This is a genomic window from Marinobacter sp. F4206 (genome assembly GCF_019392195.1).
Taxonomy (GTDB): domain Bacteria; phylum Pseudomonadota; class Gammaproteobacteria; order Pseudomonadales; family Oleiphilaceae; genus Marinobacter.
This window is the reverse complement of sequence record NZ_JAHXKI010000003.1, coordinates 516558-615865: the sequence shown is the minus strand read 5'-3', so window position 1 is coordinate 615865 and position 99308 is coordinate 516558. Positions and strand designations below refer to the sequence as shown.

Sequence of the window (99308 nt, the reverse complement as noted above, 5' to 3'; positions counted from 1 at the left end):
TCGATTTCTGGCCCGCCTCAGTGGCGTTCCCCTCGAAAGAGATGCGCATTCTACAGACCTGCTCAGAGGTGTCAACGGTTGGTTTTAAGTTTTTTCAAAAACCGTCATCTTTCCGATCTGGAGCCTTCCGAGCGCACCGTAAAACGGTGCAGATATTCATAGCTCTACTTTAACCGCGGCCGCAGCCTCGCGCGCCTTTGCCCGGGCCTTTTCAATGGTCTCCCCACGCGCAAGCGCCACACCCATACGCCGCCGCCCCTTGAGTTCCGGTTTGCCAAACAGTCGTATCTGGGTGTCCGGCTCAGCCAGGGCGCCCTCGAGGCCGCTGAAAGAAACATCCGCCGACTCGCCTTCTGGCAAGATAACGGCCGACGCAGAAGCACCGTTCTGCCGAATCGCAGGAATCGGCAAGCCCAGGATCGCTCGTGCGTGCAGCGCGAATTCGGACAGATCCTGGGAGATCAGGGTTACAAGTCCCGTATCGTGGGGTCGCGGAGACACTTCGGAGAACCAGACATCATCCCCCTTTACGAACAACTCCACACCATACAGGCCATACCCGCCTAGATTCTCAACCACCGCCCTGGCAATCTCCATGGATCGATCGAGAGCCGGAGCGGACATGGGCTGCGGCTGCCAGGATTCACGATAGTCGCCATCCTCTTGTCGGTGGCCGATAGGGTCACAGAAAGAAACACCATCGCGGTGTCTTACAGTAAGCAGGGTGATTTCGTAGTCAAAATCCACAAACCCCTCTACGATTATCCGACCTTTGCCCGCCCGTCCGCCGGACTGGGCATATTCCCAGGCAGCCTCGATATCTGTGTCGGAGACTACAGTGCTCTGCCCTTTACCGGATGAACTCATCACAGGCTTGACGACCAGGGGCATCCCCACGTCGCTGACAGCCGCCAGATACTCCTCCCGGGAGCCGGCAAACCGGTAGGGTGAAGTTGGCAACCCGAGTTCTTCGGCAGCAAGTCGGCGGATACCTTCACGATTCATGGTCAGATTCACGGCACGGGCGGTGGGAATAACCCGGCAGCCCTCCTCCTCCAGCTTCACCAGCTCTGGCGTCGCAATGGCCTCAATCTCGGGCACGATAAGGTCGGGCTGCTCCTGCTCAACAATGCTGCGAAGGCTGGCCGCATCCAACATATCGATCACATAGCTGCGATGGGCCACCTGCATGGCCGGCGCATTGGCATAACGGTCAACAGCGATCACTTCCACTCCGTAGCGTTGAAGCTCAATGACCACTTCCTTGCCAAGCTCACCCGAGCCGCAGAACAAAACCTTGAACGCTCCTTTTTTGAGGGGGGTGCCGATCCGAACCGTGTTGTTGCCTTCTGTCATGTCAGTGCCTGCCTGAATCATCAATCGTTGATATGCTTGCTAACTGGTGCCGCTACAGCGCCACCTTCTCTTCCCGTATGGCGACGTTGCGCAGAACCTCCCTGCGCTCCTCATTGGTCATCTGGGTCCAGCGAAGAATCTCGTCGCCGGTACGCTGACAACCAATGCACATATCGTTTTCATCAAGGGCGCAAACCTGAATGCAGGGCGAACGCACTTTATCTGATACGCTCATCGCGCGGGCTCACAGACTTTCAGCTTTTCGAGATAACGAGCACCATTCTGCACATAATGCTGCGCACTCATTTCCAGCATCTTTTTCTGGCTGTCACTCAGTTCACGCTTGATCTTCCCCGGAGACCCCACAACCATCGACCCGTCAGGAATCTCCATACCCTCGGGAATCAATGTATTGGCACCTATGAGGCAGTGCTTGCCAATCTTCGCGCCATTGAGAACAACCGCGTTGATCCCGATGAGACTGTAATCCCCGATATCACATCCATGGAGCATTACTTTGTGACCGACGGTCACCCCCCGCCCCAGGGTCAGCGGGATACCGGGATCGGTATGGAGCACGGATCCATCCTGGACGTTGCTTTCCGGTCCGATGGTAATCAGATCATTGTCCCCACGAATTACCACGTTAAACCACACACTGGCCTTTTCCATCAGGCGCACGCTGCCAACCACCGTCGCGTTTTCCGCAACAAACTGACCCTCTCCATCAAACTCAGGGATTTGGCCATCCAGCTCGTAAAACATTTCAGCCTCCTCGGGGCGGTTCCAATAAATCAATACCGGCATCGTACACAGCGTTCATAAAATCAACCAGAACCACCGCCGATAATCCCCAGATCTGATAACGCTCCCAACGGTAGCAGGGAACATAGAAGGTATGGTTCAGAAAGTTCAGGGCATCCGTGCGCTCCCTCCGGTCTTCGTGAAAGAACGACAGGGGCACACGAAATACGCTTTCGATCTCATCCGGATTAACCTCCAGGGGCTGATCCACCGGGATCACCCCCACATAAGGAGTCACAAGTATGCCGTATCGGGACATCACCTGGCTTAGAGGTGCAATGACCTCCACGCGCTCCGGTGGCAACCCGATCTCCTCATGACTTTCCCGCAGCGCGGTGGCCGCCAGGGACGGATCCCCCGGGTCCCGCTTGCCACCTGGATAGGCAACCTGCCCCCGGTGAGTGCTCAGATTCGAGGATCTCAACGTAAACACCATTTCCGGGTTACGATGATCGTCGGTCACCGGAACCAGAATGCCAGCCTCGGGATAATCCAACGCCAGTTGTCGGGGTGCGTAGCCGGACAAACGCTCGGCGAGTAAATCACGCAAATTGCAGCTCCATGGAACATCAGAATGTTGGATGAGACACAGGCAGCCACGATGGTTAAACTGACTACCAAACCAATTTCCAGTATACGGGGAAACACATGAAGTACTGCAGCACATGCGGCCATCCGGTTGAACAACGCATCCCCGAGGGGGATAACCGCCACCGCTATGTATGCATCAGCTGCGAAACCATACATTACCAGAACCCGCGCATTGTCGCCGGGACGGTTCCGGTCTGGAACGGCAAGATCCTGCTGTGCCGCCGGGCAATTGAGCCTCGTTACGGATACTGGACCTTGCCTGCCGGCTTCATGGAGAACGCCGAGACCACCATTGAAGCCGCAGCCCGGGAAACGATGGAAGAAGCGCTCGCCGAGGTACACATCGAAGGGCTGTATTCGATCATCGACGTGCCGCACATCAATCAGGTTCACATGTTTTACCGGGCAACCCTCAAGAACGGCCAATTCGGCGCCGGCGAGGAATCCCTTGAAACCCAGTTGTTTGAGCTTGAAGACATTCCCTGGGATGAACTGTCATTCCCGACGGTCAGGAAGACGCTTGAGTTGTTTATTGAGGATTTCCACCGGGAATCTTTCGGCGTACACGTTCAGGATATACGCCACCCAATGTCAGGCACCACTGCCAAGCGCTGATCACAACAATTCCATCCGGTACACTTCATATGCAGGCTCCTCATAGGGATGGGCCTGCTTGAGTGCTTTGAGAGCCTCGACTACCAGACCGTCCTCGCATACCAGTTCGACCTTGTACTCCTCAACGACTTCCAGTGCGCCGCTTTCACCGATAAAGGGATCGCTGCCCTCCAGCGGTCGAAACTGTCCCTGACCAGCACACTGCCAGGCACAACGATCGTAATCTCCGATCTTGCCGGCACCGATGTCGAACAAAGCGCGCTTGGTTTTTTCCAGGTGAGTTTCCGGCACGAAATAACACAATTTATACATAGCCACCCCTCCGTAAATGCGGATATTTTTTGTACAGATTAATAGCTTAGCCACTTACCCACAGAATCTGTGGATAACTCTGGGGAAAGTTTTTGGGAACATGGCTCTGACCCCCGCAATCACTGCACTCATGTCAAATTGGCGACAAAATCGCCCAATTACTTTTATCTTTGTTTTTCAGTAGCTTATGTGATTCGGACAAAAATTGAACCAAGTTCTCATTCTTTGTACACAGAACGCACAGGGAAGCACCAGGAATGTGCATAAAAATACTGCGTCAAGATCATTTTTGCCAATTTTACGAATTTTATCCCTTGAAAAGTGGCCCGAAACTGGGCATGCAGAAACAAAAAAGCCAGCCGTGAAAAAATGCCTTTATCAGGCACCTTCCAGGGCTGGCTTTTGAGCCGCGAGGACTTAGCCGAACCACCGCCTTGCGTTCCTGAACATACGAATCCAGGGACCATCTTCCTGCCAGCCTTCTGGGCGCCAGGAGTGCTGAACTGCCCGGAAAACCCGCTCTGGATGAGGCATCATGATCGTGACACGGCCATCGCGGGTGGTAACACCAGTGATACCACCCTCTGACCCGTTCGGGTTGAATGGATAGCGGGCAGTCGCCTGGCCTTTGTTATCCACGTACCGAAGGGCAACCAACTCATTCTCAGTGAGCCCGGCAGACGAATTTCCGCCCGCAAACTCTACACGACCTTCTCCATGGGCTACCGCAATGGGCATGCGTGACCCCGCCATCCCCTCAAGGAATGCGGATGGCGAAGACATGACCTCAGCCATCACCAGACGCGCCTCAAACTGTTCCGACTGGTTGCGGACAAACCGCGGCCAACCCTCACTGCCCGGAATCAGCTCGTGCAGGTTTGAAAGCATCTGGCAGCCATTACACACCCCAAGCGCCAGGGTATCCTGGCGATTAAAGAAGCCAGCAAACTGGTCTCGAACCCGATCACTGAACAGGATCGACTTGGCCCAGCCTTCGCCCGCGCCAAGAACATCGCCGTAAGAGAAACCACCGCAGGCCACAAGACTATTGAAACCATCCAGGGTCACACGCCCGGACAACAGGTCGCTCATATGAACGTCCACGGATTCGAACCCGGCGCGATCAAACGCAGCGGCCATTTCGACCTGACCGTTCACGCCCTGTTCGCGCAACACCGCGACCTTCGGACGCGAGCCCTTGCCGATGTACGGTGCGGCCACGTCGTCGTTGATGTCGTAGGTGAGATCAGCACTGAGACCGGGATCCTCAACATCCAGAAGATTGTCGAATTCCTCCTGGGCACAGTCGGCGTTATCCCGCAGAGACTGAATACGATAGCTGGTTTCGGCCCAAAGACGCTGCAAGGAAACCCGCGATTCATCAACCACGGTCTGCCCTTCGAAGCTCAGACGCAGCTGATCGTCGTCGTTCAGGGTCCCGATCACGCTGGTGTGATCGCCAAGGCCGGCAGCAGAAAACTGCTGCAATACAAAGCTGGTATCATCACGACGAACCTGGATGACAGCGCCCAACTCCTCGTTGAACAACTCCCGCGCGAACTGGGAGGAGTCCTCTGCCAGTCCATCCAACTTGATGTCGACGCCCGTACGGCCGGCAAAACACATCTCCGCCAGGGTCACGAACAGGCCACCGTCTGAACGGTCATGATAGGCCAGCAACTTGGCATCAGCGTTCAGGCCCTGGATAACCGCGAAGAAGGCTTTGATGTCTTCGGGATCGTCCAGATCCGGTGCAACCGCCCCTACCTGCCGGTAGACCTGAGCCAAGGCCGATCCACCAAGCCGGTTCTGGCCCGCCGCCAGGTCAACCATAATCAGGTCGGTCTCTCCGGCGTCGGATATCAGCTGTGGTGTCAATGTACGCGCTACGTCAGTCACCGGAGCAAAACCGCTGACCACCAGGGACAAGGGTGCGGTAACGCTCTTCTGCTCGCCACTGTCCTCTTCCCACATGGTTTTCATGGACATGGAGTCCTTGCCCACCGGGATGGTAATACCCAGCGCCGGACACAACTCCATACCAACGGCACGCACGGTTTCGTAAAGATTCTCGTCTTCGCCGGGGTGGCCCGCTGCGGCCATCCAGTTGGCGGACAGACGAATATCCGAGAGCTTACCAACAGCAGCAGCTGCAAGGTTGGTTACCACCTCACCGACGGCCATACGCCCGGACGCCGGCGCATCGATCACCGCAACCGGCGTGCGCTCACCCATGGCCATGGCTTCACCGGCCCGGACATCGAAAGAACTGGCGGTAACCGCGACGTCACTCACCGGCACCTGCCACGGTCCAACCATCTGATCCCGTGCCACCAGGCCGGTAATGGTCCGATCCCCGATGGTGATCAGGAAGCTCTTGGAGCCAACGGACGGCAAACGCAGGACCCGGCGAATGGCGTCGTGCAGATCAATCTTGGTGGAATCGAAGATCGGCTTGGTGAACGAAGCGCGGCTCACACTACGGTGCATGCGCGGCGGCTTGCCGAAAAGCACTTCCATCGGCAGATCAACAGGCTTGTCGTCAAAATAGGAATCGCCCAGCTCAAGGTGGTGGGACTCCGTCGCCTCACCGATCACAGCATACGGGCAGCGTTCGCGACGGCACAGGGCGTCGAATTGGTCCAGATTCTCCGGAGCAACGGCCATGACATAACGCTCCTGGGATTCGTTACACCAGATCTCCAGGGGTGACATGCCGGGCTCATCACTCGGAATATCGCGAAGCTCGAATTTGCCACCACGACCGCCGTCTTTAACCAGTTCCGGCATGGCATTGGACAGGCCGCCGGCACCCACATCGTGAATAAAACAGATCGGATTGCGGTCGCCCATCTGCCAGCAACGGTCGATCACCTCCTGGCAACGACGCTCCATTTCCGGGTTGTCGCGCTGGACCGAGGCAAAATCCAGGTTCTCATGGCTTGAACCCGAATCCATGGAAGAAGCGGCACCGCCACCAAGCCCAATGAGCATTGAAGGGCCACCCAGAACGATCAGCTTGGCACCGACCGGAATATTGCCCTTCTCGACGTGATCCTCACGGATGTTCCCCAGACCACCAGCGATCATGATCGGTTTGTGATAGCCGCGCACTTCCTCTCCCGCGGCACCGGGAACCTTCTCTTCGAAGGTCCGGAAGTAGCCGGCCAGATTCGGTCGACCAAACTCGTTGTTGAACGACGCGCCACCAATGGGACCTTCGATCATGATATCCAGCGCCGACGCGATCCGTTCCGGCTTGCCGTATCCGATCTCCCAGGGCTGGGTATCGCCGGGCAGGTTCAGATTCGACACGGTGAAGCCGGTCAGGCCCGCCTTGGGCTTGGAGCCGCGGCCCGTGGCACCCTCATCCCGGATCTCGCCACCGGAACCCGTGGCAGAACCCTCAGCCGGCGCTATGGCCGTCGGGTGGTTGTGGGTTTCCACCTTCATCAGGATGTGGATGTCTTCTTCGTTGTAGCCGTAGACACCGGTTTCCGGATCCGGATAGAAGCGGCCGCCACGACTGCCACGGATAACCGAGGCGTTGTCCTTGTAAGCCGAAAGCACGCCTTCACTGTTCATTTCGAAGGTGTTGCGGATCATGGCAAACAGGGACTTTTCCTGACCCTCACCGTCGATATCCCAGGACGCATTGAAGATCTTGTGGCGACAATGCTCCGAGTTGGCCTGGGCAAACATCATCAGTTCCACGTCAGTCGGATCGCGCTGAAGATCGGTGAACGATTTCGCCAGGTAGTCGATTTCGTCCTCCGCCAGTGCAAGACCAAGCCTGGAATTGGCCTCCACCAGCGCAGAGCGACCACCGGCCAGCACGGGCACACGACCAAGTGGCCGGGGCTCCTCGTGGCTGAACAACAGTTCAGCTCCACCCATTTCATGAAACACTTTCTGGGTCATGCGGTCGTGCAACAGAGCGGCGATTTTCTCACGCTGCGCCAGCCCCAGTTTGCGACCGGCCCGGACGTAAAATGCCGTACCGCGCTCAATGCGATGAATCTGGCGCAGACCACAATTCCGCGCGATGTCGGTTGCCTTACTGGACCAGGGGGACAAGGTGCCCGGCCGTGGAACAACCAGGAACAGCACGCCATCGGGCTCCTCCACCGGAACGCTCGGACCGTAGGTCAGAAGCCGGTCGAGAATCGCCTGGTCGGACTCGGAAAGACTGCCCTCCAGATCCACGAAGTGCATGAACTCGGCATACACATGCTCGACTTCAGGCACAGCGTCCTGAATCCGGGTATGCAGTTTGCGGGAGCGGAAGGGCGAAAGCGCGGGAGCGCCGCGAAGTTCAAGCATGATATCAACCTGTATCGCGCGAAACGGGGAAGTCTGGATGCAATCTGAAAGGCCGCCATGATACTCGAAAGCGAGGTCGGGATACAGCGCCGGAAGCCTTAATTCCGTCCTGTACAATTGACATTGTTTTGCATATTAATTGAGCAGCTTTATTGACCAATGTAGTAGCAGCGACGATCATATAAAGGTGGAAGCGGAAGCCACAGCCAGTGACACACCGGATGCGTCCAACCCCTACACACTGACGTATCCCGACGATCCAGCGGTAACGGAGCTAGGGACTTGTCCAGAATTCTATCTGCTTTCGCGGCTGCGCCAACCCAGGCGGCACTGATTATCAGTGCTGCGCTCGTGGTTGCCGGCTGCTCGCGCCCAAGCACACTGCAGGAGGTTCTCGCTGAGGACGTCCTGCACGTCATCACCCGCGAAGCGCCCTCCATTTATTACGAGGGTCGGGACGGGGCAACCGGCTATGACTACGAGCTGGCAAAACTGTTTGCCAAGGAACTCGGAGTCGAGCTTCGCGTACGCGTGGCCGAAGACAACACCGAGGTCCTGTCCGTCCTCTCCAGAAACTATGCCCACATCGGTCTGGCCGGCTTGTCAGGCCAGCCCGGCATTGCCGACCAGTACAAGGTCTTGCCGACCGGCATCGCAGCCCAGTCTGTGGTGGTGTATAACCGGGATGCGCCGCGCCCGGACTCACTCGATGACCTGACCGGCCAGACCCTCCACCTGGTGGCGGAAAGCAACCACGAGCACCTGCTCAGGGGCGAAGAATCCGAATTCGACTGGCAGATGCACCCTGGCCTCGACCCCGCCGGCATTCTGGCGCGAGTGGAGAGCGGCGAGTTTGCCTATGCCGTGGTTTCATCGAACGAGCTGGAACTCAATCACGTGTTCTTTCCCCAGGTAAAGAAAGCATTCTATGTGGGGGAGCCGGAAGAGCTGGCGTGGCTGTTCCCGGCTGACCAGGACGACACCCTGGTCAACGCCGCCCAGCAGTTTCTCGAAAAACTCCAGGCCGACGGCACCCTGGCGCAGTTAGCAGAACGCTTCTACGGCCACCTGGACCAACTGAACTACGTCGGTGCCAGGACCTTCATGCACCACGTCGAAAACCGCCTGCCGAAGTACGAATCCCTGTTTCAGGATTATGCTGCCGAGTTTGGCATTGACTGGCGCCTGCTTGCGGCCATTGGATATCAAGAATCCCATTGGCGCCCCAACGCCGTCTCTCCAACCGGCGTTCGCGGCCTGATGATGCTCACCAGAAACACCGCCAGCTACATTGGCATCAACAATCGTCTGGACGCCGAGGAAAGCATTCATGGCGGAGCCAAATACTTCCGCATGGTGCACAAGAAGATTCCGGAGCGGATTCCCGAACCGGACCGGACCTGGTTTGCACTTGCCTCCTATAACGTCGGCTTCGGCCATCTGGAAGACGCCCGCCGCCTGGCCGAGAGCGCCGGCAAGAGTCCGGATCGCTGGATGGATGTGAAAGAATTCCTACCGCTTCTGGCACAGAAAGAGTGGTATACCAAAACCCGCTTCGGATACGCCCGTGGCCACGAGCCGGTCCTGTACGTGCAGAATATTCGTCGCTACTACGACGTGCTCGCCCGGATAACCAGGCACGCCGAGCCAGCCGCGATCCAGCCTGGAGAGCTGGTCAATCTTGACTCCAACCCCCGGAATCCGAGTGCGGCCCCAGAAGCGGAAGCTCATCCGGACTTGCGAGCCGGACTGCCGCCCGAGCTGGGCATGATCCCCCCGACCCTCTAGCGATGCAGGAACGCATTCAGCAATCCTCAGAGCGAGCTTCCAGCGCCCGTTCTACCTGAGCTGCCGAGAAGCCCCGCCGATTCAGGAAGCGGGCCTGGCGCACCTTTTCATCCCAATCGTTATCCAGGTCCGACAACCCGAAGCGCTTCTCCCTGAGCGCCACCGCCTGTCGGCACCAGTCCTCCTCGGTCATTTCCGCGACGCACTCAGGCGTGTGATGAACACCGCGCTGTTGCAGCTCCCCATGAATCCGTAACGGACCATAGCCAAGGTCCATCCTCTGGCGGGCATAGACATCGGCAAACCGGTTGTCGTCCAGCCAGCCCTCGTCTTCGTAATCGTCCAGGACCGCATCGATTATGTCAGAGTCGATCTTTCGCTGACGCAGCTTCAGCGATAGCTCCAGGCGGCTGTGCTCCCGTCTGGCGAGCAGCCGCAGAGCACTCGCGCGCGCCTTGTATTCCTGATCGTCCTGATTTTCCCGTTTTGCCATACAGCCCCTTCCCGCGTGCGCGTACAAAACGCTAGACTAGCCACCGAATTCATTCTTGCCGGCCAGCCCGGCAACAGTACCCGGCTTGCCGACAAGGTCAGCCGATGGCCGGTGGCGGATAACTTTGCCCGACACCGAGGACTGGTTTCAATCCCAAAGGATACCTTCATGGCCGCATTCATCCAGAAACTGTTCAAATCCCGCAAATCTCCGGTAGCAACCGAAAAAGTCCGCAAGGAAGCTCCGGCACCGGACGTACCGCAGGAAGATACGCGCGCCAACCTGAGGGAAGCCCAATTGGAGACACTCAAGGGTTCGCCCGGCCAGGCCGAACTCGCGGAACTGGCCGTCGAGGGCATTACTGCCGATATTCGGCTCGAGGCCGCAGGCAGGCTGACCGATGCTGACTGCCTTCAACAGGTTCAGAAAAAAGCCAAGGGGCGGGATAAAACCGTCTACCAGACTGTGCGCCAGGCGCTCCAGAAGTTGCGCGACGAACAGGCTCGACTGGAGGGGCTCTCACAAACCATCACCACACTAATCAGCCACGCCAATGACCAGGCCCGAAGCGATGACACCAAGCTCTACGAAGCACGACTGGGGGCCCTGACCCGCCAATGGGCGGAGGTAGAAGCCCACGCCAATGCTGAACAAGCCCAGAGTTTTCTAGAAGCCATCCATCGCTGCAATGAGCGCCTGGAAGCGATCCAGTCGGCACAGGCGGATGAAGATCGCCAAAAAGAGCAACTGCTCCAACGCGAAGAAACCCTGAACCTCCTGGCCGGTACGCTGGAAGAATTGCAGTCCCAAGCGCCGGAGACGCTGCCTTCCCTGGCCTCTCTCGATGCCTTGCAGAAAACCCAGGAGAATCGCTGGCTGGAAGCCACACGGGATACTTCTGTGGACAAGCAACAGCAGAAAGCCTACGAGGCCAGTATGTTATCCCTGCGCAATTACATCAGCGCCGTGCGCCACAGCTACCAGGAGAAAGACACCCTTACCGAGCTTGTAACAGCCATTGAATCCGGGGATGACGTCTCTGAAGAGCAGCGCGAACTGGGCAAGAGGCTGATCCGGGAGATCTCCTGGCCCGAAGGTTTTCCCATGCCTGCGCTGCTCGACCCCATCCGACAGCTGGCCGGCAAACGGAAGCAACCGGCACCCGACAGAACCGAAGATCAGGAGAAACAGAGGGCCATTGCGGCCGATCTGGAGAAATCCATGACCAGGCTGGAAGCGGCGCTCGAGGCGAAGCAGCTCAAGGAATCCCGACAGCTGTTGAAGACCGTCCAGCAGCAGTTCAAATCCCTGGATCGCCGCCATGGCAAACCGTTCCAGGCCCGAATGCAGCTGCTGAACGGACAGATGAGGGAACTCAGCGACTGGCTCGGCTTTGCAACCGAACCCAAGCAGATTGAGCTGTGCGAACAGATGGAATACCTCGCCGAACAGCCCATGGAACCGGAAGCCAAGGCCGAACGGATCAAGGAACTCCAGAATGAGTGGCGCAACCTCGGTGGCTCCTCGGATCGGGCACTCTGGACACGTTTCAAGGCGGCGTCCGATAAAGCATATGAGCCATGCAAGGACTATTTCTCGGCAAAATCAGGCCTGAAGCGGGCCAACCTGGAAAAACGACAGGCCATTTGCGACGAGCTGGAGACTTTCCTGAATCACGCCGACTGGACCAACATTGACTGGAAGGCTGCCGAGAAAATCCATCTGACCGCACGCCAGGAATGGAAAGCCGCCTGGCCGGTGGAGTTTCGTGAAAACCGTCAGGTCCAGAAACGTTTTGATGACCTGCTGAAAAAGCTCGAGGCACCGCTGGATCAGGAGCGCCAGAAGAACGAAGCCCTGAAACAGGAGATCGTCGAACGGGCAAATGCCCTTATCGACCACGAGCCACTGCAAGACGCCATGAATCAGGCAAAGAACCTGCAGTCCGACTGGAAGGCCATTGGCATAACCCGGCACCGGGAAGACCGCAAACTCTGGCAGGCCTTCCGCAAAGCCTGTGACCAGATCTTCGCTCGCCGGGACGCCCAGCGAAACGAGCAGCAGCAGGCGGCCCGGGCAGCCGATGATGCGGCGACTGCCGTGCTTGAAGAAACCGAGACACTCGGTAGCGATAACGACGCCAGCACCCTGACGGATGCCCTCAAAAGGCTCCACGATCTGCAGGTTTCGGCGCTGTCACCCGCCCTGAAGGAAAGGCTACAAAGCGAGAAGCAGAGACTGAAGCGAGCCATGGCAAACCAGGAGTTGCGGGCGAACGTCAGCGCCTGGCAATCACTGGTAATGGCACGCACGACAGGGCCGGCAGACAGGGCGGAAGTGCCCGGCCACTGGCCCGATCTGGCCGCCGACCAAAACAACCTCGACCACGGAGAACTGGTTATCCGGGCAGAAATTCTTGGGGGGATTGCATCACCGGATTCCGATCAGCAGCGCCGGATGGAGATTCAGGTTCAGCGTCTGGCGGAGGGGATGGGATCATCCGAGCAGGCCGGTGAGGGGATTGAGGAACTGGAGAAGCTGGTTGCTCGCTGGTGTCTCCAATCCTCTGACACAACACCGGACGAAGCCCTCGCGAAACGTCTCAGCGACGCGCTGGCAGCTCTGGTACCCGGCTGACCGAAGCAGGATCTCAGCTGCGCTGGTGCTCCCTGACAAAATCCCTGGCCGCCTGCACCTCGGCCAGGGATTTTTCTTTCATAGTTTTCAATTCGTCGTCGGCCAGAAAAAACATCATATCGATGGAATGTCGATAATACCGGGCCGGAAGGTGGTTCAGCGCAACACACATCACATCGGTCAGGTAATCCGCGTTATCCGCTTCCTGCCGGGTAGCGTCAATCGCATCCAGAACCAGCCGCTCATAAAAATTGTCGATGGCATCTCTGAGGGACATATCACCGTGCCTCCCGCATTCTTACGCCCTTACTCCTAACCATAGAAGCCGCCTGTCCTCTTGTCATGGCGGCTGAGCAATTTCGCCAATGCGATTGGCAGCCGGCGTCATTACCCCCGGTCCCTGCAAACGGCTATGGTTACGCCATCGGAAGTATTTTCTGAACCCACCATCATCAGAGGACAAATAATGACCACCGAGGCGTATATCTTCGATGCAGTCCGTACCCCAAGAGGTCGCGGTAAAAAAGACGGTTCCCTGCACAGCGTCAAACCCATCACGCTGTTGACAACCGTGCTCAACGCGCTGCAAGAGAGGAATAGCCTCGATACGTCGCAGGTTGATGACATTGTCATGGGCTGTGTCACCGCCGTTGGTGACCAGGGTGCAGACATTGCCAAAACTGCTGCCCTGGCGGCCGACTGGGATGAAAAAGTGGCCGGCGTGACCCTCAACCGGTTCTGCGCTTCCGGACTGGAGGCCGTCAATCTCGCCGCGATGAAGGTCCGTTCCGGATGGGAGGATTTGGTGGTCGCCGGCGGCGTGGAGGCCATGTCTCGGGTCCCCATGGGCTCTGACGGAGGTGCCTGGGCAACGGATCCGGAAACCAACCTGCACACCGGTTTCATGCCCCAGGGCATTGGCGCCGATCTGATTGCCACCATCGAAGGTTTCAGTCGCCAGGACGTCGACGGATTCGCGGTCAAATCACAGCAAAAGGCCGCCAACGCCTGGCAGAACGGCTACTTCGCGAAATCCATCGTACCGGTCACCGATCAGAACGGTGTCGTCATCCTGGATCAGGATGAGCACGTTCGGGGCAATGCCTCCATTGATGCCCTGGCCGGTCTCAAGCCCTCGTTCCAGATGATGGGTGAAATGGGCTTTGACGGCGTCGCCCGCGAAAAGTACCACTATGTGGAGAAGATCAACCACGTACACCACGCCGGCAATTCCTCAGGGATAGTTGATGGCGCGACCGCCATGTTGATTGGCAGTGAAGCGAAGGGCGCGGCTATGGGGCTCAAGCCAAGAGCGCGGATTGTAGCTACTGCCGTCACCAGCACCGACCCCACCATTATGCTGACAGGTCCGGCGCCCGCAGCGCGCAAAGCCCTGGAAAAAGCCGGGATGACCGCCGACCAGATTGACCTGTTCGAAGTCAATGAAGCCTTTGCCTCTGTGGTGATGCGCTTCCAGCGGGAATTGTCGGTACCTGACGAGAAAGTGAACGTGAATGGCGGCGCGATCGCCATGGGCCACCCTCTTGGCGCCACCGGCGCCATGATCCTGGGCACCCTGATGGACGAGCTGGAGCGCCGGGAACTGCGTTTTGGCCTCGCCACCCTGTGCGTGGGCGGCGGCATGGGTATTGCCACCATTATTGAACGCGTCTGAACCCGACACTTTTTCTGACAGGAGAACCGATTATGAGTGCCATCCGTTACGACCTGGGTTCAGACCAGATCCTGACCCTCACCATCGACATGCCCGGACAGTCCGCCAACACCATGAATGCCGCTTTCCGTGAAGCACTGACGCAGACAGCGACAAAGGTGAAGGCCGATCTGGACAAGATTCGCGGCATCGTCATTACCTCCGCCAAGAAAACCTTCTTTGCCGGCGGCGATTTGACCGAACTGCATAAGGTCACCCGCGAGGATGCCCAAACGTTCGAGGACATGGTGAATGGCCTGAAAGCCGACATGCGCTTCCTCGAGACCAGTGGCAAACCAGTGGTCGCGGCCATCAATGGCAGCGCGCTCGGCGGTGGCCTGGAAATCGCCCTGGCCTGCCACCATCGAGTTGTGCTGAATGATGAATCCATTCAACTGGGCCTGCCCGAGGTGACCCTGGGATTGCTGCCCGGCGGCGGCGGTACCCAGCGTTTGCCACGGATGATCGGCCTGGAGGCGGCCTTTCCCTATTTGATGGAAGGCAAGAAAGTCAATCCGAAAGCCGCCCTGAAAGCCGGAATCGTCGACGAGTTGGCCGAGTCGGCGGACGAGATGATGAGCAAGGCCCGGGCTTTCATCGAGGCGCACCCCAAGTGTCAGCAACCCTGGGATCAGAAAGGTTTCAAATTCCCGGGCGGCGCCCCACACCACCCCGCCATGGCGCAGAAACTGGCCATTGCCCCGGCCATGCTCAAGCAGAAAACCCGGGGCTGCTATCCGGCTCCCGAGCGTATCCTGTCGGCAGCGGTTGAAGGCGCGCAGGTGGACTTCGACAACGGCAGCCTGATTGAGACCCGGTATTTCGCGGAACTGGTGATTGGCCAGGTGGCCAAGAACATGACCGGCACTTTCTGGTTCCAGCTGAATGCCATCAAGGCCGGCGGTAGCCGTCCTGACGGCGTGGACAGGGAAACGTTCAGGAAGGTGGGCGTGTTGGGAGCCGGCATGATGGGTGCCGGTATTGCGTATTCCACCGCCACCCGGGGCATTGAGGTGGTATTGAAAGACGTTTCCGTGGAAAACGCCGAAAAAGGCAAAAACTACTCTGAAAAACTGCTGGCCAAGAAAGTCAGCCGGGGCCGCATGACCGAAGAGCAAAAGGCCGACATCCTCGGCCGCATCAAGGCGACTGACAGCGCCGACGATCTCGATGGTTGCGACCTGGTCATCGAAGCCGTCTTCGAAGACAGCAGCCTGAAGGCGAAAGTCACCCAGGAGGCGGAACCGAAGCAGGCGCCAAACGGCATTTTCGCCTCCAACACATCGACCATCCCCATCACCCAGCTGTCCGAGGCATCCGCCAGGCCCGACAACTTCATCGGCCTGCACTTCTTCTCCCCGGTGGACAAGATGCAGCTGGTGGAAATCATCGTGGGTGAAAAGACCTCCGACGACACCCTCGCTCGCGCGTTCGACTATGTGCAGCAGATAGGCAAGATCCCGATCGTGGTCAACGACAGCCGCGGCTTTTTTACCTCCCGGGTGTTCGGAACCTTTGTCAACGAGGGCATCTGCATGCTGGGCGAGGGTATCCACCCGGCCAGCATCGAGAATGCCGGCTTGTTGTCAGGGATGCCGGTCGGCCCACTGGCGATTTCTGACGAAGTCAGCATGACGTTGATGCAGCACATCCGCGATCAGAGCAGAAAGGACACCGAGGCCGCCGGTGGCACCTGGGTTCCACACCCTGCCGAGGCCGTGATTGACCAGATGGTCGATCAGCACGGACGCAAGGGCAAGGCTGCCGGAGCAGGCTTCTACGACTATCCTGAGAACGGCAAGAAACACCTTTGGTCTGAACTTGAGCGTCTTTACGTGGATGCCAACAAAGCGTCCGCGATCGAGCTCCAGGACCTTAAAGACCGGATTCTGTTCATCCAGGCCATTGAAACCGTTCGCTGTCTCGAGGAGGGGGTGCTGCGCACGGTGGAAGACGCCAATATCGGCAGCATTTTCGGTATCGGTTACGCCCCATGGACCGGCGGCGCTATCCAGTTCATCAACCAGTATGGCGTGCGGGCCTTCACCGAGCGCGCCCGGGAGTTGGCCGCGCAGCACGGAGACCGCTTTGCGCCGCCCAGGCTGTTGCTCGAAAAGGCCGAGACCAACACCCAGTTCTGCTGATCGGACTTGCCGGAGGGGCTTTGCCTCTCCGGCCCTCACTCCCCCGCCTTTTCCCCGCTGGAAACCCACCCTCACCTGACGATTTCATGGACAGATTGTCACGAACCGATACGAGCTGCCTATGGCAACGGTGGTAGCGCTTGCCTACAATAAATTTATTCGCCAACGGGAAAGTATCGTTCGTTCCTCTTGAACTCTGCCCCCAGCACCGTCAGGTATGTATTTATGACCATCGCGGAAAGAATTGTCGCCCATCGCGCACCAGCAAAAACTGCCCGGACAGGGATCTGCAAGGCCTTGACCATTGCCCTGCTGGTCTCAACGCCCCTGGCACTGCAAGCGAAGGTGGACGATTCTCCGGTGTACGAACCGGTTGCGCCGACCATTGATCAGGCCAGAGCCAATATCCTGATCGCCCGCCAGCTCCAGTTCACCCACTTCCGGGATCTTGGCATCAGTGATGAACTGTCCGGAGATGTGTTCGATTCGTATCTGGAATATCTCGACGGGCAACGGATCTATCTGACCCAGGAAGATCTGAACAAATTCAACCGGGTAAAGAACCAACTGGGTGCCGCCCTGAAGACCGGCCAGCTCCAGCCCGGCTTCGATATCTACAATCTGGTTCAGCAGCGCATCATTGAGCGCCTCCAGTTTGCCCTCGGTCTGATCAACAACGGCATCGGCGAGCTCGACTTCGGTACCGATGAGAGTATTCTGCTGGACCGCTCAGAGACCAGCTGGGAGGCCGACAAGCAGGCCCTTGATGATCTCTGGGTCAAGCGCATCAAGAATGCCGTGCTGGCGCAGCGCCTGAACGGGACCGATGATGAAACCATTGAAGACAACCTGCGCCGTCGCTACGAGGGCCAGCTGAAGCGAGCTTACCAGGCCAGGAGCGAAGATGCGTTTCAGGCCTACATGAATGCGTTCACCGGCATGTGGGATCCCCATACCTCCTATTTTTCCCCGCGCACGTCAGAGAACTTTAACATCAACATGAGCCTTTCACTGGAAGGCATCGGCGCGGTTCTCCAGTCCGACAACGAGTACACCAAGGTGGTTCGCCTGGTGCCAGGCGGGCCCGCATCCAAGCAGGGACAACTCCAGCCGGCAGACCGAATCGTCTCCGTGGCACAGGGCGATGAAAAGCCGGTCAATGTGATTGGCTGGCGCCTGGACGAGGTGGTCGACCTTATTCGGGGCCCGCGTAACTCGGTCGTCACCCTCGAAGTGATCCCGGCCAACGCAAGCGATGAAACCATCACCAAGGCCATTGCCATCAAGCGCGACGAGGTCAAGCTGGAAGAGCAGAGCGCCAGCAAGGACGTCATTGAGCTGGAGCGCAGCGGCACCGACTACACCGTCGGTGTGATCACCATTCCCACCTTCTATGCGGATTTCCAGGCCATGCAGGCGGGCGATCCGAACTACAAGAGTACAACCCGGGATGTCAGGAACCTGATTACCGACCTTGAGGAAGACGGCGTGGACGGCCTGGTGATTGATCTGCGCAACAACGGCGGCGGCGCCCTGCATGAAGCCAATGACCTGGTAGGACTGTTTATCGATAAGGGCCCAACCGTCCAGATCCGCAACGCCAACAACGACGTTCAGGTCCTCAATGACGAGGATCCCTCCGTAGCCTATGACGGCCCGCTTGTCGTTCTGACCAACCGCATGAGCGCCTCGGCGTCGGAGATCTTTGCCGGCGCCATCCAGGATTACGGCCGCGGACTCGTGGTGGGTTCGCAGACCTTCGGCAAGGGTACTGTCCAGGCGGTCCGCCCGCTCAATCATGGCCAGCTGAAGATTACCCAGTCGAAGTTCTACCGGGTGTCCGGTGGTTCCACCCAGCATAAAGGTGTGATTCCTGACATAGAGATTCCGTCCCGTATCGACAAGACCCGTATCGGCGAGGATGCCCTTGATCATGCCCTGCCCTGGGATCAGATCGAAGCCGTTCCCCACGAACGCTATTTTGACTTCAGCGGCATCATTGACGAGCTGAGAACGCGCCACGAAGAGCGCTTCTCCGCGAGCCCCGAGTTCAGCCTGCTGCAACAGGAGATCAACTTCCTCAACGAGCAGCGCGAGATGGACTCCGTCAGCCTGAACTTCGACAACCGCAAGAGCCAGCATGAGCAGATCGAGCGCACCCGGCTGACCATCGCCAATGCGCGCCGGGAATTGCGCGGCGATGAGCCGTTTGCCTCACTGGAAGATCTCGAAGACTGGCAGGATCAGCAGGCTGCCGAACTGGACACCACCGACGACGAACTGGACTTTGTTATTCGCGAAGGCGGTCACATCATGGCAGACATGCTGGAACTTGACCGGCACATGGCGTCCATCACCTCTCCCCGGCAGTTCGCTGCCCAGGCGCCGACTCAGTAAAGGAATCGAGCCTCAGCATGACGGAGCGTCCCAAGGATCAGGAACCCCGACAGAAAGCACGCGTACTCCAGGACATGTTACTGGATGCGCTGCATGCCATGCGGTCCATGGAGGAAGTTGAGGAACTGGGAAAAGCCGACAACACGGCCCCCCGAAATCCCGACGGCCTCATCGACCGGCTGGCCAGCCTGACGGGATCCGCGCTGCGCTTCGGCGCAAGGGCCACGGACACCTCGATGAGGGTCGGTCGAGCCCTGATCCATTCCCAGGATCAGCTTCGCGCCATGCTCACTGCGGGCCAGTCGCTGAAGGATATTCGCGAGGTCGCCGGGCTCACCTTGTCGGAAATGAGCGAAGCGCTGAACCTCAAGGACAAATCGGTGCTTGAGGCCATCGAGAATGGCACCACCACCCTGTCCTTCGAACTCATTCTGCGCCTTGCGGCGCTGATTGCCCGCAACGACCCGATTCCCTTCATCATGCGCACCACGCGCAACTACAACCCGGAAGTCTGGCAACTTTTGAATGACTGGGGGGTCGGACGTCTGCCGTTGCAGTTTGAAAGGGAACGGGAATTCATCAACATCTTCCGCCGGCACGATGATGCCCGTAACCTCTCCGATGATGGCTTCCGGCAGGTCCTGGAGTTTACCCGCCAGAGTTTCGAGATGTCCCTGCACTTTGTGGAGGAGCAGGAAAAGCAGGTCGCCGATGTGATGGCTCGCTATGAAGACCAGACCGGGGCGCACGACAAGCCCGCCACCGCTAGACGGAAACCCTCAGCCAAATAGCTCACGCATGCCGGTGATATTGGGATTATGAACCACGCCCTTTTCGGTCACGATGGCATCAATCAGGCTCGCCGGAGTAACGTCAAAAACCGGATTGAACACCTTGACGCCCGGCGGCGCCAGCGGCACACCGCGAATCTCCCGAACTTCCGTGCCTTCACGTTCTTCAATCGGAATGTCACCGCCGGATGCCAGTGACATGTCGACGGTACTGGACGGCGCCACAACCATGAAACCCACTTTATGATGGCGGGCCAGAACCGCAAGGCTGTAGGTGCCAATCTTGTTGGCAACGTCGCCGTTGGCAGCAATCCGGTCAGCCCCCACCACAACCCAGCGCACGTGACCATCAGCGAGAATGGCCGCTGCGGCACCGTCGGCATTGAGCGTAACCGGGATGCCTTCCTGCGCCAGTTCCCAGGCTGTCAGGCGACTGCCCTGAAGCCAGGGCCGGGTTTCATCGGCATACACGGTCTGCAGCAGTTTTTCTTCATGGAGGCGACGAATAACACCCAGCGCGGTGCCATATCCGCCGGTTGCCAGAGCCCCGGTATTGCAATGGGTGAGGACCGAGATCGGCTTGTGCGGCTGCATGACATCCAGGGCGTGGTCAGCCATAGCGAGGTTGGCCGCCAGGTCCTCATCGTGAATAAGAATCGCCTCAGAGGACAGACGTTTCACGGCTTCATCCAGCGAGTGACACTCGTGAAACACCCTCTCCATGCGCTGTAATGCCCAGAACAAATTGACGGCTGTGGGCCGGGAGGCCGCCAGTTCGCGGATTGCCTGTTTGATCTCGGCTTTCCAGTCACCACCACCGGCATGGCGGGCAGCCAGTGCGATGCCATAGGCCGCACTGATCCCGATGGCGGGCGCGCCACGAACCACCATGTCCCGGATACACTGGGCCACGCCCGAGGCACCCTCCAGGGTTATCCAATGCTCCTCGGCGGGCAGCAGGCGCTGATCCAGCAACTCCAGAGCATGTCCATGCCAGCGGATAGCCACCGTGCCAACGGCGCGGGAAGAAGGGGTTTTCGGGGATTTCGCCATAAATCAGCTCCGCCTCTGAAACGCTGAAAAGCGCCAGTATAACGTTTATACTTCCGGCCTACATTTTCAAAGCGCGAGATTTGCGCGCCCGGCTCTCAAGGCAGGTACATGACGGCAGACACCATCACCGCAGCCGATATCCGCATCAACGCCCGTTGGCTCATTCCCATCGAACCGGAAGCAGTCGTACTCGACAACCAAGCGGTTATTATCCAGGGCAACCGGATCGCCGCGTTGGTTTCGCAACAGGAGGCAGACCAGCGTTTTCGTACCCGGGAAACCGTGGACCTGCCCAACCATGTGGTCATGCCCGGCCTGATCAACGTACATGGCCATGCGGCCATGTCCCTGTTCCGCGGTATGGCCGATGACCTGCCCTTGATGGCCTGGCTCAACGACCATATCTGGCCAGCAGAAGGCGCCTTCATCAGCGAAGCCTTTATTGCCGACGGCACCCAGCTTGCCATGGCCGAAATGCTGCGTACCGGCACCACGACGTTCTCGGACATGTATTTTTTCCCGGAGGTTGCGGCCCAGTGCGCCCACGATGTCGGCATGCGCGCCCAGATCGCTTTCCCGTTACTGGATTTCCCCACGCCCTGGGGCACAGGCCCCGAGGACTACCTCAGCAAGGGCGAAACCTTTATCAAACAATGGCAGGGCGATCAGTACATCACACCCGCCATCGGCCCACATGCGCCCTACACGGTGTCGGATGCGCCCATGAAGAGCGCGATCCAGCTCTCCGCCAACACCGGTGCACCGATCCAGATCCACCTGCACGAAACTGAATTCGAGGTGAACGACGCGACCGAGAAACTCGGTCAACGTCCGGTCGCACGTATGGCCGAACTGGGACTTCTGGGACCGAATACCCAGTGTGTCCACATGACCCAGGTTAGCGACGCCGATCTCGAAGCAGTCACCGTATCCGGCGCCCACGTTGTCCACTGCCCGGAATCCAATCTCAAGCTGGCCAGCGGCCTGTGTCCGGTGCAGAAACTGTTGGATGCCGGGGTCAACGTTGCAATCGGAACCGACGGGGCTGCCAGCAACAATGACCTGGATCTGTTCGGGGAACTGCGCACGGCCGCCATGATCGCCAAGGTGGTGTCGGGGGACGCCGCGGCCCTCTCGGCACATGCGGCGCTGACCATGGCAACCCTGAACGGCGCCAGGGCGCTCGGCCGCGACCACGAGCTCGGCTCACTGGTGGCGGGCAAGTTGGCTGACCTCATTGCCGTGGACCTGAGCGATCCCTTCCTGCAACCGGTCTACGACCCCGGCTCCCACCTGGTCTACAGCAATCATGGCCGGGCAGTAAGCCATAGCTGGATTAACGGCGTACCCCAGTTACAGGACGGCCGACTAACCCGTATCGATGTCGCAGACCTCATGCTGCGCGTCGATAGCTGGAAGGAACGAATTCGCAACCAGCAGGCCCAATAACCGAATTCCGATAGATTGATCAGGCGGCACAGACCATGACAGACCAGAACGTAGACCGGAATGAAATTGCAAAGTTTGAAGCACTGGCCAGTCGCTGGTGGGATCCCACCAGTGAATTTCGCCCCCTGCATGACATCAATCCGCTGCGATTGAACTACATCGACGAGCGGGCCCCACTCGCCGGGAAACGGGTCCTCGATGTCGGCTGTGGTGGTGGCCTGTTGTCGGAAGGCATGGCGCAGCGTGGGGCCCACGTGACCGGCATTGATATGGGCGAGGCACCCCTGTCGGTCGCCAAACTGCACGGACTGGAGAGCGGCATCAAGGTGGACTACCGTCAGACCACCGTCGAGGACCTGGCTCGCGATGCCGACCACGCCGGCCAGTACGACGTCGTCACCTGCCTTGAAATGCTCGAACACGTGCCCGACCCGGCGTCGGTGATCCGAGCCTGCTCCACCCTGCTCAAACCCGGTGGCCACCTCTTCGTATCGACCATCAACCGTAATCCCAAGTCGTTCCTGTTCGCCATCGTCGGCGCTGAGTATGTCCTGAACATGCTGCCCAAAGGCACGCACGAGTGGAAAAAGTTCATCCGCCCCTCCGAAATGTCCGATCACCTGCGCCACGCCGGTCTTGAGGTGCTGGAACTGACAGGCATGACATACAACCCCCTCACCAAGATCTACAAGCTGGGCCGCGATGTCGACGTCAACTACCTGATGCATGCCCGAGACGCCCGTGAAATCTGAGCCCATACCATCAGCCGTTCTGTTTGATCTTGATGGCACACTGATCGACACGGCGCCGGATTTTATCCGTTGCCTGAACCAGCTCCGCCAGCAGCATGGTCTCACGCCACTGCCGGCTGACCACATCCGGCGCTCGGTCTCCAATGGCGCACGCGCCATGATTCGGGTCGGGTTCGGGCTGGAACCGGAGCACCCGGATTACATCGCGAAGCACACCGAGTTTCTCGATCTTTACGAGGCCGGTGTCGCCATCGAAACCGCCCTGTTTGACGGCATGGACCCGATTCTCAAGGCACTGGAGGCTCGTGGCATTCCCTGGGGGATTGTCACCAACAAACCGGTACGTTTTGCCGCCCCGTTGGTGGACGCCCTGGGCCTTGCACAGCGCTGCGCAGTCGTGATCTGCCCGGACCATGTAGCCGAACGCAAGCCCCATCCCGAAGCCCTGTTCCTGGCCTGCAAACAGATCGGCGCCGATCCCGCCAGCGCGGTGTACGTGGGCGATCACGAGCGCGATATCGAAGCGGGACGCAATGCCGGCATGAGGACCATCGCTGTTCGCTATGGTTATATCGAAGAGCCCGAATCGGTTGACCTTTGGCAAGCCGACCTGGTTGCCGACACCGTCGACGACCTGGCAAAGCTGTTACAATAAAAGCAGATTGAAACCCCTACCCGGCAACCGCCTGATACGGAGAACAGGTTATGCAAGATTACAAAGCCCCCGCCGATCTTCTGCAAGACCGCATCGTGATGGTGACCGGTGCAGGTAGCGGGATTGGCCGGGCCGCTGCTATTGCCTACGCGGCCCATGGCGCAACCGTGATCCTGGTAGGCCGCACCGTTTCCAAGCTGGAATCGGTATACGACGAAATCGAAGGCGCCGGCTACCCCAAGCCCGCCATCGTACCAATGAATTTTGAAGGTGCAGCGGTCAAGGAGTATGAAGAACTGGCCATGACGCTCGAGGAAAACTTCGAGCGACTCGACGGCATTCTCCACAATGCCGCCATTCTCGGTGACCGCAGCCCGGTTGAGCTGTACGACCCCGAGATGTGGAACAAGGTGCTGCACGTCAACGCGACCGCGCCCTTCCTGCTCAGCCGCGCCATGATCCCCCTGCTGCGCAAATCCACCGATGCTTCGGTAATCTTCACGTCCTCCGGCGTAGGCCGCAAGGCCAAAGCCTACTGGGGCGCCTACGCCGTTTCCAAGTTTGCCGTCGAGGGCCTGAGCCAGCTGATGGCCGATGAACTGGATGACGAGCGCCACAACGTGCGCGTGAACAGTCTGAATCCGGGCGCAACCCGTACCAACATGAGGGCGCGGGCCTATCCGGCGGAGAACCCGGAGCAGAATCCCGCGCCGGAAGACCTGATGCCGATTTACCTGTATCTCATGGGCAAGGACAGCCACGCTGTTACCGGCCAGCAACTGGACGCACAGCCCAAGTAATGGAACTGCTGTTTTACACAACGACCCAATGCCACCTGTGCGAACTGGCCGAAGCCCTGCTGGTGAACACACCCATGCCGGCGCCGATACCAGTCGACGTCGTGGATATTGCCCAGTCCGAAAAGCTGGTCGAGCGTTACGGCACCCGCATACCGGTGCTGCGCCGCAACGACACCGGTGCGGAGCTGGACTGGCCATTTACCAGGGATCAGTTACTCACGTTTCTTCAATGAGGATTGCCTGACATGCTAATGGTCATTTCCCCCGCCAAGACCCTCGACTATGAGAGTCCGCTGGCCACGGAAACCTATACCCAACCGGATTTTCTGGACGATGCCTGCGAACTGATTGATCAGCTCAAGGAACTGGAGCCCCATCAGGTCAGTAATCTGATGAACATCAGTGACAAGCTGGGCCAGCTCAATGCCGAGCGGTTCCGGACCTGGCACACGCCTTTCACCCCGGACAACGCCCGCCAGGCGGTGCTGGCCTTCAAGGGTGACGTCTACACAGGCCTCGATGCGGAAAGTTTCAGCGAAGATGAGTTTGCGTTCGCCCAGAAACACTTGCGAATGCTGTCAGGCCTTTATGGCATCCTGAAGCCGCTGGACCTGATGCAACCTTATCGGCTGGAAATGGGCACGAAGTTCGAAAACCGTCGCGGCAAGGATCTCTACGCCTTCTGGGGCAACCGGATTACGGACGAGATCAACCGCCTGCTGGCGGCGGACGACGGCGTATTGGTTAACCTGGCCTCCAATGAGTACTTCAAAAGCGTCCGGAAAAAAGATCTTGAGGCGAGACTGATCACCCCCCAGTTCAAGGACTGGAAGAACGGGCAGTACAAGATGATCAGCTTCTACGCCAAAAAGGCTCGTGGTCTGATGTGCCGCTTCGCAATCCAGAACGGGATCACCCAGGCCGACGATCTCAAGGGCTTCAACCTTGAAGGCTACTACTTCAGCGAAGACCAATCCGACAAGAACAACTGGGTTTTCCTGCGGGACGAACAACCGTAAATCCCCGTAAAACCAGGAATCTGATTAAATGAATGAGGCAGTCTTTTCCCAGATCGCCATGCTGGTGCTTCTGACCGGACTTATTGTCTGGATGGGCATCATTGTGTGGGATCTGGCCAAGAAATCCAGGGCGGGCAAGTTTGGCACCCTTGCCCTGTTTATCGTCCTCGGTGCCGGCGTGGTGGGCTTTATCGTAAAGACGGTCATGGTGGAAATCATGAACCTCTGACGCCTGAGTAGCCACTTTACGGCCACCAAGCGGTGGCCGTATCATCCCGCCTCTCTCTGTGTTTCCCGAACCGTCTAAAACAGCAAGGATCAAGCCTGATGTGGTTTCGTAATGCCCGTGTCTTCCGTTTTACCAAACCGTTTGATATCTCAGCCGAAGAGCTGGAGGAAAAACTGCAGGCCGATGCCTTCAAGCCCTGCGGTCCCCAGGAAACCAGCCGGCAGGGCTGGGTCCCTCCACTGGGAAAACATGGCGAGCAGTTGGTTCACAGCGCCGGCGGCTACCATCTGATTGCCCTGCGCAAGGAAGAAAAGATTCTTCCGGGCGCGGTGGTGAAGGAAGCGGTGGAAGAGAAGGCTGAAGCCATCGAGTTCGAGCAGGGCCGCAAGGTCCGCCGCAAGGAAAAGGACGAGATCAAAGAACAGGTCATGCTGGAAATGCTACCCCAGGCCTTTTCCAAGAACCGTCGCGGCTTCGCCTACCTGGCACCGAAGGACGGTGTGATGGTGGTGGACGCGGGTTCCGCCAAACAGGCGGAGGACCTTGCCTCCACCCTGCGTAAAAGCCTGGGGTCATTGCCCGTCCGGCCGCCGGCCGTTGAGCAGGCGCCGGCCTTTACCTTTACCGGCTGGCTGAACGAGACCATTGACCTGCCCGGTCAGGTGGTTCTCGGCAACGAATGCGAACTGAAGGATCCGTCTGAGGACGGCGGTGTGGTGCGCTGCAAGGGATTGGACCTCAAGGCAGACGAAATCCGGAATCATCTGGACGCCGGCATGCAGGTCACTAAGCTTTCCCTGACCTGGGACGACAACGTGTCGTTCGTGCTGGACGAGGAGTTGGGGATTCGCCGCCTGAAATTCGGGGAGACCCTTCAGGATCAGCTGGATGACGTCGACGTGGATGACGCCGTCGCCAAGTTCGACGCCGCGTTCACCCTGATGACCCTCGAGCTTTCAAAGCTGATTCCTGGGCTTCTGGAGGCCATGGGCGGCGAGGACCGCTCAGCCATCGTCGAGGAATGAACCAACAGGGCCCGGGCGTCTCTAGTGGACGCTCTTGCCCAACCGCTCCCGCTGCCAGTCTTTCTCCGGTTCGTTGAGCACCAGGCGCAGGTCCATTACTTCTTCTTCCGTGTTGTACTTGATCTCGAAACCGAGGTGCTCGGCCAGCTGCAACATGGGCCGGTTGTCGGGCAGCACATCACCGACCATCTCCACGGTCCCTCGAGCCCGACAATAGTCGATCATCTTCTGCATCAGCGCGACACCCAGGCCCTCGCCTTTCATCCGGTCGTGCACCATCACCGCAAACTCGCACTGCAGATTGTCGGCATCGGTCCAGGTTCGCACGGTACCGAGAGTCTCTTCCCCTTCGCCATCTTCCCGCGGCGCGTTGGCAATGAATACCATCTCCCGGTCGTAATCGATCTGCACCATCTGGGCCACGTCTTCCCGGGAGAAGTGCTTGCGGTACTGGAAGAAGCGGTAGCGGATGGATTCCGGGGATTGCAGCTCGTGGAAAGCCCGATGGGCAGGCTCGTCCTCGGCCAGCACAGGGCGGATGATGACCCTGCGTCCTGACTTCGGCAGCACAATCCATTCCTCCAACTCCCTCGGGTAGGGCTGAATGATCGGTTTACCCGGTTTTTCAGCAAGGTTGATGGCAATATTGACCGCCACCGAGCCCTGCTCATTGAACAACAGTGGGGAGATTTCCAACCCCTGGATCTCGGGAATATCGATCACGATCTGCGACAGGGTGACCAGGGTTTCGGATACCGCCCGGATATCCTCCTCCGGCTTGAGGCTGTGTTCTTTCAGCAACTTGTACATGTAGGTCCGGCGCAGCAGCTCCCTGGCCAGCACCATATTCAACGGTGGCAGCGCAATCTGGCGGTCCGTCATCACGTTGATCTGCGCCCCGGCCGCACCGCACACAACCAGTGGGCCGAAGAGCGGGTCGCGGGTGATGCCGACGCTGAACTCGATTCCCCCGACGTGCTGGTAAGAGCGCTGGACCGCAAAGCCCAGGAAGCCACTTTGCGGGAAATGCGATTGATACTCTTCCATGAGATAGCGACAGGCATCCATGATGGCCGCCTCGCTGTTCAGTTTCTGGATGGTGCCCTTGTACCGACGCTGGGTCGGGCTGAGATCAAGGAACGGGTGACAGCCCTGCTCATGGATAATGGTGATATCAACCGGGCGCCGCTCCACGGCAAAAACCTCCAGCACCTCCTCCATGTCATCACAGTACATGGTCTCGATGGTGCTGATGCCGTAATCGTCGATCAGATCCCGGGCCTCCCGGTTGGACAGATGCTTTCGGCCGTTCCGCAGAGCCTTCATGACCACGCGGCGGGTGTGGCTCCGATCGGCAAAATGATCGGTGAAGGATTCCGGGGTCTCCGTTAGCAGACGCTGGACGCGCTGATGCCGGACATGCTGCATGAACGCCATCACCGCCTTCTCCGGATTGAAGAAGGACGGCAACCCGGCCCGATAGAACTCTTCCCGGGCATCCATCACCGTGCTCTGGCCGAGCCAGCAGGTAAACACGTTCAGGCGCGTCCCCTTGGAGGCCTGGACCACGGCATCGGCAATCTGAAGGCTGTCTTCCGTCAGGCTCGGCGCATACATCACCAGAACATTGGCCACCTCGGGGTCCTTGGCAAGAATCCGGATCGCATTGGCATAGAGTTCGGGCGAGGCGTCGTAGTTCAGGTCGATGGGGTTGCGCCGCGTCCAGTAGGGCGGCAACAGCTCCGCCAGCGCATCGATACTTTGTTCCGACAACTGCGCCAGCTCTCCCCCCAGGTCGGCCAGGCGGTCCACCGCGAGGACGCCGGGACCAACCCCGTTTGCCATGATTGCCAGAGTCTCGCGACGCAGTGGTCGCATACGGGTCAGGGTTTCCAGGGCATCGAACATCTGCCCGAGGCCATCCACACGCAGTACACCGGCCCGCTGCAGCATGGCGTCGTAGATGGGATCACTGCGGGTCAAACCGTCCGGTAGTGCATGGGGAAACCACTCCGATTCCGGCACCCGACCAGACTTGACCGCGATCACCGGCTTGGTCCGGGAAGCCACCCGGACCGCCGACATGAAACGCCGGGGATTGGGAATGTTCTCGATGTGCAGAAGAATGGCCCGGGTCTGGGTGTCCTGGGCGAGATAATCGATCAGATCGTCGTGATCGATGTCCATGCCGTCGCCCAGGGTCAGAAAATAGGAGAAGCCCACGCCTCGGGCAAAGGCCCAGTCAATGACGGAACTGGCAATGGTTCCGGACTGGCCAACAAACGCCACTCGCCCCGGAATTGCGCCCATATGGGCATAGGTCGCGTTCAGGCTCCGGGCCGGAACCATTAGCCCGATCGTGTTCGGGCCCAGTACCCGAATCCCGGTTTCCCGCGCCGCTTCACGCACCGAGTACATCAGCGGTTGCCCGGTTTTACTGTGAGTCCGGGACATGCCGCCGGTCATCACAATCGCGGTCCGGACGCCCGCCTCCCCAAGACGCTTGATGGTCTTGGCAACGGTATCAGGAGGCGTACAGACAATGGCGAGATCCGGCGAAAAGTCCATCTTCGATACTTTTCTGACGCAGGGAACCCCGTGCACATTGTCATAATCGTTCTGGTTAACCACCAACAGCTTGCCGGGGTAGCCGCCACCCATGAGGTTCCGCAGCACCATACCGCCGAGGCTGTTCGCCCGCTCAGACGCACCGATAACCACGATGGAGTCGGGATTAAACAGACTTTCCAGATACCGGGTACTCAAGCTGGCTCTCCTTGGACGCCGGCCTCATGGCCGTACAGGTGATAATGTAACTAAATCAGATGACTTATGAGTGTATACCTTATCTTAGGCGGAGATGAATTGATGTAAAACGACTATCGCGGCCATTACGACCAAAGAAACACGGCAGCCGGTATTGTTCCCTGATAACATTGGTGAAAATAAAAGCAGATTCAGGGCGTTCAGAGGCGTATGACCACGGCATTTTTTTCTCATGATGACTGCATGAAACACAACATGGGCCCGGAACATCCGGAGAGCCCTGAGCGAATCACGGCCATCCTCAGCCAAATCGCAGAAACCAGTCTCGAGCAAGACCTGGATTGGGTCCGACCGGAAGAGATTACCCGTGATCAGCTATTGACCGTTCACCCCGAAAAGTACTTGCACCAGCTCGACCTGATGCAACCCACCCGCGGCCGGGTGTTCACCGACCCCGATACCGCCATGATGCCAGATACCCTGCGCGCCGCCCGTCTTGCTGCCGGTGCGAATATCCAGGCGGTGGATATGGTCATGAGCAGCCAGGTCACCAACGCCTTTGTCTGCGCCCGGCCTCCGGGGCACCACGCCGAACGCAGTAAATCCATGGGATTCTGCTTCTACAACAACGTGGCTCTGGCGGCCATGCGCGCCCTCACCTTCCATCAACTGGACCGGGTCGCCATCATCGATTTTGATGTGCACCAGGGCAACGGCACGGTGGATATCGTCGGAGGGGATGAGCGCATTCTCATGTGCTCCAGCTTCCAGCATCCGTTCTATCCGCACTCGCACGTGCACCGGCAGGCGCCAAACATTATCAACGCCCCGATTGAAGCGGGCTGTGCCGCCATCGAGTACCGCAAGGCCGTCGAGTCGGCCTGGGTCAAAAAGCTGCAGGATTTCAAACCCCAGGTGATCATGATCTCCGCAGGGTTCGATGGCCACCGACTCGACCCCATGGCCGAACTGAATCTGGAAGTGGATGATTATCGCTGGTTAACGGAAATGATCGCCAGCGTGGCCAGTGACCACGCCAATGACCGGATCATTTCAACGCTGGAAGGCGGCTACAGCCTGAAAGCGCTAGGCGAGAGCGTGACCGCCCACCTTGAAGTACTGAACTCGGTCTACTAGACCGGCATCAGCCGGCGGAGTCGCCCCCATAACCGTTTGCCTGCTGGAATGCCGGGCGTTCGCCCTCGCGCTGTAACCGGACATTGGTGCGACGGTTATCGGAGGGCCGCCTTGATACCGGGTACTGGTCGCCGTGGGCCCGCACCGTAATCATATCGTCGGCAACACCTCGCGCCTTCAGATAATCCGCCACCACATTTGCCCGTTCCTCGGACAATGCCCGGTTGTCGATACGACTACCCAGGCGATCACTGTGCCCGTCCACGAAGATCCGCTCGACCGTTGAGTCCGCCAGCACGTAAGTCACCAGGTTATTGAGCAACTGGCGGTCGGCCTCCGACAGACTGGCGCTGCCACTGGCAAACGGGATGCGGGTGCGCCGCACCTGATCGTAGTTCACTGGCAACAGGTTGGCCGTGCAGGACCGATAGCTGCGGAACTGGTCGGCAAAATTCACATTGGACACCTGAACCCGCACCGGGCGACCATCAAACCACGACTCCCGGGTGACCGTCGGGCGCATGCCCTCAAGCAGACCCTGAACCAGCACCATGGCCTTGCGGGTTTCCAGCAGCACCGGCCGGTTTCCGTCCGACACCGTGACTTTGCCCAAAGGCCGGGGGGCAACGCCCGGGCGCCATGCAGGGGCCTCGACAACAAGATCACCACGGCCCGGCCTCATCAACGGCGATTCCGACTCGAGGAAAAACGTGAGCCTTTCACCCGCCCGGTGCCGGAACACGGCCTTGCCATACCCCGGAACTTCGTGCACCAGGGAGCATTCAAAAACCGACTCCGCCAAGTACCACTGGCTGTTCTCGATGCCGGCACCGTAGCTCGAGGCCTCTGACGGCCCTGCCAGACCCAGCGCCATTGCACTGATCAGGCCAAGAGAGAATGTTCGGAAGCTGGATGCCATAGCGGATGACCAACGGGTTCAACTGAAACAATGATTTCTCCGGTTATCGGCCCTGCCCCCACCTTCTTTAGGCCCGGATACAAAAACAAACACTCTCCCCTTCTGGTATAATTCGCAAAATTTTTCCGGGCCATGGCCCACCGATGGAACTGCGGAAACCTCCCATGACCGATCAGATCACTCTTACCCGTCCGGACGACTGGCACCTGCACGTTCGCGACGGCGATGTCCTCAAGGATGTCGTCCCGGCCACCGCCGCGTGCTTCGGGCGCGCGATCATCATGCCCAACCTGGTTCCGCCAGTAACCACCACCGCGGATGCATTAGCCTACCGGGAGCGCATCCTGGACGCCGCCAACGGCACCGATTTCCAGCCCCTGATGACGCTTTACCTGACCGAGAGCACAACCGCAGAGACGATTCGCGATGCCAGGGCAGCCGGCGTAGTCGCCGCCAAACTCTACCCGGCCGGTGCCACTACCAACTCTGCATCCGGTGTCAAAGACATCCGCAATATCTACCCGGTGCTGGAAGCCATGGCTGAGTGCGGCATGTTGCTGCTTGTGCACGGCGAGGTAACCGACGCCGACATCGACATTTTCGATCGCGAGAAAGTGTTCCTCGAACGGGTGCTGGCTCCCACCATGGAAGCCTTCCCCAATCTGAAGGTGGTCCTGGAGCATATTACGACGGCTGATTCGGCGGAATTTGTCCAGCAGCACACCGGCAATAATCTGGGCGCCACGCTGACCCCCCAGCACCTGATGTATAACCGTAACCATATGCTGGTTGGCGGCATTCGTCCGCACCTGTACTGCCTCCCGATTCTCAAGCGTAACCGCCACCAGCAGGCCCTGCGTGACGCCATCGCAAGTGGCAACCCACGCTTTTTCCTGGGCACCGATTCCGCACCCCATGCCAGGGACCGCAAGGAAACTGCCTGCGGCTGTGCCGGATGCTATTCCGCCTATGGGGCCATTGGCCTGTACGCAGAGATCTTCGAGGAACTGGGCATTCTGGACAAACTGGAAGCGTTCGCCAGTTTTAATGGCGCGGATTTCTACGGACTGCCGAGAAACACCGACACCATCACCCTGGTCCGGGAGCCCTGGGCCATGCCGGAGCAGCTTCCCCTGGCAGACGGCAATATCGTGCCACTGAAAGCGGGTGAAACCGTTAACTGGCGCCTGGCGTAAACACCCTGACCTTTCATAACACGGCCATGATCGGAGTTTGAGTGACTGACGAAAACAAAGAACCGCATCCCATGTCCCGCCGCTTCCGCGGTTTTCTACCCGTCGTCGTTGACGTCGAAACCGCCGGCTTCAACCCGGAGCGGGATGCCTTGCTGGAAGTGGCCGCGGTGCTGCTGACCATGGACGAAAATGGCTACCTTCTGCGCGGGGAAACGCACTTGCAGCAGATTGATCCATTTGAAGGCGCCAACCTTGAGCAGTCGGCCCTGGATTTCACCGGCATTGACCCCTGGAATCCGGAGCGGGAAGCGGTCCCCGAGCGCGAAGGCCTGAGTGAGATCTTTACCCCCATTCGCAAGGCGGTCAAAGCCTTCGACTGCAAACGCGCGGTACTGGTGGGCCACAACGCCACGTTCGACCACAACTTCGTGTTTGCCGCGGCCATGCGAGCCGATATCAAGCGCAATCCGTTTCATCCTTTTTCCACGTTCGACACCGCCACCCTGGCGGGTCTGGCCTACGGCCACACCGTGCTGGCCCAGGCCTGCAAACTGGCCGGCATTCCGTTCAGTAACAAGGAGGCCCATTCCGCCGCCTATGATGCGGAGAAAACGGCGGATCTGTTTTGCGGCATTGTGAATCGCTGGAAAGATCTCGGCGGCTTTCCCCCACCCCTGATTGAAGAACCTGAGTGACCGTCACAAAAAACCCCGCCAAGGCGGGGTTTTTTGATCGCACGGGCTGGCTACTTACCAGTAGATGCCCCGCATGATTGCCGCGAAGGCCACCTGCTCGGTGGACACTTTCGGCTTCTGGCCGGATCGGCTGCCCGCCGCTGCCGGAGAATCCGGGAACATGCGATAACCAGTGTTCATCACGATCTCGCCCATCTTCGGCGCCAGTGCATGCAGCACCTGAGCGAAGATGCCCAGGCGGGTCGCAATGCGCTTCGGACGATAGATGATGGCTTCGGCAACCATGTCGGCGGCTTCGTCCGGCGTCAGGGTCGGGACCGAATCATAGATCTTGGTCGGAGCAATCATCGGCGTCTTCACCAGCGGCATGTTGATGGTAGTGAAGGTCACGTTGCGATCGGACCACTCGGCAGCCGCGCAGCGACTGAACGCGTCCAGTGCCGACTTGGACGCCACGTACGCAGAAAAGCGCGGCGCATTGGTCAGCACACCGATGGAGGAGATATTGACCACGTGACCGCGGCGATTTTCCAGCATCTTTGGCGCAAAGCCCATGATCAGGCGCACGGAACCGAAGTAGTTCAGCTGCATGGTGCGCTCGAAATCGTGGAAGCGATCAAACGACAGATCCAGTGAGCGTCGAATTGACCGGCCAGCGTTGTTCACCAGCACATCCACCTGGCCATGGTTGTCCAGAACCGTCTCCACAAAGCGGTCGGCGTCTTCCATGTCGGAAAAATCACACTGGTAGGCGTGCACGCTGGCGCCCCTGGATTCCAGTTCCGCAGCCACCTCTTTCAGGCGCTCCGGCTTACGGGCACCAATTACCAGGATAGCTCCGGCATCCGCCAGCTTCTGGGCGGTCGCCAAACCAATACCTGAGGTAGCGCCGGTCACCACGCACACACGGCCTTCGACAGTGCCACGCAGGGTGCGATCCTTGAACAGGTCCGGGTCCAGGTTTCGCTCCCAGTAGTCCCAGATCACCGCGGAATAATCGGTCAGGCGCGGCACTTCGATGCCGGTGTCCTTGAGCACACGTTCGGTCTCACGGGCGTCGAACCGGGTCGGGTAATTCACGAACGACATCACGGAGGGCGGAATGCCCATATCGTCCAGAATTGCGCCGGTCAGACGTTTCACCGGAGGCAGGTTCTTCAGACTCTGGCGAATGAACGGCGGAATGAAGCCGAACATACGGGAGTCAATCCGCATGCCCATCTTGGGCGCGTGACCAGCCTCGGAAAATATATTCAGGATCTCCCCGACTTTGTACGGATCGGAATCCACCAAATGGAAGCAATTGCCGTCTTCACCATCGAGATGGGCAATGTGATCCATGGCGTTCACCACAAAATCCACCGGCACGATATTCAGGCGGCCGCCTTCGATACCGATGGTCGGGACCCACTGGGGCAGAGCATGGCGGATTTTCTGGATCATCTTGAAGAAGTAATAGGGTCCGTCGACCTTGTCCATCTCACCGGTCTTGGAGTGACCAATGACCATACCGGGACGGTAGATGCGGAACGGAACCTTGCACTCTTCGCGGACAACCTTCTCGGACTCGTGCTTGGTCAGCAGGTACGGATGATCGAGCTTTTCCGCTTCCTCGAACATGTCTTCGCGGAACGTGCCTTTGAAAAGACCGGCAGCGGCAATGGAAGACACGTGATGGAAATGCTTCGCACCCATGGCTTCGGCAGCATTCACTGCAGCTCGTGTGCCTTCGATGTTGGTTGCCTGCTGGGCTTCCTCATCGGCGCCCATGTCATAGACGGCGGCAAGGTGGAAAAAATGATCAATATTGCCCTCAAGGGCTTTCATCGTCTTGGCATCGATACCAAGATTCTTGCTGGTGAGGTCGCCAATCACTGGCTTGACCTGGGACTCGTCTGCACCCCAGCGCTCCCTCAGCAACTCAAGTTTACCCTGGGACTGCTCACGCACCAGTACGTACACCGTACCGCCCCGTGCCAGCAGTTTTTCCACGAGAAAACGGCCAATAAATCCGGTGCCACCCGTCAGGAAATAGTTCATCAATTATCCACCCTGCTTGTTGCTCATTTGTTGTCTATCCATGCCGGCACCCATTTAGACCAAAGTCGTAGAGTCTTCCGGAAACGACGGCATTGTACTTAATTGCAACCCTCATGTATCGAACTTTTTTAGAGCTTTTACTCTGTAACCTCTTGTTTTTATTAGAGCTAATACTCTAACCCGGGACGCGGGCTCCAGCCGGAAGCCTGTCCCGTATGTCGACACAATGATTTTGAGACTAGCACAGGAATTGGTCTGTGCCTGCCCTCTCATTCGATTACTGGAAAGCAATGAAACACCCCGCCAGCAATGACATAATCAGGAACTTATTGCGCCACTTGGCGTCATCATAGTTCACAGAAATCCTGGATCTGCGGAAGCCACACCATGCCGAAAGAAAACCCGAACACCGAACGCTACATCACCATTGCCCGCGCCTGCCTCAAGGCCATTAACGACACCGCCGAAACGTCCGGCAGCCGCGAGGAAAAAATCCAGGCCGTCTACGAGGCCATCGACTCGGCATTCCAGGCGGAGTTTGCCGATTACCGGCAATCGGTCGCCATCATGGCAACCGTATTGGAGCGCATTGCGTCCGGGCAAATGGACGCCGATAAAGCCGTGGACCTGGCCCGCAAGACCCTGGAGCAGCAACCAGAAAGTACCCGCAACGCGTTGATGCACTGATTACGCCCGAACTCTCAATAGATGAACGAGGCCCTATGAGCACTGGTACCCCCCGGAACGCACGAATCCGCTCGACGATCGCCACCGTGCTGGCAATGCTCGTGCTGCTGTTCAGCAGCACTCTGGCCCTGTCGGCGCAGCCACCGGTCAAGAGCCCTGCCGACGACAACGACTACCGTTTTATGGAGCTGGACAATGGCCTCCGCGCGATACTGGTATCCGACAGTGATGCCGACAAGGCCGCAGCTTCCATGAACGTAGCGGTTGGCAGTGGCGATGATCCGGCCGACCGGGAGGGCCTCGCACACTTCCTCGAGCACATGCTGTTCCTGGGCACGGAAAAATACCCGGAGCCGGGAGAGTACCAGCAGTTCATCAAGAGCCACGGCGGCAGCCACAACGCCTACACCGCGTTCCAGGACACCAACTATTTCTTCGACGTGGAAGCGCCCTACCTCGAACCCGCCCTGGACCGGTTTGCTGAACAGTTTGCCGCCCCGCTGTTTACCGCCGAGCTGGTCGACCGGGAAAGAAACGCGGTGCACTCGGAATTCAGCTCCAAACAGAAAGAGGACGGCCGCCGCTTCTACTCGGTCAAGAAAGCGGCCAGCAATCCTGAGCACGCCTTTAACCAGTTTGCGGTGGGCAATCTCAGTACCCTGGAAAACACCGACGACAATCCGCTCCGGCCCGATCTGATCCAGTTCTGGAAAGACCGTTATTCCGCCAATCTGATGACTCTGGCGGTCTATGGTCCCCAGCCGTTGGACGAACTTGAGCAGATGGTGAAGAGCCGCTTCAACGCCATCGAGAACCGTGAGCTGGAACCCAAGAAGCACCCGGCTGCCTTTTACGAGGATGACAGACTTCCGGCCAAGGTCACTGCAGATGCCATCAAAGACGTGCGCAGCCTGACCCTCTCCTTCCAGATTCCCTCCCAGGAGGACAACTACCGCACTAAACCAGCGGGTTACATCGCCAACCTGCTTGGGCACGAAGGTCCGGGCAGCCTGTTCGATGTGCTCAAGCGCGCCGGACTGGTAGAGAGCCTTTCGGCCGGCCAGGGAATGGACACGGGTGAAGGTGCCACGCTGGAAATCAGCATGTCCCTGACCCCCGAAGGCCTGCGCCGCCAGGACGACATCCTGCCGCTGGTGTTCGCCTACATCGACGAGATCCGGAGCAACGGCATCAGCGAACAGCGGTTCGCCGAGATGCAGCAACTGGCCCGTATCGATTTCCGTTTCCGTGAGCAGGGCGAACCGGTGCATGAAGCCATGGCGCTAGCGGGTCAGCTTCAACACTATCCGCCCGAGGACATTCTCAGCGCGCCCTGGTTGCTGGAGCGCTACGCGCCGGAGCAGTACCAGACCATTCTGGATCACCTGACCCCAGAGAATCTGATGGCCTTCGTTCTGGCACCGGAACCGGCGCTGGAGAATCCAGAACAAACCCAGTGGTACGGTGCCGAGTGGCAATGGGAAGCGCTGGATCCGGAAGCCCTGGAGGGCAATTCACGACCGGAACTGGCGTCCCAGCTCAGACTGCCCCAGCCCAACCCGTTTATTCCCGAGGAACTCGCGATGGTGGCGGGGCCCACCATGGAGCAGCCCACCCGGCTGGGCAGCCAGGACGGTCTGGACATCTGGTTTGCCCGGGATACACGGTTCGATACCCCCAAGGCCAACGTGTTTATCAGCCTTCGCACACAAGCCGCACGGGTATCGGCCCGCAGCAGTGTCCTGACCCAGCTGCTGGTGGATGCGGTAAAGACTAACCTCAATGCCTGGGCATACTCGGCGCGCCTTGCCGGGCTGGATTACAGCATTTATCCCCACCTGCGCGGCATAACCGTTCGGGTCGGTGGCTACAGCGACAAACTGCACACGCTGATCAACCGTATTCTGATGCAGGTGGCGGAGCCGGACCTGACGCAACAGCGTTTCGACATTGCCCGCCAGAACCTTGTCGACAGCCTCAGGAACAAGGCCAAGAACCGACCGGTGGAACAGACATCGGAGTTTATCCAGACGGCCCTGATCGAGGGTGCGTGGAGCACCGAGGACAAGCTCGCGGCCGCGCAACAGGTGACCCTGGATGAACTGAAATCCTTCTCAAGAGCCCTGCTCTCGGAGGTGGACCCGCTCATGCTGGCCCACGGCAACCTGAGTCGCGCCTACGCCCTCAACCTGGCACAACAGATCCGCGCGATTGTGCTTGATGACAGTCGCTTCGCCAAAGTGGACCGTAGCCGGGTACGCCAGCTACCACCGGAGGAAACCCTGGTGACACTGGATGTGAACCACCCGGATACCGGCTACACCCTTTATATGCAGGGAGATAATACCAGCTTCGAAGAGCGGGCCCGTTTTCGGCTGCTGGCGCAGATCATCAGCAGCCCTTTTTACGAGAATATCCGCACGACACGCCAGCTCGGCTACATCGTCTACGCAACGCCGTTTGAGATCCTGGAAACGCCGGCTCTTGGCTTTGTGATTCAATCCCCGGGCGCCAGCCAGGAACAAATTGACCAGGCCGTTCGTCAGTTCTCAGAGAATTTTGAAACCCAACTGGCCAGTCTGGATGATTCTAGCCTGAATCGAGAAAAGCAGGCGGTGATCAGCCAATTGCTGGAGCGGGAACGCCAGCTCGGTGACATCTCAAGCAGGTACTGGCGCGAGATCGACCGCAATGCCACAGACTTCGATTCGCGGGAAAAGCTGGCCAGGGCGGTACAGGGCGTAAGTCGTGAGGCCCTGCTGGAAACCTTCAGAAAAGCAGTCTTGAGCCGTGAACAGGCACTGCGCGTGGTGACTGGCGAGGATGGCCTGGGCGCCGACAGTGCGCTGACCCGTTTGATGGCGAGGCCGCCAGTCCCCGCAACCTGAACTAGGCCTCTGGCAGGCGCTGAAAACGCGCCCAGTCTTCCGGCTCGTCCACATCCCACCGGGGCTCCAGCAGACTGACGCGGAGCCCTGATTTCTCCATACGGGCCAGAGTCTGCATCAGTACGTTTTCGGTCCCCCATTCAATGCCATCCAGCATGCCGGGCACAACCCGGCTTGCTCCAATCAGGACATAGCCGCCGTCGTCGGAGGGTCCAAGCACCACATCAAACTCAGCCAGCCGTGTAAGCGCCTGACGAACGTACTGAGGATCCACCGAGGGGCAGTCACTGCCAATTACCATGGCCCGCTCGTGGTGTTCAAGCGACTCGCTTAGTGCTGCCTGCATCCTGTCACCCAGGGTTTCTCCATGCTGAATCTTCTGTTCAAGGCCGGCGCGTTCGAGGTTCTGCATGATGATATCGGCCTCGTCAGGCGCCCGTTCCAGCTCGCGATCCCACCAGAACTGCACCGGATAGCCCGTTGCACAGAGATTATCGAGAACCGCCAGAGTGAGCGTGACATGGGCCCGGAGCGCACCGCCTGCCCCTAGGGCTGGCATCAGGCGGGTCTTCACCCGCCCTTGCTCGGGCCATTTGGCGAACTGCATCAATACGGTGCTTGCGGGGGTACTGTCAGGCATTGCGAACATCCGAACGATAGGCCTGGGCCAGGGATTCCGGCGATTCACCGCGCCAATAGCGCCAGCGCAACCGCCACATCAGGAAAATCGTACGCCAGGGGCCAAGCTTTTCCCAGCGCCGGCTGTCGGTAATCACCGGTGAGTGAATGCAGTAAGGACGTGAGACCAGAGACAGGCGCCTTGAGAATTCGACATCTTCCATCAGCGGCTGAGCGTGAAAGCCGCCAAGGGCCTCGAACGCGTCCCGACGCACAAACATGGCCTGATCGCCGGTACAAACGCCGGTCAGCCAGGACCGTTTGTTCATGAACCAGGCAATGACCCGAAACAACGGCCGATGCCCACTCAGCCGAACATCAAAACGCCCCCAGGCACGGCGGCTTGCCATGAAGATTTCCAGTTGCGTGAGGGCATCGACGGGCAGACGGGTGTCTGCGTGCAGGAACAGCAGCAGGTTGCCCCCTGCGGCTGCCGCGCCTGCATTCATTTGGGCGCCACGCCCCTTATCGGAGTCCACGACCCGATCACACAGAGGCCGGGCCAGCCCAGCCGTACCATCATCACTGCCGGCATCGACAACAATGACTTGATGGCCGGCCTCCCGAATGGGGGCCAGGGCTTTCAGGGAACTCTGGATGCCGGCGGCTTCTTTCCACACCGGCACAATGACGCTTAGGGAAAACGGGTTGGGCAAAGCTCACTCCGGAAAAACCGTGGAAACGGGGCAACACCTTGAGCCATCAGCTCCAGACCGCTATCATACCGCCCTTCCTGAGGAATTGCCCCCGTAGCTCATCTGGATAGAGCGTCCCCCTCCTAAGGGGAAGGTAGCAGGTTCGAGTCCTGCCGGGGGTACCATCCCCCTCCTCGATTGCCCCTAGCCAAGTAGATTTACCCAGAATCCCACGGATTAGATTGCACCTGCACAAAGTCACTCTCGAAGTCCTGACCTGGCTCAATCTGCCTATCTGACGATGTTATATATTTATAACAATCGACAAAGCCGATCAGGGAGCTGACCAATGACTAAGCTGATTGTTACAACTGCCGTGCTACTTTCAATTCTCTCCATGCCGGCTTCAGCCCAACCGGCGGCGCAGTCCACGGATGAAATGGTCAACGAGGCGCGCGCGATGGTAAAAGCGTTCGGTGGCTCTCTTAAACAGGCGCTGCAGGCGGCCATCAAGGAAGGCGGTCTCACCAACGGAATTGGAGTCTGTAAAACCGTAGCGCCCGAAATCGCCGCCAGCAACAGCAACGACGAATGGAGAATCAGCCGAACAAGCCTGAAAGTCCGGAACTCGAATAATGCCCCGACAGACTGGCAGGCAATCCAACTTCAGGCCATGAAAAAGCAGCCGGTGAAAAACGGCAAGCCGGTAGAGGTGTGGCAGGTTTCCGAGGCGTCTGGACAGCCTGAATTCCAGTACATGAGCGCAATTCCGACTCAAAAGCTCTGCCTTGGCTGTCACGGCGACTCGATCGACCCGAAGGTAAAGGCCAAACTGGCCGAGCTATACCCTGAAGACAAGGCTACCGGGTTTTCAGAGGGGGATCTTCGCGGCGCATTTGTAGTGACCCGAAAAATTCCAGCACCCGAATAAAGCCTTCGATCTACACAGCCTTTTCAGGTGCCAGGAAACACAGATTACTTTTCGTCGCCCTAGAGCGGCAACGCCGCGACGCAGGTATCCTCGTAGGAGACTTCACTGCCGTTGACCAGCACTTCAAGCCCGAAGCCCCGGCCGGTGCTCTGCCCATAGCGCGCTTCAACCGTACCGTCGCCCTCGAGAAGAACGTGACCACGAATTGGGCAATCTTCGGTCAAAACCACCTCGATCGGAGTCGGTGTCGAGAAAGAGACATACCCTCCAAGGGCAGAGCTCACCAGGTCCGTGCTCATTGAAAGCGTATAGATGTCAACGGACTGCGAAACCACAAACTCGGAATTGCGTGTGGCGACGTACTCGTTGCCCAGCCGATACTCCATTGAAGGCGATACGGTGGTGATGGAGTAATTGGAATCACTGGTGGCGCGAATCGTTGCCGTCTGGCTACCCAGAATCGCCAAGTCCGCACCGGAATCCAGTTCCTGGCCGGAGATGTCAATCCGCTGTGCTACCGTACCGGACGAGCCGTCTCCGGAAGCGGTTGCCTCCAGGCGATACTCGCCATTCAACAGCAGCACTCCATGGTTGAAGGTCTGGACCTGGCAGTTACTCAACGTGAACACATAGTTCTCGCTGGTCGAGCCAATCGTCTGCTGGACGTCCACCACCCCATCGGGGTTTACGCAGCTGTATTCAGGTTCGGCCGCAGCTGCGGTGGCAACCGCCGTGTCACCGGACGGTGACTGGAGGGAAACCTCAACGTCCTCCACCAGCGAAATTACGCCATTAATATCGGAATAGGCTGTCGTTGCATCCTCTAAATCGCCCTGAACCCGTAATGAAGCCTTTTTACCGCCGTAGCCCTGGGTATCGAGGGACAGCTGGGCTGATGAGCTGGCCGTGCTGCCACCACCGCCACCTCCGCCACACCCCGTGATCAGAACGGTTGCTACTGCCATCGAGAGAAATTTCACGCTTGTGATGTCCATTTTTTACTGCTCCTTTTCGGGATACACCTCGATCGCATCCGGACCATGCAACCACCCGGTATTACCGCCCCAGATATATCCGTGGGCGAATGATTATGTGTCTATAAGCTACCGCCTAATCGGACAATTGCCAGTCCAATGCCCTATTATCCGTGTGGAGTTGCGCTTGAATTGAGGGCTGTGTCACATCGCGTCCGGATCTGAGCGAAATCCATCCGGGTTTAACAAATTGCGAATTGTCGTAGACTACTCCGCCAAAATGATCTGACAGAGGTAGCACCTGCCATGAAATACCGCATCATCCCGGTTACTCCCTTTCAGCAGAACTGCACGCTGATCTGGTGCGAAACGACCAGGAAAGCGGCGGTGGTGGATCCGGGTGGCGATCTTGATCGAATTCGCGCAGCCGTCAGAGAAGAAGACGTTAGCGTTGAAAAAATCCTGCTAACCCACGCTCACATTGACCACGCCGGCGGCACGGCGGAACTGGCAAGGGAGTTGGCCGTACCGATCGAGGGCCCGCACCGGGAGGACCACTTCTGGATCGCAGGCCTACCCCAGCAGGCGCAGATGTTTGGCTTCCCAACACCCGAGACCTTCACTCCGGACCGCTGGCTGACCGACGGTGAAGCGGTGACTGTCGGAGATCAAACCCTGCAGGTGCTGCACTGCCCGGGCCACACGCCCGGCCATGTCGTGTTTTTCCATCAGGCGTCGAGGCTGGCACTGGTTGGCGACGTCCTCTTTCATGGCTCCATTGGCCGCACCGATTTCCCGAAAGGCGACCACGCCACGCTGATCCGGTCGATTCGGGAGAAACTGTTCCCCCTGGGGGACGATGTCGCTTTTATCCCGGGACACGGCCCCATGTCCACGTTCGGAGAAGAGCGCGCCACAAACCCGTTTGTCTCAGACCATCGTGGTTAGTCCTGCGACAACCTGAACTGGCCGATGATCTGCCTGAGATTTTCCGCCATGGCCAGCAGATCCCCCGCAATGCGAGACGTTTGCTGGGCATCCTGAGAAGTTTGCTCGGCGGAGCGGCTGATCTCGATAACGTTGTGATTGATCGATTCAGACACCTCGCTCTGCTCGTTAGCCGCGCTTTCCATCTCCTGGTTCAGGTCGGTGATCTGCCGCACAGCCAGGGCAATGGTCTGAAGCTCGGACTCGACCCGTAGAATAGCCCGGACCTGGTGTTCCGCCATTTCCGAGGCGTGACTCATGGTCCCGACACAATCCACCACTTCATTTTTTAGCCCGGTGATGGTGTTGCGAATCTCCTCCGTGGAATCCTGGGTACGGGACGCCAGTGCCCGAACCTCATCCGCCACCACCGAGAAGCCGCGCCCCTGCTCTCCTGCCCTCGCTGCTTCAATGGCGGCATTCAGAGCCAGCAGGTTGGTCTGGTCTGCAATGTTGGAAATGACCTCAAGCATGTCCGACATCTGGCTGGTGCGCTGGTCGAGTTGTTCAATTCGCCGTGCGCCCGACTGAACCTCCGCGTTCAGCGCCTGGATGCCTTCCACCGCATCCCGTGCCAGCTGTTCACCGGCACTGGCAGAGGCGGCTGTGTCGGCCGATTTCTGGGTGGTATGAATGGCGTTTTCTCGAACCTGAACCGCGGAGGCAGCCATCTCCGTGGTGGCACTGGCCACCTGGTCGGTGTTGTCACGCTGAGCCAGCACTTCCCGTTCGGTGGTCTCTGATTTCTCCGCTATGCCGCGGGCGGCGCGCTCGACCTGCTCGGCATTATCCATCACCGTATGCATACTCTCGCGGATTTTCGCCATCATCCGGTTAAAGGCCCGGGACACCGATCCAATCTCATCGTTTCGGCCCACCTCGAGTTCAATGGTCAGGTCGGAATTGCGGGATATCTCGTCCATACGGTCATGGAGCCGTCGCAGGCGTACAAACACCAAGCGGGCAAGGGCGAAGGCGGTCAGGAAAAACACCACGGCGAAAATCACCGCCTGGATGCCACCACTGGTCAGCAGCTGTTGATTCAGCCGCGCGTCGGTCGCAGCCAGGGAATAATCCACCCGAATGGCACCAAGTACCTGTCCTTCCTTGGCCTGATGACATCCGAGGCAGTTCACTCCCTGGTAATTCTCACTGGCAACAACAGGCTCGACCAGCGTGTAGACACGGCCATCGTCATTGCTGGAATAGGACTCGACTCGCTCACCGGCAAGGGCCTGCCGATCCAACGCATCACGTTTCTGCTCGGCTGCGGTACCTTTGCCGAACATCTGGTTCAGGTGATCACTGCGAACGACCCGGATATCCAGAACCTCGTCCGGGGCCATGACTTTCTCGCGCAAGACATCCCGGTTCGCGATCGTGCCCGTCACCATCATGGTGTTTAGGCCATCGAAATAGGATTTGGCGAGACCATCCACGTATTGGTGGCTGAATTCCTCCATATGCTCGCGCTGAGCCTGAGCGTTGTAGAGAACCGTTAGCACGAGAATCAGGGAGAATGCCGCCGCCAGCGCGGCGAGCAATAAAAAGCGGATGGAGTGTTGTTTTTTCATGGCAGTCCGGCTGAAAGGCACACAGAGGGTGATTTAAGTGTCGCGTTTGGCGTCGGTCAATGACAACGAATCGACATCGGACTCTATAGAAACGCGTCATTTTTTTACTGACACAGATCAGATCTGAGGCAACTCCCAGACAAAATCCGCCCCTCTCACCCCCGTCGTGCGGAATGGCCCGAAACGTGCATATATCAAGGCAGACGATGATTTTCCGGCACCCCTATTCGTTGCCAAGAGAGGACAAAAAGCCATGTCACTACTGACATCCCTGATCCGGGCGAGCACCCAGTTTCAGCAGGCGATGGAAAAACGCCCGTCGCCGGACAGTGCGGCGCAGGGGGCGCCAGCGAAGGCTGACAGGCCATCTCCCCAACCCGCTGGTGCGCCGGGTGATGACCGTTTCACCCCTTCTGGCGAAAACAGCACGGACCTGGCCAACCTGAAATCCCGCAAACTCGCGATGACGGATTACAAACAGTCGGTGGGGCAGGATCTTGCCTTCGTGCGGGAGACTTTGCGGCACAAGCTTGCCGAGTATAGCCTTGCGCCAAACACGGCGCTGAACGTTAATCGGGATGAGAGTGGAAAGATTCAGGTGAGCGGCAAGATCACCGAGGAGTCCAGGGCAGTCATCGAAAATGACCTGAACATCAACAAGAACTTCAAAGACGCGTTCAGCCGCTTGAGCATCAATGAGCCGACGCTACATTTCATGGACAACGCCCTGAAACTGAACCAGGCCTACGGGGTAAACAACCCGCTACTGGACACGCTCATCAGCGAGAACCAGCAGTTCAACGGGCTTCAGGACCTCGTACACCGCTATGACACTCTGCGTCGCTCCGCCGGTGCCGAACAACTCGAAGCGTCGGACAACAACCGGAGCTACGCCTTCAACCTGAACGCCCGGGCCTAGGCCCTACACCTCAAACGGCGCGGGATCACCCTTACCGACCCGCGTCACCACCGGGGCCTCGCCGGTGAAGTCCACAACCGTCGTGGCCTCCATACCGCAGAAACCACCATCAATGATCAGGTCCAGCTCATGCTCCAGGGTCTCCCGGATGTCGTAGGGATCGGTCATGGGCTCGGTTTCACCGGGCAGGATCAGCGTGCTGCTCATGATGGGTTCGCCGAGCTCCCCGAGCAGCTCCTGAACAATCGCATTGTCTGGAACACGGACGCCAACCGAACGCCGCTTGGGGTGCAGAAGCCGGCGCGGCACTTCACTGGTTGCATCCAGAATGAAGGTGTACGGGCCGGGGGTGAAGTTCTTCAGTAACCGGTACTGGGTGTTATCCACCTTCGCGTACACGCCGATATCGGACAAATCCCGGCATACGAGCGTAAAATTATGCTTGTCATCGAGGCGCCGAATCCGCTTGATCCGGTCTGCCGCCTGTTTGTCGCCGAGGTGACAGCCGATGGCGTAGGCAGAATCCGTAGGGTACACAATCACCCCGCCCCGACGCAGAATATCCACCGCCTGGTTGATCAGCCTCTTCTGCGGCGTTTCCGGGTGTATCTGGAAAAACTGGCTCATGAGCCCTCTCCCCGACTCACGGATGCTGTCATGGCCGGATCCTTTTTTGACCCACCCATGCAATTGGGCGACTCGGGCACTGAATACCCTGCGGCCTCCCATTCCTCTGGCGAGTACAAATGCAAGGCCAGCGCGTGGACTTCGCCCGCCAGTTCATCGGCCAGAACGCTGTAGATAGCCTGATGGCGCTTAACTTTCATCTGACCCTCGAACTCTGGCGATACCAGGGTCACCTTGAAGTGCGTCTCGGAATTCGGCGGCACGCTGTGCTTGTGACTCTCGTTTTCCACCTGCAGAAGACGGGGCACAAAAGCCCCATTCAGCTTGGCCTCGATGGCGTTCTGGATCTTCATTATCCTATCCTTCTCCGAATGCTTTGTTTCCTGCAGTCTACTACACAAACCGCCAGCCACCCGAACCTTGACAGCAAAGAGCCAAACCGCCACATTCCCATCCCGATCCCATCGCACGCAAAATCATGCTTCTTTATATAGCCGAAAAACCAAGCCTCGGCCGCGCCATTGCCGCCGCCCTGCCCGGCCCGTACCAGAAAGGCCAGGGTTGGATCCGTTGCGGCCAGGGCGATGATGCCGCCACCGTCAGCTGGTGCATTGGTCACCTGCTGGAGCCTGCAGAGCCGGCGAGCTACAACCCGGCGTGGAAGAAATGGCGCCCGGAACATTTGCCCATGTTCCCGGAGCAATGGCAGGTCATGCCCAAGGACAGTGTGCGCCAGCAATTGAAGGTGCTTGAATCCCTGATACGGCAGGCGAAAACCATTGTTCATGCCGGAGACCCTGACCGGGAGGGGCAGCTTCTGGTGGACGAGGTTTTACGGTATTTCGGCGCAAAGGCACCAGTCCAGCGAGTGCTGATCAACGATCTTACCCCGACTGCGGTGGCCAGGGCCGTGCAGAGCCCGAAAGACAACCGTGAATTCCGCCGGCTGTCCCACTCGGCCCTCGCTCGCCAACGCGCAGACTGGCTCTACGGCATCAACCTGACTCGCTTCTATACCCTGACCTATCAGCAACAGGGCGAACAGGGCGTCTATTCCGTCGGTCGGGTGCAGACTCCGGTTCTCGGGCTCGTCGTAGAACGCGACAACACCATCGAGAACTTTGACCCCAAACCCTATTTTCGCATTGAGGCACGGTTCTCGGCCCAGGAAGAAGAAGCGGATCAAACCTCCTTCACCGCGCGCTGGCTCCCGGACGATCAGTTCCAGGATCACCTCGATGAGGAAAACCGTGTGCTCGACAGGGCAACCGCCGACCAGATTGCCGCTGACACCAATGGCCGCCCGGGAACCATCGTCGAGTCGCGGTTTCGCGATCGCCCGGAAACGCCTCCTCTACCTCTATCGCTCTCGGCCCTGCAAATCGAGGCCGGCCGCTTATTCCGCATGGGCGCCAAAGAGGTGTTGGACACGGCGCAGAGCCTGTATGAGCGCCACCAACTGATCACCTACCCGCGATCGGACTGTCGCTACCTGCCGGAGGGACATTACGGCCAGCGGGAACAGGTTGTGCGGGCGATTGGCAGAGTTGCGCCGGATCTCGCCGAGGCCTGTAGCCAGGCAGATCTTGAGCGCCGCACCGCCGCCTGGAACGATAAGCAGGTTGACGCTCACCACGCCATCATTCCGACCAGCCGTCCGTCCCCCAGCGGCAAGCTGACGCCGGCTGAAGAAAAAATCTACGGCCTGGTCAGCCGTTACTACCTGATGCAGTTCGCGGCCGATGCCGTGCACCGCGAAGGCCACCTGACCGTGCGAGTGGCTGAACACAAATTTCGGGCCACCGAGACAGCCGTGCTGACGCCAGGCTGGAAAGCCCTGGAACTGAAAATGCGGGAAGGCCGCAGCGATCCCCAGAAGGCACCACTTCCAAGACTGGAAAAGGGCGAGCCGGTCCTGTGCGACGATTGCTCCATTACCGAGCGGAAAACGAAACCGCCACAGCATTTCACCGATGCCACTCTGCTGTCGGCCATGACCAACATTGCCCGCTTCGTCAGCGATGCCGAGTTACGGAAAACGCTTCGTGAGACCGATGGCCTGGGCACCGAAGCCACCCGCGCAGCCATCATCGACACCCTGTTCAAGCGGGATTATCTGTACCGGGACAGCCGCCACATTCGGGCCACCGACAAGGGAAAGGCGCTGATCAACGCCCTGCCCGAATCCGTCAGCAAACCGGACCGAACCGCCGTATGGGAAGCCACACTGGAGAGTATCCGGCGTGGCGAGGGCGATCCCCGCGTATTCCTGGACACCCTGAAACAGGAAGTCCGAGAATTCATTAATCGCCCGCAGGGTGACCGCGTCGACGAGGCGACCAGGGAATCACAGCCCGCACAGGTGCACTGCCCGAAATGCCGTGCGCCCATGACCGAAAGAGATGGCAAATTCGGGCGTTTCCACGCCTGCACCCGATACCCCGACTGCACCGGCACCCGCCCCATTGAGGATGCGACCCCGTCGGATGGCACCGGCCAGAAACCGATCCCCTGCCCTCACTGTTTTTCGCCACTGGTCAGGCGAAAAGGTAAAAAAGGCTGGTTCTGGGGCTGCAGTAATTTTCCCGCCTGCCGACAAACGGTTAATGACGAGGATGGAAAACCTGCCATCCGTTTACGCAAGTCTACATAACGATACTGAATAGATTTTCACATTTTGTGATAATCCCGCGGTATGGCTGACCGGTCCGTCTGGTTTTCAGCTTATCGGCAAGATCACAACAGCGAGCAACTCCGGGAGAGGCTTCATGCGAATCGCGCTGCTTGAAGACGAATACGAACAGGCACAGCACGTACAGTCGATGTTGTCCGAACGGGGGCACCACTGCGACAGCTTCCCTGCTGGCCAGTCGTTCCTGAGCGCCGTCCTGCATCGCAGTTACGATCTGCTGATCCTTGACTGGCAGATACCCGACATGACCGGCATCGACGTACTGGAAAGCGTCCGGGCCCAGCTCAACTGGTCCATCCCGGTGGTCTTCCTCACCCAGCGTGATAGCGAGGCGGACGTGGTGAGGGCACTGGATGCGGGGGCGGACGACTACCTCGCCAAGCCGGCACGTGAAGCCGAGCTGGTTGCCCGGATTAACGCTCTTGCCCGCCGGATCAATCCGGACAGCGACAAGGAGGTACTCATATACGGGCCTTTCGAGGTCAACACCCAGCGCCGTATCATCACGCTGCACGGGGAAGAGCTGACCCTGACCGACAAGGATTTTGACCTGACGCTGTTCCTGTTCCAGAACCAGGGTCGACTTCTGACCCGGGAGATGCTGCTGGAGCGCGTCTGGGGTCTGGCACGGGACATCAACACCCGCACCGTGGACACCCACATGAGTCGCCTCCGCCGTCGCCTTGGGCTGAATCCCGAAAACGGATTCCGGATCAAGACCATTTACCAGCGCGGGTACCGGCTTGAGTCCATGAAGACGCCGGAGGCAGAGACCGCAGACATCGTCGAGACTGACCGGGCTGCAAATGGGTAAAACGGGAATACAACGAATTCTCCGGGCGCTTTGGGCGCCGGCATTTCTGTTGACTGCACTGTCCGCTCAGGCTGAACTCTCCATTACCCAGGGGTCGGCGTCGTCGGTCACGGATTCAGGAAAAGCCACGACACCCGAGTGGATCTACACCCTGCGGCCCGGTGAGAGCTATCGTCAGGTGGCCGTAGAACTCCTGGCGCCCGGTTTTACTGCCGCGCGCTTACTGCAGTACAACAAGATCGAGAAAAGTTCCGTACTCGCCGAAGGCGACAGCATCCGAATCCCCCTGTCCTGGCTGAAACGTCAACCTGATCCGGCCCGTGTCACCACGGTTTCCGGAAACGTTCAGCTGATTTCCGGCACGGACGGCCGCAAACTGCCATTGACCCCCAACACCCTGATTCGCGTAGGCGATGAAATTCTCTCCAGCTCTGGTTCTGCAACCATCGCCCTGGCAGACGGATCGGAAGTGCGCATTGCCCCGGACTCCCGACTGATCTTCAACCGCCTGACCCAGTATGGAAAATCCGGAATGGTGGATACCCGCCTGCGCCTGCATAAAGGCGAAGTGCACACCCGGGTAAAACCGGTAATAGAGGGTGGTGCGCGATTCGAAATTGAAACCCCGTCTGCCGTCGCGGCGGTTCGGGGAACCGCGTTTGCGCTGCAAACGTCCGTGAACGGCACCAGCCTCCAGGTCACCGAGGGTGTGGTTGATTTCGGCGCGCCTGGAAAAACCCGCCGCATCCCGGCGGGATACAGCGCAACGGTGTCGACCGCGTCCAATACCGGCCTCAGCATCCGTCGCCTTCCCCCGGCACCGGAGGTGAATCCGCTGCCATCCACCCTGAACCAGCTCCCGGCATCGATAAGCTGGGCGCCAAGCCTCGCTCCACGTCATCGCCTCGACATTTTCGAGTCCGACAGCGGTCGCTGGGTGGAAAGCCGAAAACTCGACAGCAACGAGTTCAAACTCAGCATGCTCGACAACGGCGACTACGAGATTCACCTGGCGGCACTGGATAGTCGGGGCACGGCCGGCATGCCGGCGGTGATTCCCATCGAGATTGATCTCCAGGCCCAGGCCGCAAGCCTGGTGGCGCCGGCCGCCGGCGGCGTCGCCAACGATGACATGCCGGAGTTCCGCTGGAGCCTGAATGGTCAGAACGAAGTCGCGCGGGTGGAGATTGCCGAAGACGACAGCTTCCGGGAACTGGTCACGACGAGCGAATGGGCCCCCGAAACCTCGGCATTGCCTCTGCGCCCGCTCGGACCCGGGCAGTATTACTGGCGGGTTGTCACCGAAGCGGGCGGCAATTCAGTGGCCACCAGCGAAACCCGGACACTGGTGGTCAATGGCAGCCTGCCCCCGGTGCGCATCATCAGTGTCAACTACGTGGATAGCCAGGTGCGGGTCTTCTGGGAGAAGATCAGGACCGCGAAGGAATATCGCCTGCAGCTCTCCGAAGAACCCGAATTCCGCAACATCATCAAGGAGGCGCAGCTGGCTGACACCACGGCAGCCTTGCGTCTGATTCCCGGAAGACGGTATTTTGTGCGGCTAAAAGCTCTTTCTGACGGCCCCCTGACCAGTCGCTGGGGACCCGGGAGGGAACTCTACCTGGAATAATCCATTGATCGACAGAACGACACAGCAGGGCTCATGAACCGGGATTGGCTGCCAATAAAAACGACCCCCTGGACCATGGGCCTGATCCTGCTGGCACTCCTTCTCCTGATCCAGTCCTCCGCCCTGCCCCAACGGCTGGACTTCTGGCTGTTCGACCAAGCGACGACCACCGCCCCGGCACCCCCATACGACAACGTTGTGATCGTCGCTATCGACGAGCTCAGCCTGGAACGACTCGGGCGCTGGCCCTGGCAAAGGTCCATCCACGCGGAGCTCATTGACAAGCTGAAGTCCGCCGGCGCAGAGACCATCGTCTTTGATGTCCTTTTTCCAGAACCCTCGCAGGATGACACGGCGCTTGCCAAGGCCATGCGGCGCCACGGAAATGTCATTCTGCCCATCCATCTTTCTCCACCGACGACCAATCACCTGCTGGGCGAAGAATTACCCGCGCCAGAGCTTGCAGCGGCAGCCGCCAGGCTCGGTCACGCCCATGTTGAACTTGATGAAGACGGCGTTGCCCGAGGACTCTATCTGTTCAATGGCCTGGGCAACCAACTGTGGCCCAGCCTTTCCCTGGCGGCCGCGAATCCCCCTGAAGGAGGGGCCGACACGCCGGCCGCGCCCCCATTCATGAACGTCCGGGATGAATACAGGGCTGTGTCACTTGCGGGAGGAGCGGGCACCCTGCCCACGTACTCGTATATCCGGGTACTCAACCAGCCACCAGCGCCCGAGGTTTTCGAGGGTAAGACGGTCTTTGTCGGGGCGACGGCGGCAGGATTCGGTGACATTCTGCCCACACCCTTTTCGGGATTGAGCCGGCCTATGTCGGGCGTGGAGTTTCATGCCAACACATTTTCCGCGCTCAGCCAGAACCTTCTGATTCGCCGGGCCCCGACGTGGCTTGGACCGATCCTCACCCTGGCCATCGTGATCGCGCTGTCTGTGGCGCTGCCAAGAATGCGCCCGACTCGCACCATTGCCGCCTGCGTAGTGACCGTGTTAACGCTGCTCGGCTTCTATTTCTTTGAGCTGTTCGGCGCCAACCTCTGGATTCCTATTGCGAATGCCCTGCTGGTCCCGTTGCTGGCACTACCGCTGTCCAGTGGCTTCCGGTTGGCCATGACTAACCGCTTCCTCAACCGGCAACTGGACGACCTGGCCCGTAGCCCGCACATTTCCGTTCCCGAACCTTCCCGCCGGCATCCCGCCCAGCTCCTCGAACACTTTCAGGCACTGCTTCAGCCGGAGGGATGGCTGCTCTGTGAAGGCCAGAATATTTTGTCCCAGCGAGGCCTCACCGCCGCTGACATACCGGAAAACCTGGAAACCGGCAGCTGGGCCCATGACAGCAACCGAAGCTGGATAGAACTGCTGCGCGGCACCACCATCTATACCCTCGGTCTGATCTTGCCGAACGACCTGAGCCGCGAGGCCATTCAACGCTACCTTCGCCGGCTCCACCTTGAAGTCAACGATGGCTTTCGCAAAACAGCAAAGCCCCGGGAGAACATCTCGGCCAGAATCGAGCGGGTGCGTATCGCCACCGAACGACTCAATCACATGCAGCAGTTCATCCGGCGCAGCTTCGAGCGCATGCCCGACGGCATCATTGTCACCGATGAGCTGGCCGTGATCCGCTTCGCCAATGGCCACATCGAGGAATGGTTCCAGGAACCAATGCCCAGCCTTGCCGGCCTGCCCCTGGCCCGATTGCTTGAGGGCCATGATCCCCGGGAAACGCCCCCCTGGCACGAAACCGTCTCGGAAACCCTGACGCTGCGACAGAGCCGCACAGTCGATCTGCACATTCACAACAAGGACTTCCTGATCCACTTTGCGCCCTTCGCCCTTCCGGACAGTGATCAGCACGGCATCATCGCCAACATCTCTGACATCTCGGAACTTCGTGAGCAACAGCGTCAGCACCGGGAAGCAATTGACTTCATATCCCATGACGTTCGATCGCCCCTGGTGTCTCAGCTGGCACTGATTGAGCAGTTGAAACGGGATCCCAGCCATATTGAAAAAGAACAGCTTGAACAGCTTGGCCGGCTTGCCAGGAGGAGCTATCACCTGGCGGAAGAGTTTGTTCAGCTGGCACGCGCCGAACAGCTGACGGAAACCCGCTTCTATGAGTGCGAATTCCTGGCGATCGTCGAAAATGCCCGTGACAGTGTCAGCGAACAGGCAGCTGAAAAGAGCATCCAGCTCCAGCTACAGGGAACCGAGGATCTCTGGTTGAAAGGCAATGCGGAGTTGCTTGAGCGGGCGGTCATCAATCTACTGACCAACGCCGTTCAGTATAGTCCGGCTGGCTCGGCGATCGATATTCAGGTTTTCCGCGCGGGTCACCAGGCCTGCCTGACAATCGGCGACGAAGGCAGCGGCATTGATGAGGATGAGTTACCCCACCTGTTTGACCGCTATCGCCGTCAGAAGCGAAGCGAGCTCGCCGGCGTGCATGGCACGGGTCTGGGCTTGTCGTTTGTGAAGACCGTGGTGGAAAAACACAGAGGGGAAATCTCGGTGGCTTCGACGCCAGATGAAGGCTCCACCTTCACCCTGAAGCTCCCGATTGCCGACCCCCTTGCCTGAGACTTCGTTACTTCAGGCATACAAGGGGCAGTCACGGATCAAGACTGGATAGATTTGCTAACCACGTCTGAAGGTTCGCTCATCAGGCCACTGGTGTCCTGAACCTGAATTGTAAAGTACCAGGTACCGTTCTCCAGACCGTTAATCGCGTAAGACATTTCCGCTTCCGACTGGGCGTTGTTCACAACGATTTCCTCGCCCAGGTCCTCGGCATCCTTTCCATACCGGATCACGTACTTCTCCAGCTCACCCATTTGGATGCTTTCGCCGTTCGCCCGTGTCATGGGCGCATTCCAGCTCAGTACCGCAGTTTTTTCATCGACGTATCCGCCGCCACCTACGTTAGACCCTGTTCCTGCACTGGAACCTGAAGAACCGCCGCCACAGCCTGTGAGAAGAGCTCCGATTGCGAATGCGGCGATACCTGCTGTTGCCATTCTGTTGACGCGTTTCATATCTATAATCACCATTTAATTGTCGTTTCAGTGGAGTTGTTCAATTCGTGGGCAATTATGAAGGGTGCAAACGTCAAATTCCAAATTACAAATTGGTCAATTTTCCGTCAGATATTGGTAACAAAATATTCCACAACTCTGTTTTTTGGATGTTTTTTAGCCAGAAATGGAATTTAAGTACGGACTACTACGTATCAATTGGCAGCAAAACAGGCAAGGAAAAGCGTCACATTAGACAGGAATTCATCGGGGTAGGACGAAATTCAGAGATAAATTTGACGTATTTTGCTCATGAGTTGGCAAAAAAATACGTCAAATTATGATCACAGGCAGTAGGTGTATTAGAACGGGGCGACGAAAAGAGGCGGGGGTCTGCTTTAAAGGGATGTCGAACGTCGTCCTGAAAGGACTACAAGGATGATCAGCCCTCCCAATAGAAGATTCCGGATTGCTTCCCGAGGATTGTTGCCGTCATGCGAGCATCACTGGCCCTGCCCGCCAGCCCGTAACAGACGTGCAACGGCAGAAGATGCTCTTCCCGGGGATGACAAAATCGGGCGTGGGGAGCCCGATCCCAGTGGGCCAGACGTTCGGCGCGCTGTGACTCCAGCAAGCCGGCATCGGTACAGGTCTGATTCAACCAGTCCTCGAAAGCCTGGTTGCGGGCCTGGACCTCCCGGGTATTGGGCGCGAAAAACGCCCGCATGTTGTGAAACGAAAAACCGGCCCCGATCACCAGCAGGTTCTCGCAGTCCAAGCCCCGCAGGGCTCGGCCTATCGCCAGGTGTTCGCCAGCGTCCAGGCTGTTCACCAGCGAAAGTTGAATACACGGAATATCCGCCTCCGGGTACATCAGCTTTAGCGGCACAAACAAGCCGTGATCGAAACCGCGCTGAGCATCAAGCCGCGACGGGATCCCCGCCTTATTCAATGCCTGGTAAACCTGACTGGCAAGCGCGGGCTCGCCCGGGCACGGATACTGTATCTCGTAAGCCTCGGGTGGAAAGCCATAGTAGTCGTAGATCAGTGGCGGGCTGGCTCCGGCGGTGATCGTCGGTACCGGTTCCTCCCAGTGCGCGCTGATCACCAGAATTGCAGACGGTTTTTTCAGCATTCCGCCGAGGTCGATGAGATGATCCACCAACTCCCTGTGCCCCGGGTCGCCCAGCAGAGGCATCGGCCCGCCGCCGTGGGAAATGAACAGCACATCAGGTTCTTTGATCATAGCTAAGCCTCCAGCAATCACTTGTAGCATGGCACTGAAAATGCCGGTCAGAGCTTACCCGGGCCCGCCGGTACAATACCGCTCGGGTTCAGGGCCTTGATGGAGTAATACCCGGCCTTGATGTGATCGAGGTTCACCGTGCTGGCAATGCCGTCGAGCTTCAGGATCCGATGCATATAGGCATGCAGACGGGGCATGACCTGCAACGTATTGCGGTTGCACTTGAACAGGCCGTGATAGGCCGCATCGAAGCGCACCAGGGTTACGAACAGGCGAATATCCGTTTCCGTCAGACGATCCCCGAACAGGTAGGGACGCCTGTCTGCCAGTCGCGCCTCCAGCTCGTCGAGGGCCGCGAAAACCTTGGTGTAAGCCTCGTCATAGGCCTCCTGACTGGACGCAAAGCCCGCCTGGTAGACACCGTTATTCAGATCCGAGTACAGATACGCATTGAGGCTGTCGATGTCGGACGCCAGATCCTCGGGATACAGGTCCGACCCCTTGTCCACGATGCCCCGGAACGCACTGTTCAGCATCCGAACCACATCCGCAGATTCGTTGTTTACGATTGTCCCGGTATGCTTGTCCCAGAGCACAGGCACCGTGGCCCGCCCGGAGATTGTCGGATCGGCGCGGGTATACAGCTCGTGCATGTAGCGTGCACCGTTGAGCCCGTCCTCATCCGCACCGGGGTAACCACCGAACTGCCAACCCTGGTCGGTCAGCCGCGGATTGACGACCGTTACACCGATCAGGTCCTTCAGCCCTTTGAGTTCGCGCACCATCAGGGCTCTCGAGGCCCAGGGACAAATGTACGCCACGTATAGGTGATAGCGCCCCTTCTCGGCTCTGAATCCGCCAGTTCCGGTAGGCCCGGCGGAGCCGTCTGGCGTAACCCAGTTCCGGAATGGGGACGTCTGTCGGATAAAACGTCCCTGCTCGTCCTTCGCCTGTACCGGTTGCCAGTTTTCTTTCCAGGCGCCATTTACCAGCATGGTCCTGTTCTCCTGTCAGCAAGGCACTCCCCACACTGGAGGAGCGCCAACTCAAACCTAAACGTTTCTGCAATGTGGACACTGGCTGTTACAGGGCGGCCCGCTGGCCCTGCCCGGCACTGCCGAGTCGCTCGAGAAGCACGTTATCGAGGGCAAATCGGCCACCACCCTGAATGGCCAGGGCCACGCTCACCACAAACAGGGTCAGGGCGTACTCATAGCCGTTGTTGGACATGAACAGGCCGTTGCCGATGTGGACGGCGAAGATCGCGACGAGCATGGCAATCGCACTGACCACCGCAGCGGGACGGGTCAGCAGGCCAAGGGCCAGGGCCAGGCCACCAAAGAACTCTGCGCTGCCGGCCAGTAACGCCATCAGGTAGCCTGGCTCCAGGCCGATGCTCGCCATCCACTGCCCGGTGCCTTCAAGGCCGTAGCCGCCGAACCAGGCGAAAAGTTTCTGGGCGCCGTGGGCGGCGAGAATCAGACCGACCGGCACGCGAAGTACCAGAGCAGCGAAACCGGCATTGGATTGGAGCAGTGTCTGTACGAATTGAGTAGTCATGATGGTCCCCTCGAATCTTGCTGTCGTTAATTTGGCCCGAAGCTCCCGCCTCAGGTGATGTAGTCACTCTACTATCGCCAAATTGAAAAACTAAGATGACCAACGTTGCTTAATTATCAACATCGCATTGATAATGATAGAAACAGGAAAGACGGGATAAACCAATGGACCGTATTGATGCCATGCGTGCCTTTGTCACAGTAGTAAGCGAAGGTACGTTCACGCGCGCCGCAGATCGGATGGAGATGTCCCCACAGCTGGTCAGCAAATACGTTTCCCAGCTTGAGCGGCACCTTGGCGTGCGCCTGCTGAACCGCACCACCCGCAAGATTCATCTGACGGAGGCGGGAGCAAGCTACCACCAGCGCGCCCAGCAAGTGCTGAATGACATTGATGACATGGAAAACCAGCTTGGCGACCTGCAGACCCAAGCGCGCGGCCTGCTGCGCATCAGTGCCCCGGTTTCTTTCGCCATCCGCCATATGGCGCCATTGTTGACGGACTTTCAGAAAGCCCACCCTGCCGTGAACATCGACCTGCAACTGAACGATCGCAAGGTCGATATCCTCGAGGAAGGCTTCGATATCGCACTACGGATCGGCCACCTGAAAAGCTCCTCACTGATTGCCAAACGTATTGCGCCAGTCCGCCTGGTCATGTGCGCCTCCCCGGACTATCTGCAACGACAGGGCACACCTGATCGACCAGAGGCGCTAGGCGACCATCAATACCTTCGTTACAGCTACATGGATGTGGATGCCACCTGGTCGATACACCGATGGCTGCAGAATGCCGGAAGCGACATGGTCAGCAACAACGGCGATGTGCTGGTAGAAGCTGCCATCGCCGGAGCCGGGATCGCCCTCCAGCCCACCTTTATTGCAGGCTCCGCGATCCGGGAGGGGAAACTTCGGATTATCCTGCCAGAGCACGAGCCAGAGCCAATGGCGCTCTATGCCGTGTATGCCCATCGGCAGCTGCTGGCAAGCAAGGTTCGTAGCTTTGTGGATTTCATGGATGGTTATTTCGGGGAGCCACCCTACTGGGATCGGTTTGAGTAACCAGGCGGTCAGGCGTTCGCTAAAGCGCCCTATCGACCATTTGCTTTCAGGTTTTACTTGCCGGACCGCTTCATCCTGGAATTCGGGTGAATAACGTTGGTTGCTCCTAGCGCTTTCTCCCATGCTTTGAACATAGGCCAGGAGTGTCCACCAGAGTGGGGAAAGTCCATCCGTAGATAGAACCGAAAAAAAAGAGCCAGTCGTGAGAATCAACCATTCGACCAAATATTTCTGGTTAGGGCTGTTGACCATGGCGCCAGGTGTTGTTGTTCTGTTCAGTGCCGTCTTTGCATCTGCTGCAATAGTCTCTGTGATCGGAATTTTTCTTTTGCTTGGTGGTGCGCTTCAGATTGCCTTGGGATTTGGCAAGGAAGAAACCGCGCGTAAGCTTCTGAACTGGGCGCTGGGCGCGCTCATGGCCTTTCTAGGCTGGACCTTCATGGCCAATCCGCTGGCGGGACTCATTTCTCTCACCACCCTTTTGCTGATACTTCTGGCGGCAAGCAGTGTCATCCAGATCATGTTTGCTTTCCGTGTGAAGCACATCAAGGGTACCCAGTCCTTTTGGCCGCTGCTGCTAGCAGGAATCATCTCCTCGGCGTTGGCCATCGTTCTTCTGTCCTCGCCAGAAGCCACGATGGCTCTGCTCGGGGCTTTGCTTGGGCTTCACATGCTGGCGGCTGGAGCAAGCCTGACGATCATGGGGATGCTTATGAGAAGGACGGCGGATCAGGCGAATTAGAAAGGCCATTCAGATAAAAAGGCGAGCGCACGATGCTATTCCGAAGCTCTGGCACCTATTTGTCACACAAACTTTCTGCAGCCCTAAACGCAAAAAAGGCAGATCAGTGAATCACTGATCTGCCTTTTTCTTTTATGGTAGCGGGGGCTGGATTCGAACCAACGACCTTCGGGTTATGAGCCCGACGAGCTACCAGACTGCTCCACCCCGCATCAAAACTGGTTGTTTACCGGGACTACCCCGATCAACGTGCGCGTATAGTAAGGACTGACAAGCACACTGTCAATTGCTATTTTCAAACAAGTCAGAGGGAAAATGAAGCCCCCCGGCATCAGCGGTTTCCTGGGCCTCTGGCTGCTTCCAAAAGCCCGTTTTCTCGATCGCCTCCTGGACCGGCCGGAAGGATCGACGATGCTCCGGCGTAACACCGAGGCGAAACAGGGCTTCGAGGTGAACCGGTGTCGGATACCCCTTGTGCTTCGCCAGGCCATAGCCCGGATAGCTCTGCTCCAACACTTCCATCTCCCGGTCTCTGGTAACCTTTGCCAGGATGGATGCCGCACTGATCTCCTTTACCCTGCTGTCGCCCTTGACCACCGGTTCGGAGGCCCAGCGCCAGTTCGGGCACCTATTGCCATCAACCAGCACATACTCAGGCTCAATCCCGAGCCCGGCAACCGCACGCTCCATCGCGACCATTGTGGCCTGGTAGATGTTCAACTGGTCAATTTCATGGGCCTCACAACGGCCAATACACCATGCCGCGGCCTTCTCGATGATCTCATCGTAGAGCGCGTTGCGCTTCTTTTCCGTCAGCTTTTTGGAATCCGCCAATCCCGCAATAGGCCGGTCCGGATGAAGAATCACTGCGGCGGTCACAACCGCTCCGATGAGCGGCCCCCGCCCCACTTCATCCACGCCCGCCAGCAACTGGCCCTGGTAGGAACATTCAAATGGTGGCAACTCAACACGTGCCATCAGGCTCGCCTCCCCTCCAGCAAATCAGATACCGCTTGCGCCGCCTTCTCATCGGCGTCCTGCTTCAGGGTCTGATGCAGTTCAGTGAAGGCGTCGACCAGCCGCTGGCGCTCCTGCTGGTTCTCCAGCCGCTCCAGCACTGCAGAGCCTAGCGCCTCGGCGGTGGCATCGTCCTGTAGCAGTTCAGGAACCAGAGTCTCTCGGGCCAGAAGATTGGGCAACGCAACATGAGGCACTTTGACTAAACGAGACAGCAGCGCGTAGCTGAAATCACTCAGTCGATACCCCACCACCATCGGCTTTTTCAGCAGCATGGCTTCCAGCGTCGCAGTGCCGGATGCCAGTAGCACGACATCCGAGGCCGCCATGACCTCGCGTGATTTTCCACGCACAATAGTAACGGGTAGTTTCACTTCCAGGGCGTCAACCAGATCCCGAACCTGTCTTTCCCGCTCCCGATTTACACAGGGAATCACCAACTGCAAATCCGGTCGAGTCTCCTGGATCCAGCGAGCGGCCTCCAGAAACAGGGTTCCAAGGCGTTCCACTTCTCCGGCCCGGCTCCCCGGCAGTACCGCCAGCAAAGGCGCGTGTTCGGAAAGCCCCAACTCCCGGCGGGCCTTGCCCGTTTCCGGAACCATGGGAATTCGATCGGCCAGAGGGTGTCCCACAAAGGCCACTGGCACCTGATGCTCCTCGTAAAAGCGGGCCTCAAAGGGAAACAGCGTGAGCATCAGGTTCACGGACTTGGCAATCTTGAAGATCCGCTTCTGTCGCCACGCCCAGACCGATGGGCTCACATAGTGAACCGTCGGAATACCCGCTTCGCGACAGCGGCGTTCAATGGTCAGGGTAAAATCCGGGGAATCGATGCCGATCACCACGTCCGGCGGGGTAGCAAAAAAGTAGTCCAGCAAGCGGGCACGTATCTGGAACAACTCGCGGATCCGCCCAAGGACTTCAACCAACCCCATCACGGAAAGCCGCTCCATCGGAACCAGGGAGTGGAAACCCTCGGCAATCATGTCGTCACCGCCAATCCCGACAAATCGGGCGGCCGGATATCGGGCCCGAAGCGACCGTATCAGCCCGGCACCGAGAATGTCTCCCGATGCCTCGCCGGCAATGATTCCAAAGGTCATTGGGCGGTTGCTGACAACCGCACGGTGTAATGGATGGTCCATCACCAACAGGCTCCCGCCAGGTTAGCGGATGATGCCGCGGTGAGCTCGACGCAGGGAGTCGATGAGGGGACTTATTTCGGGAATGTCCTGATAGGTGCTGGCCAATTCTTCCACGGCCTGCTCCGTGGTCAATCCCTGACGATAGATCACCTTGTAGGCTCTACGTAAGCTGAGCAGCACTTCTTTGCTGAATCCTCGGCGCTTCAGCCCCTCCACGTTCATTCCGTGGGGCTGGGCCGACTGACCGCTCGCCATGACGTACGCGGGGATGTCCTTGAGCACAATGCTACCACCGGCCGCCATGCTGTGCGCACCGATGTTGCAGAACTGGTGAACCATCGTGCCGCCACCGAGAATGGCAAAATCACCGACGTTGACGTGGCCGGCCAGGGTTGCACAGTTGGCTAGAATGGTGTTGTCGCCAACGATACAGTCGTGGGCAACATGCACGTAGGCCATCAGGAGATTGCCATTGCCGATGCGGGTTTCCCCGCGATCCTGAACGGTGCCCCGATGGATGGTGCAGTTCTCGCGGATAACGTTGTCATCGCCGATGATCAAAGTCGTCGGCTCACCAGCGTATTTCTTGTCCTGACATTCCTCTCCGATACTGGAGAACTGGAAAATCCGGTTGTTACGTCCGATCACGGTCGGCCCTTTCACAACCACGTGGGACAGAATCTCGGTGCCATCCCCTATCTCTACACCAGGGCCAATGTAACTCCAGGGACCAACGGTTACGTTGCCACCGAGCTTGGCTGATGGGTCTACAATCGCTTGAGGATGAATACCCGACCAGTCACTTGTCGCCATCAAACTTCTCTCTCAGCGGTCAGAATCTCTGCCACGCACACGACTTCACCGTCGACCAGTGCCCGACATTCGAATTTCCAGATGCCACGCTTGCCGGAAATCAGTTCTGACTCCATACAGAGCTGATCTCCGGGCAGCACGGGTCGCTTGAAACGTACCTTACTGGAACCAGCCAAGTATTGTACCACGCCGTCTGCCGGTTTCCGTTCAACGGTCACAAAACCAAGAATGCCGGAAAGCTGAGCCATGGCCTCAATGATCAGCACGCCCGGCATAATCGGGTTATTGGGGAAATGGCCTTGAAAGAATGACTCGTTGAACGAGATATTCTTGTATCCCTTGATCGATTTTCCCTTCTCGACCTCCGTGACCCGATCCACCAGCAGGAACGGATAACGATGAGGCAGATATTCCATAATTTCGTCAATTCGCATCATCTTGTCGGCCTCAGCCCTCTAATTTCTTTTCCAGTTCTTTGATCCGTCGTGCCAGGTCATCCAGCTGCCTGAAGCGCACCGCATTCTTTCGCCACTTCCGATTGGTATCCGCGCTGGTTCCGGAGGAATAGACGCCCGGCTCCCGGATGTCGCCAGTAACCAGCGTCATGCCGGTCAGATGCACCTGGTCCGCAATGTCCAGATGGCCCGCTACTCCGGACGCGCCACCGAACACACAATGGCGACCGATCCGGGTGCTGCCGGCAATGCCAACCATGGCCGCCATGGCGCTGTGGTCACCGATCTGAACGTTGTGAGCAATCTGTATCAGGTTGTCGAGCTTCACTCCGTCACCGATGACCGTGTCATCAAGAGCGCCCCGGTCTATGGTGGTGTTCGCCCCGACCTCGACATCGTTGCCCAACACCACGCGCCCCAGCTGGGCAATTCGGTGCCACACGCCTTTCTCGTTCGCAAAACCGAAGCCGTCAGACCCGATAACAGCGCCACTCAGGATATGACAGCGCTGCCCCACAATCACATCATGGGCAAGCGTTACCCGCGGGCGAATAACCGTTCCCGCGCCCACTTGTGCCCGGGCCCCAATCACCGAGCCCGCGCCAACCACCACCTTTTCGCCGATTTCCACGTCAGCTTCGATGACGGCGTTTGGACCAATTGACGCGTCATCCGCCACGCGGGCACTGGCGTCAACGACGGCTGACGGGTGAATGCCGGGCTGGGAGACGGGCTCAGGGTCGAACCAATGGCTCAGACGAGCATAGCCCAGGTAGGGATTGTCCAATAACAGGACATTGGTCTTGGCGTCCCCGGCCGATGCCGGGGACATGATCACGGCCGAGGCTTGAGAGTCCGCCAGATACTTGGCGTAGGAGGGATTGGCCAGAAAACTTATCTGGCCGGGACTGGCAGCCTGCAAGGTGGCAAGCCCCGCTACCTGAACATCGGGGTCACCCCGGAGTTCGGCTCCTAACGCCTTGGCGATTTCTTCGAGCCGAAAGGACCTCTCTGTCATTACTTGCTCCAAAAACGTTCCGGGGAAGCCCCCACCAAGATTAACGGTTCAGCTTTTCAAGCAGTTGAGAAGTGAGGTTCATTTCAGGCTTCACGTAAACCACGGCCTCGCTGGGGAGAATCAGATCGAGGTCGTTTTCTTCAAGCAACTCTTCGACCGCGGCGTCGACTTCCGGACGTGCCTGCTCGAGGAATGCCTGCTTACGCTGGGCAACGGTGCTGTCCAGACGCTGCTTCAGGAAATTGAACTCTTTGACCTTTTCCTGAAACTCGCCAGCCAGCTTGTTACGTTCGCTCTCGTTCATCATGGCGCCATCTTTTTCCAGACGCTCCTTGAGCTGACGCGCCTGCTCCTGCACTTCCCGGACTTTGGCCTCATCGCCGGCGAAATCCTTCTGCAGGGACTCGCTGAAGCTCTTGGCATCGTTTGACGAGAACAGCGCCTGTCGAAGATCCACGACGCCGATGCGGGTTTCTGCCAGTGCCGGGAACGAGAGTGCCATCAAGGCAGCCGCAACCATCATTACAATTCGAGACATCAGTATTCTCCTCGTTTCATCCATAATTTTTATCGTCATTCGTCAGAACGTCTGGCCCAGGGAGAACTGGAACACCTGGGTATCATCACCAGCCTTGTCGTTCAGAGGTTGCGCAAGGCTGAAGGCCAGCGGACCTACCGCGGTAATCCACTGGAATCCGACGCCGGCAGACAGCCGCACTTCATCCAGAGCCGGATCGAAGCCGCGATCGGTATCAAAAACCTGACCGGCATCAACAAAGAAGGCCGTCCGCATGGAGCGGCTGTCGCCGGCAAACGGCGTCGGGAATATCAGCTCCAGACTGCCTTCGGTGAGCAAGTTACCACCGAAAGGATCGGGCTCAGACAGATCGTTCGGGTTGTTGGTTGCCCTCGGACCCAGTGAGTTTGCCTCGTAACCCCGAACGGAACCGTAACCACCAGCGTAGAAATGCTCATAGAACGGCATCTGGGTTCGGTCCTTGTAGCCATCACCATAGCCGATATCGGTTCGGGCGCGCACTATCCAGCGGCCCGAACTGGTCAGGGGCTGATAGAAATCGGTCTTGTGACTCAACTTATAGAAGGTCAGGTCACTGCCGGGTACCGCGAGATCCAGAGACACCGAGTGACTGTAACCGTCGGTCGGTAACACACCCCGGTTAAGGGTACTGCGCCGCCAGCTGCCGAACAGGAAGTAGTTATCGAAGGAGTCCCCTTCTTCATCGATGAAATCAATGACTTCCTGGGACGTGAAGGCACCTTCCTTGATATTGGAACGGGTGTAGCCGAGACCGAAGTTCAGGCGTGTAATGTTATCTGTCGGATAACCGAAGGTGACCCGACCACCGTACTCGTCCAGCAGGTAGGATGAGATGTCCTCTTCCTCGTAATCGGTTTCGCGGGCAAACAGGCTGAACCCGCGACTTACTCCATCCACCGTATAGTAAGGATCCAGATAGGAAACGTTGGCGCTCTTAACGGAGTCACTGACGTTAACACCGAACGACACCCGCTTGCCGGTACCGAAGAAGTTGTTCTCCGACACGTTGGCACCAAGGATTACGCCGGAGTCCTGGGAGAAACCAACAGATGCAGACAAGCTACCGGTGGGCTGCTCCTCTACGCTGTAATTCACGTCAACCAAGTCATCGGTACCCGGTACCGGAACGGTTTCCACGTTCACCGTCTTGAAGAAGCCCAGGCGTTCAAGCCGGGTCTTGGAGAATTCAATGCGGTCGGAAGAAGCGATACCACCTTCCATCTGGGTCATTTCCTGACGCAGGACATCATCACGGGTGGACACGTTGCCGTCAAAATTCACACGGCGAACATAAGCACGCTTGCCGGGCTCCACGAAGAAGGTAACCGCAGCGGTGTTGTTCTCTCCGGGCTCAGGTACCGCGTTCACATTGGCAAACGCGTAGCCTTCACGCCCCAGTCGGAACGACAGTGCCTCGGAAATCGCGGTCATACGGGCGCGGGAGAAAACATCCCCCTCTTCCACGGGGATGAGCTTTCGCAGTTCTTCTTCACCGACAATCAGGTCACCGCGCAGATTGATTTCGGAGATGGTGTACTGCGGCCCCTCATTCAGAGCGATGGCAATAAAGACCTGCTGTTTGTCCGGCGAGATCGATACCTGACTGGACTCCACGTTGAAATCCAGGTAACCACGGTCAAGGTAGAACGAGCGCAACGACTCAAGGTCACCACTCAACCGCTCGCGGGCGTATTTGTCCGAGTTGGTGATGGAATTCCACCAGCTACTGGTCTGCAGCTCGAACAGGTCGAGCAACTGCTCGTCCCCAAAATCCTGATTGCCCACGATATTGATGTGATGAATGGCGGCAACCGTGCCTTCGTTAATGTCCAGACTAATCGAGACCCGGTTCCTTGGCAGCTCTTCTGCTGTTGCCGTTACCCGCGCATTATACCGACCCTGGGCGATGTAGGATCGAAGGATTTCCAGCTCCAGTCGTTCAAGGGTGGCTCGCCGGAACACCTGGCCTTCCTGAAGACCGGCACCCGACAACGCGTCCATGAGCATGTCGGTCTCGATGTTCTTGTTGCCCTCAATCTCAATGGCGCTGATGGAAGGACGCTCACGGACGGTTAGAATCAGGACACCGGCGTCGCGGCTGGCTTCAATATCGGTAAAGAGACCGGTTCCGAACAGGGACTTGATCGCATCGGCCAATTCGGCGGGATCGACCTGCTCACCGATGTTAACGGGAAAGGCAGAAAAAACGGTACCTGCAGATACCCGTTGCAGGCCTTCGACCTCAATGTCTGCAACTGTGAATTCATCTGCAAGAGCTGGCTTCATGCCGGTCGTGGCAACAGCGAGGCCAATAGCTACACCTAGAAGAGAACGTCTCATTCAAATATTTCGCCTGGTTAATGCGCGTAAGGAGCTCGCAATTCTCACAACCGCATCAGGTCGTTGTAAAGAGCAAACACCATTAATGTGAGAATCAGTGTCATACCAATTCGTAACCCTAGGGCCTGGGCCTCTTCGGACAGCGGCTTCCCGCGGATGGCTTCAATGGTGTAATAAACAATATGGCCACCATCGAGAACGGGCACGGGCAACAGGTTAAGGACACCAAGACTGATACTGAGATAGGCCAGGAACCGGACAAAGTCCTCGAATCCCGAGCTAACGCTGGCTTCGGCGACCCTGGCAATCGTAATCGGACCGCTAAGATTTGTCGGTGACAGCAAACCGGTAACCATCTTCTTGATGGCCACCAGCGTCAAACGGGTATCGGCCCAGGTTTCGTTGACCGCATTGGGAATGGCGGCCAACGGCCCATAGCTTACTTCCCGCAACACTTCATCGGGCCAGGACACCGGTTGCACACCGGCGCCCAGGAAGCCGATGGTTTCCCCCTCTTCCGCGGCTTTCGCCTCGGGAGTCACCTCGATTGTGCGCTCGCCGCCCTCACGCTTGATCGTCAACGCCAGAGTCTGCTGGGGAGAGCTGCGAATGAAGTCTACCAGATCAAACCAGTTCCCGATCGGTTCGCCGTCCACCGCCAGCACCTGATCCCCCGGTTGCAAACCTGCCTGCTGCGCACGTCCACCGTCGGAGATCTCTCCAAGAACCGGCGGAATGTCCGGGCGCCAGGGTGTAATGCCGAACTGACCGAGGGGATTTGGGGATTCATCGCTCAGACGCCAGCCACCGAGTTCACCGGTAATGGTTCCACGCACACCGTTATCCGTCACCTCGATGGCGATTTCGCCGCGCTCACCGGCACGCTCCAGCAAGCGCATGTTAACGTCCCGCCAGGACGTCACGCGGTGACCATCGACGGCGTGCAGTTCCATGCCCTCCTGAAGCCCCATACGTTCAGCTACGGTATCCGGGGCGACGTCACCAACGATCGGCGCGACCGCGGTAACGCCAACGATGCCGAGCAGCCAGTAGGCAAAGAGCGCGAAGATAAAGTTGGCCACCGGCCCCGCGGCAGCAATGGCAATGCGCTTGGAGGGCGGTTTGGAAGTGAATGCCTGATCCTTCAGCTCCTCGGGAACCGGTCCCTCCCGGGCATCCAGCATTTTGACATAGCCACCCAGAGGGATTGCCGCGACGGCAAACTCCGTCCCATGACGGTCATACCAGGAAAACAGTGGCTTGCCGAACCCTACTGAGAACCGGAGTACTTTGACGCCGCAGCGACGGGCAACCCAGAAATGGCCATACTCATGAAGCGTTACGAGGATGCCCAGTGTCAGCGCAAGCGCCAGAATGGTTTCGATTATCTGCATAGCATTCCCGGTTGATGGCTAGGGCAAGACAGAAACAGCTCGGAATTTCAGACAGTTAACAAGCCAATCTGTTCCCGCGCGCGCTGCCTGGCCTCGGAATCCTTGGCGAATATGGTTTCAAAACTGTCCGCGGGAGCCACTGCCGTGGCGGCCAGCGTCCGCTCTATGATAACGGGGATATCGGCAAAACACAGGTTACCAGCCAGAAAGGCTGAGACTGCTTCCTCGTTCGCGGCATTAAGAACCGCGGGGGCGGTACCGCCAGCATCAAACGCCTCAGCCGCCAGCCTCAGACATGGAAAACGAACCAGGTCCGGCCGTTCAAAATGAAAACGGCCAATGGAAAACAGATCCAGCGGCGCCACCCCGGCATCGATTCGCTCGGGCCAGGCCAGGCCATTTGCGATCGGCGTCCTCATATCCGGGCTGCCCAACTGGGCAAGCACGGAACCGTCCACGTATTCGACCATCGAGTGGATAATACTCTCCGGGTGGACGTGGACTTCGATCGCCTCGGGCGTGGTATTGAACAGCCAACAGGCCTCAATCAGTTCCAGCCCCTTGTTCATGAGCGTGGCTGAATCCACGGAAATTTTCTGCCCCATCGACCAGTTGGGGTGGGCGCAGGCCTGTTCCGGAGAGACCGCTCGCAACGCCTCGGCGCTGTGCTCCCGGAAGGGACCGCCCGATGCCGTTAATAGAATTCGGGAAATGCCGGCGCCCTCGGGGTCCCGGATCCGGTCAGGAGGAATGCACTGAAAAATTGCATTGTGCTCCGAGTCAATTGGCAGTAGCTCCGCGCCGGCTTCCGCCACCGCATCCATGAACAGCTTGCCGGACATCACGAGCGCTTCCTTGTTTGCCAGCAACACCCTTTTGCCGGCCTGCGCGGCAGCAAGCGTGGGAGGCAGACCGGCGGCGCCAACAATCGCCGCCATTACCGTGTCTGCCTCGGCTACCGAGGCAACCTCGCACAACCCTTCAGAGCCACTGAGTACCCGGATGGCAGGAAGGTCGGACAAAAGCTCGGCCAGCTCCCTTGCTGCCTGCGGGTCCGCCATAACAGCCACCTTGGGCCGGAACTCCCGACACAGCACCGCAAGCTCCCGGGCGCGGGTGCCTGCGGTCAAGGCGTACACTGAAAAACGGTCCGGATGACGCCGGATAACATCCAGGGTGCTCAGGCCAATGGAGCCCGTTGCCCCCAGGATTGTCAGGCTGCGCGTTACCATGGTTACCATTGCCCGGCGGTGAGCCAGCCGAGTTGTGTGATGATCAGGGCAAACACCGGAATAGCCACTGTCAGGCTATCGATCCGATCCATGATCCCCCCGTGACCCGGCAACAACTGGCTGCTGTCTTTGATCCCCCGAAACCGCTTGAGCATGCTCTCCAGCAGATCTCCCAGCACAGAGACCAAACCCGTAGCCAGACTGGCAAGGACCAGAAAAATCGTTTCGGAGCTGTCAGCCGAGGCCATCAGACTAACCACAATGGCAAAGACGCCCACCGCGACCAGACCGCCCCAAACCCCCGCCCAGGATTTGCCCGGACTGACCCGTGGCGCCAGCTTGGCCTTACCGAAGGCGCGCCCGGCAAAATAGGCACCGATATCGGCAACCCAGACAGTACAGAATACGTAGAGGATCGCCCAGAGACTGTTGGTGACAGCACCAAAGTCAAGACTGCCTGTCCTCAGGTGGTTCAGCCCCACCCAGGCCGGCACAAGCACCAATAAACCCATGACTGCCCGCACCGGCACACTGCCCCAGCGCGAAGAGCCCTCGGGATAACTGCGAACCATGAGAAAACAGACCGACCACCACACCAGGGCCAGCCAGAGCACGGCAACGGCCGGCACATTGAGCAGGCCAAACAGGACCGCCGCGGTTACGGCCGCATAGAGCGCTCGCCCGACCTGCCCTTCAATACCGGACATGTTGGCCCACTCCCAGGCACCCAGTGTAATGATGGCGCCGGTGAACAGGGCAAAACCCAGTGGCGGCAGAAAAAAGATGCCGCCGATGGCAATCGGAGCCAGGATCAGAGCGGTAATGATTCGGGTTTTTAACACAGTGACGGTCGCTATGGTTTCATTATTGTTGTGATGCCTTGGCAGCGATCTGGTCGTCGGTCTGGCCAAACCGGCGTTGACGCCCAGCGTATGCCTGCAGTGCCTTGCGCATCTCGTCGGCTTTGAAGTCCGGCCAGAAAACCGGTGAGAAATACAGCTCAGTGTAGGCCAGATGCCAGAGCATGAAATTGCTGATTCGCTGCTCACCGGCGGTCCGGATCATCAGGTCCGGCATCGGCAGATCTCCGATGCTCAGATGCTGCTGTATAAGGTCATCGGTGATATCCGAGGGCTCGATCTGACCGGCCCGCACCTTGGCGGCAACCTGTCGGCTTGCCTGAGCAATGTCCCAGTGGCCGCCGTAATTTGCCGCGATTACCAGCGTCATACGGGTATTGTGCTGGGTCAGCTCTTCCGCCTCTTTCATGTGCTGCTGCAGGACAGAGCTGAACGCGGTCCGATCACCGATGATCCGGAGCCGGATGTTGTTGCGGTGCAGCTTGCGAACTTCCCGTTCAAGCGCAAAGAGAAACAGCTTCATCAACGCTGACACTTCGTCTTGGGGGCGGCGCCAGTTTTCGCTGGAAAACGCAAACAGGGTGAGCACCTCGACACCTTCCCGACCGCAGGTTTCCACCACAGCCTTGACCGCATCCACACCAGCCTTGTGTCCGGCCACCCCGGTCAGACGGTGCTGTTTTGCCCACCGGTTGTTACCGTCCATGATGATCGCTACGTGCCGGGGACGCCTGTCAGCCGACACCGGAATCTCTGCGGATACCGTTCCCGTCATGAAATCCTCTGCTTGGCCGGGAACCAGTGCCCCGACCATCTTCGCTTACAGATCAACCCTGGCGATTAAACCGCCATCAGGTCCTCTTCTTTCGCCTTCAGCGCCTTCTCGACGTCCGCGATATACCGGTCGGTCAGCTTCTGGATCTCGTCCTCACCCTTACGCTCATCGTCTTCGGTGATTTCCTTATCCTTCAGCAGTTCCTTGATCATGCTGTTGGCATCACGGCGGGCATTACGGATAGAAACCCGGCCGTGCTCAGCATCGGCTTTCGCCTGCTTGACCATTTCCTTACGGGTTTCTTCCGTCAGCATCGGCATCGGCACACGGATCAGGTCGCCACTGGTGGCGGGGTTCAGCCCCAGATCGGAACTCATGATGGCTTTTTCAATGGTTGGAACCAGATTCTTTTCCCAGGGGGATACCGCCAGGGTGCGGTTGTCTTCAACGTTAATACTGGCGACCTGCTTCAGCGGTGTTTCCTGGCCATAGTAGTTAACCATTACGCTGTCCAGAATCGACGGGTGAGCCCGGCCCGTGCGAATTTTGTTAAACGCCCCGTGGAGAGCGTCCAGGCTCTTCTGCATTTTTTTCTCGGCTTCTGCTTTAATGTCGTTAATCACTTCAGCATCCTCAATTCGTTCGTCAAATCAGTCCGTGCGATGATTCCGGGGCTGCATCAGCCCCGAAAAGCCTGCTATTCGATCAGTGTACCTTCTTTTTCCCCGGTCACGATCCGGGTCAGCGCACCGGCGCGATTCATGTCGAAGACCCGCAGCGGCATACCGTGATCCCTCGCCAGACAGATGGCGGTCAAATCCATAACACCCAGCTTCTTGTCCAGGACTTCGTCATAGGTCAGGTAATCGTATTTCTCCGCCGAGCTGTCCAGATGCGGGTCAGCGGAATAGACACCATCGACTTTGGTCGCCTTGAGCACGGCATCTGCTTCAATTTCAATACCCCGGAGGCAGGCAGCGGAATCGGTCGTGAAGAAAGGGTTGCCCGTACCGGCACAGAAAATCACCACGTCGCCGTCTTTCAGGTCCCGAACTGCACGGCGTCGATCATAGTGCTCGACGATACCACTCATGGGAATGGCCGACATCACGCGGGTGCGGATGTTTGAGCGCTCCAGGGCATCACGCATGGCCAGACCGTTCATCACGGTCGCGAGCATTCCCATGTGATCGCCGGTTACGCGGTCCATGCCGGCCGCGTTCAGGGCGGCACCCCGGAACAGGTTACCGCCACCGATAACCAGGCCGACCTGAACACCGATGCCGATCAGGGCGCCAATCTCAAGGGCCATGCGATCAAGGACTTTGGGATCAATACCGAAATCGTGCTCCCCCATCAGGGCCTCGCCACTGAGCTTGAGCAGAACACGCTTGTATCTGGGCTGGGTTTTCGATGATGTCGGCATGGTGATCCCCTTTTCGTCTGTTGGCTGCTGTCCGGCGTAACACGCGTCGCAGGCTTGTATCTGACATACTCCTCAGAAAAGGGGTATCTCAGATACAAGCCCGCCACGAAAGCCAGGCGTTCCTGACTAACGTGGCAGACTCAGATGGCACTGCGGCCGACGCCACAGTGCCGAAAGAAGGATCAGGCCTTGCTTGTGCCAGCTGCAGCAGCAACTTCGGCAGCAAAGTCCACTTCTTCTTTCTCGATGCCTTCACCCACTTCCAGGCGAACGAAACCGACCAGCTCGCCACCGGCGGACTTGATCAGTTCACCCACGGTCTGGTCCGGGTTCTTGACGAAAGGCTGCTCGACAAGGCTGTTTTCCTTGAGGAACTTCTTGATGCGGCCGCCCATCATCTTCTCGACGATTTCGGCAGGCTTGCCTTCCATATCCGGCTGGGCCTTGATGACTTCCTTCTCTTTCTCCAGCTCTTCAGCAGGCATGTCTTCCGGCTTGCCAACGCGCGGGTTCACCGCAGCGGCGTGCATGGCGATGTCGCGAGCCACTTCCGCATCACCTGCAGTCAGGGCGACAACAGAAGCGATCTTGTTGTTGCTGTGGACGTATCCACCAACAACCGGGCCTTCAACCTTCACGATGCGACGAACAGTGATGTTCTCGCCGATTTTCTGGACCAGCGCTTCGCGCTTGGCTTCCAGATCACCGTCCATCAGCTTGGCAACGTCGGTTTCGCCTTTTTCAAAGGCAACGCCGAGGACATCGTTAGCGAATGCCATGAAATTGTCATCACGGGCAACAAAGTCGGTTTCTGAGTTCACTTCCAGAATGTAGGCAACCGTGTTGTCATCGGAGATCTTAATCAGAGACACGCCTTCAGCGGCGGTACGGCCAGCCTTCTTGGCGGCTTTCAGGCCGGAAGACTTGCGCAGCTCTTCGATTGCGGCGTCTACACTGCCATCAGCCTCTACCAGTGCTTTCTTGCACTCCATCATGCCAAGGCCAGTACGTTCACGCAGCTCTTTGACCATTGCAGCGGTAATTGCAGCCATGTTCAATCCTCTCAACTATTCCGAATTCGGTAGGACGTATGCCCGAAACGCGTCCGGGCATACATTTCATCTCAAACGTGAAGCTGACGCGTCACTCGGCGGCCGGGGCGGCGCCTGCAGCGTCTTCGCTGACTTCAACAAACTCGTCAGCGCCTGCACCGGCAGACTGGGCTGCTTCGACACAGGTATCGGCAACGGCCTTCACGTAGATCTGGATCGCACGGATGGCGTCATCGTTGCCCGGAATCACGTAATCAACGCCGTCCGGATCACTATTGGTATCGACCACACCGATCACAGGAATGCCCAGCTTGTTGGCTTCCTTGATGGCGATACGCTCGTGGTCAACGTCAATGACGAACATGGCGTCAGGAAGGCCGCCCATGTCCTTGATACCGCCAATGGAACGCTCAAGACGGTCCATCTCACGGGTCCGGTCCAGGGCTTCTTTCTTGGTCAGCTTGTCAAAGGTGCCATCTTTGCTCTGGGCTTCCAGATCGCGGTAGCGACGGATGGACTGACGGATAGTCTTGTAGTTGGTCAGCATGCCACCGAGCCAGCGATGGTTAACGAACGGCTGGCCAGCGCGCTCTGCTTCTTCCTTGACGATCTTGGCCGCTGCACGCTTGGTGCCAACGAACAGGATCTTGTTCTTGTTCTCTGCCAGCTGCTGAATGAAGTTCAGCGCATCGTTCATGGCAGGAACAGTCTGCTCAAGGTTGATGATATGAATCTTGTTACGGGCGCCGAAGATGAACTTCGACATTTTCGGGTTCCAGTAGCGGGTCTGGTGACCGAAGTGAGCACCTGCCTTCAGCAGGTCACGCATATTTACCTGAGCCATGATATTTACCTTTTAGCTTCGGGTTAGTCCTCCACGCGTCCGATTGCCCCAACCCGCCTTCATAAAGCTGAAGGGAGGCACCCTGGGACAACGTGCCGACACGTGTGCGAATTTGCCGGATTCGTTTCCGGCGGGCGCGTTTATACCATAAATCGCTCCGCAAACGCCATTATTTTTACCACCACCCTTCCTTGTACCCAGCCACTCAGCCCCTTAAAATGCCGGTTTGGTACAAATCAATGGGAAGCCCGATGCAAGTATCGATCAAGACTCCGGAAGAAATCGAAAAAATGCGCGTCGCCGGCCGCCTGGCCGCCGAGGTGCTCGAGATGATTGGCGAACATATCAAGCCCGGCATCAGCACCGAGGAGATCGACCGCATCTGCCACGACTATATTGTGAACGAGCAGAAAGCCATTCCTGCGCCCCTGAACTACAAGGGTTTCCCGAAGTCGGTCTGCACCTCCGTCAACCATGTCATCTGCCACGGCATCCCGTCGGAGAAGAAGGTCCTCAAGGACGGCGACATCCTCAACATTGATGTCACGGTCATCAAGGACGAATACCACGGCGACACCAGCAAGATGTGGATCGTAGGCAAACCAAAGCCGGGCACAGAACGGCTGATCGACATCACCCAGGAATGCCTATATAAAGGTATCGAACTGGTCAAGCCCGGCACTCGCCTCGGAGACATCGGTCACGTTATTCAGCAGCACGCCGAAAAACACCGGTACTCGGTTGTCCGCGACTACTGCGGCCACGGCATCGGCAAGGTCTTCCATGAAGAGCCCCAGGTGATGCACTACGGTAAGCCCGGAACCGGCATGGAGCTGCAGGAAGGCATGACCTTTACCATCGAGCCCATGATCAACCAGGGCAAATACCAGACCAAACTGCTGCCGGACGGTTGGACCGTCGTGACCAAGGACCACAAGCTGTCGGCCCAGTGGGAGCACACCATCCTCGTCACCGCGGATGGTCACGAAGTTCTGACCAAACGATCGGAAGAGTCCTTCTAAGTGGACCTGAGCGAACTGGAATCCCGCATCAGCAATGACACCTCGCCAGTTCTGGCTGCCAGGGAGCTTTTACGGGAACGGTATAACGCCGATGCCGAGGCCTTCCGCCAGGGCGCCGATGTCCGCGCCCTGGTTCACGCCCGGGCCAGTACCGTCGACAACGTTCTTCGACTGATCTGGAACCGCTACCCGTTCGCCGACTCGCCCGACATTGCCCTGATTGCCGTGGGTGGCTACGGCCGGGGGGAACTGCACCCACACTCAGACATTGACTTGCTGATTCTGACCCGGTCTGGAATCGAGGAAAGCTGGCACGAAGACCTGGGCGCCTTCGTCACTCTGCTCTGGGACCTGAAACTGGATATCGGCCACAGCGTACGCAGCATCGACGAAAGCCTGGCAGCCGCCCGGGATGACATCACCATCCTTACCAACGTTCTGGAAACCCGCACCATTGCCGGCCCGGACGAACTCCGGGAAGAACTCAGCGAACAGGTTTATTCCGACAACGTCAGCAGTGACCGCGACTACTTCATCGCCAAGCGGGAAGAGCAGAAGGCACGCCATAACAAATACGGCGACACCGAATACAATCTGGAACCGAACGTCAAAGGGTCACCCGGGGCGCTCAGAGACATCCAGACCATTGGCTGGATCACCAAGCGGCATTTCGGCCTCCAGAACATCGCCGACCTGACCCGGTTCAGTATTCTCACGGAAGAAGAGCATCAGATCCTCTTCCAGGGCGAGACGTTCCTCTGGCAACTTCGCTACGGCCTGCAACTGCTGGCCGATCGCAACGAAAACCGCCTGCTGTTTGACCATCAGCGCGCCCTCGCCCAGATGCTGGGATACAAGGACGAAGGCAAACGCCTTGGCGTTGAGCTGATGATGCAGTCCTATTACCGAACCGTGTTGGCCCTGGCCGAGCTCACGGACGTGATTCTTCAATACTACGATGAAGCGATTCTGGGCTCCGGCACCGAAGACGACATCCAGCCCCTGAACAAACGATTCCAGATTCGCAACCGCTATATTGAAGCGGTGAACAATCAGGTGTTCGCCTACGCCCCCTACGCCATTATGGAAATCTTTGTTCTGATGGCGCAGCACCCGGACATCAAGGGCATTCGCGCGACCACGATCCGGTCCCTGCGAGCCCACCGGCACCTGGTTGACGACGCGTTTCGCTCCGACCTCGCAGTGACCACGCTGTTCATGGAACTGCTCCGAACTCCGCACGCCCTCGACCAGACCCTGTCCGCGATGAAGAAGTACAACGTGCTGGGGCGGTACTTGCCGGAATTCGGACAGATTATCGGCCAGATGCAGCACGATCTGTTCCACATCTACACCGTGGACGCCCACACCATGCGGGTGATCCGCAATATGGCCAGGCTCAACAGCACCGAAGCGCGCACCGAATATCCACTGGCATCCCGACTGATTCACCGACTGCCAAAACTGGAGACCCTGTACATTGCGGGCCTGTATCACGATGTTGCCAAGGGCCGCGGCGGCGATCACTCGGAGCTGGGAGCGGTTGATGCCGAAGCCTTCTGCGAACGGCACCATTTGAGTGAACGGGATACCAAACTGGTGTCCTGGCTGGTGGAAAACCACCTCCTGATGTCCATGACCGCGCAGCGCAAGGACATCTCGGACCCCGACATCATCCACAACTTCGCCCAGGCGGTGCCCAGTCAGGCTCACCTCGATTATCTGTATGTGTTGACGGTCTGCGATATCAGCGCTACCAACCCCAAGCTCTGGAACACCTGGCGCGCGTCTTTGCTGCGTCAGCTTTATATTGAAGCGAAACGCGCCCTGCGGCGCGGTACCGAAACGCCGGTGAACCGCAACGAGTGGGTCAGCGCCACGCAATCGGAAGCGCGGGAAATCCTGCACGCGCAGAATATGACCGACGAACAGATTGATCGCATCTGGGACACGGTCGACGAGGATTACTTCCTGCAGGATTCCACGGTTGATATTGCCTGGCAGACGGCGGCCATCATCCGCCACGGGAATAACCCGGACCCTCTGGTGCTGATTCGCGATACCCGGGGCGGCCCCACGGACGGCTACTCCCAGATCATCATTTACATGAAAGACCGGGTTGCGCTGTTCGCCGCCACGACGGCGGTGCTGGAACAACTGAACCTCAACATCGTGGATGCCCGGATCAGCTCGAGCGAAGGCCCCTATTCCATCAGCTCCTATGTGGTGCTCGATGAAAAAGGCCAACCGCTCGGTACCGACCCGGCTCGAAAGGAACGCGTGCGCAAGCGCCTGATCGAGGAACTGGATGACCCCGATGACTATCCGGATATCATCCACCGCCGCACGCCACGGCAGCTGAAACATTTTGCCTTTCCGACGGAAGTCACCTTCTCCAACGACACCGTGAATCAACGCTCGGTCATGGAAGTCATCACACCTGACCGGCCGGGTCTGCTCGCAAGAATCGGACAGGTTCTGCTCGACCACCGGGTGCGCCTGACCAATGCCAAGATCGCCACCCTCGGCGAACGGGTCGAGGACGTTTTCTTCGTGACCGACGAACGGGGCGAGCCCCTGCGTGACCCGGCCGTGTGCCACGAACTGCAGCAAGACCTCTGTAAAATGCTGGACGACATTCAATGAATCCAAACCTGGACCGACTCCACCCCTACCCTTTTGAAAAACTGACCAAGCTGAAAGCCGGCATCAAAACGCCCGACCATCTGCGGCCAATTTCACTGGGTATCGGGGAGCCCAAGCACCCCTCACCGGAATTCGTCAAGCAGGTCATCGCCAACAACCTCGACCGGCTGGCCAACTACCCGACCACCAAAGGCACCGACGAGCTCCGCGAGGCCATCAGCGACTGGGCCACTCGTCGCTTCGGGCTGGTGCCCGGCTCCCTCAGTGCCGCCGACAATGTTGTTCCGGTAAACGGAACCCGGGAAGCTATTTTCTCGCTGGTCCAGGCGGTTGTCGCGGGCGGAGAAACCGCGACCGTGGTGAGCCCGAATCCGTTTTATCAGGTGTACGAGGGCGCGGCTTTCCTCGCCGGTGCGACACCGGTTTACCTGCCCTGCGACGGCGCCAACGGATTCATTCCGGATTTTGAGGCAGTTCCTGACTCGGTCTGGCAGGACTGCCAGATTCTGTTCCTGTGCTCTCCCGGCAACCCAAGCGGTGCCGTGATTCCCCGGAAAACCCTGATCAAGGTGATCGAGCTGGCTGACCGGCACGACTTCATCGTCGCGTCGGATGAATGTTATTCGGAACTGTATCCGGATGAGGCCAACCCGCCGGAAGGACTACTTCAGACTTGCGCAGCTATCGGGCGCGACGACTTTGCCCGCTGCATCGTTTTTCACAGCCTGTCCAAACGCAGCAACCTTCCCGGGCTACGTTCCGGTTTTGTCGCCGGCGATGCGGGCATTCTGAAAGGCTACCTGAAATACCGGACCTATCACGGCTGCGCCATGCCGATTCACAACCAGCTCGCCAGCATCGCGGCCTGGCAGGATGAGGATCACGTCAAGGAAAACCGGGCCGCCTACCGCGCCAAATTCGAGGCCGTGGTGCCAATTCTTCGCGAAGTCATGGAGGTCGAGTATCCGGATGCCGGCTTCTACCTCTGGCCAGTCACACCGATGGACGATGAAACCTTCGCCCGGGAACTGTCGGCGCAACAGAATGTACACGTGCTGCCTGGCCGCTACCTTTCCCGAACCGTGGACGGCCACAACCCCGGTGAGTACCGGGTTCGCATGGCACTGGTCGCTCCGCTGGAAGAGTGTGTGGAAGCGGCGGAACGGATCGTTGAATTTGTAAAGGCAAACAAGGCATGAAGCTATACGGCATCAGGAACTGCGACACCGTCAAAAAGGCCCGCAAGTGGCTGGATGAACAGGGCATCGACTACGAGTTCCACGACTTCAAGAAGGACGGCCTGGATGAGGCCCAATTGAGTCGCTGGGAAGCGACGATTGGCTGGGAGAGCCTGCTGAACCGCCGCGGCACCACCTGGCGCAAACTTCCCGATGACGTTCGTGATACCATTGGCGCCCAATCCGCCCACGACATCATGCTGGAAAACCCGTCGATCATTAAACGACCGGTGGTGGAGCATGGCAACACGGTTTCCGTCGGCTTCAAGGCCGACGACTGGGCCAAACAGTTTTCAAACGCTTAAGTCTGACGAATATAAAGGAGCAACCACCTGATGAGTTTCGCATTCGGTATCGGTATCGGCACCCAGAACAACCAGGGCGAATGGCTGGAAGTGTTTTACCAGCAGCCGGTGATGACACCCGATAATACCCTGATGGAAGTTGTCCAGAACGCGCTCGACTACAAGGGTGGCAATCAGGCCATCAGCGCCACGACGGAGCAGCTTAGCCAGCTCTCCAAGGCACTGCGTCAGGCCGGTCAGACAGAACAGGCAGTACTGGCGGAGAAAGCATCAACGAGCACCCGCCCGGTCGTGGTAACCATTCTTGGAACCGACGACACGGCCTCCAGCACCCCCGAGGTCTACCTCAAACTGCACCTGATCTCCCATCGCATGGCCAAACCCCATGGCCTTAAGCTGGATGGCATCTTTGGTCTGCTGCCGAACCTCGCGTGGACCAGCGAAGGCGCAATCGATCTTGGCGAACTCCCGGACCGCCAGCTGCAGGCCCGTATCGAGGGTCGCACCCTGGAAGTGAAGTCCGTCGACAAGTTCCCGCAGATGACTGACTACGTGGTTCCAAAAGGCGTTCGCATTGCCGACACGGCACGGGTTCGTCTTGGTGCCTATGTTGGCGAAGGTACCACCGTGATGCACGAAGGCTTTATCAACTTCAATGCCGGTACCGAAGGCACCAGCATGATTGAAGGCCGCATTTCCGCCGGCGTGATGGTCGGTAAAGGGTCTGACCTTGGCGGCGGCTGCTCCACCATGGGCACCCTGTCCGGTGGCGGCAATATCATTATAGCCGTGGGCGAGAACTGCCTGATTGGGGCCAACGCCGGTATCGGCATCCCGCTGGGAGACCGCTGCAAGGTTGAGGCTGGCCTGTACATCACCGCCGGTACCAAGGTCGCCCTGCTCGATGACAACAATGAGTTGGTGGAAATCATCAAGGCCCGCGACCTCGCCAATCAGCCGGACCTGCTGTTCCGTCGCAACAGCCAGACCGGCGCGGTGGAGTGCAAAACCAACAAGTCTTCCATCGAGCTGAACGAAGAGCTGCATGCAAACAACTGAGTCGAAAACCCTTGAACTGGCCGTTGACCTGATTCGCCGGCAATCCGTTACGCCAGAGGATGCCGGCTGCCAGGACCTGATGATGTCCCGGCTGGCACACCTGGGCTTTACCGGCGAAAATCTTCGCTTCGGTGACACCGACAATCTCTGGGCCCGCAAGGGATCAGAGGGTCCGGTACTGGCCTTTGCGGGCCACACCGACGTGGTTCCGACCGGGCCGGAAAAGAACTGGGGCCACCCCCCGTTCGATCCGGTCATCAAGGACGGCTACCTCTACGGTCGGGGCGCGGCGGACATGAAAGGCAGCCTCGCCGCCTTCGTCACCGCCTGCGAGCGGTTCGTCGAGGCTTACCCGGACCACCGTGGCTCAATCGCCCTCCTGATCACCAGCGACGAAGAGGGCCCGGCCAAGGACGGCACCGTGAAAGTCGTCGAAACCCTGGAAGCCCGGAACGAGAAGATCGACTGGTGTCTGATTGGCGAACCGTCCAGCACCAACGAGGTCGGGGATGTCATCAAGAACGGTCGACGGGGTTCCCTGCACGGTTACCTGACGGTCCACGGTGTCCAGGGCCACGTGGCCTATCCGCATCTGGCGGAGAACCCGGTACATACCGTGGCACCGGCACTGGACGACCTGGCAAGGGAGTTCTGGGATAGTGGCAATGACTTTTTCCCACCCACCACCTTCCAGATCACCAAAATGGAAGCCGGCACGGGCAGCAACATCATCCCCGGTGAGTGCCTGGTGCATTTCAACTTCCGGTATTGCACCGAAAATACCGCGGAGAGCCTTGAAGAGCGGGTGGTCGCGATTCTGGACCGGCATGGCCTGAAATACGATCTGCAGTGGCACCTGAGTGGCCGCCCATTCCTCACCGATCGGGGTGCACTGGTTTCTGCAAGCCAGGATGCGATCCGGACCGTCACCGGGCGGGAGACCGAGCTCTCAACTTCAGGCGGCACGTCCGACGGGCGTTTCATTGCCCCTACCGGCGCCCAGGTCGTCGAACTTGGCCCCATCAATGCCACCATCCACAAAGTGGACGAGTGCGTGAAGGCCGAAGATCTGAATACGCTCTCCAGGATCTACGAACAGATCCTCATCGAGCTGCTGGCCTGAGCCCGGGGTTTCCGGGCCAGGATCAATAGTGGGGAGGCGGTGTTTCGTCCTCCTCACTTTTGATGTTAGATGGAGACACCTCTTTTAGCTGCTTATGCAGCAACTGCTTGGCCTCCCACAATTCCCGGAGTTCCAATTCCTGCTTCGCCACCTGCTCACTCAGGGTGTTGATAATGTCATCCTGAAACGCCATTCGCGTTTCCAGTTCATCGAGTCGTGTTTCCAGATCTTTCTGGCTCATGTGGCTACTAAAACTCCCAAAGATGGATTCTTCTCGATTGTGTCTGTCGGCAAACCGCTACCCCATCTCCTTGGTCAGCGATTGGGATAATCTGGTATCATGCCGCTTTTGCCCGCCAGCGCTCCCGGAATCAGGAAGTTCGGCGGTTTTCATCGACCGGGTGTGCGATTTTACCCGATATCCGGTTTTTTATCGTTAGCGTTACAAGAATGGAGAAATCTCAGTCAATGCGTAATCCAGCCAAAGCGATCCTTGTTGCTATCCTGATCGCCATTCCCGCTCCACTGATACTGGCCCTTTTGCTCTCTTTTACCCCGGAACCTCTTCGCCTGATCGCCGCCGGTGAGCTTGTCGAAGCACTTGGCAGCAACCGGGGCATCGCAGCGTACATCGTCGCCTTCGTTATCTTCGGTATTGCGGGCTTCCTGACCATCGCCATCGCTGGCAAGCAACAGGCTACCAAACGCACCGCATCACGTGGTGCCCGTTCCCAGCCGAGCCAGGGCTACCAGGACGATGAAGACGACAACTACGACGAAAACAGCCCGGAAGGTGACGAAGAAGGCACAGTGAAGTGGTTCAACGTCAAGAAAGGCTTTGGCTTCATTGTTCGCGACAGCGGCGACGAGGTGTTCGTGCACTTCCGCGCCATTCGAGGCCGTGGTCGTCGGGTACTCCGTCAAGGCCAACTGGTTCGCTTCAATGTCGTGGAAGCCGACAAGGGTCTGCAGGCAGACAACGTTTCAATCCTGAGCGATTGATCCTGCCCTGATCCTGATAAAAAAGGCAGCCCTTGGGCTGCCTTTTTAGTTCCAGACGACCTGCTGCTCGCCCCGGTGGTCCAGTCGCCACCACTTTTCATCTTCGACCGGCTCCCCTTCTTTCCAGTCACCAGGACTGCAACGGATCTCGGTATCCATGGCACGCCAGGCGCTACGCGCACAGTCCAGATCGGTATTCCACGGCAGGTTTTCGCCTTCCATCACCAGGCACGTAAAACGCTTTCCGAACGCGCCCGGGTAGAGCGATATCTTCAAGCGCTGACCCGCGCAAGAGGCATCGCCTTTCACCACTGACGTCACCTGGCTGTCGTCGAGCACCAGTTTATCCAGGTGACTGTCCAGCCACTTTGAAACCGCGCCCTCTTCGAGGTCACGAATGTAAATTTCCAGATCCTGCACCCGCTGAATCTCCATCCTGATGATCACAATGCAGCACATAGTGAACCGGGCCGCTGCGCGCTGCAACCCAACGTTCGAGTTCACGTCGCAGATCCGCGATTGAAAGTCGTCTCAATGTGCCGGCAGCCTTGCGCTCATGCCATGAGACTTCTAACGCCGCTCGCTGAAGCTGCAATTCCGCAAGAGACTCGTCCATTCCCTCCCGGGGCTCTGAACGTGCCACAGCTACCAGATTTTGGCGGTGCAAGGTATCAGTCTGACCAGAAAACGACACCGACTCCAGCGGACCACGCCGGGCAAAGAGGTCCAGCCGCGCAGTAGCGCGCTCGACCCATTCCAGCATGCCACCCGGACTACAGACGCAGTGGCTCCGACGCGTCGCTGCAAAACGAATGACGGCAAGCGGAAGCTCGATACTCCAGCGTTTCTCAATGGCGGCCTGATGGGCCGTGAGAATCGCTTCGCGCTGCACTTCACTGGAACCGGGCATATCAAAGACGTCCAGAAAGCGACCCAGCTTCTGGTCCAGGCGCGGCTCTCCAAGCCCTTTTGACTCGGGCCCAAGCAACACGATCGGACCTTTCCAGTTCGCGACCAGCTCAGCGGCGAGACTCGCCGGCTGGTTCATCAGGAATTCAAGGTCAGACGGCGGCATGTTGTCCAGCACCAATACCGGCCAGAGCGTGTTTCCCCGCCCTTCGCCAGCCGGGAGTACGGGCAGATCACTCGCCAGAATATCGGCCTCACGGCGTAGATCGAGTTCCAGATACTCCCTTTCCAGCGCTGCCAACATCACCTGGAGCCAACTGGATTTCCCCGAACCCCGTTCACCGCGCACCCAGAGTAGAGCGTTCGACGATGCGGCAACCGTGATGGCGACATCTTCAGCTAATGCCATCCACTCCGGATCGGTTACCACCAGGGGCAAATTACCAGGGCTTTCGAGGCCCTTCGGAAGGCCGTCGGTGGTGACACCAGGCCAGTGGGAAACCAATTCCAGAACTGCCACGTAGGCTTTGTCACCCAAGCGCTCCATGCCGGTCGCAAGCACTTTCAACAACGGACTCCAGCCCAACCAGGGAGCCTCACAGATCTCTCTGGACCGCGCGAGCCAGTCAATTAACTGGGATGACAGCAGATCTTCTCCGCCGACTTCTGTCACTATGGGCTGCTCGCATTGAATCGTCCGAACAAGCTCATCAATATCTATCCCACAGCTGCGAAGAAACCGGGGTATATCCGGACAGGTGTCCAGAAGGGCAAGCAAAAAATCCTCGACGGTGATAACCGTACCACCGCGCTCACTGACACTCTCTTTCGCCTGCACCAGCGCCGCCTGGCACTCGGGCGCCAGGCATCCTTGCCAATCGTCCATAACACTCTCCATGTCTATATTGCGCATCATCCTGATGCTCGGACCTTCACTGCTTGATTACCAGCTACCGGTGTTTTCCATGCTGGCCCAGGGTTCCTTCGGGGGTAGCGACTCACCTTTTTGCAGAAGCTCGATTGAAATATTGTCCGGAGTTCGGACAAAGGCCATGTGCCCGTCTCTGGGCGGCCGGTTAATGGTGACCCCGTTGGCCTGCAGGCGCTCACACAGTGCGTAGATGTCGTCCACACGATAGGCCAGATGCCCGAAATTACGCCCGCCATCGTACTCTTCGGGATCCCAGTTGTAGGTCAGCTCAATCATGGGGGCCTTTTCTTCCCGGGCACGATCCTCGTCTTCGGGTGTCGCCAGAAAGACCAGTGTAAACCGGCCCTTTTCGCTGCTCTTCCTGCTGATTTCCTTCATTCCCAGAAGGTCACAAAAGAAATGCAACGTCTCGTCAAGGTTGCTCACTCGAATCATGGTGTGGAGGTATTGCATGTCGATTCCTTATTGAATGCGATTGGTCATGAGCGATGAATCGCCCTTACCTTGCGGACAGTTTACGGTATTCTGAAGCCATGGATGTACGTAACCCCAACAACACCCTGCTTGAATTCCGGCACCCGGCCGTGCGGCACCTCGCGTGGTTGTGCTCTGCGCCCCAGTTAATCGATGCGCCATTCACCTTCGAGCCCGCCCGCTACCTTCGTGCCGACTATATGGAGAACCTCAGGGCATGGGATCGCACACCCGAGGCTGCGCCAGCCCTGCTGGGACAACCTCCCCAGCGACGCCTTGGTTTCTATTTTGAGCGACTCTATCAAGTGCTTCTATCCGACCTTCTGGGCTGGAACATTCTTCTCAAGAACGCCCAGATACAATCTAACGGGCACACCCTCGGAGAGCTCGATTTTATCGTTCACAACACAACCGATGATCGGATCGAACACCACGAAGTTGCCATCAAGTACTATCTCGGTGTTCCCGGTTCCGACGGTGAGGCGCTCTGGTATGGCCCGAACGCAAAGGACCGCCTGGATATCAAAAGCGACAGGCTGATCAACCATCAAAGCCAACGCACGCATCAACCCGAGACACTCGAACTGCTGTCGAGTCATGGCATCACCGGTCCGCTCACTGCCAGAATATTCATGCCCGGTTATCTGTTCTATCCTTTGTGCCGCGACGTGGCCCCGCCCGCCATGACTCCGCCGAATCACCTTCGGGGTTGGTGGGCATACGCCCATGAGCTGACGCAAACCGATACCTCCACCTGGGTGCAATTGCGCAAACCCCACTGGGTCGGTCCCTGGTACCAGCCTGAAGCCCCTGCGGCGGAAGAGTCCACGCAAGCCTTGGCCCGGATCAACGAGGACAGGATTCCACGCCTGTTTTCAGAACTCAGACACGAGCCTAGTGCCGAGACCTGGCTTGAGCGCCGAAGAATATTCGTAGTGCCGTCATCATGGCCCAAGTAGATCCTGCCATAGGGTGTTAAATAGGCCAGGCGGTTGACGGACGCTTTTCCCGGTATTCCGCCATCGACACTTTGCCCAGTTTCGGCGTCAACCGGCACTGGCGCTGGCCCCAAGGGAAATTACGCTGCTTCTTCAGCAATTCAGCTCCATCATTTTGTCGCCAGCTCGCCAGATCCAGGTCCCTCCAATACCGGGGATTTCGGCCCGTTTTTTTATCGCTTTCCAGTGTAATTGGGTCGAGGTGCCGAAAGGGTTCGAAGCGGGGAACATCCGGCAGAGGTTCGCTGACATCCATGAAGCGTTGCAACATGTCCCACAAGGCCAGAACTTCATTTTTCTGGGCCTCAATATTGCTCAGGGACGTCTTGTTGAAGGTCTTTTGGGTGTAGCGATGCACCAACATTAACCGGTAGAAAATTCCCCCATGCTGGATTATTCGTTCCACATAGGCATCGAACTCGATGAATGGGGCCTCGAAAATTCGACTACGCCCCAGCCCAAGACGAACTTGCCCGGTGACGCGATTGAATTCGCTGTAACCGTCATCCATCGCATTATCCAGCCTGTTATTCAGAGATTTCTCAAAGGGCTTAAGGAAAAAGCCAATGCCGGTACTCATCAACCAATTCGTCGTGTAGGGAGTCGCCCAGATTGCAAAGGCGATCCATCCAAAGGAAAAGACCAGCACAAACGCGGCAACCAGCAACGCGGGAAGTTTGCGTAGGGGTTCAAACTCGTCCAGCCCCCAAATCATTAGCCCAGGTCCACCGAGCCACAACAAGAGAATCCAGGCAAACGGGACGACAAGCATCAGAGCCTTCAAACCCTGTTTACCGTTCAAGAAGCCGATTCGTTGGTGAGTCCACCACCAGTCCCTACTCTTGAATTCGGGGTCCTCCTGTTCGTGGCTCTGGACAACCTCAATATCCTCGACGGTCCTGTAGTAGGGATTCACGTCTGCATAGGCACCAACCTGCTGTAGCTCATCTCCCATCCGGGAACGTTTCTGGCAGCTTTCGGGGAGTGGTTCAATATTAGTGCCGATGTATGCGGTTCCTGCAAACTCTGACACTCCCTGTCTTTTGTTCATACTTCTACCTCTGTGAAGAACCAGTACGGAGATGCTGGCTGGGAAAAGGGATCCAGTGCTGATATCTCCTTGGCAGGAGGAATTCCATGACGAGATAACTCGAACGGCTCGTAGTGCTTGTAAACGGGACCGGGAAACACCATTGGCCCCAGTTCAGTATCGATAACAGCCTGCAGTCCCACTCTCAGTCTTGTTGAAACCGTTTCCTGGTATCCCCAACTTTCGTACTGCGTGTCCTGAAGGTCCCTTTTTACCAGAAAGCGAACAGCGGACCTGTGTGGAAGCGATTGTCTTGCCACAACTTTCCGTAAGGGCGTTGAGTTTCTGAACTGGATACTCCGGACGGCTCCTGCCGCACCGTAGGTCTCCATCGTCGACGATGCATATGCTACTTCCTGTACCACCAGATTGAAGGGCTTCTCTGGCAAAGCCGGACTTTGGTCACGGTAAAGCTGAAAACGGCTGGCGAAAGCAGTGTCAATGGTCACCACGTAGTCCTCGGGAACCGGTGGATGGTCGGGATTAATCAGAGCAAGATCCGGGTCGATATCTGCGTAGCTCTGGACACTAACGGAAATCGGTGCCAGCAAAGCGAGCAATTGACTGTAATAGGCTTTATGACCCTTTGTTCCCGCCGACTCCTCTGGATAGATTCCCCAGGGTCCACGTTTCAGCAGCTGTTCGAAGTGATCATCGGTACTGCTGGCAGCGTATAGCCCTCCTCCAATTATCATCCCCATGCCCAAAACTGCCCAGCCCCAGCCAGGGATAGCCAGTAATGACGCCATCACAGGGTGAGCCAGAAAGATCATTCCTCCAGTCAGAGCAACAGCGTGCCCAGTTGCGGCATCAAAATCCTTATCCGCGAGGCTTAATCGCATTTCCCAGTAGCTCAAGCCCACTCCGAGCGCACCAGCCATGAAGCTTGCCAAACTGACCGTTCGAACCAGGGTTTGGGCCCCAAGACGCTGCAAACGTGTACCGATAAAGAGCCAGTTCTTGACATCGAAGAGAGGCCTTACAGCGAGTCGATAAGCCCTGGGACCCCCTGCTTTCGAGGAGCCCATTTCGCCAAGTACCTGGCTGAGTTTGAGTGACGCTGCGGTTAGATCGACGGAGGCACCCGACACCTTCGAAGCCATCAGGGGCCACTTTTCATCGTCGGAATTCAACCCGTCCATCAAAGTCCGAAATTCCACGAAAACATTAAACGCCGCCAGCACCACCAGGCCTCGGGATACGGCAGGCCCGTCCACACTGGCACTTACCCGCTTCGCGAAATCGACTTTTATCAGGCTCAGCTTGGCGGCCTCGGAGTGACCTGCAGGCGCGTAGAAAACCATGGCGGGGCCCGCCATCTTCTTTAGGGCTGTTTCCAGCTCATCGGATGCCCGGGCCGGACTGGTTGAGCCTTGCAGCTCACCATGACCGTCCACCAGATCGGCATAGAGATAGTCGTTTTTTCGGGTGAGCACACCCTCGGTTCGATCAAACTCGGTCAGTCCGCGCTGCAAGCCCTCACCCTGGACCCCGAGAATGGTGCCGCTGGAGTCGACTCCGCCACGGGAAACGATATCGATGCCCTCCAGATCAGGATCCGCAAGCACAAAGTTCGAAACCGCAGACTGCATCACACGCTGTATTTCAATCTGACGGACCGCGCCTTCCTCAATCAGACGCTTGCACACCGTCAAGACCGCGGTACTCCACTCCTCCAATGAGCGCGCGAAAAGTGCTCCCACTTTACCGCCGTCGGAAATGCCTTTGGCGATACTGCCAGTGTCGTCCTGACGGTCCTGAAGCTGCTTCTCCAGGTAAGCCAGAGACTGAAGGTTGAGCCGATCCAACTGATCTTCCGTGATTTCCGACCGGTCTTCAGCCAGTTTTTGAAGGCTCTGAAACTGTGATGGTGACGCTCCGCGATCGCCGATGTCTTCCACGGGTTGCGGTGCCCACGCCGTCAGAAATTCGCTGTCCATAACCCATTGTTTCAGGCTTACGAGAAGCGCCCCATCAGACGCCACGCCGTTTGCCCGCAATACACCAGGAATCTGCTGCAACACATTCAGTGTGTCTGCGATCAGCAAATACCCCTCGCAGATCGCCAGATCGGAACACGCTCGAAAATCGTCCAGCACCGCCGCCAGTGTTAAGCTTTGCATCAACGCCGTTAACTGCGCCACGTGACGATCAATGACCGCGACCGCAGACTGCTTTTCCCCTGTTTCAAGCACCTGATCAAGCTTCTCTCGGTCGATGACGTCCGCATACTTTTGCAAACGGTTCTCGCCATTCAGCACGAGCGGGTCGAAGACCGCCTGCCGGATCAGCATAGCGGAGTGAACCATCGGGTTTTGCTGGATAGACTCATCCACGGCGTCGAGATAATGCAATGCAAGGTGCAATCGGGCGAGAGAATTCCGCAGGCTGAACAGTGGATCCGGGATGGAAACGCAAACGAGGCCTTTCTGATCTCGAAGATCCGCGAGGCGATCTGTTTCAGGCTGAACGCTGAGCTCCATGCCATCCGTATCCTGGGTGTTCTCACGGGCAATGTGTTCCAGCTTTCGTTTCAAGCGGGTACAGAGCTCGTCTTCGCCCGGGGCTTCGAAGGCCGGTGAAAAATCGCTGGGGGTTTCAAGCATGAGTTCAATCCCCAGATCCCGGGACCGCAAGCCGTCCACATGTTTAATGTTTGCTGCGGGGTAGCCTTTTTCAAACGTAAGCTCGTCAACGGTGGCGGCCGGCCAAGCGTGATCGATGCCACTGGTCCGGGCACGCCGAGCGCCGTCGTCTGCCTCGAGACGACAAATATACTGCCAGTCCCATTGCACTTCGCTGTAGGCGATACGGACCTCATTGATGACCGCCTGCCCCTGAAGCAGCACCGGCACCAGGATATCTGACAGCCATTCGCCCTCGCTGTCCCTGCGGACGCTGCCCGTGTTTTCCGATTCATTCTGTGCGAGGCGCATGCTCGGCAGGTCGATATCACTCATCAAACCCGCGGGATCGATCTCTAGCTCCCGCCATAGGCTTGCTCCCCGGAATACGTACAAAAAACCCGGCCGCAACAGAGCTACCCCACGACCGGTATGGAAAGTGAGGCCTCCTGACAAAACGGGCAGGTTACTGACGATTTCCGCCAGCGGCTTTATCCGAAGCAATGTGTTTTCCTGATATTCTTCCCGTTCGACATTGGACCGTGCACGCGACAGCAAAGGCAGTTTGATAGTTCCGCCCGCTCGCTTGGCAACCGACAGAATCAAATCCCCCGGAGCGTCGTCGTCATACTCCGCACGCCGTCGGATCGAACGCTCAAGGCTTTCGTCGTCAAAGCTCAGGGTATTGCTCATTATTTTTCCCCCTCGGCCGGCGTTTTGGTCACGATAATGTCTTCGCTGGCCGAAGTGCCCCCGACCACGTCAACGATCAGTTCGCGCTTGGGTTTCGCATAGCCGCTGAATGCCAGGTATTCCGCTCCCGCGTTGGTTCTCTGGCCCACCTCAGCCGGATTTTGTGGGGCGGCAGAATTATCCCCATCATTGGCCAGGACTTCTGGCAGGTGGGGCCTTTCCATTCGAACGGGCGAACCATTCCCCGGCGCCCCGCCGGAGTTTATCTTGATACCGGGCCCACTCAGGGTTACGCCGCTGGCATCCAGCTTGATAAAGCTGCCTCCGCCGGTAATGGTGAGTTCCGACCCTGCTTCCAGAACGACTTTTTCACCGGCTCGGTGATGCACTTCCCGCCCTGCCTCGCTGGCAAAGACAATGCCGGTTTTTATGTGAAAGGTGTCCCCTATGACCTGATAACAGTTTGCTCCAACCGATTCGCGCGCCTCCCCATCGGTGGTGCCATGATCATCGCCCATGACGTGACTGCGGCTATCGTTTTCAACCGTCCGGTGGCAGTCATTTTTAACGATCGCGGTGCGGTTGTTTTCCGTAAGCAGGCCCAGATCCTTTTGCGCATGGATGTAGATCTGCTCCCTGTCCGCCTCGTCCTCAAAGCGCAGTTCGTTGCTGCCCTCACCCTTGTGGGTCTGGGTCTTCAGGGTGGTGCGGGTCTTGTGCTCCGGCAGTGCATACGGCAGCTGATTGGTGGCGTGATGGGTGCGCCCGGTGATGATCGGCTGGTCCGGGTCGCCATCCAGGAAGGAGACGATCACTTCGTGGCCGATTCTCGGCAGGGCCATGAAGCCATACTGGCCGCCCGCCCAGCCCTGGCTGACCCGCAGCCAGGCGCTGCTGTGTTCATCATTCCGGGAATAGCGATCCCACGGAAAACGGACCTTGACCCGGCCGTGTTCGTCGCAGTGAATTTCCTCGCCCTCGGGGCCGGTGACGAGGGCCATCTGGGGGCCGTCCATCAGGGGGCGGTGCTCACACCGTGGCCGCCAGGTCTTGTCCGCCGGAATGGCGCTGAAAGCGTTGTGGTAGGTGGTGGGTTCAGCCCCACCCTCCTCTGCCAGCGCCTGGGGCTGCTTGCCAATGTGGGTGACGGCGGTGAGCAGCCAGTCCCGGTTCAGTTCGGCGCTGTCGTGATCGGTCAGTGCCACCTTGGCACCGGCGGTGAACTCCGGTCGGTTGCTTTCGCCGTTGGCGGTGCTGGCGTCGTTTCTCAGCGCTTCGAGTCGGGCGTCGGTGAACGGTTGGCCGCTGGCGTCGGCCTTGAACCGGCCCGGGTAGTCGAAGTGCTGGTAGTCGTCCCGGTGCTTGGGGGCACTGGCGCCCCGCTCGTGCATCAGGGCGTAGGCCGGGTTTTTGAAGGTGTAATCCTTAAGGGCCACGGAGGCCGCTCTCACCCGTTCCTGATAGGTAAAACGGAAGACACAAGGCTGCCGAGCACTGCCACCGGCGGCGCTGTTGTAGCTCACGGAATCCAGTCGGGGCGCATCACCATGGTGATCGGCCAAAATCAGGGCTGGTAGTTCCGCGCCATCCACGTTGCCGTGCCGGTACCGGTAGTGCCAGCCCTCTTCGGCCGCCAGCCGTTCCACAAACGCCAGATCGCTCTCCCGGTGCTGGACACAGTATTCCCGCTCTGTCGGCGTGCGTTTGAGATCGAAGACGGTGTCCACAATGCCCCGCTCTTCCAGCAGGGTGCGCACGATGGCGTCGGTGCTCCGTGACTGGAAGATGCGGCTGTTGTGCATCAACCCCAGACGCCACAGCGGCGGCTGGACGACCAGTTCGTAGCGGGTGCGGCGATGGCCGGAGTCACCGCGGGCAAACTCACTGGCCACACCGGTGAAGCGCCGCAAGGGCGCACCATCCTGCCAGATCACCAGCTCCACCGGCTGTTCCAGCAGGTCTTCTGCACGAATGGACGGATCGGTACTGGCCAGCTGCAAGCGGCCATGAAACAGTTCGGAGAGGCTTTCGGTCAGCACAAAGCCAACTACGGCGAATACATCGGGGGGAAGTTCACCGACACGGGCGGTGAACTGCAATCCGTTTGCCTGGGGCATGTCTTCAGTCCTTGAAGAAAATGTGACGTCCTGGCTCGTCCTGAGCGAGCGGGCAATTATAACCACCGCAAAAACGAATGTAACCCCATTGACTTAGGCGAGGTTTCGGGATGAGAGATTGACCACAGGGTGTTTCTCCGGCACCCTAATCTGGTTTCATTACGCAACCGGAGATAACTGTGAGCGAATACAACAACCGAGCCGTCGTGCTCAAGCAGCGCCCTCAAGGCGAAATCCAGGACGGTGACCTGGTTCTGGAACCACGCCCGGTGCGGGCCCCCAATGAGGGGGAAGTCGTAGCAAAGATTCTCTGGCTTTCCCTGGATCCATACATGCGCCCCCGTATGAACGATGCCAAGGGCTACATGGACCCCATCGGTATTGACGAGCCCATCGTCGGTGAGAGCGTCGCCCGAATCGTAGAATCACGCTCGGACAAGCTCAAAGAAGGCGACCTGGTGACCTGTTATTCGGGCTGGCAGGAATACGTCACTTTCCCAGCCGACGCTCCGATGGTCTACAAGATCCATCAGAAGGAAAACGTCCCTCTTCAGACTTATCTCGGTGTGGCCGGCATGCCCGGACGAACCGGATACTGCGGCCTGATGTACGTGGGCAAACCCCAAAAGGGTGAAACCGTGGTTGTCTCTGCGGCATCCGGTCCGGTGGGCACGGTGGTCGGGCAAACGGCCAAGACCGAGGGCTGCCGGGTCGTGGGCGTCGCCGGTGGACCGGAGAAATGTGAGTTCGTGGTCAATGAACTGGGGTTTGATGCCTGCGTGGATTACAAGGCTGGCAATCTTGAGGCTGACCTCAAAGCCGCCTGTCCGGATGGCATCGATATCTACTTTGAGAACGTGGGCGGTGCCGTCACGCGCGCAGTCGCGCCGCTGCTGAACGAGGGCGCCCGGGTACCCATCTGCGGCTACGTCTCCGCCTACAACGCGACCGACATGGCCAGCGTTGAAACCCCCTTTCACGTGCTCAAAGCGTTGGACCCGGTTCCCGAACACCGCTTCTTCCTGGTGACCGAATGGCAGGACCAACACCAGGAAATCACCGATATTCTGGCTTCGCGGATTGCCTCCGGGGAACTCAAGTACCGGGAAACGGTGGTGGAAGGCCTGGAAAACGCCGTCGATGCGTTCAAAGGTATGCTGAAGGGCAGAAATTTCGGCAAGCAACTGGTCCACATCACCGACTAACTACGCCTTCAGCCCAAGGGAAACCGGGATGGTTACTCTGCAACTCTTAGCAGAACCTTCCCGGTATTCCGGTTCTCCGCGACGTAGGCCATAGCCTCCTCAACCCTGGTGATGGGCCACTCACTGTCAATCAGAGGTTCAATCTGACCCGCTGCGAGCAGGGGCCAGACATGCCGATGCAACGCCTGCATCACCCGGCCTTTGTCTTCCACGGTCCGCGATCTCAGTGTGGATCCAATCAGGCGATGACGCTTGACCAACATGACACCGAGATCCACCTCGGCCGAGCGGCCGCCCATCAGGCCGATGAGCACGATGCGCCCATCCACATTCAGGACCTTCTGGTCTTCCGCGATGTAGCTGCCACCCACTGGGTCCAGCACCATATCGACGCCGCCCCAGGTTTTGACCGCCTCTACGAACGAACCGTCCTTGCGATTCCAGACTCCGGTAGCACCCAGTTGCTGGCAGATTTCCAGCTTCCGGGCGTCTCCGGCGGTCGCGAAGACCGGGTTGCCGAAAGCCGTAGCCAACTGGATAACTGCCGTACCCAAACCACTGGCGGCGGCGTGCAACAAGACTCGCTCTCCCGGTTGAAGATCAGCTTCCTGATACAGATTCAGCCAGGCGGTGGCGAACACTTCCGGAATTGCCGCCGCCTTCTGCAGTGAATACCCCTTGGGAACCGGCAGCACCTGCACCGCTGGCACCGCTACCCTGGTCGCGTATCCGCCGCCGGTGAGCAATGCACAAACTTCCTGGCCAACTTCAAAGCCCGTCACCGATTCGCCCAATGACGCCACCCGGCCGCTGACTTCCAGGCCCAGAATGTCAGACGCTCCCGGAGGTGGTGGATAAACGCCTGCACGCTGCATCAGATCGGCGCGATTAATGGCTGTCCAGACAACGTCGATTTCAACATGGTCCGCCGGCAGCTCACTGGTACCCTCTCGCTCTTCCCAGTTAAGGGTGCCACCGGTTACGTTGATTGCTTTCATCATGTCTGCGATCTCGGCATTTAAACGATGTGGTCAGGATAACCGATGTTTTTCAACGGTTGTAATGAGCATATTTTCATAGGCACCGGCCAGGTTTCCAAGGCTCCATTGCACTGGCGGGTAGGGCTCAGCGCCCTGGTTCAGTAATGCTACCAGACACTCTGCGGCACCTTTTGCCTCCTCAGAGGCGTTGCCAATGACACTCGGGTAAAGTTGATTCTGGGGCATATATTCCGGATAGGCGAGGCGATCCGGAGCCAGGGCGACACAGCCCGACGCCATCGCCTCCAGCATCGAGAGCCCCTGAAAGTCGTGTATTGCCGTGGAAACCACAATATTGGCCGTGGCCAGGAGCCGGTCATACTCATCCCGATCAGCCATGAAGCCCCAATAGACGATTCGCTCACCGTGGCGTTCAAGGATGTCATCGAACACTGCTGGCTGCTGCCGGAATTGCTCCCCCACCACGCTTAACCTGAAATCCTGACCGCGCATCACCAACTCATCAAGCAGCAATAGCAGCCGCTCTGGCCCTTTGTCGTACTCCCAGCGGTGATTCCACAAGATGTGCGGGCAGCGACTGTCCAACGGTTCCGCACGGCGAACAAACAACCGGTCTTCGATCGGCACCGGCAACACCCGGGATTTATCCGCGAGTTGTTCCAGTGAGCGCTCGGGGACACCGTCCGGAAGCCTCTGATACAGGCGCTCTACCCCGTCCAGAAAACTCCGACGGTTCCACGCACTGTTGAACAGCACACCCGTTGCCGCAGTCGCGCTGAACAGGTTCACCATTTGCGGATCAACACTCGCGTGCTGGCCCTCTGACTCGGGATAGGCAAACTGGTTTTCGTGCATGTAAAGCAGGGCTGGGGTATTCGCCAGATTGGGATGAAACCCCTTGATGGATGCCAGATCCACCATTGAGGTGGCTAACAGCAGATCCCAGCGCTGCTGCAACAGGGGTTCATTCAACCAGGTGAGCGCGTTACCGCGAATACGCCAGCGGAAGTATCGCGGCGGAAGAGCGAGAGTCTGCCATTCGAAAGCACTCTGACTGGCAACAAGCTGCTCACGCCAGCGCCGGTGACTTCCGGCGTCGTAGGCGGAAAGCAGGAGAATTCGCGGTTTGGGTGATTTGTTCGCGTCGGGCATGGATGCATTCTGCCCTACTCCCGATTGGACAACCAGACACTTTGATAGGGTTTCAGGGTAATGCTGCCGGAAAGATCATCGATGGTCATGCCCGAGATCAAGTCCAGCCAGTGATCGGTACCAATCAGGTTGATGTCGCTCAGGGCAATCTGCTGAACTTCGTCACTGATGTTATGGATACAGAAGATTGACTGGTCCCGGCGCATGCTCTGGCGCCAGAAACCGAACACCTGCAAGCCAAGGTGCAACGTGAACTGAGTGGCATTTGGATGGAAGGCCGGTTGTTTCCGGCGAATGGCAACCAGTCGCTTGAGCTCATGGTAGGCCTTACTGTGGTGACTCAACGGATTTTCAAGCTCCTGTTCGAGCTCATCCAGCTCCCAGTGGCTGCGGTTGATGGATCTCAGTCGACCGGTATTTTCCACCCGTTCCAGATCGTTTTCAGTAGCAAGAAGGCTGTGGATGTAGAACGCCGGAATTCCCTCCAACGCCAGCATTACCGTATGCGCGCAGATGAACCTCGGTAATTGCCAGTGGTCCACACCGGATTCTGCCGTGCCCTTCAGGGCATCGTACAGGGCAATGTTGACTTCGTAGGGCTGGTCGCGCCCATCCGGGGTTCGCCGATAGGAAACCTTGCCACCAAAAGAATCCAGGGTATTGATCAGCCGCTGCTTTTCCTCCTCCGTCAGCAGGCCATCGGTGGGGCGCATGCCGATGCCATCGTGGGACGCTATGAAGTTCAGATACGTAGTCCCCATCTGCGCCGGCGGCATGCTCATCAGCCAGGTTTTCAGGTGCTTGCAGTCTCCGGTCACGAGGGTGTTGATCAGCAAGGGCGGCAACGAGAAATTGTAAATAACGTGGGCTTCGTTGGCGTTGCCGAAGTAGGTCAGGTTCTCCCGGTTGGGAACATTGGTCTCGGTGATCACCACCGCGTCCGGGCTGTGATGCTCAATCAGCAACCGCATGATCTTGATCAGCTCGTGGGTCTGCTGCAAATGGATACAGGGCGTCCCCGGCTCCTTCCACAGAAAGGCCACGGCATCCAGCCGGAACAGGATCACGCCCCGCTCCAGGTAATAGCGAATGATACCGGCGAACTCGATCAGCACCTTGGGGTTGGCGAAGTTCAGATCCACCTGATCCTCACTAAAGGTGCACCAGACATAACGCTCGCCGTCATCCGTCTGCACCGGATTCAGCAACGGCGAGGTGCGGGGGCGAACCACGGCGCTGAGGTCATCCCTGGGGTTCCCTTCAAAGAAATAGTCTTTGCCCGGATCCACCCGCTTCCGGAAATTTTCGAACCAGCGACTTCGGGCGGACATGTGATTGACGACCAGGTCGGCCATCAGCTTGTAGTCTTCAGAGATGGCCTCGATATCGTCCCAGTCTCCGTGGGACTCGTTGACCGCCAGGTAGTCCATGACTGAAAAGCCGTCGTCCGAGCTGTACGGAAAGAACGGCAGTATGTGGACCGCTGACACCGTGTCGGCAAGGCAGTCGTCCAGGAACTGACGCAACGTAACCAGGGGTTTCTCGCCGGCCTTCAGCACAGTGTCTGCGTAGGTGATCAGAACAATATCGGATTCATCCCAGTTATTCTGATGGGCAGGCGGCGGTGGCTGGTTCGGGGCCAGCCCCATGGTCTGCAGTAGCTGCTCGGCGAGAAAATCACAGTCCAGGGCCGGGTAAACCACGTCCAGCATGGAAACCAGCTTGGCCTTGAGCGGCTGGTTCATGGGCGGAACTCCTCGTTATCTAGTTCAACCGCCTCGAACAGCTGCTCCTTGATGTCCGGAATGGCGCTGGTGACCCGGTTCCAGCTGGGAATGAACGGGGTATCCATGGGGTTATCCAGGAAGTAAGCGCCTGCTCGCATCACGTTCTGGGCGAACAGCTCGACCGCCTTCTCCTCCTTGTGGCGGTCAAAGGTCAGCCCGTTGATGATGGCGTCGTTCTGGTAAGTTTCGACGAAGTCCAGGGCAATCCGGAAGTAGGAGGCCTTGATGGTCCGGAATTTCTCGTTGGAGAAGATCTCACCGTTGGTCGCCAGCTTCCGGAACAGGGCCTTGGCAATGTCCATACTCATCTTGGACAGGCCGCGACTCGCATCTTCCGGAGACAACTCCTGATGCTTGTGGTCGTATACATCGGCGATATCGACCTGACACAAGCGGTTGGTGGCGTAGTTCCGCTTCATTTCGGACAACACCCCGATCTCAAGCCCCCAGTCGCTGGGAATCCGGAGGTCGTTGATCACATCGGTCCGGAACGAGAATTCCCCCGCCAGCGGATACCGGTAGCTGTCGAGATAATCCAGAAAATCGCTTGGACCGCACACCTTCTTGAGCGCCCTGATCAGCGGTGTCACCAGGAGGCGGCTGACGCGGCCGTTCATCCTGTTGTCGGCCACACGGGCGTAATAGCCCTTGCAAAACATGTAATTGAAGCCAGGGTTGGCAACCGGATAGATCAGTCGCGCCACCAGATCCCGGGAATAGGTCAGGATGTCGCAATCGTGCAGCGCCACGGATTTTCCGACACCGGAGGCCAGGACATAGCCAAAGCAGTACCAGACGTTGCGGCCCTTCCCCATTTCCGTCGGTGCCAGATTCTGCTCACGCAGCTTGAGGTCAATGCCGCGCATGCGCGGGCCATCGTTCCAGAGTACCTTGAAGTTCTGTGGCAGGCCGGAAAAATACTCAAGCGCATGTCGATACTGCGTTTCGTTGGCCCGATCAAGACCGATAACGATCTGATCCAGATACGGCACTTTGGTAAGTTCCTGCACAATATTTTTCAGTGCCGGGCCTTCCAACTCGGAATAGAGCGACGGCAGGACCAGAGACATGGGGCGGGCCTTGCGGAATTCCATCAAATCCGCTTCAAGGTCCTCCACCGGCCGGCGAACAAGGTTATGCAGGGTCGTGATAATGCCATTCTGGTAAAAGTCGCCCATGGCGGCTCTCCTTTTTATTAGTATCCGTACTCAAAAAGGAGATTGAGTACGCATTCATTCCAGCCCTCAGGGCCGGGTTTCAGTGAACGCATGGCGTGCTTGGCCGATGGCAACTGCACCTCGTCGCTGTGGATGCCTCGAATGACAACCGGGATATCCGCCGACTCCAGCATCTGCTGATCGTTGGGGCTGTCTCCGAGGGCAATGGCAATCACCGGCTCATCACCATATTGCTCCCGGTATTTATCCAGCAAAAAGCGGGCCCCATCCGCCTTATCGAAGATTCCCATCGCGTGATAAAACCGTCCTCCCTGCACCAGGCGCAGGTTTTCGGCCATCAACGCCGTCTTGAACGCTGCCAGCTCGTCCTCCGAGCCTTCCCAAAGCAGCGGCTCGGTGCCGAGACGCTTTTTCGCCATGTCGGCAGACACCTCATCCAGGCCC

87 protein-coding genes and 2 tRNA genes (1 of these 89 only partly in view) are annotated in these 99308 nt (G+C 58.2%); 39 read left to right on the top strand and 50 right to left on the bottom strand.

Going from position 1 to position 99308, the window contains the following annotated elements:
* Window positions 1-156 precede the first annotated feature (156 nt).
* The 4 genes from purT to KZO34_RS15955 are packed head-to-tail and all read right to left on the bottom strand — an operon-like array spanning window position 157 to window position 2710.
* Window positions 157-1356: a formate-dependent phosphoribosylglycinamide formyltransferase gene (gene purT / locus KZO34_RS15970; RefSeq protein WP_219477829.1), complete on the bottom strand. Its 1200-nt coding sequence runs from the start codon at window positions 1354-1356 to the stop codon at window positions 157-159.
* 52 nt (window positions 1357-1408) lie between these two features.
* A complete protein-coding gene (locus KZO34_RS15965; RefSeq protein WP_219477828.1) occupies window positions 1409-1591 on the bottom strand; it encodes a DUF1289 domain-containing protein in 183 nt (60 codons plus the stop codon).
* On the bottom strand, window positions 1588-2121 hold the full coding sequence (locus KZO34_RS15960; RefSeq protein WP_219477827.1) for a gamma carbonic anhydrase family protein: 534 nt from the start codon (window positions 2119-2121) through the stop codon (window positions 1588-1590). Before KZO34_RS15960 ends, KZO34_RS15965 begins: the two co-directional genes overlap by 4 nt.
* Before the next feature lies 1 nt (window position 2122).
* Window positions 2123-2710, bottom strand: a complete 588-nt coding sequence (locus KZO34_RS15955; protein ID WP_219477826.1) for an NUDIX hydrolase — start codon at window positions 2708-2710, stop codon at window positions 2123-2125.
* Window positions 2711-2808: 98 nt separating this feature from the next.
* Here KZO34_RS15955 and KZO34_RS15950 point away from each other — a divergent pair, with 98 nt between their 5' ends.
* Entirely contained in the window at window positions 2809-3366 is a 558-nt protein-coding gene (locus KZO34_RS15950; RefSeq protein WP_219477825.1) for an NUDIX hydrolase, read from the top strand.
* On the opposite strand, the gene KZO34_RS15945 is transcribed toward KZO34_RS15950, so the two are convergent.
* Window positions 3367-3678, bottom strand: coding sequence for a YqfO family protein (locus tag KZO34_RS15945; RefSeq protein ID WP_219477824.1), 312 nt, complete (start codon window positions 3676-3678; stop codon window positions 3367-3369). It abuts the gene before it with no gap.
* Window positions 3679-4095: 417 nt separating this feature from the next.
* Window positions 4096-8001 (bottom strand): phosphoribosylformylglycinamidine synthase, encoded by a 3906-nt coding sequence (gene purL / locus KZO34_RS15940; RefSeq protein WP_219477823.1) that lies wholly within the window; start codon window positions 7999-8001, stop codon window positions 4096-4098.
* Window positions 8002-8283: 282 nt separating this feature from the next.
* Here purL and mltF point away from each other — a divergent pair, with 282 nt between their 5' ends.
* Window positions 8284-9789: a membrane-bound lytic murein transglycosylase MltF gene (gene mltF / locus KZO34_RS15935; RefSeq protein ID WP_219477822.1), complete on the top strand. Its 1506-nt coding sequence runs from the start codon at window positions 8284-8286 to the stop codon at window positions 9787-9789.
* A 16-nt stretch (window positions 9790-9805) separates the two neighbouring features.
* Here the strand turns inward: mltF and KZO34_RS15930 are convergent, their stop codons facing one another.
* Complete coding sequence (locus KZO34_RS15930) at window positions 9806-10282, bottom strand: regulatory protein RecX (protein ID WP_219477821.1); 477 nt, start codon at window positions 10280-10282, stop codon at window positions 9806-9808.
* A gap of 168 nt (window positions 10283-10450) precedes the next feature.
* Between KZO34_RS15930 and KZO34_RS15925 the strand changes: the two genes are divergently transcribed.
* A complete protein-coding gene (locus KZO34_RS15925; protein ID WP_219477820.1) occupies window positions 10451-12919 on the top strand; it encodes a DUF349 domain-containing protein in 2469 nt (822 codons plus the stop codon).
* Window positions 12920-12932: 13 nt separating this feature from the next.
* Here KZO34_RS15925 and KZO34_RS15920 read toward each other — a convergent pair whose 3' ends face one another.
* Window positions 12933-13196, bottom strand: a complete 264-nt coding sequence (locus tag KZO34_RS15920; RefSeq protein ID WP_219477819.1) for a late competence development ComFB family protein — start codon at window positions 13194-13196, stop codon at window positions 12933-12935.
* 189 nt (window positions 13197-13385) lie between these two features.
* On the opposite strand from KZO34_RS15920, the gene KZO34_RS15915 reads away from it, so the two are divergent.
* The 4 genes from KZO34_RS15915 to KZO34_RS15900 all read left to right on the top strand — a co-directional run bounded on the left by KZO34_RS15915 (window position 13386) and on the right by KZO34_RS15900 (window position 19965).
* Complete coding sequence (locus tag KZO34_RS15915; protein ID WP_219477818.1) at window positions 13386-14594, top strand: acetyl-CoA C-acetyltransferase; 1209 nt, start codon at window positions 13386-13388, stop codon at window positions 14592-14594.
* Between the two features lie 32 nt (window positions 14595-14626).
* Window positions 14627-16777, top strand: coding sequence for a 3-hydroxyacyl-CoA dehydrogenase NAD-binding domain-containing protein (locus tag KZO34_RS15910; protein ID WP_219477817.1), 2151 nt, complete (start codon window positions 14627-14629; stop codon window positions 16775-16777).
* Window positions 16778-17002: 225 nt separating this feature from the next.
* Complete coding sequence (locus KZO34_RS15905) at window positions 17003-19174, top strand: carboxy terminal-processing peptidase (RefSeq protein ID WP_219477816.1); 2172 nt, start codon at window positions 17003-17005, stop codon at window positions 19172-19174.
* Between the two features lie 17 nt (window positions 19175-19191).
* On the top strand, window positions 19192-19965 hold the full coding sequence (locus tag KZO34_RS15900; protein WP_219477815.1) for a helix-turn-helix domain-containing protein: 774 nt from the start codon (window positions 19192-19194) through the stop codon (window positions 19963-19965).
* On the opposite strand, the gene mtnA is transcribed toward KZO34_RS15900, so the two are convergent.
* A complete protein-coding gene (gene mtnA / locus KZO34_RS15895; protein ID WP_219477814.1) occupies window positions 19954-21018 on the bottom strand; it encodes an S-methyl-5-thioribose-1-phosphate isomerase in 1065 nt (354 codons plus the stop codon). The two genes, KZO34_RS15900 and mtnA, sit on opposite strands and share 12 nt — an antisense overlap.
* A gap of 108 nt (window positions 21019-21126) precedes the next feature.
* Here mtnA and KZO34_RS15890 point away from each other — a divergent pair, with 108 nt between their 5' ends.
* The 8 genes from KZO34_RS15890 (at window position 21127) to rdgC (ending at window position 26947) form a co-directional block, all read left to right on the top strand.
* The gene (locus KZO34_RS15890) at window positions 21127-22467 is read left to right on the top strand and encodes a TRZ/ATZ family hydrolase (RefSeq protein ID WP_219477813.1); all 1341 of its coding nucleotides are present in this window, start codon (window positions 21127-21129) and stop codon (window positions 22465-22467) included.
* Window positions 22468-22502: 35 nt separating this feature from the next.
* Complete coding sequence (ubiG, locus tag KZO34_RS15885) at window positions 22503-23219, top strand: bifunctional 2-polyprenyl-6-hydroxyphenol methylase/3-demethylubiquinol 3-O-methyltransferase UbiG (RefSeq protein WP_219477812.1); 717 nt, start codon at window positions 22503-22505, stop codon at window positions 23217-23219.
* Complete coding sequence (gene gph / locus KZO34_RS15880; RefSeq protein WP_308318832.1) at window positions 23209-23874, top strand: phosphoglycolate phosphatase; 666 nt, start codon at window positions 23209-23211, stop codon at window positions 23872-23874. Before ubiG ends, gph begins: the two co-directional genes overlap by 11 nt.
* 50 nt (window positions 23875-23924) lie before the next feature.
* Window positions 23925-24674, top strand: a complete 750-nt coding sequence (locus KZO34_RS15875) for a YciK family oxidoreductase (RefSeq protein WP_219477810.1) — start codon at window positions 23925-23927, stop codon at window positions 24672-24674.
* Window positions 24674-24907, top strand: a complete 234-nt coding sequence (locus KZO34_RS15870; RefSeq protein WP_218637202.1) for a glutaredoxin family protein — start codon at window positions 24674-24676, stop codon at window positions 24905-24907. Before KZO34_RS15875 ends, KZO34_RS15870 begins: the two co-directional genes overlap by 1 nt.
* A 12-nt stretch (window positions 24908-24919) precedes the next feature.
* The gene (gene yaaA / locus KZO34_RS15865; protein WP_219477809.1) at window positions 24920-25693 is read left to right on the top strand and encodes a peroxide stress protein YaaA; all 774 of its coding nucleotides are present in this window, start codon (window positions 24920-24922) and stop codon (window positions 25691-25693) included.
* A gap of 28 nt (window positions 25694-25721) precedes the next feature.
* Entirely contained in the window at window positions 25722-25922 is a 201-nt protein-coding gene (locus KZO34_RS15860; protein ID WP_218637204.1) for a DUF2788 domain-containing protein, read from the top strand.
* Window positions 25923-26020: 98 nt separating this feature from the next.
* On the top strand, window positions 26021-26947 hold the full coding sequence (rdgC, locus tag KZO34_RS15855; protein WP_219477808.1) for a recombination-associated protein RdgC: 927 nt from the start codon (window positions 26021-26023) through the stop codon (window positions 26945-26947).
* A 21-nt stretch (window positions 26948-26968) separates the two neighbouring features.
* On the opposite strand, the gene KZO34_RS15850 is transcribed toward rdgC, so the two are convergent.
* Window positions 26969-29713 carry a bifunctional acetate--CoA ligase family protein/GNAT family N-acetyltransferase gene (locus KZO34_RS15850; protein ID WP_219477807.1) on the bottom strand — a complete coding sequence of 915 codons (2745 nt, stop codon included), beginning with the start codon at window positions 29711-29713 and terminating at the stop codon, window positions 26969-26971.
* A 210-nt stretch (window positions 29714-29923) separates the two neighbouring features.
* Between KZO34_RS15850 and KZO34_RS15845 the strand changes: the two genes are divergently transcribed.
* Window positions 29924-30850 carry a histone deacetylase family protein gene (locus KZO34_RS15845; protein ID WP_219477806.1) on the top strand — a complete coding sequence of 309 codons (927 nt, stop codon included), beginning with the start codon at window positions 29924-29926 and terminating at the stop codon, window positions 30848-30850.
* A 7-nt stretch (window positions 30851-30857) separates the two neighbouring features.
* Here the strand turns inward: KZO34_RS15845 and KZO34_RS15840 are convergent, their stop codons facing one another.
* The gene (locus KZO34_RS15840) at window positions 30858-31769 is read right to left on the bottom strand and encodes a flagellar protein MotY (protein WP_219477805.1); all 912 of its coding nucleotides are present in this window, start codon (window positions 31767-31769) and stop codon (window positions 30858-30860) included.
* Between the two features lie 164 nt (window positions 31770-31933).
* On the opposite strand from KZO34_RS15840, the gene pyrC reads away from it, so the two are divergent.
* Window positions 31934-32965 carry a dihydroorotase gene (gene pyrC, locus KZO34_RS15835; protein ID WP_219477804.1) on the top strand — a complete coding sequence of 344 codons (1032 nt, stop codon included), beginning with the start codon at window positions 31934-31936 and terminating at the stop codon, window positions 32963-32965.
* A gap of 41 nt (window positions 32966-33006) precedes the next feature.
* Window positions 33007-33660, top strand: coding sequence for a ribonuclease T (gene rnt / locus KZO34_RS15830; protein WP_219477803.1), 654 nt, complete (start codon window positions 33007-33009; stop codon window positions 33658-33660).
* Between the two features lie 54 nt (window positions 33661-33714).
* Here rnt and KZO34_RS15825 read toward each other — a convergent pair whose 3' ends face one another.
* On the bottom strand, window positions 33715-35700 hold the full coding sequence (locus KZO34_RS15825) for an SDR family oxidoreductase (RefSeq protein WP_219477802.1): 1986 nt from the start codon (window positions 35698-35700) through the stop codon (window positions 33715-33717).
* 387 nt (window positions 35701-36087) lie between these two features.
* On the opposite strand from KZO34_RS15825, the gene KZO34_RS15820 reads away from it, so the two are divergent.
* Both KZO34_RS15820 and KZO34_RS15815 read left to right on the top strand, forming a co-directional pair.
* On the top strand, window positions 36088-36387 hold the full coding sequence (locus tag KZO34_RS15820; protein WP_219477801.1) for a hypothetical protein: 300 nt from the start codon (window positions 36088-36090) through the stop codon (window positions 36385-36387).
* Window positions 36388-36422: 35 nt separating this feature from the next.
* On the top strand, window positions 36423-39275 hold the full coding sequence (locus tag KZO34_RS15815) for an insulinase family protein (RefSeq protein WP_219477800.1): 2853 nt from the start codon (window positions 36423-36425) through the stop codon (window positions 39273-39275).
* 1 nt (window position 39276) lies between these two features.
* On the opposite strand, the gene KZO34_RS15810 is transcribed toward KZO34_RS15815, so the two are convergent.
* Both KZO34_RS15810 and KZO34_RS15805 read right to left on the bottom strand, forming a co-directional pair.
* Window positions 39277-39915: a TIGR04282 family arsenosugar biosynthesis glycosyltransferase gene (locus KZO34_RS15810; protein ID WP_219477799.1), complete on the bottom strand. Its 639-nt coding sequence runs from the start codon at window positions 39913-39915 to the stop codon at window positions 39277-39279.
* Window positions 39908-40609, bottom strand: coding sequence for a TIGR04283 family arsenosugar biosynthesis glycosyltransferase (locus KZO34_RS15805; protein ID WP_219477798.1), 702 nt, complete (start codon window positions 40607-40609; stop codon window positions 39908-39910). Before KZO34_RS15805 ends, KZO34_RS15810 begins: the two co-directional genes overlap by 8 nt.
* A gap of 87 nt (window positions 40610-40696) precedes the next feature.
* On the opposite strand from KZO34_RS15805, the gene KZO34_RS15800 reads away from it, so the two are divergent.
* Together KZO34_RS15800 and KZO34_RS15795 are read left to right on the top strand one after the other, a co-directional pair.
* Window positions 40697-40773 (top strand) — tRNA-Arg (locus KZO34_RS15800).
* Between the two features lie 164 nt (window positions 40774-40937).
* Complete coding sequence (locus tag KZO34_RS15795; RefSeq protein ID WP_219477797.1) at window positions 40938-41519, top strand: Tll0287-like domain-containing protein; 582 nt, start codon at window positions 40938-40940, stop codon at window positions 41517-41519.
* Between the two features lie 59 nt (window positions 41520-41578).
* Here the strand turns inward: KZO34_RS15795 and KZO34_RS15790 are convergent, their stop codons facing one another.
* On the bottom strand, window positions 41579-42514 hold the full coding sequence (locus KZO34_RS15790) for a hypothetical protein (RefSeq protein WP_219477796.1): 936 nt from the start codon (window positions 42512-42514) through the stop codon (window positions 41579-41581).
* A gap of 285 nt (window positions 42515-42799) precedes the next feature.
* Between KZO34_RS15790 and KZO34_RS15785 the strand changes: the two genes are divergently transcribed.
* Entirely contained in the window at window positions 42800-43441 is a 642-nt protein-coding gene (locus KZO34_RS15785) for an MBL fold metallo-hydrolase (RefSeq protein ID WP_219477795.1), read from the top strand.
* Here KZO34_RS15785 and KZO34_RS15780 read toward each other — a convergent pair.
* Window positions 43438-45054: a methyl-accepting chemotaxis protein gene (locus KZO34_RS15780; protein ID WP_219477794.1), complete on the bottom strand. Its 1617-nt coding sequence runs from the start codon at window positions 45052-45054 to the stop codon at window positions 43438-43440. The genes KZO34_RS15785 and KZO34_RS15780 overlap by 4 nt on opposite strands.
* 253 nt (window positions 45055-45307) lie before the next feature.
* Between KZO34_RS15780 and KZO34_RS15775 the strand changes: the two genes are divergently transcribed.
* Window positions 45308-45973: a hypothetical protein gene (locus tag KZO34_RS15775; protein WP_219477793.1), complete on the top strand. Its 666-nt coding sequence runs from the start codon at window positions 45308-45310 to the stop codon at window positions 45971-45973.
* Window positions 45974-45976: 3 nt separating this feature from the next.
* Here the strand turns inward: KZO34_RS15775 and KZO34_RS15770 are convergent, their stop codons facing one another.
* On the bottom strand, window positions 45977-46600 hold the full coding sequence (locus KZO34_RS15770; protein WP_219477792.1) for an L-threonylcarbamoyladenylate synthase: 624 nt from the start codon (window positions 46598-46600) through the stop codon (window positions 45977-45979).
* Window positions 46597-46953, bottom strand: a complete 357-nt coding sequence (locus tag KZO34_RS15765; RefSeq protein WP_219477791.1) for a BolA family protein — start codon at window positions 46951-46953, stop codon at window positions 46597-46599. Before KZO34_RS15765 ends, KZO34_RS15770 begins: the two co-directional genes overlap by 4 nt.
* A 125-nt stretch (window positions 46954-47078) precedes the next feature.
* Between KZO34_RS15765 and KZO34_RS15760 the strand changes: the two genes are divergently transcribed.
* From KZO34_RS15760 to KZO34_RS15745, 4 genes are all read left to right on the top strand, one after another.
* Window positions 47079-49253 carry a DNA topoisomerase III gene (locus KZO34_RS15760; RefSeq protein ID WP_219477790.1) on the top strand — a complete coding sequence of 725 codons (2175 nt, stop codon included), beginning with the start codon at window positions 47079-47081 and terminating at the stop codon, window positions 49251-49253.
* A 115-nt stretch (window positions 49254-49368) separates the two neighbouring features.
* Window positions 49369-50106, top strand: coding sequence for a response regulator transcription factor (locus tag KZO34_RS15755; RefSeq protein WP_219477789.1), 738 nt, complete (start codon window positions 49369-49371; stop codon window positions 50104-50106).
* Entirely contained in the window at window positions 50099-51736 is a 1638-nt protein-coding gene (locus tag KZO34_RS15750) for a FecR family protein (protein WP_219477788.1), read from the top strand. The genes KZO34_RS15755 and KZO34_RS15750 overlap by 8 nt, the downstream gene beginning before the upstream one ends.
* A 33-nt stretch (window positions 51737-51769) precedes the next feature.
* Entirely contained in the window at window positions 51770-54337 is a 2568-nt protein-coding gene (locus KZO34_RS15745) for a CHASE2 domain-containing protein (protein ID WP_219477787.1), read from the top strand.
* Between the two features lie 38 nt (window positions 54338-54375).
* Here KZO34_RS15745 and KZO34_RS15740 read toward each other — a convergent pair whose 3' ends face one another.
* From KZO34_RS15740 to KZO34_RS15725, 4 genes are all read right to left on the bottom strand, one after another.
* Complete coding sequence (locus KZO34_RS15740) at window positions 54376-54621, bottom strand: fibronectin type III domain-containing protein (RefSeq protein ID WP_257900443.1); 246 nt, start codon at window positions 54619-54621, stop codon at window positions 54376-54378.
* 592 nt (window positions 54622-55213) lie between these two features.
* Window positions 55214-56017 carry a DODA-type extradiol aromatic ring-opening family dioxygenase gene (locus KZO34_RS15735; protein ID WP_219477786.1) on the bottom strand — a complete coding sequence of 268 codons (804 nt, stop codon included), beginning with the start codon at window positions 56015-56017 and terminating at the stop codon, window positions 55214-55216.
* Window positions 56018-56064: 47 nt separating this feature from the next.
* Window positions 56065-57012 carry a glutathione S-transferase family protein gene (locus KZO34_RS15730; protein WP_219477785.1) on the bottom strand — a complete coding sequence of 316 codons (948 nt, stop codon included), beginning with the start codon at window positions 57010-57012 and terminating at the stop codon, window positions 56065-56067.
* Window positions 57013-57100: 88 nt separating this feature from the next.
* Window positions 57101-57577 (bottom strand): DoxX family protein, encoded by a 477-nt coding sequence (locus KZO34_RS15725; protein WP_219477784.1) that lies wholly within the window; start codon window positions 57575-57577, stop codon window positions 57101-57103.
* A 164-nt stretch (window positions 57578-57741) separates the two neighbouring features.
* On the opposite strand from KZO34_RS15725, the gene KZO34_RS15720 reads away from it, so the two are divergent.
* Together KZO34_RS15720 and KZO34_RS15715 are read left to right on the top strand one after the other, a co-directional pair.
* Entirely contained in the window at window positions 57742-58638 is an 897-nt protein-coding gene (locus tag KZO34_RS15720; protein ID WP_219477783.1) for a LysR family transcriptional regulator, read from the top strand.
* Between the two features lie 202 nt (window positions 58639-58840).
* Window positions 58841-59380: an HdeD family acid-resistance protein gene (locus tag KZO34_RS15715; RefSeq protein ID WP_219477782.1), complete on the top strand. Its 540-nt coding sequence runs from the start codon at window positions 58841-58843 to the stop codon at window positions 59378-59380.
* 135 nt (window positions 59381-59515) lie between these two features.
* Here the strand turns inward: KZO34_RS15715 and KZO34_RS15710 are convergent.
* From KZO34_RS15710 to rpsB, 16 genes are all read right to left on the bottom strand, one after another.
* Window positions 59516-59592, bottom strand: a tRNA-Met gene (locus KZO34_RS15710).
* Window positions 59593-59662: 70 nt separating this feature from the next.
* The gene (rnhB, locus tag KZO34_RS15705; protein WP_219477781.1) at window positions 59663-60358 is read right to left on the bottom strand and encodes a ribonuclease HII; all 696 of its coding nucleotides are present in this window, start codon (window positions 60356-60358) and stop codon (window positions 59663-59665) included.
* The gene (lpxB, locus tag KZO34_RS15700; protein ID WP_219477780.1) at window positions 60358-61542 is read right to left on the bottom strand and encodes a lipid-A-disaccharide synthase; all 1185 of its coding nucleotides are present in this window, start codon (window positions 61540-61542) and stop codon (window positions 60358-60360) included. The genes rnhB and lpxB overlap by 1 nt, the downstream gene beginning before the upstream one ends.
* 21 nt (window positions 61543-61563) lie before the next feature.
* Window positions 61564-62355, bottom strand: coding sequence for an acyl-ACP--UDP-N-acetylglucosamine O-acyltransferase (gene lpxA / locus KZO34_RS15695; protein ID WP_219477779.1), 792 nt, complete (start codon window positions 62353-62355; stop codon window positions 61564-61566).
* The gene (fabZ, locus tag KZO34_RS15690) at window positions 62355-62792 is read right to left on the bottom strand and encodes a 3-hydroxyacyl-ACP dehydratase FabZ (RefSeq protein WP_219477778.1); all 438 of its coding nucleotides are present in this window, start codon (window positions 62790-62792) and stop codon (window positions 62355-62357) included. The genes lpxA and fabZ overlap by 1 nt, the downstream gene beginning before the upstream one ends.
* A gap of 10 nt (window positions 62793-62802) precedes the next feature.
* Window positions 62803-63828, bottom strand: a complete 1026-nt coding sequence (gene lpxD / locus KZO34_RS15685; RefSeq protein ID WP_219477777.1) for a UDP-3-O-(3-hydroxymyristoyl)glucosamine N-acyltransferase — start codon at window positions 63826-63828, stop codon at window positions 62803-62805.
* 40 nt (window positions 63829-63868) lie between these two features.
* Window positions 63869-64366: an OmpH/Skp family outer membrane protein gene (locus tag KZO34_RS15680; protein ID WP_219477776.1), complete on the bottom strand. Its 498-nt coding sequence runs from the start codon at window positions 64364-64366 to the stop codon at window positions 63869-63871.
* A 42-nt stretch (window positions 64367-64408) separates the two neighbouring features.
* Window positions 64409-66727: an outer membrane protein assembly factor BamA gene (bamA, locus tag KZO34_RS15675; protein ID WP_219477775.1), complete on the bottom strand. Its 2319-nt coding sequence runs from the start codon at window positions 66725-66727 to the stop codon at window positions 64409-64411.
* 44 nt (window positions 66728-66771) lie between these two features.
* Window positions 66772-68121, bottom strand: a complete 1350-nt coding sequence (rseP, locus tag KZO34_RS15670) for an RIP metalloprotease RseP (RefSeq protein ID WP_219477774.1) — start codon at window positions 68119-68121, stop codon at window positions 66772-66774.
* A 47-nt stretch (window positions 68122-68168) separates the two neighbouring features.
* A complete protein-coding gene (gene ispC, locus KZO34_RS15665; RefSeq protein WP_219477773.1) occupies window positions 68169-69353 on the bottom strand; it encodes a 1-deoxy-D-xylulose-5-phosphate reductoisomerase in 1185 nt (394 codons plus the stop codon).
* A 2-nt stretch (window positions 69354-69355) separates the two neighbouring features.
* On the bottom strand, window positions 69356-70195 hold the full coding sequence (locus tag KZO34_RS15660) for a phosphatidate cytidylyltransferase (protein ID WP_219477772.1): 840 nt from the start codon (window positions 70193-70195) through the stop codon (window positions 69356-69358).
* A 22-nt stretch (window positions 70196-70217) separates the two neighbouring features.
* Complete coding sequence (uppS, locus tag KZO34_RS15655) at window positions 70218-70988, bottom strand: polyprenyl diphosphate synthase (protein WP_219477771.1); 771 nt, start codon at window positions 70986-70988, stop codon at window positions 70218-70220.
* Between the two features lie 65 nt (window positions 70989-71053).
* Complete coding sequence (gene frr, locus KZO34_RS15650; RefSeq protein ID WP_219477770.1) at window positions 71054-71611, bottom strand: ribosome recycling factor; 558 nt, start codon at window positions 71609-71611, stop codon at window positions 71054-71056.
* 74 nt (window positions 71612-71685) lie between these two features.
* Window positions 71686-72414, bottom strand: a complete 729-nt coding sequence (gene pyrH, locus KZO34_RS15645) for a UMP kinase (protein ID WP_008170379.1) — start codon at window positions 72412-72414, stop codon at window positions 71686-71688.
* Between the two features lie 182 nt (window positions 72415-72596).
* Window positions 72597-73466 (bottom strand): translation elongation factor Ts, encoded by an 870-nt coding sequence (gene tsf / locus KZO34_RS15640; RefSeq protein ID WP_219477769.1) that lies wholly within the window; start codon window positions 73464-73466, stop codon window positions 72597-72599.
* Window positions 73467-73557: 91 nt separating this feature from the next.
* On the bottom strand, window positions 73558-74310 hold the full coding sequence (gene rpsB / locus KZO34_RS15635; RefSeq protein ID WP_219477768.1) for a 30S ribosomal protein S2: 753 nt from the start codon (window positions 74308-74310) through the stop codon (window positions 73558-73560).
* Window positions 74311-74561: 251 nt separating this feature from the next.
* On the opposite strand from rpsB, the gene map reads away from it, so the two are divergent.
* The 6 genes from map to dapE are packed head-to-tail and all read left to right on the top strand — an operon-like array spanning window position 74562 to window position 81703.
* Window positions 74562-75332: a type I methionyl aminopeptidase gene (gene map, locus KZO34_RS15630; RefSeq protein WP_219477767.1), complete on the top strand. Its 771-nt coding sequence runs from the start codon at window positions 74562-74564 to the stop codon at window positions 75330-75332.
* Entirely contained in the window at window positions 75333-77978 is a 2646-nt protein-coding gene (locus tag KZO34_RS15625) for a [protein-PII] uridylyltransferase (protein ID WP_219477766.1), read from the top strand. It begins immediately after the preceding gene.
* Window positions 77975-79177, top strand: coding sequence for a succinyldiaminopimelate transaminase (gene dapC, locus KZO34_RS15620; protein ID WP_219477765.1), 1203 nt, complete (start codon window positions 77975-77977; stop codon window positions 79175-79177). Before KZO34_RS15625 ends, dapC begins: the two co-directional genes overlap by 4 nt.
* A complete protein-coding gene (locus tag KZO34_RS15615) occupies window positions 79174-79521 on the top strand; it encodes an ArsC family reductase (RefSeq protein ID WP_219477764.1) in 348 nt (115 codons plus the stop codon). Before dapC ends, KZO34_RS15615 begins: the two co-directional genes overlap by 4 nt.
* A 30-nt stretch (window positions 79522-79551) precedes the next feature.
* Window positions 79552-80580 (top strand): 2,3,4,5-tetrahydropyridine-2,6-dicarboxylate N-succinyltransferase, encoded by a 1029-nt coding sequence (gene dapD / locus KZO34_RS15610; RefSeq protein WP_219477763.1) that lies wholly within the window; start codon window positions 79552-79554, stop codon window positions 80578-80580.
* Window positions 80567-81703 (top strand): succinyl-diaminopimelate desuccinylase, encoded by a 1137-nt coding sequence (gene dapE / locus KZO34_RS15605; RefSeq protein ID WP_219477762.1) that lies wholly within the window; start codon window positions 80567-80569, stop codon window positions 81701-81703. The genes dapD and dapE overlap by 14 nt, the downstream gene beginning before the upstream one ends.
* Window positions 81704-81725: 22 nt before the next feature.
* Here the strand turns inward: dapE and KZO34_RS15600 are convergent, their stop codons facing one another.
* Window positions 81726-81944: a SlyX family protein gene (locus tag KZO34_RS15600; protein WP_219477761.1), complete on the bottom strand. Its 219-nt coding sequence runs from the start codon at window positions 81942-81944 to the stop codon at window positions 81726-81728.
* A gap of 227 nt (window positions 81945-82171) precedes the next feature.
* On the opposite strand from KZO34_RS15600, the gene KZO34_RS18810 reads away from it, so the two are divergent.
* The gene (locus KZO34_RS18810; protein WP_308318831.1) at window positions 82172-82705 is read left to right on the top strand and encodes a cold-shock protein; all 534 of its coding nucleotides are present in this window, start codon (window positions 82172-82174) and stop codon (window positions 82703-82705) included.
* A 45-nt stretch (window positions 82706-82750) separates the two neighbouring features.
* On the opposite strand, the gene KZO34_RS15590 is transcribed toward KZO34_RS18810, so the two are convergent.
* The 3 genes from KZO34_RS15590 to gloA are packed head-to-tail and all read right to left on the bottom strand — an operon-like array spanning window position 82751 to window position 84998.
* On the bottom strand, window positions 82751-83125 hold the full coding sequence (locus tag KZO34_RS15590; RefSeq protein WP_219477760.1) for a hypothetical protein: 375 nt from the start codon (window positions 83123-83125) through the stop codon (window positions 82751-82753).
* Entirely contained in the window at window positions 83097-84500 is a 1404-nt protein-coding gene (locus KZO34_RS15585; RefSeq protein WP_219477759.1) for a hypothetical protein, read from the bottom strand. Before KZO34_RS15585 ends, KZO34_RS15590 begins: the two co-directional genes overlap by 29 nt.
* 57 nt (window positions 84501-84557) lie before the next feature.
* Window positions 84558-84998: a lactoylglutathione lyase gene (gloA, locus tag KZO34_RS15580; RefSeq protein ID WP_219477758.1), complete on the bottom strand. Its 441-nt coding sequence runs from the start codon at window positions 84996-84998 to the stop codon at window positions 84558-84560.
* Between the two features lie 80 nt (window positions 84999-85078).
* On the opposite strand from gloA, the gene KZO34_RS15575 reads away from it, so the two are divergent.
* Window positions 85079-85978 (top strand): DUF1853 family protein, encoded by a 900-nt coding sequence (locus KZO34_RS15575; protein ID WP_219477757.1) that lies wholly within the window; start codon window positions 85079-85081, stop codon window positions 85976-85978.
* Window positions 85979-85994: 16 nt separating this feature from the next.
* On the opposite strand, the gene KZO34_RS15570 is transcribed toward KZO34_RS15575, so the two are convergent.
* Genes KZO34_RS15570 through KZO34_RS15560 form a run of 3 tightly spaced genes read right to left on the bottom strand, consistent with a single transcriptional unit; the run spans window position 85995 to window position 92541 of the window.
* Entirely contained in the window at window positions 85995-87068 is a 1074-nt protein-coding gene (locus tag KZO34_RS15570) for a hypothetical protein (RefSeq protein WP_219477756.1), read from the bottom strand.
* Complete coding sequence (locus KZO34_RS15565) at window positions 87065-90424, bottom strand: toxin VasX (RefSeq protein WP_219477755.1); 3360 nt, start codon at window positions 90422-90424, stop codon at window positions 87065-87067. The genes KZO34_RS15570 and KZO34_RS15565 overlap by 4 nt, the downstream gene beginning before the upstream one ends.
* The gene (locus KZO34_RS15560) at window positions 90424-92541 is read right to left on the bottom strand and encodes a type VI secretion system Vgr family protein (protein WP_219477754.1); all 2118 of its coding nucleotides are present in this window, start codon (window positions 92539-92541) and stop codon (window positions 90424-90426) included. Before KZO34_RS15560 ends, KZO34_RS15565 begins: the two co-directional genes overlap by 1 nt.
* Before the next feature lie 179 nt (window positions 92542-92720).
* On the opposite strand from KZO34_RS15560, the gene KZO34_RS18805 reads away from it, so the two are divergent.
* Window positions 92721-93746, top strand: a complete 1026-nt coding sequence (locus tag KZO34_RS18805) for an NADP-dependent oxidoreductase (protein ID WP_219477753.1) — start codon at window positions 92721-92723, stop codon at window positions 93744-93746.
* 32 nt (window positions 93747-93778) lie between these two features.
* Here KZO34_RS18805 and KZO34_RS15550 read toward each other — a convergent pair whose 3' ends face one another.
* The 5 genes in view from KZO34_RS15550 to KZO34_RS15530 are tightly spaced (at most 33 nt apart) and all read right to left on the bottom strand, a layout consistent with a single transcriptional unit that may run on beyond the window.
* The gene (locus tag KZO34_RS15550; protein ID WP_374706540.1) at window positions 93779-94744 is read right to left on the bottom strand and encodes an NAD(P)H-quinone oxidoreductase; all 966 of its coding nucleotides are present in this window, start codon (window positions 94742-94744) and stop codon (window positions 93779-93781) included.
* A 33-nt stretch (window positions 94745-94777) separates the two neighbouring features.
* Window positions 94778-95899 carry a tRNA-queuosine alpha-mannosyltransferase domain-containing protein gene (locus KZO34_RS15545; protein ID WP_219477751.1) on the bottom strand — a complete coding sequence of 374 codons (1122 nt, stop codon included), beginning with the start codon at window positions 95897-95899 and terminating at the stop codon, window positions 94778-94780.
* A 14-nt stretch (window positions 95900-95913) separates the two neighbouring features.
* The gene (locus tag KZO34_RS15540) at window positions 95914-97644 is read right to left on the bottom strand and encodes a sugar phosphorylase (RefSeq protein ID WP_219477750.1); all 1731 of its coding nucleotides are present in this window, start codon (window positions 97642-97644) and stop codon (window positions 95914-95916) included.
* A complete protein-coding gene (locus tag KZO34_RS15535) occupies window positions 97641-98864 on the bottom strand; it encodes a glycosyltransferase family protein (protein ID WP_219477749.1) in 1224 nt (407 codons plus the stop codon). Before KZO34_RS15535 ends, KZO34_RS15540 begins: the two co-directional genes overlap by 4 nt.
* Before the next feature lie 17 nt (window positions 98865-98881).
* On the bottom strand, window positions 98882-99308 hold the 3' portion of the coding sequence (locus KZO34_RS15530; RefSeq protein ID WP_219477748.1) for an HAD-IIB family hydrolase. Its footprint extends 377 nt past the window's final position; 427 of the gene's 804 nt are visible here — the last part of the coding sequence; its start codon lies off the right edge, out of view — the gene reads right to left on this strand; the stop codon is at window positions 98882-98884.

Excerpts from the sequence above, each read along its gene's own strand:
- purT (WP_219477829.1), bottom strand. The coding sequence starts at position 1,356 with ATGACAGAAGGCAACAACACGGTTCGGATCGGCACCCCCCTCAAAAAA.
- KZO34_RS15965 (WP_219477828.1), bottom strand. The coding sequence starts at position 1,591 with ATGAGCGTATCAGATAAAGTGCGTTCGCCCTGCATTCAGGTTTGCGCC.
- KZO34_RS15960 (WP_219477827.1), bottom strand. The coding sequence starts at position 2,121 with ATGTTTTACGAGCTGGATGGCCAAATCCCTGAGTTTGATGGAGAGGGT.
- KZO34_RS15950 (WP_219477825.1), top strand. The coding sequence starts at position 2,809 with ATGAAGTACTGCAGCACATGCGGCCATCCGGTTGAACAACGCATCCCC.
- KZO34_RS15945 (WP_219477824.1), bottom strand. The coding sequence starts at position 3,678 with ATGTATAAATTGTGTTATTTCGTGCCGGAAACTCACCTGGAAAAAACC.
- purL (WP_219477823.1), bottom strand. The coding sequence starts at position 8,001 with ATGCTTGAACTTCGCGGCGCTCCCGCGCTTTCGCCCTTCCGCTCCCGC.
- KZO34_RS15930 (WP_219477821.1), bottom strand. The coding sequence starts at position 10,282 with ATGGCAAAACGGGAAAATCAGGACGATCAGGAATACAAGGCGCGCGCG.
- KZO34_RS15925 (WP_219477820.1), top strand. The coding sequence starts at position 10,451 with ATGGCCGCATTCATCCAGAAACTGTTCAAATCCCGCAAATCTCCGGTA.
- KZO34_RS15920 (WP_219477819.1), bottom strand. The coding sequence starts at position 13,196 with ATGTCCCTCAGAGATGCCATCGACAATTTTTATGAGCGGCTGGTTCTG.
- KZO34_RS15915 (WP_219477818.1), top strand. The coding sequence starts at position 13,386 with ATGACCACCGAGGCGTATATCTTCGATGCAGTCCGTACCCCAAGAGGT.
- KZO34_RS15910 (WP_219477817.1), top strand. The coding sequence starts at position 14,627 with ATGAGTGCCATCCGTTACGACCTGGGTTCAGACCAGATCCTGACCCTC.
- KZO34_RS15905 (WP_219477816.1), top strand. The coding sequence starts at position 17,003 with ATGACCATCGCGGAAAGAATTGTCGCCCATCGCGCACCAGCAAAAACT.
- KZO34_RS15900 (WP_219477815.1), top strand. The coding sequence starts at position 19,192 with ATGACGGAGCGTCCCAAGGATCAGGAACCCCGACAGAAAGCACGCGTA.
- mtnA (WP_219477814.1), bottom strand. The coding sequence starts at position 21,018 with ATGGCGAAATCCCCGAAAACCCCTTCTTCCCGCGCCGTTGGCACGGTG.
- KZO34_RS15890 (WP_219477813.1), top strand. The coding sequence starts at position 21,127 with ATGACGGCAGACACCATCACCGCAGCCGATATCCGCATCAACGCCCGT.
- ubiG (WP_219477812.1), top strand. The coding sequence starts at position 22,503 with ATGACAGACCAGAACGTAGACCGGAATGAAATTGCAAAGTTTGAAGCA.
- KZO34_RS15875 (WP_219477810.1), top strand. The coding sequence starts at position 23,925 with ATGCAAGATTACAAAGCCCCCGCCGATCTTCTGCAAGACCGCATCGTG.
- KZO34_RS15870 (WP_218637202.1), top strand. The coding sequence starts at position 24,674 with ATGGAACTGCTGTTTTACACAACGACCCAATGCCACCTGTGCGAACTG.
- yaaA (WP_219477809.1), top strand. The coding sequence starts at position 24,920 with ATGCTAATGGTCATTTCCCCCGCCAAGACCCTCGACTATGAGAGTCCG.
- KZO34_RS15860 (WP_218637204.1), top strand. The coding sequence starts at position 25,722 with ATGAATGAGGCAGTCTTTTCCCAGATCGCCATGCTGGTGCTTCTGACC.
- rdgC (WP_219477808.1), top strand. The coding sequence starts at position 26,021 with ATGTGGTTTCGTAATGCCCGTGTCTTCCGTTTTACCAAACCGTTTGAT.
- KZO34_RS15845 (WP_219477806.1), top strand. The coding sequence starts at position 29,924 with ATGACCACGGCATTTTTTTCTCATGATGACTGCATGAAACACAACATG.
- KZO34_RS15840 (WP_219477805.1), bottom strand. The coding sequence starts at position 31,769 with ATGGCATCCAGCTTCCGAACATTCTCTCTTGGCCTGATCAGTGCAATG.
- pyrC (WP_219477804.1), top strand. The coding sequence starts at position 31,934 with ATGACCGATCAGATCACTCTTACCCGTCCGGACGACTGGCACCTGCAC.
- KZO34_RS15825 (WP_219477802.1), bottom strand. The coding sequence starts at position 35,700 with ATGAACTATTTCCTGACGGGTGGCACCGGATTTATTGGCCGTTTTCTC.
- KZO34_RS15820 (WP_219477801.1), top strand. The coding sequence starts at position 36,088 with ATGCCGAAAGAAAACCCGAACACCGAACGCTACATCACCATTGCCCGC.
- KZO34_RS15815 (WP_219477800.1), top strand. The coding sequence starts at position 36,423 with ATGAGCACTGGTACCCCCCGGAACGCACGAATCCGCTCGACGATCGCC.
- KZO34_RS15810 (WP_219477799.1), bottom strand. The coding sequence starts at position 39,915 with ATGCCTGACAGTACCCCCGCAAGCACCGTATTGATGCAGTTCGCCAAA.
- KZO34_RS15795 (WP_219477797.1), top strand. The coding sequence starts at position 40,938 with ATGACTAAGCTGATTGTTACAACTGCCGTGCTACTTTCAATTCTCTCC.
- KZO34_RS15790 (WP_219477796.1), bottom strand. The coding sequence starts at position 42,514 with ATGGACATCACAAGCGTGAAATTTCTCTCGATGGCAGTAGCAACCGTT.
- KZO34_RS15785 (WP_219477795.1), top strand. The coding sequence starts at position 42,800 with ATGAAATACCGCATCATCCCGGTTACTCCCTTTCAGCAGAACTGCACG.
- KZO34_RS15780 (WP_219477794.1), bottom strand. The coding sequence starts at position 45,054 with ATGAAAAAACAACACTCCATCCGCTTTTTATTGCTCGCCGCGCTGGCG.
- KZO34_RS15775 (WP_219477793.1), top strand. The coding sequence starts at position 45,308 with ATGTCACTACTGACATCCCTGATCCGGGCGAGCACCCAGTTTCAGCAG.
- KZO34_RS15770 (WP_219477792.1), bottom strand. The coding sequence starts at position 46,600 with ATGAGCCAGTTTTTCCAGATACACCCGGAAACGCCGCAGAAGAGGCTG.
- KZO34_RS15765 (WP_219477791.1), bottom strand. The coding sequence starts at position 46,953 with ATGAAGATCCAGAACGCCATCGAGGCCAAGCTGAATGGGGCTTTTGTG.
- KZO34_RS15760 (WP_219477790.1), top strand. The coding sequence starts at position 47,079 with ATGCTTCTTTATATAGCCGAAAAACCAAGCCTCGGCCGCGCCATTGCC.
- KZO34_RS15755 (WP_219477789.1), top strand. The coding sequence starts at position 49,369 with ATGCGAATCGCGCTGCTTGAAGACGAATACGAACAGGCACAGCACGTA.
- KZO34_RS15750 (WP_219477788.1), top strand. The coding sequence starts at position 50,099 with ATGGGTAAAACGGGAATACAACGAATTCTCCGGGCGCTTTGGGCGCCG.
- KZO34_RS15745 (WP_219477787.1), top strand. The coding sequence starts at position 51,770 with ATGAACCGGGATTGGCTGCCAATAAAAACGACCCCCTGGACCATGGGC.
- KZO34_RS15740 (WP_257900443.1), bottom strand. The coding sequence starts at position 54,621 with ATGACACGGGCGAACGGCGAAAGCATCCAAATGGGTGAGCTGGAGAAG.
- KZO34_RS15735 (WP_219477786.1), bottom strand. The coding sequence starts at position 56,017 with ATGATCAAAGAACCTGATGTGCTGTTCATTTCCCACGGCGGCGGGCCG.
- KZO34_RS15730 (WP_219477785.1), bottom strand. The coding sequence starts at position 57,012 with ATGCTGGTAAATGGCGCCTGGAAAGAAAACTGGCAACCGGTACAGGCG.
- KZO34_RS15725 (WP_219477784.1), bottom strand. The coding sequence starts at position 57,577 with ATGACTACTCAATTCGTACAGACACTGCTCCAATCCAATGCCGGTTTC.
- KZO34_RS15720 (WP_219477783.1), top strand. The coding sequence starts at position 57,742 with ATGGACCGTATTGATGCCATGCGTGCCTTTGTCACAGTAGTAAGCGAA.
- rnhB (WP_219477781.1), bottom strand. The coding sequence starts at position 60,358 with ATGGCACGTGTTGAGTTGCCACCATTTGAATGTTCCTACCAGGGCCAG.
- lpxB (WP_219477780.1), bottom strand. The coding sequence starts at position 61,542 with ATGGACCATCCATTACACCGTGCGGTTGTCAGCAACCGCCCAATGACC.
- lpxA (WP_219477779.1), bottom strand. The coding sequence starts at position 62,355 with ATGGCGACAAGTGACTGGTCGGGTATTCATCCTCAAGCGATTGTAGAC.
- fabZ (WP_219477778.1), bottom strand. The coding sequence starts at position 62,792 with ATGATGCGAATTGACGAAATTATGGAATATCTGCCTCATCGTTATCCG.
- lpxD (WP_219477777.1), bottom strand. The coding sequence starts at position 63,828 with ATGACAGAGAGGTCCTTTCGGCTCGAAGAAATCGCCAAGGCGTTAGGA.
- KZO34_RS15680 (WP_219477776.1), bottom strand. The coding sequence starts at position 64,366 with ATGTCTCGAATTGTAATGATGGTTGCGGCTGCCTTGATGGCACTCTCG.
- bamA (WP_219477775.1), bottom strand. The coding sequence starts at position 66,727 with ATGAGACGTTCTCTTCTAGGTGTAGCTATTGGCCTCGCTGTTGCCACG.
- rseP (WP_219477774.1), bottom strand. The coding sequence starts at position 68,121 with ATGCAGATAATCGAAACCATTCTGGCGCTTGCGCTGACACTGGGCATC.
- ispC (WP_219477773.1), bottom strand. The coding sequence starts at position 69,353 with ATGGTAACGCGCAGCCTGACAATCCTGGGGGCAACGGGCTCCATTGGC.
- uppS (WP_219477771.1), bottom strand. The coding sequence starts at position 70,988 with ATGACGGGAACGGTATCCGCAGAGATTCCGGTGTCGGCTGACAGGCGT.
- pyrH (WP_008170379.1), bottom strand. The coding sequence starts at position 72,414 with ATGCCGACATCATCGAAAACCCAGCCCAGATACAAGCGTGTTCTGCTC.
- tsf (WP_219477769.1), bottom strand. The coding sequence starts at position 73,466 with ATGGCTGCAATTACCGCTGCAATGGTCAAAGAGCTGCGTGAACGTACT.
- rpsB (WP_219477768.1), bottom strand. The coding sequence starts at position 74,310 with ATGGCTCAGGTAAATATGCGTGACCTGCTGAAGGCAGGTGCTCACTTC.
- map (WP_219477767.1), top strand. The coding sequence starts at position 74,562 with ATGCAAGTATCGATCAAGACTCCGGAAGAAATCGAAAAAATGCGCGTC.
- dapC (WP_219477765.1), top strand. The coding sequence starts at position 77,975 with ATGAATCCAAACCTGGACCGACTCCACCCCTACCCTTTTGAAAAACTG.
- KZO34_RS15615 (WP_219477764.1), top strand. The coding sequence starts at position 79,174 with ATGAAGCTATACGGCATCAGGAACTGCGACACCGTCAAAAAGGCCCGC.
- dapD (WP_219477763.1), top strand. The coding sequence starts at position 79,552 with ATGAGTTTCGCATTCGGTATCGGTATCGGCACCCAGAACAACCAGGGC.
- dapE (WP_219477762.1), top strand. The coding sequence starts at position 80,567 with ATGCAAACAACTGAGTCGAAAACCCTTGAACTGGCCGTTGACCTGATT.
- KZO34_RS15600 (WP_219477761.1), bottom strand. The coding sequence starts at position 81,944 with ATGAGCCAGAAAGATCTGGAAACACGACTCGATGAACTGGAAACGCGA.
- KZO34_RS18810 (WP_308318831.1), top strand. The coding sequence starts at position 82,172 with ATGCGTAATCCAGCCAAAGCGATCCTTGTTGCTATCCTGATCGCCATT.
- KZO34_RS15585 (WP_219477759.1), bottom strand. The coding sequence starts at position 84,500 with ATGGACGATTGGCAAGGATGCCTGGCGCCCGAGTGCCAGGCGGCGCTG.
- gloA (WP_219477758.1), bottom strand. The coding sequence starts at position 84,998 with ATGCAATACCTCCACACCATGATTCGAGTGAGCAACCTTGACGAGACG.
- KZO34_RS15575 (WP_219477757.1), top strand. The coding sequence starts at position 85,079 with ATGGATGTACGTAACCCCAACAACACCCTGCTTGAATTCCGGCACCCG.
- KZO34_RS15570 (WP_219477756.1), bottom strand. The coding sequence starts at position 87,068 with ATGAACAAAAGACAGGGAGTGTCAGAGTTTGCAGGAACCGCATACATC.
- KZO34_RS15565 (WP_219477755.1), bottom strand. The coding sequence starts at position 90,424 with ATGAGCAATACCCTGAGCTTTGACGACGAAAGCCTTGAGCGTTCGATC.
- KZO34_RS15560 (WP_219477754.1), bottom strand. The coding sequence starts at position 92,541 with ATGCCCCAGGCAAACGGATTGCAGTTCACCGCCCGTGTCGGTGAACTT.
- KZO34_RS15550 (WP_374706540.1), bottom strand. The coding sequence starts at position 94,744 with ATGAAAGCAATCAACGTAACCGGTGGCACCCTTAACTGGGAAGAGCGA.
- KZO34_RS15545 (WP_219477751.1), bottom strand. The coding sequence starts at position 95,899 with ATGCCCGACGCGAACAAATCACCCAAACCGCGAATTCTCCTGCTTTCC.
- KZO34_RS15540 (WP_219477750.1), bottom strand. The coding sequence starts at position 97,644 with ATGAACCAGCCGCTCAAGGCCAAGCTGGTTTCCATGCTGGACGTGGTT.
- KZO34_RS15535 (WP_219477749.1), bottom strand. The coding sequence starts at position 98,864 with ATGGGCGACTTTTACCAGAATGGCATTATCACGACCCTGCATAACCTT.